General features: G+C 41.6%; 88 protein-coding genes, 1 other RNA gene and 2 pseudogenes. 39 read left to right on the top strand and 52 right to left on the bottom strand.

All coding sequences use genetic code 11. The features are described from left to right. Positions 1 to 136: 136 nt before the first annotated feature. Complete coding sequence (locus PTT44_RS10070; protein WP_168159112.1) at positions 137 to 745, bottom strand: YiiX family permuted papain-like enzyme; 609 nt, start codon at positions 743 to 745, stop codon at positions 137 to 139. A gap of 61 nt (positions 746 to 806) precedes the next feature. Here PTT44_RS10070 and PTT44_RS10075 point away from each other — a divergent pair, with 61 nt between their 5' ends. Beyond that, a complete protein-coding gene (locus tag PTT44_RS10075) occupies positions 807 to 1472 on the top strand; it encodes a glutathione binding-like protein (RefSeq protein ID WP_168159113.1) in 666 nt (221 codons plus the stop codon). 8 nt (positions 1473 to 1480) lie between these two features. Here the strand turns inward: PTT44_RS10075 and PTT44_RS10080 are convergent, their stop codons facing one another. The 6 genes from PTT44_RS10080 to PTT44_RS10105 form a co-directional block, all read right to left on the bottom strand. Next, positions 1481 to 2725, bottom strand: a complete 1245-nt coding sequence (locus PTT44_RS10080; protein WP_168159114.1) for an NADH:flavin oxidoreductase/NADH oxidase family protein — start codon at positions 2723 to 2725, stop codon at positions 1481 to 1483. A gap of 119 nt (positions 2726 to 2844) precedes the next feature. Then, on the bottom strand, positions 2845 to 4434 hold the full coding sequence (locus PTT44_RS10085; RefSeq protein WP_168159115.1) for an ABC transporter ATP-binding protein: 1590 nt from the start codon (positions 4432 to 4434) through the stop codon (positions 2845 to 2847). Next, positions 4409 to 5422 (bottom strand): ABC transporter permease, encoded by a 1014-nt coding sequence (locus PTT44_RS10090; protein WP_168159116.1) that lies wholly within the window; start codon positions 5420 to 5422, stop codon positions 4409 to 4411. Before PTT44_RS10090 ends, PTT44_RS10085 begins: the two co-directional genes overlap by 26 nt. Continuing rightward, the gene (gene yejB / locus PTT44_RS10095; protein WP_168159117.1) at positions 5422 to 6483 is read right to left on the bottom strand and encodes a microcin C ABC transporter permease YejB; all 1062 of its coding nucleotides are present in this window, start codon (positions 6481 to 6483) and stop codon (positions 5422 to 5424) included. Before yejB ends, PTT44_RS10090 begins: the two co-directional genes overlap by 1 nt. A 21-nt stretch (positions 6484 to 6504) precedes the next feature. Next, complete coding sequence (locus PTT44_RS10100; protein WP_273795630.1) at positions 6505 to 8346, bottom strand: extracellular solute-binding protein; 1842 nt, start codon at positions 8344 to 8346, stop codon at positions 6505 to 6507. 35 nt (positions 8347 to 8381) lie between these two features. Beyond that, positions 8382 to 11651, bottom strand: a complete 3270-nt coding sequence (locus PTT44_RS10105; protein ID WP_168159119.1) for a LysM peptidoglycan-binding domain-containing protein — start codon at positions 11649 to 11651, stop codon at positions 8382 to 8384. A 209-nt stretch (positions 11652 to 11860) separates the two neighbouring features. On the opposite strand from PTT44_RS10105, the gene dnaQ reads away from it, so the two are divergent. The 3 genes from dnaQ to nudC all read left to right on the top strand — a co-directional run bounded on the left by dnaQ (position 11861) and on the right by nudC (position 15819). Next, positions 11861 to 13273, top strand: a complete 1413-nt coding sequence (gene dnaQ, locus PTT44_RS10110) for a DNA polymerase III subunit epsilon (RefSeq protein ID WP_168159120.1) — start codon at positions 11861 to 11863, stop codon at positions 13271 to 13273. A 126-nt stretch (positions 13274 to 13399) separates the two neighbouring features. Further along, positions 13400 to 15043, top strand: coding sequence for a chemotaxis protein (locus PTT44_RS10115; RefSeq protein ID WP_168159121.1), 1644 nt, complete (start codon positions 13400 to 13402; stop codon positions 15041 to 15043). Next, a complete protein-coding gene (gene nudC, locus PTT44_RS10120; protein WP_168159122.1) occupies positions 15043 to 15819 on the top strand; it encodes an NAD(+) diphosphatase in 777 nt (258 codons plus the stop codon). Before PTT44_RS10115 ends, nudC begins: the two co-directional genes overlap by 1 nt. Before the next feature lie 42 nt (positions 15820 to 15861). On the opposite strand, the gene PTT44_RS10125 is transcribed toward nudC, so the two are convergent. From PTT44_RS10125 to PTT44_RS10135, 3 genes are read right to left on the bottom strand one after another with little or no spacing between them, the layout of a single operon-like run. Continuing rightward, positions 15862 to 16746 (bottom strand): alpha/beta hydrolase, encoded by an 885-nt coding sequence (locus PTT44_RS10125; protein ID WP_168159123.1) that lies wholly within the window; start codon positions 16744 to 16746, stop codon positions 15862 to 15864. Continuing rightward, positions 16736 to 17419 (bottom strand): BON domain-containing protein, encoded by a 684-nt coding sequence (locus tag PTT44_RS10130; protein ID WP_010326352.1) that lies wholly within the window; start codon positions 17417 to 17419, stop codon positions 16736 to 16738. Before PTT44_RS10130 ends, PTT44_RS10125 begins: the two co-directional genes overlap by 11 nt. Before the next feature lie 60 nt (positions 17420 to 17479). After that, positions 17480 to 17887 (bottom strand): YraN family protein, encoded by a 408-nt coding sequence (locus tag PTT44_RS10135; protein ID WP_168159124.1) that lies wholly within the window; start codon positions 17885 to 17887, stop codon positions 17480 to 17482. A gap of 330 nt (positions 17888 to 18217) precedes the next feature. Here PTT44_RS10135 and rsmI point away from each other — a divergent pair, with 330 nt between their 5' ends. After that, positions 18218 to 19063 carry a 16S rRNA (cytidine(1402)-2'-O)-methyltransferase gene (gene rsmI / locus PTT44_RS10140; protein WP_087010654.1) on the top strand — a complete coding sequence of 282 codons (846 nt, stop codon included), beginning with the start codon at positions 18218 to 18220 and terminating at the stop codon, positions 19061 to 19063. Between the two features lie 208 nt (positions 19064 to 19271). Here rsmI and PTT44_RS10145 read toward each other — a convergent pair whose 3' ends face one another. From PTT44_RS10145 to PTT44_RS10160, 4 genes are all read right to left on the bottom strand, one after another. After that, positions 19272 to 20201 carry a LysR family transcriptional regulator gene (locus PTT44_RS10145; protein ID WP_010326350.1) on the bottom strand — a complete coding sequence of 310 codons (930 nt, stop codon included), beginning with the start codon at positions 20199 to 20201 and terminating at the stop codon, positions 19272 to 19274. Positions 20202 to 20296: 95 nt separating this feature from the next. Beyond that, on the bottom strand, positions 20297 to 21115 hold the full coding sequence (locus PTT44_RS10150; protein ID WP_125274788.1) for a peptidoglycan DD-metalloendopeptidase family protein: 819 nt from the start codon (positions 21113 to 21115) through the stop codon (positions 20297 to 20299). A gap of 153 nt (positions 21116 to 21268) precedes the next feature. Further along, positions 21269 to 22039 carry a 5'/3'-nucleotidase SurE gene (gene surE, locus PTT44_RS10155; protein WP_058869283.1) on the bottom strand — a complete coding sequence of 257 codons (771 nt, stop codon included), beginning with the start codon at positions 22037 to 22039 and terminating at the stop codon, positions 21269 to 21271. 334 nt (positions 22040 to 22373) lie between these two features. Continuing rightward, positions 22374 to 23078 carry a DUF1003 domain-containing protein gene (locus PTT44_RS10160; RefSeq protein ID WP_168159125.1) on the bottom strand — a complete coding sequence of 235 codons (705 nt, stop codon included), beginning with the start codon at positions 23076 to 23078 and terminating at the stop codon, positions 22374 to 22376. A gap of 246 nt (positions 23079 to 23324) precedes the next feature. Between PTT44_RS10160 and PTT44_RS10165 the strand changes: the two genes are divergently transcribed. Both PTT44_RS10165 and PTT44_RS10170 read left to right on the top strand, forming a co-directional pair. Then, positions 23325 to 24479: a catalase family protein gene (locus PTT44_RS10165; protein ID WP_168159126.1), complete on the top strand. Its 1155-nt coding sequence runs from the start codon at positions 23325 to 23327 to the stop codon at positions 24477 to 24479. Between the two features lie 8 nt (positions 24480 to 24487). After that, the gene (locus tag PTT44_RS10170; RefSeq protein WP_168159127.1) at positions 24488 to 24763 is read left to right on the top strand and encodes a putative quinol monooxygenase; all 276 of its coding nucleotides are present in this window, start codon (positions 24488 to 24490) and stop codon (positions 24761 to 24763) included. Between the two features lie 184 nt (positions 24764 to 24947). Here PTT44_RS10170 and PTT44_RS10175 read toward each other — a convergent pair whose 3' ends face one another. After that, a complete protein-coding gene (locus PTT44_RS10175; RefSeq protein WP_168159128.1) occupies positions 24948 to 25712 on the bottom strand; it encodes a COG4705 family protein in 765 nt (254 codons plus the stop codon). 336 nt (positions 25713 to 26048) lie between these two features. On the opposite strand from PTT44_RS10175, the gene PTT44_RS10180 reads away from it, so the two are divergent. The 5 genes from PTT44_RS10180 to PTT44_RS10200 all read left to right on the top strand — a co-directional run bounded on the left by PTT44_RS10180 (position 26049) and on the right by PTT44_RS10200 (position 29743). Next, positions 26049 to 26570, top strand: a complete 522-nt coding sequence (locus tag PTT44_RS10180) for a MerR family transcriptional regulator (protein WP_168159129.1) — start codon at positions 26049 to 26051, stop codon at positions 26568 to 26570. Between the two features lie 321 nt (positions 26571 to 26891). Further along, positions 26892 to 27266, top strand: coding sequence for an MCR_0457 family protein (locus tag PTT44_RS10185; protein ID WP_168159130.1), 375 nt, complete (start codon positions 26892 to 26894; stop codon positions 27264 to 27266). A gap of 192 nt (positions 27267 to 27458) precedes the next feature. Beyond that, the gene (locus PTT44_RS10190) at positions 27459 to 27845 is read left to right on the top strand and encodes an MCR_0457 family protein (RefSeq protein WP_168159131.1); all 387 of its coding nucleotides are present in this window, start codon (positions 27459 to 27461) and stop codon (positions 27843 to 27845) included. 117 nt (positions 27846 to 27962) lie between these two features. After that, positions 27963 to 29111: a D-alanyl-D-alanine carboxypeptidase PBP5/6 gene (gene dacC, locus PTT44_RS10195; protein WP_130235016.1), complete on the top strand. Its 1149-nt coding sequence runs from the start codon at positions 27963 to 27965 to the stop codon at positions 29109 to 29111. 95 nt (positions 29112 to 29206) lie between these two features. After that, complete coding sequence (locus PTT44_RS10200) at positions 29207 to 29743, top strand: gamma carbonic anhydrase family protein (RefSeq protein ID WP_010326341.1); 537 nt, start codon at positions 29207 to 29209, stop codon at positions 29741 to 29743. 78 nt (positions 29744 to 29821) lie between these two features. Here PTT44_RS10200 and PTT44_RS10205 read toward each other — a convergent pair. Next, a pseudogene (locus PTT44_RS10205) lies at positions 29822 to 30004 on the bottom strand (LysR substrate-binding domain-containing protein); the annotation flags it as partial. Between the two features lie 144 nt (positions 30005 to 30148). Here PTT44_RS10205 and PTT44_RS10210 point away from each other — a divergent pair. The 5 genes from PTT44_RS10210 to PTT44_RS10230 all read left to right on the top strand — a co-directional run bounded on the left by PTT44_RS10210 (position 30149) and on the right by PTT44_RS10230 (position 34716). After that, the gene (locus PTT44_RS10210; protein ID WP_168159132.1) at positions 30149 to 30634 is read left to right on the top strand and encodes an NUDIX hydrolase; all 486 of its coding nucleotides are present in this window, start codon (positions 30149 to 30151) and stop codon (positions 30632 to 30634) included. 4 nt (positions 30635 to 30638) lie between these two features. Then, entirely contained in the window at positions 30639 to 31772 is a 1134-nt protein-coding gene (gene mnmA, locus PTT44_RS10215) for a tRNA 2-thiouridine(34) synthase MnmA (RefSeq protein WP_004694222.1), read from the top strand. A 13-nt stretch (positions 31773 to 31785) separates the two neighbouring features. Further along, a complete protein-coding gene (gene hflD, locus PTT44_RS10220) occupies positions 31786 to 32517 on the top strand; it encodes a high frequency lysogenization protein HflD (RefSeq protein WP_273795632.1) in 732 nt (243 codons plus the stop codon). Between the two features lie 57 nt (positions 32518 to 32574). Then, a complete protein-coding gene (gene purB / locus PTT44_RS10225) occupies positions 32575 to 33963 on the top strand; it encodes an adenylosuccinate lyase (RefSeq protein WP_078389641.1) in 1389 nt (462 codons plus the stop codon). 96 nt (positions 33964 to 34059) lie between these two features. Then, positions 34060 to 34716 carry a DUF2238 domain-containing protein gene (locus PTT44_RS10230; RefSeq protein WP_168159133.1) on the top strand — a complete coding sequence of 219 codons (657 nt, stop codon included), beginning with the start codon at positions 34060 to 34062 and terminating at the stop codon, positions 34714 to 34716. Positions 34717 to 34851: 135 nt separating this feature from the next. Here PTT44_RS10230 and PTT44_RS10235 read toward each other — a convergent pair whose 3' ends face one another. The 7 genes from PTT44_RS10235 to PTT44_RS10265 all read right to left on the bottom strand — a co-directional run bounded on the left by PTT44_RS10235 (position 34852) and on the right by PTT44_RS10265 (position 41904). Next, on the bottom strand, positions 34852 to 35103 hold the full coding sequence (locus PTT44_RS10235; RefSeq protein WP_004694228.1) for a hypothetical protein: 252 nt from the start codon (positions 35101 to 35103) through the stop codon (positions 34852 to 34854). Between the two features lie 175 nt (positions 35104 to 35278). Beyond that, positions 35279 to 36523, bottom strand: a complete 1245-nt coding sequence (locus PTT44_RS10240; protein ID WP_168159134.1) for an FAD-dependent monooxygenase — start codon at positions 36521 to 36523, stop codon at positions 35279 to 35281. Then, positions 36520 to 37728 carry a 2-octaprenyl-6-methoxyphenyl hydroxylase gene (gene ubiH, locus PTT44_RS10245; protein ID WP_168159135.1) on the bottom strand — a complete coding sequence of 403 codons (1209 nt, stop codon included), beginning with the start codon at positions 37726 to 37728 and terminating at the stop codon, positions 36520 to 36522. The genes PTT44_RS10240 and ubiH overlap by 4 nt, the downstream gene beginning before the upstream one ends. A 376-nt stretch (positions 37729 to 38104) precedes the next feature. Next, the gene (locus PTT44_RS10250) at positions 38105 to 38494 is read right to left on the bottom strand and encodes a tautomerase family protein (RefSeq protein ID WP_010326331.1); all 390 of its coding nucleotides are present in this window, start codon (positions 38492 to 38494) and stop codon (positions 38105 to 38107) included. A gap of 92 nt (positions 38495 to 38586) precedes the next feature. After that, positions 38587 to 39513 (bottom strand): phosphotransferase family protein, encoded by a 927-nt coding sequence (locus tag PTT44_RS10255; RefSeq protein WP_273795633.1) that lies wholly within the window; start codon positions 39511 to 39513, stop codon positions 38587 to 38589. A 355-nt stretch (positions 39514 to 39868) separates the two neighbouring features. After that, entirely contained in the window at positions 39869 to 41191 is a 1323-nt protein-coding gene (gene pepP, locus PTT44_RS10260) for a Xaa-Pro aminopeptidase (protein ID WP_168159137.1), read from the bottom strand. An 80-nt stretch (positions 41192 to 41271) separates the two neighbouring features. Continuing rightward, complete coding sequence (locus PTT44_RS10265; protein ID WP_004980864.1) at positions 41272 to 41904, bottom strand: UPF0149 family protein; 633 nt, start codon at positions 41902 to 41904, stop codon at positions 41272 to 41274. 64 nt (positions 41905 to 41968) lie between these two features. Here PTT44_RS10265 and PTT44_RS10270 point away from each other — a divergent pair, with 64 nt between their 5' ends. The 3 genes from PTT44_RS10270 (at position 41969) to ssrS (ending at position 43090) form a co-directional block, all read left to right on the top strand. Continuing rightward, on the top strand, positions 41969 to 42520 hold the full coding sequence (locus PTT44_RS10270; protein ID WP_004980866.1) for a hypothetical protein: 552 nt from the start codon (positions 41969 to 41971) through the stop codon (positions 42518 to 42520). 2 nt (positions 42521 to 42522) lie between these two features. After that, the gene (locus tag PTT44_RS10275; protein ID WP_004694243.1) at positions 42523 to 42807 is read left to right on the top strand and encodes a cell division protein ZapA; all 285 of its coding nucleotides are present in this window, start codon (positions 42523 to 42525) and stop codon (positions 42805 to 42807) included. Positions 42808 to 42906: 99 nt separating this feature from the next. Then, positions 42907 to 43090, top strand: a non-coding RNA gene (gene ssrS / locus PTT44_RS10280) — 6S RNA. A gap of 300 nt (positions 43091 to 43390) precedes the next feature. Here the strand turns inward: ssrS and pdxR are convergent. After that, entirely contained in the window at positions 43391 to 44833 is a 1443-nt protein-coding gene (gene pdxR, locus PTT44_RS10285) for a MocR-like pyridoxine biosynthesis transcription factor PdxR (RefSeq protein WP_168159138.1), read from the bottom strand. Between the two features lie 105 nt (positions 44834 to 44938). Between pdxR and PTT44_RS10290 the strand changes: the two genes are divergently transcribed. Next, entirely contained in the window at positions 44939 to 45724 is a 786-nt protein-coding gene (locus PTT44_RS10290) for an aldolase (protein WP_168159139.1), read from the top strand. A gap of 2 nt (positions 45725 to 45726) precedes the next feature. Next, positions 45727 to 46611, top strand: coding sequence for a dihydrodipicolinate synthase family protein (locus PTT44_RS10295; protein ID WP_168159140.1), 885 nt, complete (start codon positions 45727 to 45729; stop codon positions 46609 to 46611). 102 nt (positions 46612 to 46713) lie between these two features. Here PTT44_RS10295 and PTT44_RS10300 read toward each other — a convergent pair whose 3' ends face one another. From PTT44_RS10300 to PTT44_RS10340, 9 genes are all read right to left on the bottom strand, one after another. Further along, the gene (locus PTT44_RS10300; protein ID WP_168159141.1) at positions 46714 to 47328 is read right to left on the bottom strand and encodes a TetR/AcrR family transcriptional regulator; all 615 of its coding nucleotides are present in this window, start codon (positions 47326 to 47328) and stop codon (positions 46714 to 46716) included. Between the two features lie 212 nt (positions 47329 to 47540). Further along, positions 47541 to 48551, bottom strand: a complete 1011-nt coding sequence (locus tag PTT44_RS10305; protein WP_168159142.1) for an MBL fold metallo-hydrolase — start codon at positions 48549 to 48551, stop codon at positions 47541 to 47543. An 80-nt stretch (positions 48552 to 48631) separates the two neighbouring features. Further along, a complete protein-coding gene (locus PTT44_RS10310) occupies positions 48632 to 49480 on the bottom strand; it encodes an SDR family oxidoreductase (protein ID WP_168159143.1) in 849 nt (282 codons plus the stop codon). A 4-nt stretch (positions 49481 to 49484) separates the two neighbouring features. Continuing rightward, positions 49485 to 50513, bottom strand: a complete 1029-nt coding sequence (dmpG, locus tag PTT44_RS10315) for a 4-hydroxy-2-oxovalerate aldolase (protein ID WP_252726137.1) — start codon at positions 50511 to 50513, stop codon at positions 49485 to 49487. Positions 50514 to 50515: 2 nt separating this feature from the next. Further along, positions 50516 to 51460 (bottom strand): acetaldehyde dehydrogenase (acetylating), encoded by a 945-nt coding sequence (locus PTT44_RS10320; RefSeq protein ID WP_168159145.1) that lies wholly within the window; start codon positions 51458 to 51460, stop codon positions 50516 to 50518. 49 nt (positions 51461 to 51509) lie between these two features. After that, positions 51510 to 52301: a 2-keto-4-pentenoate hydratase gene (locus tag PTT44_RS10325; RefSeq protein ID WP_168159146.1), complete on the bottom strand. Its 792-nt coding sequence runs from the start codon at positions 52299 to 52301 to the stop codon at positions 51510 to 51512. Beyond that, on the bottom strand, positions 52282 to 54099 hold the full coding sequence (mhpA, locus tag PTT44_RS10330) for a bifunctional 3-(3-hydroxy-phenyl)propionate/3-hydroxycinnamic acid hydroxylase MhpA (protein WP_168159147.1): 1818 nt from the start codon (positions 54097 to 54099) through the stop codon (positions 52282 to 52284). Before mhpA ends, PTT44_RS10325 begins: the two co-directional genes overlap by 20 nt. Positions 54100 to 54198: 99 nt before the next feature. Next, complete coding sequence (locus PTT44_RS10335; RefSeq protein WP_168159148.1) at positions 54199 to 55197, bottom strand: VOC family protein; 999 nt, start codon at positions 55195 to 55197, stop codon at positions 54199 to 54201. An 11-nt stretch (positions 55198 to 55208) separates the two neighbouring features. Next, entirely contained in the window at positions 55209 to 56078 is an 870-nt protein-coding gene (locus PTT44_RS10340) for an alpha/beta fold hydrolase (RefSeq protein WP_168159149.1), read from the bottom strand. Between the two features lie 155 nt (positions 56079 to 56233). Here PTT44_RS10340 and PTT44_RS10345 point away from each other — a divergent pair, with 155 nt between their 5' ends. From PTT44_RS10345 to PTT44_RS10355, 3 genes are all read left to right on the top strand, one after another. Next, the gene (locus tag PTT44_RS10345; protein ID WP_168159150.1) at positions 56234 to 57193 is read left to right on the top strand and encodes a fumarylacetoacetate hydrolase family protein; all 960 of its coding nucleotides are present in this window, start codon (positions 56234 to 56236) and stop codon (positions 57191 to 57193) included. Between the two features lie 12 nt (positions 57194 to 57205). Continuing rightward, positions 57206 to 58273, top strand: a complete 1068-nt coding sequence (locus tag PTT44_RS10350) for an amidohydrolase family protein (RefSeq protein ID WP_168159151.1) — start codon at positions 57206 to 57208, stop codon at positions 58271 to 58273. Between the two features lie 134 nt (positions 58274 to 58407). Next, complete coding sequence (locus PTT44_RS10355; RefSeq protein ID WP_168159152.1) at positions 58408 to 59625, top strand: OmpP1/FadL family transporter; 1218 nt, start codon at positions 58408 to 58410, stop codon at positions 59623 to 59625. A 345-nt stretch (positions 59626 to 59970) separates the two neighbouring features. Here the strand turns inward: PTT44_RS10355 and PTT44_RS10360 are convergent, their stop codons facing one another. From PTT44_RS10360 to PTT44_RS10400, 9 genes and pseudogenes are all read right to left on the bottom strand, one after another. Further along, positions 59971 to 61236, bottom strand: coding sequence for a DUF445 domain-containing protein (locus tag PTT44_RS10360; protein WP_168159153.1), 1266 nt, complete (start codon positions 61234 to 61236; stop codon positions 59971 to 59973). A 113-nt stretch (positions 61237 to 61349) separates the two neighbouring features. Beyond that, positions 61350 to 61811, bottom strand: coding sequence for a DUF2147 domain-containing protein (locus PTT44_RS10365; RefSeq protein ID WP_168159154.1), 462 nt, complete (start codon positions 61809 to 61811; stop codon positions 61350 to 61352). 940 nt (positions 61812 to 62751) lie between these two features. Then, entirely contained in the window at positions 62752 to 64473 is a 1722-nt protein-coding gene (locus PTT44_RS10370; protein WP_168159186.1) for an acetyl/propionyl/methylcrotonyl-CoA carboxylase subunit alpha, read from the bottom strand. Next, on the bottom strand, positions 64473 to 66056 hold the full coding sequence (locus PTT44_RS10375) for an urea amidolyase family protein (protein WP_168159155.1): 1584 nt from the start codon (positions 66054 to 66056) through the stop codon (positions 64473 to 64475). Before PTT44_RS10375 ends, PTT44_RS10370 begins: the two co-directional genes overlap by 1 nt. Before the next feature lie 34 nt (positions 66057 to 66090). After that, a complete protein-coding gene (locus tag PTT44_RS10380; RefSeq protein WP_168159156.1) occupies positions 66091 to 66897 on the bottom strand; it encodes a putative hydro-lyase in 807 nt (268 codons plus the stop codon). Beyond that, positions 66890 to 67672 (bottom strand): LamB/YcsF family protein, encoded by a 783-nt coding sequence (locus tag PTT44_RS10385; protein WP_168159157.1) that lies wholly within the window; start codon positions 67670 to 67672, stop codon positions 66890 to 66892. The genes PTT44_RS10380 and PTT44_RS10385 overlap by 8 nt, the downstream gene beginning before the upstream one ends. 35 nt (positions 67673 to 67707) lie before the next feature. After that, positions 67708 to 68962, bottom strand: a pseudogene (locus PTT44_RS10390) (NRAMP family divalent metal transporter). A 345-nt stretch (positions 68963 to 69307) separates the two neighbouring features. After that, on the bottom strand, positions 69308 to 70219 hold the full coding sequence (mumR, locus tag PTT44_RS10395) for a LysR family transcriptional regulator MumR (protein WP_004694273.1): 912 nt from the start codon (positions 70217 to 70219) through the stop codon (positions 69308 to 69310). A gap of 339 nt (positions 70220 to 70558) precedes the next feature. Next, entirely contained in the window at positions 70559 to 73522 is a 2964-nt protein-coding gene (locus PTT44_RS10400) for a heavy metal translocating P-type ATPase (RefSeq protein ID WP_168159159.1), read from the bottom strand. An 82-nt stretch (positions 73523 to 73604) separates the two neighbouring features. On the opposite strand from PTT44_RS10400, the gene PTT44_RS10405 reads away from it, so the two are divergent. The 4 genes from PTT44_RS10405 (at position 73605) to PTT44_RS10420 (ending at position 77751) form a co-directional block, all read left to right on the top strand. After that, positions 73605 to 74000 (top strand): MerR family transcriptional regulator, encoded by a 396-nt coding sequence (locus PTT44_RS10405; protein ID WP_010326305.1) that lies wholly within the window; start codon positions 73605 to 73607, stop codon positions 73998 to 74000. A gap of 69 nt (positions 74001 to 74069) precedes the next feature. After that, the gene (locus PTT44_RS10410; RefSeq protein WP_010326304.1) at positions 74070 to 74660 is read left to right on the top strand and encodes a 5-formyltetrahydrofolate cyclo-ligase; all 591 of its coding nucleotides are present in this window, start codon (positions 74070 to 74072) and stop codon (positions 74658 to 74660) included. A gap of 148 nt (positions 74661 to 74808) precedes the next feature. Beyond that, positions 74809 to 77238: an endopeptidase La gene (gene lon / locus PTT44_RS10415; RefSeq protein WP_168159160.1), complete on the top strand. Its 2430-nt coding sequence runs from the start codon at positions 74809 to 74811 to the stop codon at positions 77236 to 77238. A 132-nt stretch (positions 77239 to 77370) separates the two neighbouring features. After that, positions 77371 to 77751, top strand: a complete 381-nt coding sequence (locus PTT44_RS10420) for a VOC family protein (RefSeq protein ID WP_004980894.1) — start codon at positions 77371 to 77373, stop codon at positions 77749 to 77751. Between the two features lie 245 nt (positions 77752 to 77996). On the opposite strand, the gene PTT44_RS10425 is transcribed toward PTT44_RS10420, so the two are convergent. Further along, the gene (locus PTT44_RS10425; RefSeq protein WP_168159161.1) at positions 77997 to 78938 is read right to left on the bottom strand and encodes a M28 family peptidase; all 942 of its coding nucleotides are present in this window, start codon (positions 78936 to 78938) and stop codon (positions 77997 to 77999) included. 146 nt (positions 78939 to 79084) lie between these two features. On the opposite strand from PTT44_RS10425, the gene rlmH reads away from it, so the two are divergent. The 3 genes from rlmH (at position 79085) to PTT44_RS10440 (ending at position 81376) form a co-directional block, all read left to right on the top strand. Beyond that, positions 79085 to 79567 carry a 23S rRNA (pseudouridine(1915)-N(3))-methyltransferase RlmH gene (rlmH, locus tag PTT44_RS10430; RefSeq protein WP_168159162.1) on the top strand — a complete coding sequence of 161 codons (483 nt, stop codon included), beginning with the start codon at positions 79085 to 79087 and terminating at the stop codon, positions 79565 to 79567. 108 nt (positions 79568 to 79675) lie between these two features. Continuing rightward, the gene (locus PTT44_RS10435; RefSeq protein WP_005399833.1) at positions 79676 to 80452 is read left to right on the top strand and encodes a dioxygenase family protein; all 777 of its coding nucleotides are present in this window, start codon (positions 79676 to 79678) and stop codon (positions 80450 to 80452) included. Between the two features lie 141 nt (positions 80453 to 80593). Next, entirely contained in the window at positions 80594 to 81376 is a 783-nt protein-coding gene (locus PTT44_RS10440; protein ID WP_168159163.1) for an META and DUF4377 domain-containing protein, read from the top strand. Positions 81377 to 81451: 75 nt separating this feature from the next. On the opposite strand, the gene gdhA is transcribed toward PTT44_RS10440, so the two are convergent. Further along, entirely contained in the window at positions 81452 to 82795 is a 1344-nt protein-coding gene (gene gdhA, locus PTT44_RS10445; protein ID WP_004980905.1) for an NADP-specific glutamate dehydrogenase, read from the bottom strand. Between the two features lie 346 nt (positions 82796 to 83141). On the opposite strand from gdhA, the gene PTT44_RS10450 reads away from it, so the two are divergent. Continuing rightward, complete coding sequence (locus PTT44_RS10450) at positions 83142 to 83936, top strand: RnfABCDGE type electron transport complex subunit B (RefSeq protein ID WP_168159164.1); 795 nt, start codon at positions 83142 to 83144, stop codon at positions 83934 to 83936. 2 nt (positions 83937 to 83938) lie between these two features. Continuing rightward, entirely contained in the window at positions 83939 to 84649 is a 711-nt protein-coding gene (gene nth / locus PTT44_RS10455) for an endonuclease III (RefSeq protein ID WP_010326297.1), read from the top strand. Positions 84650 to 84661: 12 nt separating this feature from the next. Here the strand turns inward: nth and PTT44_RS10460 are convergent, their stop codons facing one another. The 4 genes from PTT44_RS10460 to PTT44_RS10475 form a co-directional block, all read right to left on the bottom strand. Further along, the gene (locus PTT44_RS10460; protein WP_168159165.1) at positions 84662 to 84859 is read right to left on the bottom strand and encodes a hypothetical protein; all 198 of its coding nucleotides are present in this window, start codon (positions 84857 to 84859) and stop codon (positions 84662 to 84664) included. Between the two features lie 82 nt (positions 84860 to 84941). Further along, entirely contained in the window at positions 84942 to 85601 is a 660-nt protein-coding gene (adk, locus tag PTT44_RS10465) for an adenylate kinase (protein WP_004980915.1), read from the bottom strand. Between the two features lie 77 nt (positions 85602 to 85678). Beyond that, positions 85679 to 86995 (bottom strand): hypothetical protein, encoded by a 1317-nt coding sequence (locus tag PTT44_RS10470; protein WP_004694304.1) that lies wholly within the window; start codon positions 86993 to 86995, stop codon positions 85679 to 85681. Between the two features lie 63 nt (positions 86996 to 87058). Beyond that, positions 87059 to 87577, bottom strand: a complete 519-nt coding sequence (locus PTT44_RS10475) for a hypothetical protein (protein WP_168159166.1) — start codon at positions 87575 to 87577, stop codon at positions 87059 to 87061. 241 nt (positions 87578 to 87818) lie between these two features. On the opposite strand from PTT44_RS10475, the gene mrdA reads away from it, so the two are divergent. From mrdA to PTT44_RS10495, 4 genes are all read left to right on the top strand, one after another. Continuing rightward, complete coding sequence (gene mrdA, locus PTT44_RS10480) at positions 87819 to 89864, top strand: penicillin-binding protein 2 (protein WP_168159167.1); 2046 nt, start codon at positions 87819 to 87821, stop codon at positions 89862 to 89864. A 2-nt stretch (positions 89865 to 89866) separates the two neighbouring features. Further along, positions 89867 to 90433 carry a 16S rRNA (guanine(966)-N(2))-methyltransferase RsmD gene (gene rsmD, locus PTT44_RS10485; RefSeq protein ID WP_168159168.1) on the top strand — a complete coding sequence of 189 codons (567 nt, stop codon included), beginning with the start codon at positions 89867 to 89869 and terminating at the stop codon, positions 90431 to 90433. Between the two features lie 207 nt (positions 90434 to 90640). Further along, positions 90641 to 91375 (top strand): sulfite exporter TauE/SafE family protein, encoded by a 735-nt coding sequence (locus PTT44_RS10490; protein ID WP_168159169.1) that lies wholly within the window; start codon positions 90641 to 90643, stop codon positions 91373 to 91375. Between the two features lie 163 nt (positions 91376 to 91538). Further along, entirely contained in the window at positions 91539 to 91874 is a 336-nt protein-coding gene (locus tag PTT44_RS10495) for a hypothetical protein (RefSeq protein WP_168159170.1), read from the top strand. Positions 91875 to 91943: 69 nt separating this feature from the next. Here the strand turns inward: PTT44_RS10495 and PTT44_RS10500 are convergent, their stop codons facing one another. After that, the gene (locus PTT44_RS10500) at positions 91944 to 92540 is read right to left on the bottom strand and encodes a 1-acyl-sn-glycerol-3-phosphate acyltransferase (RefSeq protein WP_010326291.1); all 597 of its coding nucleotides are present in this window, start codon (positions 92538 to 92540) and stop codon (positions 91944 to 91946) included. A gap of 278 nt (positions 92541 to 92818) precedes the next feature. On the opposite strand from PTT44_RS10500, the gene PTT44_RS10505 reads away from it, so the two are divergent. Next, on the top strand, positions 92819 to 93295 hold the full coding sequence (locus PTT44_RS10505) for a copper resistance protein NlpE (protein ID WP_168159172.1): 477 nt from the start codon (positions 92819 to 92821) through the stop codon (positions 93293 to 93295). 111 nt (positions 93296 to 93406) lie between these two features. Here PTT44_RS10505 and PTT44_RS10510 read toward each other — a convergent pair whose 3' ends face one another. The 3 genes from PTT44_RS10510 to PTT44_RS10520 form a co-directional block, all read right to left on the bottom strand. Then, positions 93407 to 94957 carry an arylsulfatase gene (locus PTT44_RS10510; RefSeq protein WP_171527545.1) on the bottom strand — a complete coding sequence of 517 codons (1551 nt, stop codon included), beginning with the start codon at positions 94955 to 94957 and terminating at the stop codon, positions 93407 to 93409. Positions 94958 to 95075: 118 nt separating this feature from the next. Continuing rightward, positions 95076 to 96290: an anaerobic sulfatase maturase gene (locus PTT44_RS10515; protein ID WP_273795635.1), complete on the bottom strand. Its 1215-nt coding sequence runs from the start codon at positions 96288 to 96290 to the stop codon at positions 95076 to 95078. Positions 96291 to 96908: 618 nt separating this feature from the next. Continuing rightward, on the bottom strand, positions 96909 to 97841 hold the full coding sequence (locus tag PTT44_RS10520) for an IS5-like element ISAha1 family transposase (protein ID WP_195728735.1): 933 nt from the start codon (positions 97839 to 97841) through the stop codon (positions 96909 to 96911). Between the last annotated feature and the right edge of the window lie 19 nt (positions 97842 to 97860).

The following is a 97860-nucleotide window of genomic DNA, read 5'->3' on the forward strand; positions in this document are numbered from 1 at the left end:
GCCTAGGACATCGCCCTTTCACGGCGGTAACCGGGGTTCGAATCCCCGTAGGGACGCCATATTCGAGATTGATTCTTTCTAAAGTCATCTCACAAAAAAGCCCAAGCATTATGACTTGGGCTTTTTTATTGCTTGTCTATTTACGATCAACTTCAATTAAAGCGGTCGAGGCAAAAATAGCCTGTGGCGCAATCACAGTTTCATTCAAGGGAATGTTTTTCCCATATCGCTGTTGCATGAGTTGCTTGACTTCAGGCGAACTTAAATTAAATTGCTTCAGTTTGGATAACGGAGCCAACTCAATACCTAAAGCATCATGATAGGCCTTCCAGACTATTTCTGAGCAATATAAAGCACGATTGTCCCACTCAAAATAAAGATCATAAGGCTGGCCTAAGTATTGTTCTGCGTTCTTGATCAAGTGCTGCTTTTGCTGAACAGTCAAATTCGTTTTAAAACGCTTCACCACATAATGCCGCTCTACCCCGCGATCAATCCACTGCTGAAGTGCCGTATATTTCACAGGCTGAACTGCCTCTAAAACCCATACTTTTCCATTTCTATTAACAATTAAACCCATATGGCTATAACGAGACTTGGTCGCTTTTTGTATCCCTAAACTTTGTTGAGACTTCGAGACGTGAAAAATAATATCGCCCGTTTGATAGGACATATTCGCCCATAGCAGCTGAGGACTTACCAACAGTAAAACAGCACTTAAAATCGCAACATTTCTATTTTTCATCCTAGATTTCCTTTATTCTTCTTTTATAGATACGATCAATCACTTAAAACTAAAAATATTTATGATCTTACATCATCTTCAAAACTCACGTTCACAGCGTATTCTTTGGCTACTTGAGGAACTTGAGCTGTCTTATGAACTCAAGCTGTATGATGCAACACAAGCTAGACAAACGAATCTAAAATTTCCAACGCTCGACATTTCACATGATACTCAGACGATACGACTTACGGAAAGCAGTGCAATCGTAGAATACCTATGTCAACTACAGCAGAAGTTAATCATTCAACATGACCATGCGCAGTATTGGAACTTCTGTTTTTATAGCCATTATAGCGATACCAGTCTCATGCCCAATTTGGCATTGAAACAAGTTTTCCAACACATTAAGCAACAAACACCTTTGGTTGTACGCTTTGTGAGTTTGGCCTTTCAAAGCGCCTTCAATCACGCTTATTTAAACCCTGAGCTACATCGACAACTTAAAGAAATTGATACCCACTTAAGCACGCATTCATACTTTGCTGGCGATGTGTTTAGTTATGCGGATATCTTGATGTGGTTTCCACTCTATGCGGCCAGTTATGCCACACCACAGTTTACTCAATATCACGCCATTCAATACTATTTCACCCAAATACAAAGCAGACCTGCCTTCAATGCTGCAATGGCACGTGGGCAATGGTCTGCTTCCTATTTTGAACACTATTGGTCTATCACTCAGTAATGCTATGCTTAAGCTGACTTTCTAGAGTTGACTTGCCCTTTAATCACCGCCTTTACATTGCCTTTTAAATAATTAAAAAACACTTTGAGCGGTGACAGTTTCGGATTTGGTTGATTACCTTCTGCGATATCCTTAAATTGCGCGGCATACCAGATCACTTCCATAATCGCCATTTTATCGATCATTGAAATACCGGTTTTAATCTTATCGACTGCATAACGTACATCTTGACCTGCAATTAAACGGTTGGTTACGTCAGGTTCTACCGCAAATGGACGCGCCATCCCAATAAAATCACACGCACCACTCTCTAAGGCTGCGTTCATACCCGCAGCAGTACGAAAACCACCTGTCACCATCAGCTTACACTGGACTTGTTCACGAATTTTTTCAGAAAACTCTAAGAAGTAAGCCTCACGTGCAATGGTCGACGCTTTACGTTTTTCTGGCTTCACCCCAGCCATGGCAGGTGCTTCATAGCTACCCCCTGAAATTTCAATCAAATCAATCCCAGCCGCATCAATAGCTTTAAATGTCGCAATGACATCTTCTTCAGAGATTCCACCTCGCTGAAAATCTGCTGAATTAAGTTTGACCGAAATAATAAACTGCTCTGACGTTGCCGCACGTACCGCTTTATAAATTTCCAATAAAAAACGCATGCGGTTTTCAGCAGAGCCACCCCATTGATCTTGGCGTTTATTGGTCAATGGCGATAAAAACTGACTGATGAGATAACCATGTGCACCATGTAATTGCACGCCTTCAAAGCCTGCTTTCTCACAAACTGCAGCTGAAGTTGCAAAGCGCTGGATAATATCAAGGATTTCATCTTCACGAAGCGCTCGCGGAGTTCCAAAACTCATTGCTAAAGCAGGGCTAAACGGTACTGCTGAAGGTGCAACCGTTTCCCTATTTAAACCCTTAGGACACTGACGGCCTGGATGTGACAACTGCACCAATTGCACCATGCCATGTTTTTTACCAATCGCAGCCCATTGTTTTAGTGGTTCTAAGTCACGTTCGGTTTCAATCACCACCACGCCTGGTTCATTTTTAGCTCGGAAGTCCACCATCACATTACCTGTAATGGCACAGCCTAGGCCTCCTTTTGCCCAAGCCTCATACAAGCCTAAGTGCAAATGATTCGGCTGGCCAGCATGATTGGCCAGTGCTTCACTCATTGCCCCTTTAATCATCTTATTTTTAAAATGGACCTGCCCAATGTCGATTGCGCTTGCAAGCTGGCTCATGAAAATTCATCCTTTAATATTTTTTAGTGTTTTTACTCTATGTGTTTTTTGGCTACAGTCAAGAGAATTTGACAATTCATTTTGTCAAAATTTCTGATCTTTTATTTAGAATAATGATTTTACTGATACTGACTGGCTTGAATCAATTGACGCGTATAGTCAGACTGCGGTTGCTCAAAAAGTTGTTCAGTGGATTGCAATTCCACCACTTTGGCATGTCGCAAAACCAAAACTTGTTGGCAGAGTGCACGTACCACTTGTAAGTCATGGCTAATAAACAAATAGCTGATACCCTGCTCGTGTTGTAGGCGGCGTAATAACGCCACAATCGAACGCTGCGTGCTTCGGTCTAAGGCCGAAGTTGGTTCATCTAAAATCAATAGTTTCGGTTGAAGCACCAAGGCTCGTGCCAAAGCCACACGCTGTCTCTGTCCACCAGATAGCTCATGCGGGTAATAGCTTTTAAATATAACTGGCAACTCCACCTGAGTTAAGACATTCTCAACACATTGCGCCCTCTCAAATGAAGACAAAGGTTTTAAAGTCAAACCTTCTGCAATGATTTGTTCAACACTCATGCGTGGATTCAAACTTGCGAACGGGTCTTGAAACACGATTTGAAAATCACCACGAAGCGGACGTAATGCCTTTTGCGAAAGTTGGTTTAAATCATGTTCTCCAAACCAGATCTGCCCTCGACTTTCAATCAGCCTTGCTACAGCCAGCGCCAAAGAACTTTTGCCTGCACCACTTTCCCCCACTACTCCCAAAGAATGCCCTTGAGCCAAACTCAAGTCCAAAGCTTCAACCGCAGCAAGATACTGTGTCGTACGATTAAACCAGCCTTTTTTAATCGGAAATTTAACCTCAAGTTGTTTTAAGCGGAGCAAAGGTGCTGCATCTTGTACATTAATGGCTTGACCAAAAGAATGATTGAGTAAGTTTTGAGTATAAGTAGACTGCGACTGCTCAAAAATCTGCGCAACCGCCCCTTGCTCTACGACCTTACCTTGATGGATGACCACGACATCATCAGCATAGTTTTTCACCAAATTGAGGTCATGGCTGATCAAAATCATGGCCATGTTATGGCGCTGTTGCAAAGACTTCAGCAAGTCTAAAATTTGAACTTGCAACATGACATCTAGCGCTGTGGTGGGTTCATCGGCAATCAAAATATCAGGCTCTTGCACCAGTGCCATGGCAATCATGACCCGCTGACGCTGCCCGCCAGACAACTCATAAGGAAAACGCTGTAACACACTTTCAGGATTTGGAATACCCACATCCTCTAGCAAGGTAATTACTCGTTGTCGCGCTTGAGCTTTCGACCAACCCTGTGACCATAAAGTCTCGGCAATGATCTTTTCCACCCGATGCAAAGAATTTAAAGCGGTCATTGGCTCTTGAAAAACCATCGCGATTTTTTGCCCACGAATCGGCCTAAGTTGCGCATCGCTCAGCTTTAATAGATTTTTTCCGTCTAATAGTACTGAGCCTTGCACTTGTAAATCTTTCGGCAATAAACCCATCAAGGCTAAAGCACTGACCGATTTTCCTGAACCGCTCTCTCCAACCAGCACCAAAGTCTGCCCAGCACGTAGTTCAAAACTGAGCTGATCGACCAATACCCGTTCTGAACTGTGAATGCTCAGGGCATTCACTTCAAGTATCGGAGCTGTTCTATTGGCGTCTAGGGTCAAATGCATCGCGCAAAGCCTCCCCGATATACATCAGCAACGCAAGCACAATAGCCAAGCTAAAAAAGCCAGACAGAGCTAACCATGGTGCATTTAAATTATTCTTGCCTTGTAACAAAAGCTCACCTAATGATGCCGCATCAGGCGGTAGGCCATAGCCCAAGAAATCCAGTGCGGTTAGCGCTGTAATATTGGCTGTTAAGATAAAAGGCAGTTGTGACAGACTCGAGCTGATTGCGTTAGGTAAAATATGCCGAAAAATAATAGCTCGGTTGGTGACACCTAAACTTCGCGCGGCACGGACATAGTCCAACTGGCGCGCCCTTAAAAACTCAGCACGTACCAGTGGAACCAAAATCGTCCAACTGAATAACAGCATGATTAAAAACAGCCAGTAAATATTTGGGCTAAACATACTGACTAAAATCATCACCATGAACAGCATGGGTAACCCGCCCCACACTTCTAAAATGCGCTGCCCGATTAAATCGACCCAACCACCGTAATAACCTTGTAGTGCACCAATCACAATGCCCAGTACAACTGAACTGAAAGTCAAAACAAAACCGAACAGCAATGAGACACGTAAGCCATATAATACTCGTGCCAAAACATCACGACCTTGGTCATCTGTCCCGAGCCAATTTTGCATCGTGGGTGGTGACGGTACTGGAACCGTCAAATCTACATTGGGGGTTTGATATGAATATCGAATCAACGGCCAAACAGCCCAACCTTTTGCCTGAATCAATTCTTGTACCACTGGGTCTTTATATTCAGTTTCAGTTTCGAAAACACCGCCAAAAGTCGTTTCAGGATAGTGTTTCAATACAGGGAAATACAAAGCATGATCATACTTAAGCAACAGCGGCTTATCATTCGCAATCAGTTCTGCAGCTAAAGACAACACGAAAACACAAAAAAATAAAATACAACAACTGAGACCGAGCCTATTTTGCTTAAATCGTTTGAAACCTGCCTGTAAAATGGGTGACATCAGCCTCTCCCTTGCGAATCAAAATGAATTCGCGGATCAATCATCTGATACAACACATCGCCAATCAGACGCAGCAGCAAGCCCAACAAAGTAAAAATGAACAATGTGCCAAAAATCACAGGATAGTCTCGTTGCACAATCGCCTCAAAGCCCAATAAACCTAAACCATCCAGATTAAATATGATCTCAATAAATAAATTGCCCACAAAGAAGTAAGCGATTAAAGCTTCAGGTAAGCCTGCTACCACAATCAATATCGCATTGCGAAACACATGACCATACAACACTTGAGACTCAGTCAGACCTTTGGAACGTGCCGTCAGCACATAAGGCTTGCTGAGTTCTTCCATAAACGAATACTTGGTGAGATAAGTCACTGTGGCAAAGCCACCAATCACCATCGCCAAAAGCGGTAAAGCCATATGCCAAAAATAATCTTTAATTTTGCCCCATAGCGACAAGTCCGCAAAATTTTCCGAGACCAAACCTTGTAAAGGGAACCATTGGAAATAAGAACCGCCTGCAAAAAATACAATCAGGAGAATTGCAAAAATAAATGCAGGAACCGCGTAAGCCACTGCCAACAGTAGCGATGTAGACTGATCAAACACCGTGCCATGCAATCGGGCTTTTTTGATGCCTAAAGGAATGGAAATTAGATAAATCAGCAAAGCACTCCACAGCCCCAAGGACACGGATACAGGTAATTTATCCTTAATCAGCGCTGTAACGGGCTGGTCTTTAAAAAAGCTCGTGCCGAACTCCAGTTGCGCGTAATTTTTCACCATTTCAAAGAAGCGTATATGCATGGGCTGATCAAAACCATAATGTGCTTTGATCTTTGCGAGCATTTCATCACTGAGTCCCTGCGCGCCTTGATAGACATTTGAGCCTCCACCTGCACCGCCCAAATTACCCAAAGTTTGCATAGCTTCCGCTTGTTGAATGGCTTGCTCAACAGGACCACCGGGTGCAATTTGGATCACAGCAAAATTGATCAGCAAAATCAAAAACAAGGTCGGAACGATCAGCAACAGCCTTTTGAATATATACATACGCATCTCAAAAACCCCTATACCAGCTTATGGCTTGGCTGCCCGACCTAAATACTGACTCACCTTTTTCGCCTGTTTGGCATCACTCCACCAATAATCCAAACCGACATGCAACTGTGGACTCCGTGCCGGTTTTTGGTACATATTCCAATAGGCATACCATTGATCCGCTTTACCATAGGTTGGAATTTGATAATAACCCGCACGCAGTAATCGATCTAAAATACGGGTTTTCACCACCACTTGCTTACGATCAGGCGCTTGAATCAACTGTTGGATCATCTGATCAATTACCGGATTTTGAATACCCGAATAATTATAATTTCCCACCTGATGGGCTGAAGCACTGCCCCACAGTTGCACCTGCTCTTTGCCTGGTGTCAGAGACTGCGGCATCGTTTGTAGGGTCATATCAAAATCTTGAGTCCGCATCCGCTCATAGTACTGCGGTGTATCAACCTGTCGAATATTCAGCCGTATTCCTAGGCGCTTTAGATGGCGAACAAAAGGCGTAATTTCACGTACAGCATCACTCGGCTGAATCAGAAATTCAAACTGAATCGGCTTATTTTTCCGATCCAACAATTGCCCTTTGGCATTATATCTATAGCCGTTTTTTAATAAAATCTGTCGTGCGATAAGCAAATTATTTCGATTGTAGCCCGATCCATCTGAAGCTGAATAACGCCAGTTCTTTAAAACACCTTCTCGCTGCACAGGATGCAATTTCGCTAAATAAGGCTTTAAAATTTTAATTTCAACAGCCGAAGGCACACCTTTGGCCTCTAATTCACTATTAGAAAAATAACTTTGTAGGCGTTGATATTGCCCATAGAACATCGCTTTGTTTTGCCATTCGAAATCGTAGGCATAGGTTAAAGCTTGGCGAAAATAAATATCTTGAAAGGGCTGACGGCGAGTATTAAACACAAAACTTTGCGTTGGAATCGGATTGAAATGCTTAAATCGATATATTTTAACGAGACCTTGTTTTACAGCGGGAAAGTTATAGGCTGTCACCCATTGTCGTGCGGACTCTTCCTCATGCAAGGTATATAAACCCGCCTTAAACGCAGTAAAAGCAATATCTTTGCTACGATAATACACATAACCCACGCGGTTAAAATTATAGCGCCCTTGGTTAACCTTTAAATCTCTGGCCCAATACTTTGGATTACGCTTATAAACAACCCGCTGCCCTGCATTGATTTTCTCTAAAAGATAAGGGCCTGAACCTAAAATCGGCTTGACTGAAGTTTGACTAAAATCTTTGCCTTGCCAGTCTTTTTTGGAATAAATTGGCATTCTGGCCACAATCAAAGGCATTTCCACATTATTTCGGGTTTTAAAATGCATTTTGACACTGTATTTGGACAACACTTCGGTCTTGGCTAAATCCGACAAATACATCTGTAAACCAAAATTGGACTTGGTTTGAAAGATATCAAAACTGAACTTTACATCGGCTGCGGTAACAGGACTGCCATCACTAAACCGTGCTTTTGGGTTTAAATGAAAAATGATCGCGTTAAAGTTTTTCGGGTCATAGCTGACCTTTTCTGCCAGCAATGGATACATCACCGCGGGCTCATCCAAAGAACTACTCATAAGTGAGTCAAATAAATAGTTGGTTCCCTCAACCGCAGTACCGCGACCATTCATGCTGTTTAAGTTATCAAAACTCCCAATGACTGCACGTGTTAATTCACCACCCTTCGGTGCCTGCACATTGGCATAAGGCAGATGATCCAATTGGCTGTATTTCGGCGTACTATAGGGTGCAATAAAAGGCATGCTCTGCAGTGCAGACCATGCCTTTAATGGAATCGCTACAAGGCTGAACAGCAAGAATGTTGTTCTAACCTTCATCGGGACTTTCTCTGAAATTGCATTTCAACTCAATACTAATTCGGCACCTTAATTACATCACCAATGCGCAACTGCGTATTCGGTTTAATGTCATTGAGCTCAGCCAATTGCGAAGTGTCCATACCATAACGACTTGCCAGTCCAATTAAGGTATCACCACGTTTCACTGTGTACTGTGAAATCAGTTTTGGAATTTGAATGGTCTGCCCAACTTGTAAGCCCGCACGCGGACTCAGATTATTTAAACTAGCAAGCTCTGACACAGACATCCCAGCACGGTTTGCAATTGAGTTTAACGACTCGCCTGACTTCACTTTATAAGCTTCAGTTGCACGGCTAGAAGTTGCTTGTGGCTTTGCTGCCACTGTTTCTGTTTTGATCGGCGCGGGATCAACATCACCTTCAATTTTCAAACGCTGACCGACACGAACATTGGCTGTACGGCTTAGGTTGTTTAATGCAGCCAAATAGTTCAGTTGCAAGTGATATTTACGCGCAATACTATTTAGGGTTTCACCCGATTTCACAACGTGAATATCGGTTGAGTTATTACTTGCAGTAGTTTGTTTTTCGACTGTTTTCGGCGTTTCAACAGCAGGCACTTCACCCGTTAATTTGAGTTTTTGACCCGCACGTAAGCCCGCTGTACGACTCATATTGTTGAGGTCAGCAATATAATCCATACCCAAATTATATTTCGAAGCAATCGCAGTTAATGAGTCTCCAGACTGAACGGTATAAGTATCTGGCACGCTTGAACCCGCAGGGATCTTAATACTTTGACCCACTTGCAAGCCGCTATTGGTTGAAAGATTATTGAGATCAGCTAGCTCCGACAGGCTCATCTTCGACTGTGATGCAATGCTATACAAAGTATCACCACGTTGTACTTTATAACTTTCAACTTTGAACTGTGGCTCAGCTTTGACTGGAGATGCTTTGGCACTACTTGTCGTTAAGCTTTTGACATCATTGAGTGGCACATTAATTTTTTGTCCCACCAACAGGTTGCTGCCCGCATTTAAACCCGGTGTTAAATCTGCCAATTCTTGATTTGACAACGCATAACGGTCTGCAATCAGTTTCAGATATTCGCCACGTTTCACCGTATACGACTGAGTTGCTACTTTAGTTTGGCTCGTAGCTTTCTCATCGTTAGTTTTTGCTCGCGATTGTGCTGTTTCTTTTAAGGAAAGCTTTTGTCCCACACGTACGCCACTGGTCACACTTAAACCGTTATAGTCAGCCAACTGTTTTAAGCTTAAACCAAACTCATCCGCAATCCCTGTTAAGGTATCATTGGCACGAACAGTATAACTCTCAGGTTTAGTCTCAGCTTTTACGGTAGAACGTACTTCTATTTTTTCAGCTTGTGGTTTTGCATCATATAAATAAATCGATGTACCGACATAAAGTGTGGCATTCGCATCCATTTGGTTCCACTTCGCCACATCACGCCAGTTCACCCCATTTTTGGCAGCAATCAGCGCCAAAGTATCACCCGGTTGTACGGTATAAGTTGAACGTTTACCTTTTGGCGGCACAATCACAATTTCAGAGTCAGTCTTAACAAAATTTTTGCCTTGATTACGCTTCACTTCATCTGAATCTAAACGGGTATTGTCAGCCACAGACTTTGGATAAGCAAAACCTTTGGTTAACTCTTTGCCTTGCAGTTCAGCCACTGACTGACTGGTTTGAATTGCGGTGAGCTTAATTTTACCATCCAGAGGATCTACAATTTCTGTGCCTTGAGGGGCTAAAGCCTGAATTTCAGCTACCACTTCAGCTTGCTCTGCTTTCGTCGCAACTGGTTTCAGAACTTCATCGACAGTTTTGCTTTGACCTTCAGCTTGAATTGCCGCGGTTAACTGCTCACGTTCTGCTGCTGAAATTGGTGGTTCAACGGAAACTGGTTTCACTGGGGTCGCTGGCGTAACCGCAACTGGAATACGCGGCGCACTTGGAATATCGCTATTAGCAGCAAAAGCAGCCAGTGCATTAGACCCTTTAGGCGTTGAACCACGGGTAGGCGTCGCAATAGCCGTACTGCTCGACGACGTCACTGTAGACGAAGTGGCAGGCTTTCCTGTTGTGGTTTTTGTTGTTGTCGTCGCTAAAACAGGTGGTGTAGTTTTCGACGGTGTGATCGCTTTGGTGTTCAACGTCGGCGGTTCAATTTTGCTTGGTTGAATCGTTTGGTTATTTTCAGGCAGTTTGGTATTTGCAGATGCCCACAAGCCGCCTGAACCACCCTGTAATTTTTTCAAACGTACATCCACTGAAGGACTCAAATCCGCAGGAATTAAAATCCGCATTGGACTTGCACCATCAATCCATTCACCGCGGTGTCCCGGATTTAACTGATACAGCTCGGCACGACTTAAACCTGTAATCGACGCAACTTCATTTAGACTCACCGCGCCCACAGTGACTTCTCTAAAGTGTGGACGGTTGGCAATCGGTGGTAAATTGATGTTGTAGGCATTTGGATTTTTAATGATCTGCGCAACCGCCAAGAACCGTGGCACATAGTTCATGGTTTCTTCAGGCAGTTTTAATGACCAATAATCTGTCGGCAAACCTGCGGCTTTATTACGGTTAATTGCTTGTTGAATACGGCCCGGACCTGCGTTATAAGCCGCTAGCGCAAGTTCCCACGAACCAAACTGGTTATATAAACTGCCCAAGAACTCATACGCAGCACGCGTTGACTCGACCACATCACGGCGACCGTCGTATTGGCTACTTTGTTTTAAGCCATAAATACGTCCCGTACTTGGAATAAACTGCCATAAGCCCGCAGCCGCAGCACTACTGGTTGCAGCGGGGTCATACGAACTTTCAATCACAGGTAGTAGAGCCAGCTCTGTTGGTAAACCGCGACGCTCAGCTTCTTTAACAGTGTGATATAAATAACGTGAAGCACGTGCACTTAAACGATCCAAATACGGTTGGCGTGAAATAAACCACCCACGCTGAGCATCAATACGCGGATTCCAATGATCGGTGTTCATTTTAAAACCCACGGTCATACGCTTCCAGACGTCACCGTGCTTTAACACCAACAGTCGGTCCCCTTCCACCGCACGCATGTCGGTTGCAGAAAGTAAATCTTCTAAAGAATCTAGGCTGTTTGCATCTAGGTAGTTTGATCCTACTTGTTTGGATTTAGATGTTTGCGTTGCACTTTGCGTCGAGGAGCAACCAGCCAGTCCAAGTGTCGCGAGAGCTGAACCGAGTACTGTAATTTTAAATAATGTCGGTAACATCGGTTGGCCAAAAATGGCAGCTGACTTATACATAAGAAAATCCAAACAACTCGTATAAAATTTATTTTTTAGATCTGCCATTGTAGTAAAGCACGCCGCAGACACAAGGCGTTAATTTAACTTGAAATCAGTATAAATGTTACAAGAAATTAAAAAAGCTGCATCTTATACACTTCTCTAGTGCATTTGCGTTATACAATGGTGCCCGCTTAGTTTTAATTTTCAGTTTACGGAAGTTGTGTATGTCACAAACAATTACCCTGTATGTCGATGGTGCTTGTCGTGGAAACCCTGGTCTTGGGGGATGGGGCGCGTACATTATTACAGAAACTGAAGAACATAAACTGTGTGGCGGTGAAGACAACACCACCAATAACCGTATGGAACTTACCGCGGCCATTGAAGGCATTCTTTTTTGCCCAACCGATGCAAAGTTGGTAGTCTGGACAGATTCAACCTATGTCAAACGCGGTATTACCGAGTGGATTACGGGTTGGAAAAAGAAGAACTGGAAAGATGTTAAAAACCCAGATTTGTGGAAAAAACTCGACGCAACCTGCCAAGGCCGTGATATCGACTGGCATTGGGTCAAAGGCCATGCAGGTCATGAAGGTAACGAAATGGCAGATCAATTGGCGAACCTCGGCGCCGATCAAACACAGGCTCAACTTCGTCAGTCAAAAACAGCGACAACAGAACCGTCTGTAGATAAAAAAAAAGTTGAACCAGACTGGTTGTTAAACGACCCTTTTGGTTTGGGTTTCGATGACGAAGAAGCCGATGACAGCGAAGATTTAGCCGAAAGCGAAGCAGAACAAGAGCCAAGTTTAGTCGCTGAACCAGAACTTGCTACAACGGTGCCTTCTATTGAACAAATGCCTGAAGTTGCGGCAAGTGTGGATTTAACACAACTCAAACAACATCCACAAATTGTGATTACTCCACGTAAGGTTGAGGTCTTTGGACCTCGACAGCTCATCCTCGATACAGAGACCACCGGTTTTTATTATCAAGATGGCGATCGCATTATTGAAGTTGGTGCGATTGAAATGGTCAATCGAAAGCTCACAGGCAGCTCGATTCATATCTACATCAATCCGAAAAAACCTGTGGGCGACTCTGAAAATGTCCACGGGATCTCTGATGACTTTTTAAAAGATAAACCGCTGTATCAAGAGATTGCAGACACTTTATTTGCCTATCTCAAAGGTGCGGAAATCATTGCGCATAATGCAAGCTTCGATATGAACTTCTTAGACATGGAGTTCAAGCGTGCAGGATTTGTTGCGCTTACTGAAGTTTGTGCAGTGACAGATACCCTCGCGATGGCAAAATCTAAGCATCCGGGACAAAAAAACTCACTCGATGCCTTAGTTCGCCGTTACGAAATTCCACAGCGTGACCGTACCTTCCACGGGGCCTTATTGGATGCTGAAATTCTAGCCGACGTTTACTTGGCTATGACAGGTGGTCAGGTTTCCTTTGATATGGATGCCCTGTCACATAGTGAACAACAAAATGGGCAAAGTCAGCGTCAAACACTGGATATTGAACTGGCGGTAATTCACCCTTCAGCCGAAGAACTTGAAGCACATGAGACTTGGGTCAAACAATACCAAGAAAAACATGGCACACCCTGCCTTTTTGCCAAATAAATTCTAAAGTTTTTGTTAACTTTTGTATTACAAGATTTTTCAGTTAGGCTATAGTGATGAACAAGTTGCTATGCCTTCTTTGGGCCGCATATAAACACGATAAAACACTAGGATAGGTGCAGATCAATGTCTTACCAAACCTCTATTCATTTTGATCCAACGGCGCTGCTGATAATAAAAAATGAAGTGGATAACTCCATTAAGCTGGTTGAATCAGCTGTGAGCACCTTAGCAGAAGATCAGACTTTACCTTTTGGAATTGACGATGCATTAAACCAATTTGAGCAGTGTGCTCAAGTGCTTGCATTGATTGATATGTCAAGCTTGGCCAAAATTGCTGAATATTCCGCAGAACTTATGCGCAAGATCATGGGGAATCCTGCACAGATTAATACGCAAGATGTGATTGCACTCAGCGAAGGCACGACCATGCTGAAGCGCTATATTGAGTTCATTTGCTTAAGAGAAGTGAAAATTCCACAGTTTTTACTCGATACCTTAAACCGTCTTGAAGTTGCATTAGCAAAGCCTTTAACGCAAGAAGGTCAGCACATCGAGTCCTTACTAGACTGTATCACCCCAGATTTCAACCTCCCTCAAGCGCCAAGTCTTGAAAAATCTCAATATGTTCACCGCCTGTACAAGCTGTCTTTAAGTCAAATGTTGAAACAAGAAGAAAGCGAACTTGATTTACAAGCAATGAAATTGGTGGGCACTTATTTAGCGGGTCTAGCAGAACAAACGCCGAGTAAACAGTATTGGAACTTGGTCTATGTTGCACTCAATCAAATTGAACAATTGCTCATTAATGAACCACGTTTACGTACTTTGATTAGCATCGAACGTAACATTGCGCAGTTCTTTACTGCGCCTGAACGTTTCAAAGCCAGCCTCACCGATCTTGCCAACATTCTCAGCTTATGTATCAGCCAAGAAGACGAAGTATCCCAACACATCCGTGGCAAACTCAATATTGGCGACGACCTGCTCACAGATACGCAGCTGCAAGTTTTCAGTCGTCATCTGTATGGCCCTGATTTCGACACGATGCATACCATTAGTGATTTGGTAACCACTGAAATGTCACAAATCCGCAATGACATTGAGTACAACTATCAAAACATGACGCCTGAGAAGACCCAAGAGCTCCAAGCAAAACTGGTCGATTTGGCGAACATCTTCAAAGTGTTGAACTTAAATGAAGCGTATAATGACTTAAACCGTCAAGCAGCATCACTTAGTCAAGCAGATATGCTGAAAGATGAAGGTTTTGCGCAGCAGTTGATGAACGTGATCTTGTCGGCAATGAACTCCATTGGCGTGCTAGAACGTCACCATACTTCAAGCCGCCTACAGCTTCGTGTCAACAACATGAATATATCACTAGACCGTTTAGATGAAGCCCATGCTGCTTTATTGACTGAGGCTAAAACGTCTATTGACTTAAGTAGTCAAGCTTTGGCGCAATATCAGGAAGAGCAAGATTTAGCTGCACTTGAGAATACTCCTGCGCAACTACGTGAAGTTGCGGGCGCAATGTTGTTTTTAGGCGCAGAAAATGGTCAAACCGCCCTGAATATTTCAGCAGATTTTGTGCAACAACAAATCACGGCTGAAACTGCGCTCACTGCTGCTCAGGTGAATCATGTACTTGATGCTCTCGCAAGTGCAGATATGCTGATTGATAACTTAAAAAACAAACAGCCTGTATTACACAGTATGTTTGATGTAGCATTGAACAGTAGCCAAAAACTAAAGACTGTTGCCTAATGTCAGAACTTTCACTTGCTTATATTTTCTACCAACAACAATTGTTGGTGGATCATAACTTTCAATTGCCTCGTGTAGAAAAGCTAGCAAGTGATTTAAGTTTTCACTCGGGTGATCAAGTGATTGCCCGAGACCTGCTAGACAATGAGCCTATTCCTGAAGGCTTAGAACTCATCCCAATTCGCCAGTTGCTTCCACTTTGGAGCACCGCACAATTCGAGCAGGCCAGCCGAGCTATTCAACTGCTAGAATGGCGTCGCAATCATAAATTTTGTAGTCATTGCGGCCATGCCACAGAAGCACATACCAGCGAATATGCCATGATCTGTCCTGCCTGCGGTTATCATCAGTATCCACGGGTACAACCCTGTGTCATCACCGTCATTACACGAGGTGAAGATGAGATTCTGTTGGCAAAAAATGCACGTAATATCCGTAGTAATATGTATGGTTTGATTGCAGGCTTTGTTGAAGTCGGTGAAACCTTAGAAGAAGCGGTACGCCGCGAAACCTTGGAAGAAGTCGGCATTCAAGTTAAAAATGTTCAATACTTAGCGAGTCAGCCTTGGCCTTTCCCTAGTAACTTAATGATTGCGTTTAAAGCAGAATACGCATCGGGTGAGCTTTGCTTACAAGAAGAAGAAATCAGCGATGCCCAATTCTTTAAGTTTGATCAATTGCCTGAAATTCCGTTCAAAGGCAGTATTGCACATGCCATGATCATGCATGCGACAGAAGGCACAACGGTCGCAGATGATACACGTGAGTGGCTGTAAGCTCACTCACCATCTCTACAACAAATACACTTTAAAACCCAATTAGTGCTTAAGCGCATCCTCGAGCGCCTGCATAATTTTTTGCTTGGTCGTGAAGTAACGACTAAACAAACTCGATACTGAACCAATCATTGAAATATGACCGATGCGTGGCACCGTCCAAAGTTGACTGTAGTTACCTTTTTCTTTCAACCTACGATCCAAATCAACAGCATTGCTCAACCCGACGACATCATCATTTTCCGCAACCAATAGATAATGTTTAACCGTATTCGACTCGACGAAATAATATGGCATCACATCTTGATAAGGTCTGTTCTGATCAAAAGCATCCGCACAGATCGGATCACCTTTATAGTCAAAATGATAAGGGCCTGCCAAACCAATAATAGCGGTAATTTGACTACGGCATTGTATTTCATACGGTTTCGGATGATAGAGCGCAGACATCACATTAAATGCGCCCGCAGAATGCCCCATCAACACCACTTTTTCAGTCGAAATTTGATATTTAAGCTGATGCACATTGAGATAATTTAAAGCCAAGCTGAGATCATCAATAGAGGCAGGAAAAATATGCTCAGGCGCCAAGTGATAGTTAATCACCGCCACATCAAAGCCCTCTTTGGCAAAGGCTTCGCCAATAAAACGATAATCTTTTTTATCGCCATGCATCCATGCACCGCCATGCACAAATACAATCAGAGGCCGGTGTTCACGCGGTGTTTGCGTGCGAAAGAGATCTAAACGGTGTCGCGCACGTAACCCATAGGGCACATTTTCTTGGACCGAATAACCCTTACGCGGTGTTAAGCGGTTTAGGGCATAACTACCGACATCATAAATACGAAAGTCACGATAGAGTAATCTTGCATACTCTACCGAACGATTCAGTCTTTGAACAAAAGGCTGAAACTTATTGAACATTATTTGGCTCAACTTGGTCTGGGTCTATCGCAACAGGCGTTTGCTCTGTCGGTGTTGAATTAATCATTGGTGATGCAAATGCACTGGTCGTTTGCGTCTGTTGCTCTATATTATCCACCAGTGTGATAATTTTAGTCACATTCCCCACTTGCTGTAACACTTGGTTTAAATCGGTAATTTCAGCACCATTTAAACGTCCCATCACATATAACACGCCATCTTCGGTGTGAATACGCACTTTCGCATCTGAAACAACAGCAGCTTTCATGATCAAGCCACGTGTATTTGCTGTAACTGAGGTGTCTTGCATGATGGTGCTATAACTAATTTGGTTTCCAACTGTAATGTAGTTATGCACGGTTTTGACGTCCGACATCGCCCGTACATTGTCTTCAGCCAATTGACGTAAGTGTTGATCGGGTACTTGTCCTGTTAATAAGACATTGCCATGAAAACTTTCGATATTGACACGTGACTGTTTAAAACGACTGTCCAATTTATATAAGTTAATTTTTGCAGTACGCTCAATTGAAGAGTCAATAAAGACCTGCCCTAATGAACGTGCACCGCTTTCTGTTCCTACAGCGGCTGTTCCTGTCCCACCCGAAATGAAACTTGCACATCCAGATAAACTTGCGACGCATAATACGGTCATTGCAATACGATTGAACACTCAGCAAGACTCCTCAACTTTTCAAACTATTTTAATTCAGCATTTCAGCTTTGATTTTGTTCAAAGATTAATAAAGTCTTGATCAAAAGTAAAAGCATTTTCTATCCATTGCTGATCATAAGTGAATTTTGAAAAATCTTGCTGTATGGTTTTTGCAATTTCTTTAAAAAAATCAAAACAAATCACATCAAAGCGGCAATAATATTGCTGGAAATGTGGATGATCTTGTAAAAATAACATGGCCGTTTTTGCTATTTTGCGTTGTTTAGAATAGGAAATTGTTTCAATAGCCTGCGCAAAACGCGTTTTTGAGCGTGCTTTGACCTCAACAAAAACCAATTCCTGCCCTTTATGTACAATCAGATCAATTTCGCCAAAGCGCGAGTGATAATTGGACCGTACATGAACATACCCCTGTTCTTCTAGCACAGTCAAAGCCTGTTGCTCTGCCCATTGTCCCAGTTTCATCTCTTTATCTTCCCTACTTCATTTTTATTTTTTAATCATCACATTTCAAAAAACTCAATTTCGATCAAAAATCTCACGTCTTGATGTTTAAAACCACTGCTGTGAGTCTCTCGAACCATACAATTCATTTCATTCTACGTTTTAAAGCCTTCTTGGCGTTTAGATTTCAATCGAATGTCTTCCCGACTCCTGCAAATCCATCGCCGACAATATTCTAACTCACGCCACGACGGACAATTCAGGTAGAATGCTTATCGCGGTATCGGTTGAATGCATCAAAGCACTCAAACCAACCTATCATTTTATTATTTTGCAGCGCGGAGAAAACCCATGAGTGCCCAGTTATTTGTAGTCGCAACCCCTATTGGGCACTTAGATGACATGACTTACCGCGCAATTGATGTACTAAAATCAGTCAAAATCATTGCTGCTGAGGATACACGAACTTCAGCACAATTACTGAAACACTTTAATATTCAAACTCCACTTACTGCATGCCACGATCATAACGAAAGCAACAAAATTGACATCCTTATTCAGCGTTTGTTGAACGGTGAAGATATGGCACTTATCAGTGATGCAGGAACGCCTCTTATCAGTGATCCGGGGTTTAAATTGGTTCGTGCAGCACAAGAGCATAATATCCGCGTAATTCCTGTACCGGGCGCATGTGCTGCCATTGCCGCTTTAAGCTCAGTGGGCTTACCAAGTGATCGTTTCAGCTTTGAAGGTTTTTTGTCTTCTAAACAAACCCAACGACTGGCAAGTTTGGAAAAGCTCAAAGACGAAACGCAAACCCTGATTTTTTATGAAGCACCACATCGTATTTTAGACAGTGTCAGTGACATGGCCAAAGTCTTTGGTGCCGACCGCCCTGTTGGTTTTGCCCGTGAAATTACCAAAACCTTTGAAACCATCAAGAAGATGACATTAGGTGAGTTGGTTGAGTTTATTGCAAACGATCATCATCAACAAAAAGGTGAGATTGTATTGGTTGTTGGTGGCGCGACCACTGAAAAAGATATGGCACAAGAAAAACTCGACCAGCTTTTAACGCGCCTCTTACAAGATTTGTCAGTGAAAGCTGCATCACAGTTAGCGGCTGATTTGACTGGCATCAAAAAGAAAATTGCTTACCAACGTGCTTTAGAATTAACACAAGATCAGGCTGAATAAGCTTAGATAGCTTGAAATAAAAGTATTGCTTTTTTTTGAAGGAAAAAAATAAAGAGCAACAGACGTAAGTGCTTTGGCCCTTCTCTGCTGCTCTCCATGTTAAGCGGTTCCATGTGAACCGCTTAACTCAAATTATCGTAGTTATATCATTTAAAATTTATAAGCATGTGTATGGGTTGACTGATCGTCAATTACAATCTCTATCGAATTAGCTTGCTTCTTGGTAAATACGACCGCCGGGTAGTTGGCAAAAGTATTGTTTCAAGGCATCCAAACAACGATGGATCTTCATCGGCTGTTGTTCATGCTTTGAAATGATGGCATATAGCGTAAAGTTTGGGAGCTTCCACTCTGGAAGAACTTCCACTAAAGAACCGTTAACCAATTCTTTTTGCACATCCAAATATAAAATACGTGCAACCCCATGCCCATGTTGGCATAAAGTCTTTGTCACTAAAATATTATTACTGGCTACTCTTGATTTCATCTCAAGTTTAACCGCATCACCTGTCACCACATTTTTAAAATCAAAATCATGATTGTTCTTCATAATCGTGATCGGAATAAGATCATGATTTTTCAAATCTTCAGGTCGTGAAATTGGTGCAGACTGATTCAAATAGCTTGGTGAAGCAACCAAAATCTGTTCCACGCGCGCCAATGGCACGACATGTACGCTTTGATCGTCAACCGTTGGGCTCATTCTGAGGGCAATATCAATTCGCCCATTCATCAAATCCACATAATGATTATCTGCTTCAATATGAATAGATAATCCACGATGTGCAGACATCCAATGCGACAAAGCAGGAATCACGTGATTGGCACCTAACTCTGGCGTAGTGGCTATTCGCAGCTCACCCACGAGATCATCGCGCAATTCATTGATACGTATTTTGCCACGTTCAGCAGCGGCGAGCATTTCTTGACAGCTGTGGAAAAAAGCCTGGCCTGCTTCAGTTAAATTCAACTTTCTTGTTGAGCGATGTAAAAGAACAACTTCCATCTCTTGCTCTAAAGAACGAATTTGCTGACTCACAGCACTTGTAGTGATGCCTAACTCACGCGCGGCACCACTAAATGAACTCTTTTCAACAACACAAGCAAAAACACCCATTGCCCGTAGTTGATCTAACATAAAATTCTCTCTGGATTCATGAGAAGTTTTCATCTATTTGATAAAAACAACTCATTGTATTATACGGTGAATTTTTTGCGTTGCATCCAGATTTTTTAATTTAATGGTAAAACTATAGTCGGATTGATTGGCTTGCCATCTAAGCGTACTTGGAACTCTAACATGGTGCGCGTTGCACCTGTGGATCCCATTTCAGCAATTTTCTGTCCTGCCGTCACATTTTGACCGCTCTTCACATTCATTGCACTGTTGTGTGCATATGCTGTGATATAACCATCAATATGCTTAATCAAAATTAAGTTTCCATATTCTTTCAATCCGTCTGCTGCATACACCACTTGGCCATCTGCTGCTGCATAAATTGGATCACCTTGGTTACCAGCATAGCGAATACCTTTTACATTATTTGCTAAATTATAACCTTGCAAAACAGCGCCATTACTTGGTTTTACCCAGCGTAAAGTTGAACTTTTCGAGCTCGCAACAGGTGCGGTCGGTACTTTAGCAGGAGTTGTTGTAGTTGTGGTGGTCGTATTTTGACTCGGGAGACCAACATTTTGACGTTGAATTGGAGCGGTTTGTGTAATAGGTTGCGTCGTGGTTGTACGTGGACTACCCGAACCTTTTAAACGTAATGACTGCCCCACATAAATACGATACGGCGCAGCAATATCATTCATGTCTGCAACAGAGGTATAACTCAGCCCATAACGAGTTGCAATACCGCTCAGCGTGTCGCCTGAACGAACTGTATAATAGTCTGGTGCTTTCGCAAAACGTGTTGCATTGTTAACCTGTGGTTTAGAAGCACAACCACTCAAAATAACAGTTGAAACTACAGCTGTGGATAACACGACAGTTTTCAACAGTGCTGTAGGAATTGCAATAAAACGAATTTGAGACAACACAGACATTTATCTTACTCTCTAAAAATACAAAAAATAATCAGTTTAATTTGCGCTAAGATTAGCAAAAAAGTATGTGAAAATAGTATCTCTGCGCGTATTTTCACAAAGTTATAACAAACAGCTGAATACACTCCCTGTATTGCTCAGCTGTAGTGCCTTTTAAGCACTTATTTGCCCTTGTAATGCATGCAAAACTTCATAGTTAGTTGCATCCATCTGAATAGGCGTAATACTGACAAAACCATTCGCCACGGCGAAAAAGTCTGACTCTACCTCATCATAGCCTCTTTTCGGTTCTGCCACAGCTTCACCTGCAAGCCCAATCCAGTACACTTGACGACCACGTGGGTCAACATGACTGGTAATCGGCTTAGACTGACGACGACGTCCTTGATAAGTAATTTTAGCGCCCTGTAACTCAGCGACATCTGGAATATTAATATTTAAAATATGGCGTGGTGGCAGTGCTGGCAAACCTTGTTTCACAAAGTCATGCACCCACTGTGCCGCATGATGATAATCTTCTGGACGGTTGTACGAACGGACTTCAGGGCCTGCAAGTGATACCGCAATGGCTGGCTGTTTCATTAGACGCCCTTCAAATGCTGCTCCAACTGTACCTGAGTAGAGTACATCATCACCCAAGTTTGCCCCGCTATTGATGCCACTCACAACCAGATCAAACTCAAAGTCAAATAAGCCATTCATGGACAAATAGACACAGTCGGCGGGTGTTCCATTGACTGCCCACATGTCGGGTGCAATTTCGATTGGGCGTAAGGGGCGATCTAAAGTTAAAGCACTGGAAAAACCACTGCGTTCACTTTCAGGTGCTACAATCACCACGCGACCTAATGGACGTAAAGCATGTGCGAGCGCTTGAATACCTGGTGCAAAAACACCATCGTCATTAGCTATTAAAATATTCACTGATGGATCTTCTTAAATCTATATGAGTCGGTAAAAGCCTTATGCATCTATTTTGCACTCGTCTTCGTCTTTTTAATCTGCAATTAAAACAGGTCGATTTGCGGGTAGCTTGAAAAAAACTAAATCTTTCAAGCGAAAAGAAAAGCTATAGAGTCCTCGATGCAGAACGACTATACATTGAGATCAGGCAATCTGAAAAGATGAAATCATTGATCTGGGTGAGTACTTTACTCTTGCATGAGCAGAGTACAAAAGAGAGAGCTTAAAAATAGAAGAAGCTAAGCATACGTTCTATTACAGAAAGTGCTTTTAAGTGTTTTGATATTAAGCCAATTTATTCGCGTTTTTTACTCATTTCGGATAACAAATCCAGTTGTATTTCTTGTATTTGGGCTAACCTATTCCACTGATGCATCAACAGATGATCTACTTTTTCATTTAAGTGTTGAATTTCTAACTCTGCCTTTAAATTAATTTTATAGTCGTTTTGCGAACGCAATCTGTCTTTGGCTTCCTGTCTATTTTGGCTCATCATAATCACAGGAGCTTGAATCGCTGCAATACAGGATAAAATTAAATTTAATAAAATAAAGGGATATGGATCGGCAGGATGCGTGACCATGACCACTGTATTAACAATAATCCAAATGGCTAGGAAAGTCGCAAAGCACATGAGAAAAGCCCAACTACCGCCAAAGGTCGCAATTTTATCTGCCAGCCTTTCCCCTAAAGTCCAATTTTGATCTAACTGATTTTCAACATTTTTGGTGATTACTTCATGTTGTTGCAAACTTTTAATCACCTCATATTCAAGATCAGTCACTTCCCCCTTTTCAGACTTTAACAGTGAATGAACATACTGAATTCGATATTTGGTTAAGTCTGCTTGGCATATATAACTTTGAGGCGACCATTCTGGAAAATCATGTGAAATTTCTTCGGTAATAGATTTTCGTATTGCCCACATAGGAATGAGGTTTGTAATGAGGAATTTCTGCCCACAAACTAAACATTCATGACTTTGATTTTTTTCGCTCATGCTCGTTCTCTTTTATAATCATTATTGGTTTTGGGGAGATAAACATCATCGAACAAATTTCAAACTAATGTCAAATTTTCAGCATCACTCAGAGTAGCTCCTCATTAAGATTTTTCTAGACAGTAGCCATGAATAAAAAAATGCCACAGATATAATCATGATTCTGTGTCTTAAATAAGGCTAAACAAGTTCATATCATCAGGCTAAAAATTAAAAAAATCCAGCTTTAGAGCAAGGAGACAATCAATGCCTAACTCCGCAAGGCCTATGCGTTTAGGCCTACTTTTTCATACCATATTACTCACAGGTATCACCGCTAACGTAGATGCGAATACACCACCTGTAATTTTGACTTCTCCTAATGATTTTATATACCCAGATGTAGATCATGGTCTAAATGAAAGTCTTTATCCGAATGAGGCCGCCACCGCTAAGGAAATCGCGAACATCATTGAAATGACGATCCGAAAACAATATTCCACAGATATCGCGCTACGTGATGCGCATCCTAAAGCACATGGTTGCGTACGCGCAGAATTTAAGATAAATGAGACATTGCCTCAAAACATGGCCCATGGTGTTTTTATTCCGGGAAAAACTTATCAAGCGTGGATTCGTTTTTCGAATGGATCGAGTAATGCAAAACAGGCGGATATAAAAAAAGATGCACGTGGCATGGCAATCAAACTTTTAGCCGTGCCAGAGAAAAACCTTTTAGATGAACCTGCGGCTACGCAAGACTTCATTATGATCAATCACCCTGTATTCTTTGCCAATGACCCTGCTCGTTATCTATCATTTATGCAAGATATCAATAGCGATCGATTTCTAAAAAAACTGCATGTCCCTTTTGCATTAGGGGCCAAAGGAACTTGGATTGCCTTGAGCACTAGAAATAAAATTTCAAATCCACTGCAAACCAGATACTGGTCTATGGTGCCCTATCAGTTAGGAGTCGGCACGCATCGTCAAGCAGTAAAGTACTCTGCTCGTGCATGTTCAAGCGTTGTTAGCCCGATTCCAGCTACTCCTCAAAAGGACTTTTTAAGAGCGGCACTTCGAACGACCTTACAAGATCGTGATGCTTGCATGGAGTTTTTAGTACAACCTCGGACATCCAGCTCAATGTCTGTTGAAGACTCGATGGCGGAATGGAAAGAAGACCAAGCTCCTTTCTATAAGGTGGCCACAATTCATATTCCTCAGCAAATTTTTGATACCCCTGAGCAAAATAAGTTTTGTGAAAATCTATCCTTTACACCATGGCATGCATTAGCTGAACATAAACCACTGGGTGCGATAAACCGAATGCGCAAAGTCATATATGAACAGATTAGTCGCGTCAGACATGAGATGAATTCTGCTAAAAAAAACAACGCTAACAATGTCGAAAATCAATAAGGAGTCCTATGGTTAAACTCAATGGCCTGTTAATCTGTGTGTCTAAAGAAGAAGTCTGTATGGTGATAGAACTCCTTCCAGAACATATTGAGTTAACTCATCAAGAAGAAGGCTGCATTTCTTTTGAGGTCAAGCAAAGCCTCGACCCTTTTATCTGGGAGGTGCAGGAAGTGTTTGATAGCATAAAAAGTTTTAAGTATCACCAAAGTAGAACGGCCTCGTCCATTTGGGGAGTGAAAACGCAAAATATTAAACGGCAGTACAAAATATCTGAGGGTGAATAAGGTTTAAGTTTCTAGCTATAAAATGACAGGTCTATGACTAAAACTTGAAATAGCCCTCAAATGAAAGCTCTCTCTATTCAGATCATAAAATTTAAAAATGTTCTGCACTAAAAAACACAATGAAGAATAGCGGTTTTTGTATTGATCATCATGAATTGAGCAGATGCTCAACCTGATATCTTATTTAGTGAGCGGTCGCTGCTGCTTTGGTTTTAAAAGCCACCAAACAAAAGACGATAAAAGCACATAGAACAAAGGATGCGCCAAATCGACTCAGATCCAACCCTCCGTGACTAATGGGCTTATCTAGGAAATCCCCCAGTACGGCACCTAATGGTCGCGTGAGTACAAATGCAGCCCAAAATAAGAAAGTTCTAGAGATTTTGGTCCACATATAAAGCATCGTCAGCAATAAAAGTAAACCGCCAAAGATAAGTGCGGCACTTGTATAGCCCAAACCTTGCGTATCTGCTGTCCAATCCCCTAGCGCTGTGCCCAATGTTTGGGAAAACATGATAGTCAGCCAATAAAACGCTTCACTTTTAGAAGATTGAATACTCTGTACTGCAATTGACCCACTGCTGTAGTACCACGCCAATAAAGATAAAATAAGCAAACCAAATAAGATTAGACTGCCACCTAAATAGCCCAGCCCTAAGGTACGATCAACATAGTCCGCTATAGTTGTCCCTAGAGTTGTTGTTGCAATAATTGTAGACCAATAAAAAAATGCATTATATTTTTTGGCCTTAATCTGTGCTGCAACGAATATTGCAAAAATAATGGCGAAGATGCCCGTACTTACGATATACCCCAGATTAAGCGACATGGATAAGGCATCCCCCGCTGTTTCACCCAGTGTTGTTGCCGCAATTTTAATGATCCAAAACAGCAAAGTGACTTCAGGCACCTTGCTCAGCACTTCATGCAGTGTTTTTTCTTCAGTCATGATACGCACCCAAACCTTATTCTTTTGTCTATGCTGAATAATAGTGCTCACAACTGAAATCAATCTTAAATTTCAAAGACCTCGCCCATAGAGGCTGTTTATGGCTTTCAACACCACAACATCTATAGACTTTTCATTCGCTTTCTAAATTGACTTAAAAGCAAGCTGAGCTGAGTTAAACACCTAAGCTCATGTTGCCGCTCGCTACCCGTAAAGACAGCTGTAAAATAAGCCATGACAAATGTTCTATTCGCATCAATTTATTTGCGATATTTTTAATTCACCTGATTGACCCGTCTATAAGTAAAGGGTTTAGCTTAATGGAACAATGAACGAATGATGGAAACTATGCTTACTGTATCTCGCTTAGCGAAAAAACTCGGTTTATCCAGAACGACTATTCTCTATTATGAGAAACAGGGTTTATTAAAACCAAGCTTAATCACTGAAAATGGATACCGGTGGTACGGTGAAAGTGAAATTGAGCGTCTTAAAAGCATCATCTCTTACCGTTCTTACGGACTATCCATTTCAGATATTCGTTTGCTTTTAGAACCACTTAGCATATCCCAAGGGCAGATCTTGGAAAATCATTTTCGTGCATTGGAACAAGAGATCAATAACTTAAGAGCTCATCAAAAAGCCATCATTGAGTTATTGAAAAAGTCCATTTTATTAAAGGAAAAGTTCGTGAATAAAGCTAAATGGGTAGAGATTATGATCGCAGCAGGTTTATCAAAAGAAGATATGATGAAGTGGCATCAAAAATTTGAAGAGATGGAACCTGAGGAGCATCAAAAATTCTTAGAGTCACTCGACATTACACAAGATGAGATTACGGCTATTCGAAGCTTATAGTGCTTTTTAGCTCTCCAATCTTGAACATGGTGACTATCAAACTCAAGACTCAGTAGCTCTCATCTAAGGGCTATTGTGGATTCACTGCTTACCTATCGTAAGTATTTTTTATCCCTAAATATGATTCCTGCACCAACAAGCAGATCATCCTAAAGACCGCCAAAACTGAAGATTAGAAGTCGTTAGGATGATCATTGGCGATTAAAAGGTCCAAAACAAAAAACTTTATTAAAAAATGACTGGTCAGAACTTTTCATTGAATTCTAACTGAAAATATATATATTGAGTCTCCGCATCCACCATAAATATGTGATTTTAAAAATGATTAAAAGCTTAACATTACGTAATTTCTTCGGATTAGGCATGGCTATCATGATTTCTCAATCTGCTTTTGCACTAGAGGGATTAAGCACAGAAGAAGCCAACACCATCGTGAAAGAAGATATTGCAGCAGCGCAAGTCATGACCGAATTTTGCCCTGCTTTGGTGGGTCAAGGCCCTAAAATTGAAAACAACATTCAAACTTTAATTCAAACCTATTTACAAGACTACTCAGATAAGTCGATGACCTATGCAAAATTACAGTCAGACAGCGAATACCAGTCGATTCTGAAAGAAGCTCGTACAGATGCAAAGGGTACTGACAAAGCAGAACAAAAGTCAGTATGTGATGACGTTGTAAACTTTGAAGGTTAATTCAAGTTCTACATCTATATCGCAAAAAAGGATGAATAATGGGGTTATTCATCCTTTTTTTATTGGACGGAAAAATGTAAAAACAATGAAGCGACTTCAACAGCTTCTATACATTTTTGCGCTTACATTTACTTAAAATTTGTTTAAGCTCATCCTATTATGGCAACAACATGTATGCACTTAGGGTTTAGAATGAATTTAAATGTAATGAAAAAAGTGATTTTGGCAGTTTGTGGTACTTCTTTGATTGCCATCGGTTCGGCTCATGCAGCCAATAAAGACGAAAATATTGAAGTAACTCCACTGCAACAAGTAACGCAGCAAGAGTTGGCTGCAATTTATGTCCTATCAGAAGTTTGTCCAAGTCTCGTTTCAGACCAGAGTCAGTTTGAAAATGGATACAATACTTTGGCCAAAGAGTATCTACCGCAACAGAAAAACCCGACTGAATACCTTAAAAGCCTTAGCAAAGAGAAAAAATTTAAGCCTATTTTAGCCGAAGCTCAAGCCGATGCGAAAAAAGCAGGTAAAGCGAAAAACCAAGAAATTTGTAAAGAATTGAGCACTTACAGCAAATAATACCAATTGGTTACAATATCTTTGAAATAAGCCGATTTCTCCCGTAGAAGTCGGCAGAACTTTGTCCTAAAATGCAAAGCTCTCGTGCTTATACTAAAGAAATCGGAACCCCTTAGAATGATTCAAAAAAGCGCCCTTGCTGCGGCATTACTCGTACCAAGCATTTCATTTGCAGCAACTGTCTTATCCTCACCACCAGAACTAAATAATAAATCATATGTGCTGATGGATTATGAGACTGGGCAAATCCTCGCATCTAAAAATGAAAATGAAAAATTAGCACCAGCGTCAATGACAAAAATGATGACGAGTTTCATTATTGAGCAAAAGTTGTTGGCGGGCGAACTCACCGAAGATGAAAAAGTTCGGATGAACGAGTCTGCTTGGTGTCGTGGTAGTAGTTCAGAATCATGTATGTATGTGCCATTAAATGGTACTGCGACTGCATTAGAGATGTTACGCGGCATTATCATTCAATCAGGTAATGATGCATCTAAAGCCATGGCTGAGCACATTGCTGGGAACGAAGGTACTTTTGTTCATATGATGAACACTGAAGCAAAACGTATCGGCATGACTAATACCAGCTTCATGAACTCAACAGGCATGCCTGCTGAAGGTCACTACTCGACCGCTAAAGACATGGCAACGCTTGCACAGCACATCATTCACGACAGTTCAAAATATTATCCGATTTATTCTGAAAAAGAATTTACCTTTAACGGCATCAAACAAGGCAACCGTAATGCCCTGCTTTATACTGACCCAAGTGTCGATGGTTTAAAAACTGGTCATACTGACGAAGCGGGTTATTGCTTAACAACTTCGGCTAAACGTGGCCCAATGCGTTTGATTTCTGTGATTTTTGGTGCGCCAAGCATGCAAGAACGCGCAACGCAAACACGTGAAATTTTAGCGTGGGGTTATGCAAACTTTGAAACCAAAAATGTTCAAGCTGCGAACCAAGTTTTAGCAAAATCAAAAGTATGGTTTGGTAAAGAAAATGACGTACAAATTGGTTTAGCTGAAACCTTCAACGTAACGATGCCGAAAGGCCAGGCCAACGCAATCAAAACACAACTGGTGGTTCAACCAAAACTGACTGCACCGTTGAAAAAAGGACAAGTGGTTGGTAAATATGTAGCAAGCCTTGATGGTAAAGTGATTGCTGAAAAACCACTTGTGGCGCTAAAAGATGTTGAAGAAGCAGGTTTCTTTGCACGTATGCTTGACCACATCAAACAATTCTTCTCAAACTTATTCTAAGCAGCAACATTTAGACTTAAGTTAAAGCATCCACACCTCGGTCTGGGTGCTTTTTTATTTTATAATGGACACCTACATAAAAGCAGAACACCAACATGGCTAAAAATATTCGCCCTTATTTGAACAGCACGCCACAGCTTGGCAACAACTGCTATATCGATGAAATGTCGGTAGTGATTGGTGATGTCATCTTGGCTGAAAATGTTTCTGTATGGCCTTTTGCCGTAATTCGGGGTGATGTAAACCATATTCGGATTGGTAAAAACTCGAATGTACAAGACCATGCAATGCTGCATGTTAGTCATAAAAAAGCGGACAAACCAAATGGCTCGCCTTTAATCATTGGTGAAGATGTCACCATTGGTCACCATGTCACCTTACATGGCTGTACCATCGGCAACCGTGTTTTGATTGGTATCAATAGCATTGTTTTGGACGATGTCATCATTCCTGACGATGTTATGATTGGTGCAGGAACACTGGTTCCCCCAGGTAAAGTGCTTGAAAGTGGCTATTTATATGTCGGTAGTCCTGCCAAAAAAGTTCGCCTTCTGACAGAAACAGAATTAGCATTCTTACCATATTCAGCACAAAACTATGTCAAAGTATCGGGACATTATTTAGAGCCATGATCATTGGGAGCATTTTGCTCCCCTTTTCATATCAGATCAAATAACAAGCATCACCTTCAAAAATGCTGAATCTGCGGATTAATACTTCTCAAACTCAGTCACTAAAAAATCAATTAGCGCTTTTACCGATGGTAATAAACCACGTCGAGAGGTATAAGCCAGATGAATCAGTTCGGGTTTTGGCTCCCAGTTTGGAATCACTTTGACCAAACGGCCTTCTTTTAAATCATTATGAATAATCAGCTCTGGTAACTTGGCAATCCACGCCCACCACAATACCTGTATAGCCTAGCGGATGAAGAAGATACCAAAAGCGTGGAACTAAGCTACTAATTTTATATCCATAACATAGCCACCACCGCCTAAATTTTGTAGAATACTCTTTTTACCCCATGGTGCTTTTACATGACCGCTTGGACAGCTCACGTCACCGTCGCAACTGTTGTTGAAAAAGACGGAAAATTTCTATTTGTAGAAGAGCATACTGCGGGTGTGACACACACTGTATTTAATCAGCCTGCAGGCCATGTTGAATCAGGTGAAACACTCATCGAAGCTGCCATTCGTGAAACTATGGAGGAAACTGGACATGAAGTGTCTATAGATGCGTTATTGGGCATTTATACTTATACACCACCCATGTTTCCAGATCGCACGTATTATCGTTTCTGCTTTTTAGCGCACTCACTCCATCACCATCCAACCGCCGAACTCGATACAGGTATCGTGGGTGCAGTATGGATGACTTTGGATGAACTACTTGAAACGGCCCGTGCACGTAGTCCATTGGTGATTAAAGCAGTTCAAGACGCACTCGCGGGTCAAAAATATCCTTTATCGCTCGTTTATGAGCACCAAAATTCTCCCCTTATTTCAAGTTTGGATGCCTAGTCCTATGCAACAACGTGTCATCGTCGGTATGTCGGGTGGTGTAGATTCATCTGTTTCTGCTGCTCTTCTTCTTCAACAAGGTTATCAAGTTGAAGGTCTTTTCATGAAGAACTGGGAAGAAGATGACGGTACGGAATACTGCACAGCGATGGAAGACTTAGCCGATGCTCAAGCCGTCTGTGACAAACTAGGGATTAAGCTACACACCGCTAACTTTGCTATGGAGTATTGGGATCGAGTATTTGAGCATTTCTTAGCGGAATATGCTGCGGGCCGTACACCAAACCCAGATATTTTATGTAATAAAGAAATCAAATTCCGTGCGTTCTTAGATCATGCCATGCAACTGGGCGCAGATTTCATTGCGACTGGTCACTATGCACGTCGCGGTGAAACTATGACCAACTCTAAAGGTGAAGAATATGCACCTTTACTGCGTGGTTTAGATAAAAACAAAGACCAGACCTATTTCTTACATGCTGTGCATGGTCGTGAAATTAATAAGACGTTGTTCCCTGTAGGGGAAATTGAAAAGCCTGAAGTACGTAAGATTGCGGAACAATATGACTTAGTCACAGCGAAGAAAAAAGACTCAACGGGCATCTGTTTTATTGGTGAACGTCGTTTTAATGACTTCTTAAAACAATACTTGCCTGCACAAGCTGGAAAAATCGTCTTAGATGATGGCAAAGAGGTTGGTGAACATCACGGCTTAATGTACTATACGCTCGGTCAACGCGGTGGTATTGGTATTGGTGGTTTGAAAGGTGTGGCTGAAGGCGCATGGTTCGTTCTACATAAAGATATTGAAAACAACCGCTTGGTGATTGGTCAAGGTCATGAACATCCACTGATGCAAAGTACTGCGCTTTGGAGTGAAACGATTGACTGGGTCGCAGGTGAAATGCAGATTCCTGAAACAGGTTTCCGTTGTACCTCACGGACGCGCTATCGCCAAGATGACCAAGATTGTGTGATCTTTAATGATCCGACTACCCCAGGTGGCGTACGTGTTGAGTTCGATGAGCCCCAACGTGCCGTGACGCCGGGTCAGAGTGTCGTATTCTACTCAGGTGAAGTTTGTTTAGGAGGCGGCGTGATTCATCATACCAATGCTCCTAAACCTGATTTTATTTAAAGGATTTTAAGACATGGCTGAGTTACCGTTTCAACAGCCTCAAACTTTGAACGAACGCCAAAACCGAGCTTTGGCGTTGGCGGCTGTTTTTCAGTCCGCGCAACTGACGCATATGACCGCCTTGAGCGGTCAACAAAGTATTGGGGAAAGCGGTAACTTCTATTTAGAGCAGTTGATTAAAGCCAGTTTAAATATCCGACCGAAGGGCAACCAAAGCGGACAAACTTTAGACTTCTTTCATCAGCTGGCGGACATATCCTTAGGACTAAAAACTTTAGAAAGTAGCATTACCCAACCCTTTAACACCTCACCCAAAACTCGAATTCCCAAATTATCTACTGCTAAACTTCCCATGACCTATGCCATGGCACTCTTACAACTCGAAAAGAAAGTGTATAGCAACCCCAAATTCGTTGAAATTATTGAACAGTCCCAACAAAAAATCTTAAGACAGCTTTCTTTTTTCGATAACAACTATTTACACCCAAGCATCATTGCCAACCTCGCACAAACCTATGTCGACACTGCTGGACAAATTAACCCAGGCATTATGGTGCGAGGAAATGCAGAAGCATTTAAAGACTCATCGCATACCAACCGCATTCGAGCTTCCCTCTTTACTGGCTTACAAATGGCACATTTATGGCGTCAGCTCGGTGGAAGTTCATGGGGTATGGTGTTTAGCAAACGCAAGTTGCTTAAAGATATTCAAGATCTCGCTCGTTTACAGTATCAGGTGATTTAACACATGATTGACGGGCTTTTTAGTTTTACGTTTAATTCCAAAGTTTAAGGAATCGCTATGAACGCTTTAACCGCACTTTCTCCATTAGATGGACGCTACGCTAGCAAATGTGATGCGCTTCGTCCTTTCCTCTCTGAGTTTGGTTTAATCCATGCTCGTGTGACTGTTGAAGTGCGTTGGTTACAAGCGCTTGCAAACCGTCCAGAAATCACTGAAGTGCCTGCTTTCAGTGCTGAGACCAATGCTGCACTTGATGCAATTGTTGCTGACTTTTCTGAGAACGATGCCAACCGTATTAAAGACATCGAACGTACCACGAACCATGATGTCAAAGCCGTTGAGTACTTCCTGAAAGAAAAAATTGAAGGCATCGAAGAGCTTAAAAATGCGGGTGAATTCATTCACTTTGCATGTACCTCTGAAGACATCAACAACTTGTCTCATGCATTAATGTTGAAAAGTGGTCGTGATGTATTGGTTGCATCTATGCAGCAAATCATTGACTCAATCGTGGCATTGTCTGAAAAGCATGCTGACCAACCTATGTTATCTCGTACACATGGTCAGACGGCAAGCCCAACCACTTTGGGTAAAGAAATGGCAAACGTAGCTTATCGTCTTGCGCGCCAAATCAAACAATTCAAACAAGTTGAGCTTTTAGGCAAAATTAACGGTGCGGTAGGTAACTATAATGCTCACCTTTCTGCTTACCCAGACATCAACTGGCCTGCGCACTCACAAGCATTCGTTGAGTCTTTAGGTCTAAGCTTTAACCCGTACACCACTCAAATTGAGCCGCATGACTATATGGCAGAACTGTTTGATGCTTTACGTCGTTTCAATACAATTTTGATCGACTTTAACCGTGACGTTTGGGGTTATATCTCGCTTGGTTTCTTCAAGCAAAAACTCAAAGATGGCGAAGTGGGTTCTTCAACGATGCCACACAAAGTAAACCCTATTGACTTTGAAAACTCAGAAGGTAACTTAGGCTTAGCCAATGCAGTACTTGCGCACCTTGGCGAAAAACTTCCAATTTCGCGCTGGCAGCGTGACCTAACAGACTCAACTGTACTACGTAACATGGGTGTTGGTTTTGCACAAAGCTTGATCGCTTTTGAAGCTTGTTCAAAAGGCATTGGTAAACTTGAACTCAATGCTGCACGTATTGATGAAGACTTGAACAATGCGCAAGAAGTTCTAGCTGAACCAATTCAAACTGTCATGCGTCGTTACAACGTTGAAAAACCATACGAAAAATTAAAAGCATTAACTCGCGGTCAAGCCATGACACGTGACATGATGGTGGACTTCGTCAATGGTAATGAACTTGAAGCTGTCCCTGCTGCTGACCGTGCACGTTTAGCGGAAATGACACCTGCAACCTATACAGGTAACGCAGCTGAACAAGCAAAACAAGTTGCTGACTTAATTTCTAAAATCTAATTTTAGAAATTGAAAAAAAGCGAAGCTTCGGCTTCGCTTTTTTATCTATAATTCAAACAAGAATCTCCTATACGCATAATTGAAAAACCAATAAAAATGATGACAATCCTGAAAAGTACAACAACGAAAGCTCACTTTGACTATCAACTGAAAAAGCCGCATTGGATTGCGCTCATTGTACTTACTGTCGCCATTGCTTTCGCATCGATCCATCCCCTTGAACTCAGCTCTTATATTTTGCATCAGGTCGGAACCGTATTCATGTTGGTGACGCTGATCATTTGTCTTTATAAATTGGGGCTCAGCTTGATCAGCTTTATGCTTTATATCGGTTTTTTGCTGATTCATATACTCGGTGCGCATTATCTATATTCTTATGTACCCTATAATGAATGGTCAATCCAATATTTAAATCTAGACCTCAACCAGAGTTTAGGTTGGACACGGAATATGTATGATCGCTTTGTACATTTAGCGTACGGTTTGCTGCTCTACCCGTTCTTTTATCGTCTGTTTCAAGTGTGGCTGCCTCAACTTTCTAAACTCACCCTATTCTTGCTGGTCATTCAATTTGTGATGGCAAGTAGCCTCATTTACGAATGGATTGAATGGTTTATTGCGATGGGCTTATCGCCTGAAGATGCTGAAAATTACAATGGGCAACAAGGTGATATTTGGGACGCACACCAAGACATGCTTTTAGCCACAGTTGGTGCAATCATCACAGGCATAGCCTGTCTATTGAAAAAGTAGTCCTTTGTTTGCTGCCATCCCTATAACACAACAAATCACGACTATTACAGGACTCATTCAAGTATAAATGATTTGTGCATCAGCTTTAAAAACACAATAAAAAACACCACGTCAGGCGTGGTGTTTTTAACTCTCTTAGTCTTTCGCAGACTCATCTGTTGGCACTTCAGTAATTCGGCCACCGCGAGCAAGAAATGCCGCAACTTCGTCTTCAAGTGCTTGGCGTTGTTTTAATTTTGCAGTCACCGTCAGTGTTTCAGCTTCGGCAACATCACCATCACTTGCAGCATTATCAGAAGAATCTGATGCGCCTTTTTCTGCTGCTTGAGCTTCGTCTTCGTCGACTGCTGAGTCTTCTACATCATCATAATCATTTGAATCAGTCATCTTAATCTCCCCACAAATGACATTTTAGGTTCCCATGAATTACTGGTTTCCAATTATGTTGAAATTTAACAAGCTCTCAGCCTTTCGCATAGTCTTATTCAACGGAAAATCGTATCTTTTTTAATCAAAATCGTAATCTTATTTTACGACTGGCTAAAAATTAACACTTCCTTTCTTAGACAGCATAACGCGTCTCTTTGAGTAAGCCTAAACCATTGGCCTGTGCCATAAAAGCATCTTTTAATACAGGTAGTTTTTCAACCTGTTTCAAACCAAAGTTTCGCGCCCACACCACAGGAAAGAGTTGTGTGGTTTCCATCCAACCGATGGCAGACATGCTATGCATCATGGCATCATTTTGTCCTTTACGGCGGTGTTCATAGCGTTTCAGTGTTTGCTCATGTGCCCACACGCCACGTGCTAGATCATGTAGTAATACATCACACAATACAGCCGCATCAAGACAACCAATATTCACACCTTGCCCCGCCAACGGATGAATCACATGGGCCGCATCACCAATTAAAGCCAAACCCGCTTTGACGTATTGCTGTGCAGCACGTGCTTTGAGTGGGAAAGTGGCACGCGGTGTCACGTCCAACACTTCGCCTAACATGTGATGACTTTCTCGCGTTAATAGCTGGGTAAATTCAGCATCTGAAAGTGCAGCATATTCTTCTGCATAATCATCGGGGAGCGTCCATACGATGGACTGCCAATGCCCTGCTTGCTCTGGTTTTAAACTCGCCATTGGTAAAAAAGCCAAAGGCCCTGTTTCTAAGAAAATCTGACGTGCAACATGTTGATGAGGCTGTGCAGTACGAATGGCACAGCTTAGACCTGCTTGTTTGTAGTCCAGCACATCAATATCGATAAACGCTTGTTCCCGTACAAAAGAGTTTGCACCATCTGCACCAATCACCAGTTTGGTTTTCAACACCGTACCATCTGCCAAATGGATATGCCATAGCCCAATACCTTCTTCGACACGGGCAACTTTAACCTGAGTTCGGTAATCGTTGAGTACAGCAAGCATCTGCTGTTGAATCGCTAAATTAAGCAAACTTGGCTCAACCATAGAACCGAGGGCTTGTTCGCCTTGTGGTTCCTGCGTGGACACATGACCAAAGTTAATTTCACCATAGCCATTTTTATTCCACACCTGCATGCCACTATACGGTATCTGGCGGGCAATCTTGTCCCAAACATCAACGGTTTTAAGCAGGTGTATCGTTGCTTGACTGAGTGCCAAAACACGTGGGTTGGCAACACTTAAGTTTTTTTGTTCATCTAAAATAGGTGCAGCATCCAGTACGGTAGCCTGCACACCGCCTTGCGCCAAAAGCAAAGCGGTCAGCCCACCGACCAAACCACCGCCAATGATCACCACATCTAAAACATCAGTTTGAACATGACTCATGCTTTTAGCCCCATAGCATAGTTGGCAACGAGCGGTTTAATGCCTGGAATCGTATCAAACGCGACCAAACCAGTATTCCGAATAAACTTTAAGATTGGATTGCTGTTGCTAAAACCTCGTACCACCGAATCACAGAACTTAATTACGCGTTGTTGATCGGTCAAACGTGAAGCCTCATAAGCTTGCAGCATTTCGGCATCGCCCAAGTCGGCATTTTGCGCAATTTGCTCCGTTAAATAACGTACCAAGACGTGCGCATCTCGCATACACAGGTTAAAACCTTGCCCCGCAACGGGGTGAATGGTATGCGCAGCATTACCCATTAAGATCACTCGTCCAACGGCCTGCTTTTCTGCTAGTACTTGTGATAATGGAAAGCTAAAACGCTTACCTGTTTTTTGAAACTTTCCTGCACGGTCGCCATAAGTGTCTTGTAATGCATCTAAGAAATGTTGATCATTTTCATCGCCCAACCATTCACCTTCTGTGCCTTTTTTCACAGGCCAAACCACGGAGCGACGGTATTCACCTGGAAGCGGCAACAGTGCCAATGGCCCTAAGCTACTAAAACGCTCAAAACCCACATGGTTGTGCGGTTTTGAAGTTTGCACTGTAGTGACGATAGCGACCTGATCATAATCATGTTCTGAAGCACCAATTCCTAAGGCTTTACGGCAGAATGAATCACGTCCATCTGCAGCAATGACGAGTTTTGCTTGCAATGACAGTTGTTCTTCTCCACGACTCGCGTCTATGTAAGCCATATCGGCATCTTGGGTCAGTTGGGTGACTTGTACACCATCAATCAACTCAATGAATGGTTGTTTTTGAACTTCTGTAAGCAGTACACGACCGAGCCATGCGTTTTCTATGACCTGACCGAAACTTTCGACTTTTTCTTGTTCTGCTTTAAGGCGCGCCTTACCAAAGCTACCTTGTTCGGTGATATTTACTTCTAAAATAGGTGTTGCATGTTCTTGTAACGCACTCCATAAGCCTAGTTCTTGGTAAATTTGGACTGTACGACGTGACAAGGCGCTGTTTCTTGCATCAAAGCTAGAGTGGTATGGCGCAAGGTTTTCATCATCATAATTTGGGTATTTGATCGCCTCTAAAAGCTTCACCGCAATGTTTTGTTTGGCTAACATCAACGCCAGACTGAGTCCGACCATACCACCACCGACTATGATGACTTCTTGTTGCATGCTTCTATCCTTTTTATGGTGTACTTAAAGTCAAAAAACTTCAAATACCTATAAGTTTTAATGGATTTATATTACATCAAAGATTTTCTTTTTTATAATGAAATGGATGTTTTTACGTACTTTCACCGTAAAGTGTCATGTCATGATTTCTGAAAAGACAGTCTTTTCGATTTTCATCAAAACTTCTTCAGGACACTGTTTAAACAGACTTATAAGAAATGTGCAACTTTAAACAAATAATGATCATGAAAAATGAATAATACATAAAAAAGCCCAACCACTTCAGATTGAGCTCTTCAACAAAACATAAGCAATTGAATTTAAAATGTAATTTAAAGGATTACGTATAAGGTGTATTATGTTATTTTTAGCAAATTTAAACATTTACCTTATAATTCAACTGTAGTTCATCCGCATTTCTCCCTCTAATGCCCCAGTTTTCTTTAGGAGTTTCAAATATAGTTATCTCAACATCATTTGAATCAATACCGCATAGATTGTTTATATTTTCGAATAGAGACCTAATAAATGCTTTTTTAGTCTCTTTTGTTCGTCCATCGAACATAGAAATTTCAATAATTATATAAGATTTACTGCGATCTACTGGATATACAAAATTCTTGGATTCTAGTGCGATAAAACGTTGAAACCTTTTCTCTTCAGGGTATTTTAATTCTTTAACTAAAGCCTGATGGATAGCTTTACTTAAATTATCACGATGTAATTCTATTGTTTCATTTAAAGCATAAATTTTTATCTGAGACATTACTTTCTCTAAATTAAAACCCTAATTTTAGCTTAGTTTCTCCCCTATTTAACATAATGGCGCTTATACGCAACAACAGTATTAGAATTCAATCAAAGTGCTTCTAGCTCCTTTAGCACAATCCTCAACGTTCGAATTGCGGAAGCACGAAAAACAGCATTTGTCCCATCAGCAGAAGGATTTTTATCTGTCCAAGCGATTGCTGCAAGACATTGAATGCCAACATAGAATAGAAATTTCATTTCAGGCACAGTCTGCTTATACGTACATACCCAACCCTCTAAAAAAGCATTTCGTAATTCTAAATCAGAGAAATCTATATCCACCCAAATAATTTTAGCTAAATCATAGACCGCATCTCCAATACGAGCAGCGTCGAAGTCTATAATACCCGAAACCCGATTTTCTCTGTCTACAAGGATATTTCGACCAATATAGTCACAATGCAGTAAATGAAGCTGTGTCGGCTCACATATCGCTTTAGCGTATTTTCGTAACTGATTCAATTGGTCGCAAAACTCATGATAATCAGATGACAATGAATTTATACGTGACATCCATTTTGAGATCATTAATTCTAATTGTTGCTTCCACAATACCCAATGTGTTGATAAGCCGTCTCGATATTGCCAGAACCTCATATTCAATATGCGCGTTTGTGGAAGCGCACGATGAAGTTCGCCCAAAGCTCGTCCTGCATTCCCAAGCAAAGAGATTTTCTGTACCCGCGTACAATTTTTTAATACTTGATCGACTTGCCTACCTTTTATGGCACTCATGACAAGGATAGAAGAACCTTCCCATTCAAACTTATTTAATACATTTGGGGTTAGTGGAAATTCTTTGAGAGCTTCTAAGATGTTACAGTAACGATCATTAGCCGTTTGAATATTTGCTATTTTGATAAAGACTTCTCCTTGAGAGGATTGCCCTTGATACACCAATGCCCCATTTCGCTGTGTAACTAAATCTAACGTCTTTGCCCGAATCCTATGCTTTAAATCAGATAAATCTTTCATGCTGCCTAATTTCTGTTGTGAATAAAAAGATGATGAAATAACTAAATTTTTTTATTTATAAATATTAGAACTATTGCAAAAGTCAAAAAAACGATCATTTATTGGCAATATAATGAGTGTTGAATGTCACTTTTCTCTTGGTGAGAACGTCAGGATGAGGGATGATTCTTCATATAAATCCTCTCCCTAGCCCTCTCCTTTGAAAAGGAAAGGGAACTTTCATTGTGATTTCAATACAGTTCAAAAAACGACTTATGCAAGAACACTATTCTACTTGTCTATTTAACAACTCCATAAACACCTTATAAAAAATAAAAGCCGATCTCATGATCGGCTTTTATACAGTAAATTATATTTATCGCGCCATTAACGCTTCAATCTCTTCTACCGACTTCACCACTTTCGCAGTCAAATTCAGTGGACCGTTTTTGGTTGCTACGATGTCATCTTCAATACGAATACCAATGCCACGCCATTTCGCATCGACAGTTTCATCATCAGGTGCAATGTATAATCCCGGTTCAACCGTCACCACCATGCCTTCTTCATAAGCACGCCACACACCTTCTTGCTTATATGAACCAACATCATGCACGTCCATACCCAACCAGTGCCCTGTACCATGCATATAAAACTGACGGAAACTTTCCTTTTGGATAATCTCTTCAATATCCCCTTGCATAATACCCAGATCAAGTAGGCCTTGGACTAAAATACGCACAGCAACATTATGTGGTTCTTTATATGAGTTCCCTATACGCACTGCGTCAATTGCAGCAAGTTGTGCATCGAGAATTACATTATAAAGAGCTTTTTGCTCAGGGCTGAACTTTCCATTGACGGGGAAAGTACGGGTGATGTCGGAGGCATAGTATTCATATTCACACGCTGCATCGATCAGCACCAAATCGCCATCTTTTAGCTCTTTGTTGTTCTCTACGTAGTGTAAAATGCAAGCGTTTTCACCACCACCGACAATGCTGTTATACGACGGCACACAGCCATTTTGACCAAATACATAATTCAGCTCAGCTTCTAGAGCATATTCCATCATGCCTGGCTTAACAGTTTGCATGGCACGAATATGAGCTTGTGCAGAGATATCAGAAGCCGTTTGCATCAATTCAATTTCTTGTGCTGATTTAAACAAACGCATTTCATCTAAAATACGGTCTAGCTGTATCACTTGTGCAGGTGCAGCAGTCCCACGACGTGACTCACCATTGGCCGTCGTGATCCATTTTGCTACGCGCGCATCAAATTCGGGCTGTTGCCCAATACGATAGAATAATTTTTCTTTGCTTAAGAGTTTTTCAATGATTTCTTCATCTAACAAATCTATCGCATACGCTTCGTCAGCTTCATAGTCGTCTACCGCACCATCCACACCTGCGCGGTAACCATTCCAGATTTCCATCTCGCGGTCACGCTCACGGCAGAACAAACTGTAGCTGTACCCGTCTTCATCGTCTTCGGCAAAGGTTTCAATAACCGCTACGGCTTCGGGCTCAGCAAAACCAGTCAGATAAAAGAAGCTGCTATCGGTGCGGTATTTATAGTCTGCATCACGATTACGCATCGCCACTGGGCTGGTTACAATAATGGCAATACTGTTCGGACCCATTTGTGCAGCCAAACGGTCACGGCGTTCCTGAAAATCCACTTGCGTTAGTTTCATGTTTGATCTGTCTTTTTTATACCAAAGAATAAAAGTGCCACGCGCACCGTATCATGTACGCGCAGCAAGTCTTATGCCAATCAGCTTGGGCGATGCGGCGTAAACATTTCTACAACATTGTTCGCTTCTGTTACAGAACGATCGATTTGTTGCTTGTTATGAAAGTGTTTAAGCAGAGAACTTTCCTCAACCGCAATCTTTTTGCGGCCTACAGATAAGCTCACAGGAATTAAACGTACGAACTCGTATAACTCTTGATAGCTCTCTTCACCCTCTTCATCATCATCGGTTTCTTCAAACTCAACTGCCGCCACATCTTGTAAATGTTCGATCAGTTCCATTTCATCTGGGCGAATATGACCCGACGCCAAACCAAAGCCCAGCACTACGCCTGCGCACCAATCCGCCAAAGCTTGTACACGGTCTGCCAGCGTATGGGTGTCATCGGGAAGTAACGGTAAATAGTCCAACTCATCGTCAGAAAGTGCATGTGCGACATCTTCTGCTTCATCGGCTAACAAAGCCAAAGCTTCTTCGCTTAACTCAGGAATTTCCAAAGTCGTGAGGATGTGTTGCCACTCTTCACGGCTCGGTGCCTGAGTTACACAAATGATACCTGTGAGTAAACCATGTAACTCACTTGGGCTAGAAATCTCTTCAATTTTAGAAAAATTTGGCTGCCATTCTGACCAACCTGAAATATCGTCTTGCATTCGTTTATCCAATCTCTATACTTCTTATATATTACCTTTGTTTGCAGCACTGTGCGACCACGATATGTTAGAAGAATTACAGCGTCTACAGGCGCATATTGGCGTTTTAAAAACGCGACTTGCTCATTTTGAAAGTGAAAATAGCACTTTAAATGCAGCTAAACTGGATGCTGAAGAACAGCACCGTTCTCAAGTTGTGCAAAAAAATGGCTTAATTACCCAGAAGCAAGAACAAATTGACGATTTAACTGAGCAATTAAGCAGCGCTCAAACCCAATATCAACACTTGAACACTGATGCGACTGCTTTGGCCGATCGTTATAGTCGTTTGGAAAAAAGTTGTACGGATTTAAAAAATCGCTTTCAGGAAATCTTGGCTGAACGTAATGAATTACGTGCAATTAAAGAAAAAATGAACAATGATCAGCGTCAAGCTCAGCAAGAAATCCAAGCACTTCAGCAAGAACGTGAAAGATTGTTACAAAAAAATGAGCATGCCAAAGCTAAAGTCGAAGCCATCATCCAACGTTTGGCTATTTTAGGCACAGAGCAAGATCATCACGCGCAAGAAATTCAACAACTTGCCCACCCTACTGAAGCTGGCGAGGAAGTTTAATCATGAGCGAACCAATTACCGTTGAATTACGTGTCTTAGGTCATAGCTTTCGTTTAGTCACAACGGAAAAAGAAAAAGCCGACCTTGAACGTGCAGCTCTGCTTTTAAATGATAAATATGATGAATTTCGCCGTAAAGCACCGCGTGTAGAACCCAGTAAAATTATCATTATGGTGGCACTAGAGTTAATGCAAGAAGTGTTGTCGATGAATAAAACACTACAAGAGTATGCGCACGCAGAACGATTACTGGCAAATATTATCGATGACGTTGCGGAACTTGTTTAAACTCGACTTAATTGAATAAAGTATCAACACTTACTTCAGTTGTTTACAGTTCGTAGCGGTGTATGAGTTGCCATCAGCGTGAGATTCGTTATACTTAAGGCAACTCTGAGGTGTTCGCCAGCGGGTCTATTCCCCTGCCGATACTTAAACTTATGGATGTGTTCTGTATATTTAGAGTGTATGCCCACTTTCATGTGGGAAACCCAGCAAGTATACGTCGCGTCCACCTTGAACTCATCGGGTTCAGGGTAACGACACATGCAGCGGCATCTTCGGAGTACTTTATTTATTTCAATAACAATAAGCTTATAACTGAACTCCTCCCTCGCTCTGTTCACTTCAATCCACATAAATCATCAAAAGTAGGCATACGGTAGGCTCTAAAATTATTGTGCTATATTGCTATATATTGTTTCAATCAGTTAAAAAGTACAATGGGGCAAAGACATAAGCTAATAAAAACATTTATTGATAGTCTCTCTAGAAAAATAAGAAAAAATAGAAGAAATTAATATAGAAACCAATCTTTCAACACTTAACATATTTGTACTGAAACATAGTTATCGATTTTCCTTGGATATATTTATTCATCTAAAAAAGTTTGAAACAGCTTTGCAACAATCTGTGTTATTTCAACTTCACTCAATGCGGCAAAACCAAACCGAATGTAAAAACCGTCTAATTTTGAAGTTAAGTTCGAACCAAAATTATATTCTGAATCAATATTCAAATGACTTAAAGCCTCTGTATAGTGAGTTTGATATGGCAGATTAAACTTAATCCATAATGCCATGCCTCCTGCTGGCGTAGTAATTTCAACTTTATTCTGAAAAAGTTGCTGAAAAGTCATCACGGCAAAATCTCGACGGCTTTGATAAATTTTGCGCATCTTTCGTGTATGTCGCTTGATTTCACCTTGTTGCATCAACTCTGCAATCGCAAGTTCTGTAATGGCATTGCCCTGCTTATCAATGAGCAAAATATCCTGTTTCATGGCTTGGATAATTTCCAAATCAGCGACCACATAACCAACCCTTAAACTGGGTGCAAATACTTTGGACAATGAACCGATATGAATCACTTTTTCAGCAGCAGGTAAACTGATTAAAGGTGGTATGGGGCGACTGTCATAGTGAAATTCATGATCATAATCATCTTCGATAATATAAAAATCAAAAGTTTTAGATAATTCCAAAAGCTTTAGTCGCCGATCCATCGACATGGAAACAGTGGTTGGATATTGATGATGTGGCGTGGTATAGACTGCTGCAACCGAATGATTTTTTAGTATTTCTGTTAAGTGATCTGTGTCTAGACCATGTTGATCTAACCTAACACGCACAATTTGGAAATGATTGGATAAGAAGGTTTCCACTGCTGGCGGATAAGACCACTGCTCTACCACAATGACCTGACCTTGTGCTTGTTGCTTGGCAAGCACACGAGCTGCGAGAAATATCCCCATTTGGCTTCCTCGCACTACACAAATATGCTGTAGGGTAGTTTGAATAAATCGCTCCATTGACAACATATTTAATAAAGCTTGACGTAATTCCAATGCCCCTTGTGGGTCACCATACCCCATAATTTGCTGCCTCGTCACCTTAATCAAGGCATGACGATAGGCACGCGAAAATAACTCATATGGAATCAGCCGAGTATCAGGTATCCCATCATTTTTAATCGCCTCTTCCTGTGGTGTAGATAATTCCATAGAGGCTTGATCAGATGTCATTAGTACTGATGTTGATTCAAGTTTGAGATCGGGTAAATGCTCAGAAATAAAAGTTCCTTGTCTTGGCTTTGAGACTAACCAACCTTGAGCTTCTAAATCTTCATAGACGGATTGTACAGTTTTTCGATTAATCCCCAACTCATCCGCTAAGGTCCGCGAACCTTGCAAACGTGTGCCCTGCTTTAATCGCCCAGACAAGATTTCCTGAATAATCTGGTTTGTCAGTTTAAGAAAAAGGGTTTTTTCTTTACGTTCAGCAAGATGTAGTCGCATTTCCCACGATTGTTGCATGATTATCTGGACCATATAAGTTTTAAAAACTGGATATTTTCTACCATCCAGAAGTTTCTTATTCTGCCCATATCCAAATGACAAATCAACTGAATAGGAGGTCTTATGGAAACTGCTCTACTGGATAAACAGCAACTGATGCACAACGCTCAACAAAGTATGCAACAACATTTTCAAGATAAAGACTACACCGATCAACAAAAACTGGCCTTAACTTGCCGTATCTTATTTGATCATGGTCATGATGCTGGGCTTGCAGGGCAAATCACCAGCCGTACGAAGAAAGGTAATACCTTTATTACACAACGTTTTGGTTTAGGCTTTGATGAAATCACTGCCGCCAACTTATTAGAAGTTGATCAAGACCTGAAACCTTTAAATGGCGAAGGCATGGCAAACCCAGCCAACCGTTTCCATACTTGGATTTATAAAGAGCACCCCGAAGTGAATTGTATTATTCACACGCACCCAACGCATGTCGCTGCATTGTCTATGCTGCGTGTGCCACTCGTTATCTCACATATGGATACCTGCGCTTTGTATGAAGATTGCTCTTTCGTAGGAGACTGGCCTGGTGTTCCTGTTGGTAATGAGGAAGGAATCTTTATTTCTGCAGCACTTGGTGAAAATCGTGCTGTTTTATTATCTCATCACGGACAGTTGGTTACAGGGAAAACCATCGAGGAAGCTTGCAATCTCGCCATCTTGATTGAACGTGCGGCACGCTTACAACTTTTGGCAATGGCCGCAGGTCAAATTCAACAGATTCCGCACGAATTAGCCAAAGAAGCCCATGATTGGGTGTCTACAGAAAAACGCAACAAAATCAATTTCGCTTATTACGCTCGTAAAGCTTTGAAAAATCACTCTGATTGCATTAAAGGAGAATAATCATGAAATTAGAAGGTATTATTGCTTACCCAATTACTCCTTTTAAAGCTGAAACACAGGAAGTTGATTTTGATGCGTTGGAGATTACACTAAATGCTCTACTCGAGCATCAATGTGATGCAATTGCACCACTTGGCAGTGCTGGAGAAAGTGCTTATTTATCTTGGCAAGAATGGCAACAAGTCGCTCAAAAAAGTATTGAAGTTGTTAATCATCGTGTACCTGTCATTCTAGGAATTTCTGAACTCACGACTTCAATGGCAATTCAAAAAGCTCAAAAGGCTGAAGAGTTAGGTGCAGATGTAATTATGATCATTCCCGTCTCCTACTGGAAACTGACGGATCAGGAAGTTTATGAGTATTACCAGCAAATTGCAGCAGCGACTAAGCTCCCTATTATGGTCTATAACAACCCTGCAACGAGTGGTTTAGATATGTCACCTGAGCTAATTGTCAAAATGTTTGAAGAGATTGAAAACATTTCTATGGTAAAAGACAGTACAGGTGATATTCAACGTATGCATAGATTCTATGAGCTCACACAAGGGAAATTGCCTTTTTATAATGGCTGTAATCCTTTAGCACTTGAGGCATTTTGTGCTGGTGCTAGTGGTTGGTGTACCGCTGCCCCAAACCTCTTGGGTAAACTACCGAACCAACTCTACCGAGCAGTAAAAGATGGTGATTTAGCTCAGGCACAAAACCTTTTTTATAAGCAACTCCCTTTATTGTGCTTCATCGTGCAAGGTGGTTTACCAAAAACTGTGAAAGCGGGCCTGAATGAACTTGGGTTCAATGTCGGTGACCCTAGAAAACCTTTACAAAAAGCCAGCTTAGCTGAGATAAATCAAATAATAGGTTTTATCAAGCAAGCAACTCAGATTTAACTTTATAGATTACTTTATGCTGTATTTAACTCTATAAAGTTAAGTACAGCATAAAATCAACGTATGCATTTGTTAAGATCAAATATAACCAACAAGCTTTCATCACAATTCTTTTAAGGCTGGTAAATCAGATCGTGCGATTTGATAGGCTTCGTTAGCATCCATACCTAAAGAAATCAAAAGTAATTCTGCAACATCTGACCCGCTATCACGCCAAGTTTTATAACCTTCAAGCACCAAAAAAATTGAGCTCAAAACACTGCCAGCAATCATAGCTATAACAGACATCAATTGTTCTTGTCTAAATTGATACCGACCATTTTCAAGCCCATGAATCACATCGGGTAAGGGTGAATCACTTCCTGTCCATAAGCCCATCATTGATTTTGCACTAAAGGCAAATTTACAAATAAAACGTCCCCAGTCAGGCTCATCATGTGCACGTCTAAGATACATACGTATACCTTGAGCAAGCCGAACTGCATAATCTTCTTCATTTTTAAGGGTTTTAATCACTCTGGCATTCATTTCTGTTGCCAGTAATGTCGCAATATCTTCAAAAAGTGTCTCTGGGTTTAAACCATTATTATAAATTGTACCCCGTGCCACTCCGGCCGCATCGGCAAGCTCACTCACACTAATATTGGTAGAGCCTCTTTCAGCAAAAAGCTTAAGTGCTGCTTTATGAAGTCTTTGTTGAGATGAAGATAATCGCACAGCGTTCCCTTTTTTGAACAACTTATTCAGTTTTGAACAATAATACTTATTATTAAACTATTTTTCTAATTTTATTCAACTGTTGTCACGTTTTCATCTATTGCAATAATGTCAAACAGAATCAAGTTATCTCACCATATTGAATTATTTTCTCAGATCAGAATCAGTTCAACCGATCCTGATCAATATAAACTATCCGTCTTTTCTATTTATTAGGGTAAGGTGATTTCTGTACCATCGTTTGCGAGCGTAATTTCACCATCATAATAGTCACTCATCCCATGCTTAAATAAAATACGGCTAATGAAGTTTTTAGGATCGGGGGTTAAGTGTGTAAGTACCAAATGTTTGACATGATGTTCTTGTGCTACTTTTGCTAAATCAATCGTATCTGCATGATATTCAATCACATGTGTCATTAAATTTGCGTCCTTGTCACGCCCCATTTCTTTAGCAACCTTTGCCGCATCTGCTATTAAATGGCTATTTATGGCTTCATGAACAACAAGATCTGCATTTTCCAAAGCTTTAAAGTATCGTGGGCTAATTTTAGTATCACCACTGATAAAAACTTTTTTCCCTGCATAACTGAGCAAGTAACCGACAGCAGGCTCTACGGGTTCATGTGCAACTTTATAAGCATCAATCGTTACTCCACCCTCATCGTAGACACGGATCGCTTCTTGGGAAGCTGGAATAGAAAACGGCTGAGCGACACCAAATGCAACTTCTGGAGAGCTCACAAAATGTGTATTTCGATAATATGCATCCTGTGCATACACTTGAGCAAATCCATGCATGACTTGATCCACTTTACCTGGTGCATGCACACGTACAGGTTTATCACGCCCCCAAACCCAGCTATGATTAATCAAGGCACCTAGACCATTAAAGTGGTCAGAATGCCAATGCGTAATAAAAATATCTTGTATAGCAGATAACGGAACATAGCTATGCTCTAAATTTCGCATTGCATTTTCACCTGCATCAAATAAAAATAATCGACCACCTGCCGAAACCAGTGTACATGCCTGTCCTCGTGTTCCATATTTCTGAGGTGTACCTGTTCCACAAAGAATGACTCGAATACCATTATTTTTATCCAATAAAGTGTAATCCGTTTTATCCGCAAGTTCTTTACGAATAAATTGTTCTTTCACTTGTTGGCAACTACTCAATAATGTTGCCAATGTTATAACTGCTAAAATCTTAAAATTACGCATAAACGCACTCTTCTTTTATTTTGATCGTCATCAATGACTTAAAGCCTGAATTCATCCACTGAAATGCTTATCGAGTCACATTAATATTTCACCCATTCTGAGCTTTTTTCCCACAGTAAGCGTGCAAGCTGAATATCTTGAGCAGTCCCGGATGATGCTGTGACTTTACAATTGTCATAATACATGCCCGTTTCACCCGATAATTGAGGTTGGGTTGCACAATATAATGTGGTTTGCGCACCCTCTTCTGGGCTGATCATCCAGCGGGAAAGCACTTTCACCATAGGTTTAGGAAGGCTTCGCCAAACATTGGTTGATACCACTCCAGGATGCACAGCATAAGCAGTCACGCCTGTACCGTATAAACGGCGTCCTAACTCTTTCACAAAAAGCACGTTCGCAAGTTTGGCAACAGCATATTCCTTAAGTGCTCCCATACTTTCTGTTGGCCGAATGACGGCATCAAAATCAATACCTTTTGCATGACGATGAGCTTTACTTGATACAACCACGACACGTGCAGGCTTGGATTCGATTAACTTTTCTGTCAATAACTGTGTCAGTAGAAAGTGGCCTACATGACAGACCCCGAAAGTCAGTTCAAACCCTGATTTCGTCATGCCTTTGTGTCCAGCCAACCCCGCATTGCAGATCAATAAATGCAGCGGTAACTTCTTTGCTAAAAACTGTGCAGCGCAAGCGCGAATAGAGTCCAGACTTGCTAAATCTAAAGCGATAAACTCTGCTTTTGCTTGTCCACGACTCTGTTGATCAATTGCATTAATCACTTGTTGTGCTTTGTCTGCATCACGACAGGCTAAAAACACATGATAACCTTGTAACGCCAGCTCCCTTACTGTGACTGCTCCAATCCCTGAGTTTGCACCTGTCACCAGCGCCACTTTGCCATTTAATTTAATTTGGGTCATGCTGTTATCCTGCCTGTTGCTGTTTTAATAGGTCTAAAGCAACATCAACAATCATGTCCTCTTGACCACCCACCATACGACGACGCCCCAATTCGACTAGAATATCAACGGTACTCAACCCATAACGTTGTGCGGCAATTTCTGCATGTCTCAAGAAACTCGAATACACGCCTGCATAGCCCAGTGCCAAAGTTTCACGATCCACACGAACAGGACGATCTTGCAATGGACGAACCAATTCATCGGCAGCATTCATGAGTGTAAAAAGATCAGTTCCATGATTCCAACCCAAACGTTCCGCCGCAGCAATAAACACTTCTAATGGCGCATTGCCTGCGCCTGCGCCCATACCTGCAAGACTTGCATCAATACGGTCACACCCCTCTTCAACAGCAGCAATTGAGTTGGCAACACCAAGACTTAAATTATGATGGGCATGAATACCTGTTTGCGTTTCAGGTTTTAATACAGCTTTCATGGCACGGAATCGATCACGGATATCCTGCATGGTCATCGCACCACCAGAATCGACAACATAGATACATTCAGCACCATAAGATTCCATTAGTTTGCCTTGCTCCGCTAAAGCTTGCGGTGTGGTCAGATGGCTCATCATCAAAAAACCCACCGTATCCATACCCAATTCACGAGCATATTCAATGTGCTGTTTGGAAATATCAGCCTCGGTACAATGTGTTGCCACACGGACAACTCGAGCACCTGCATTGTAAGCATCTTTGAGATCGTGAATCGTGCCGATCCCCGGTAAAATCAGTGTCGCAATTTGAGAATGAGTCAATACATCGGCAGCGGCCTCAATCCATTCCAAATCAGTATGCGCAGCAAAACCATAATTAAAACTTGAGCCTTGTAATCCATCACCGTGGGCAATTTCAATACTGTCTACTTTTGCATTGTCTAAAGCTTTAGCAATCTCTTGCACATTTTGAATTGAATATTGATGGCGAACAGCATGACTCCCATCACGTAAAGTCACATCGGAAATATATAGTTTTTTATCTTGAACATTCATACTCATACTCCAGTTGACTGTTGAAGCGCTTGTGCAATTTTCTCGCCTGTTGCCAATGCTGCCGACGTCATAATGTCCAAATTGCCTGCATAAGCTGGTAAATAATGTGCCGCACCTTCAACTTCTAAAAATACGGAGGTTTTCAAGCCTGAAAATTTCCCTAATCCTGCAATATTTAATGGCGCAGATTCAGGAATAAGCTCGAACTGAACTTTTTGCTTTAAACGATAACCTGCAACATATTGCTGGACTTGGGCAACCATCTGCTCAATCGACTGTTCAACAATAGCTTGATCCACAGCTTCAGACAGCACATAAACCGTATCGCGCATTAATAGAGGTGGTTCGGCTGGATTCAGTACAATAATTGCCTTGCCTTTTGCTGCACCACCGACTGTTTCTAGTGCTTTTGATGTGGTTTCCGTGAATTCATCAATATTTGCGCGTGTACCCGGACCAGCTGATTTACTCGATATAGAAGCAATTATTTCTGCATAATGAACCTGAGTCACTTGAGAAACTGCGGCTACAATGGGAATTGTTGCCTGACCACCACAGGTCACCATATTGACATTGAGTGCCGCAATATTTTTATCCAAATTCACTACAGGTACGCAATAAGGACCAATTGCCGCTGGGGTTAGATCAATTAAACGAATATTTGGCTTATATGCACGAAGTAAAGCTTCATTTTTGACATGTGCACCTGCCGAAGTCGCATCAAAAACGATATTGATCTCTTGAAATTCAGGAAGCTCAATAAGCCCCTGAACGCCTTGTGCTGTAATTGCTACACCCATACGTTTTGCACGAGCCAAACCATCAGACTCTAGGTCGATACCCACCATTGCTGCAATTTCAATATATTGACCATATTTCAACAGTTTGATCATCAAATCACTGCCGATGTTGCCACTTCCTATAATGGCAGCCTTAATTTTATTCATGGCAATTTCTCTTTTAAATGTGTTAAATGCTTATAATTCGGTAAATGAGCTATTCCATAGAACAGGAGAATGAGCCCAATGCACCAATATCAACATGAAGGACATCACCAGCCTGCACATTCACCATTGGTCCTAAGGCTCCAGATAGAATGATTTCACCTGCTTTTAGAGAAATGCCACGTTCAACCATCGTTTTGGCAAGCCACCAAGCCGCACGGAGTGGATGTCCAAGACATGCTGCACCAGAACCTAGGGAGACGACTTCACCATTTTTCTCCATACGCATCGCCAGTTTAGAAAGGTCAAATCTGTCAATCGCAATCGGTTGCTGACCTAGTACAAATAATCCGCATGAAGCATTATCAGCAACGGTATCTTCTAAACTTATTTTCCAATCATGAATTGCACTATCAACAATTTCTAACGCTGGTAAGGCATAGGCAACTTTGATCAGGAATTCCCCCCATGTAGGAACTTTATCCGAAATATCTGCTGCAAGTACAAATGCAATTTCTGCCTCTGCTTTGGGTTGAATTAATTGACTTACTTTGACTGGTTCCCCTTCCAAAACCATCATGTCTTCAAACAAAATACCAAAGTCAGGTTGATCTACGCCGAGTTGTTGCTGTACAGCTTTAGAGGTTAAACCCACTTTTTTCCCGACGATTCGCGCACCTTGATTCAGCTTAAAATCAGTATTTATCTGTGCAACGGCATAAGCTTCATCTAGGCCTTGAATATCATGGGTTACAGACACCTTATCGATGCTCTTACGCTGTTGCCGTGCTTCACGTAATGCTGTCGCTGCAGCAAAAAAACGATCATTTTGTTGTCGTGTCATAGTCTGCTCCTTCGCTAGATTGCTTAGCAGAAGTTATATGTGTATTCGCCTCATTATTTTGAACAACACGCGGTTGGCTACGGACGATCCCTTTTGCATTTACGAGATCAAGTTGCAATTTTAATTGTTGAATGGCGTGATCGAGTTCAGTATTTGCAGTCACAGCAAAGCTAAATTTATCTGGTCTCAATAATGCAACGGGCTGATCTAAGTGACACGCTTTCTTAAACCAATCCACCATGTGCCCATCAATATCTTCAACTTCGACCAAGTCTGAATTAAAGTCACGTATGACATCACCTTGCGGACGGCCAGCAAATGGGTAAAGCGTAATAAATTTACACCCCAATTTTTTAAGGATCTGTTTGCTACTTGCTGATAAATAAACAGTTGGATCGCATGCTAGACCGATTAACGCATAATCTTCACCTGTAAGCTGATCAAGCAAGATTCTTTTGCCCGCTATAGTTCGTACCACGGGTTGTGGAGATAAACACCCTTCAGGACTTAAGCGATGTTTACGCTCCATGCCCAAATAATGCCCTTTGGTATAAACAGGTTTGGGTTTAAAACCACCTTCTTGTGCCCAGTCTTTTAATTTCGGTGTAGATAGAATACTTTTTATCGTAATATCACGAATCGCACTTCCGACAGGACTGGTCATAGATACCAAATCTTTTAATAGCACCGAACCCTTAATCATTGATTTTGCGTGATCACGGCGTTCAGATTCATAACTATCTAAAACCTTTACCCCGGCTTTACCTTCAAGTACTGCACTCAGTTTCCAACCTAAATTAGCAGCATCTCGTACACCTGAACTTGCCCCTTGCCCCATAAATTGAGGTGTCATATGCGCTGCATCACCTGCCAATAGCACACGGCGATCACGCCATTGATTCGCGACTAAAGCATTGAATGTATAAACCAGTTTCCTTTTCACTTCGAATTGGTCAGGGTCTACATATTTAGCAAGCAACATACGAACAGTGTCATCCTGCTCCATATATTCCTTGGTCTGCCCTTTTTTCAGCATAAACTCAAAGCGATGGAAACCATCAGGCTGCACGCAACTGACAACAGGAAGCTCAGGATCAACCACAAAGTTAAAATAAGGGAGATGACGCAAGCCTTTATTCAAATCTTTTTGCTTCAGATCAACCACAAGCCATGGCTCTGGGAAATTTTTACCCGTCATTTCAATACCGAGTTTTGCACGTACCGTACTGCGCCCACCATCTGCTCCGACAAGATAACGTGCTTGAATAGTTTGAATATCCACATCACCCTGAGCCGAAGCTTTAGCATCGGATTCATCACTAAAACGATACACTTGCGTTGCTTGGTGAATGACTGACACCCCGTCTTGATCTTGTTCAAAATTAATCAATTCTCGACCACGAATAATTTTGACATTAGGGTATTTGGTTAAACCATTAGTGAGTGATGTTTCCAGATAGGGCTGGTAAAAGAAATTAACAACTGGCCAACCAAATGGGCGCTTCAGCGGCTTATATAGCGCGATAACAGTACCATCAGGACGAGTCAGCTGTACTGGGGTTTCCAGCAACATATCTTTTTGTAGTTCTTCTGCCATATCGATGGATTGGAAAATTCGCATACATTCATCATCGGTATAAACAGCACGCGCATTTCCATAGAACACTGGCTCACGTTCAAGTACCACAACTCGATGCCCACGCTTACCTAATACATGTGCCAAAACTAAACCAGTAGGACCTAGTCCTGCTATAACAACATCTACATGTTCCGAGTTCAATTGTTTAGACATTTTCATCTTCGCTTATCCTATTTTCAGGGTGCAAAAACCCTAAGGCCATCTTTCGATTACCATTTTTATCTTTGACTGGCTAATTACTAAGGGATATAAATCCAACTAGTCTATGGGTGAGTATTCGTCTTGCCGAAGTGAGGACAGACCTCTAGTTAATTGATCCAAATCATGCATTAATTTATGCGCTTTTGTCGGTGCTTTAGGATGATGTCCCCAGACACTAATGGATGTATGTTTGACAGGTTGCCAACTGGCTTCATCAATTTTAATCGGTGCCCAGCCCAGTTCAATTTCAAATCCTGATGGGCTTGCAACATAGAAAGAAACTTCACGATCATTGGTATGCTGACCGACTTCCCAAGCCACAGGAAAGCCATGATCTTTACAGCGCTGATACGCCATCGTCACATCTTCCAAGTCTAAAACTTGTAGATTCATGTGTTGAATTGCCGTGCGAATTGGATCGAGATGCACACCACGTGTTTCAGCAACTGCTATGGAATGATGACGTTCATTTAATCTTAAAAAAGTAACATCCAAGGTCACGCCATTAATCTTTTGTTCAATGGTATCCGTCAGCCGTGCATCAAAGAATTCTTGCCAAAAACGGATCATCTTTTCAGGTTTTCTAGAAGTGATTGCGACATGCCCCATGCCACTATCAGCAGTGTAAAAACCACTTGCTAACATATTGAGTAGTTGATCGTCTCGAACCTCTTCAATGAAAAGTTCGACTTGAATTCCTTTGGGTCCTTTTAAAGCCCAAAAAGATTTCACGCCTCTATTACCAGCATCCTCAACAGATCCTTGAGTGTATTGAATGCCTCGAAAATCAAAACGCCAAAGTATCTGATCTAAAACCTGCTGATTTTCCACTTGAAAACCAATATGTGTGACATCTTCAGCATCACCACGTTGTACAATAAAACGCCTTTGATAATCATCAATGCGGAAACTCAGTTGCTGTTCAGTCTGTTCAGCCAAATGCAAACCAAGGCACTTCTGCATAAAACAAACCCAATCATCAAATTTCTGCGATTGTGCAATGACATAACCCAGTTTGACCTGACCAAAAATATTTTCAAATTTAAATGTCGACATTTTTCACCTCATCATGCAGGCGTATGCTGTTGCATAAAGCTTGTGGTGATTGCATTAAAGTGCTCAGCACGTTCCCACTGCACCCAATGTCCTGTTTGTGCAAATAAATACACATCGCAATTTTTCATGGTTTTTTGCAATGTTTCAGCACCACTTGGACGATTGACTTTGTCATCTGCTCCCCAAACGACTAAGGTTGGGGTATTACAGCGTTTTAAACGTGGATCTCGGCTAAAATCCATACGAATCGCAGCTTTTAGACTGTTCGGACGTTGTAATGGTGGTGATGCGATGACTTCTGGATCAATGCTGGCTTGATAACGTAACTCTATGAGTTCTTCAGAAACCTGGCTGCCGTCATAAACCAAGTATTCACGAATAAAAGTACGTAACTTTTCACGTGTAGGCCCACCATCGGCGTAATAACTTAAAAGCTGGTTAATCCCTTTTGTAGGTAACCCGCGTGTTGTATTTACTCCGCCCGGTCCCATAAGGACTAAACTCTGAACACGCTCAGGACGGTCTAGCGCCATACGCAAACCACAGGCCCCACCATATGAATTACCCACCACATGTACTTTAGGTATCTCTAATTTGTCGAGTAGACCTAACATCACATCGGCAAGATCACCAAAAGGATCACTGCGCTTCACACCTTTGCTGGATTGCCCATAACCTTGCATGTCTGGAACCAATACACGGAAGTGTTTTGCTAATGCTTCTATATTTCTAGAATAGTTTGAAAGCCCAGTTGCACCAGCACCACCACCATGTAATAGCAATACAGGAAAGCCTTCACCTATTTCACTTAAGAAAATCTTGCGATTATCAAATTCAACAAAGGTACTTTTTAAGCCTTTAATCTCAATTTTCTGACCCATTTCTAGCTCTATTATATGTACAACTTAAAACCATATTGAACAATAGTGTTCAATTTTGCAATAATTATTTTTAATATTTCTTATGTTTTTTAATTGAACTATTTTGCATGTTTTTGTACAGTAGTGTTCAATATATTGAAAGTTGAAGATGCGACATGGCAATCCACATCCTTCGCTTCACCAGAAATGATCAGATTTTTTGGGGAGTTATAGAGAAAAATAAAGTTTACCCTTTATCGCTTACATCAGAATACACAACTACCCAAGCGCTAGTTTCACTTGGTATTCAAGAATTATTGAAAGCAAAAAGTGAAACAGCCCAGTTCTCAATAGATGAAGTGGAAGTGCTCAGTCCAATCACTTCTGATGCCAAAATTATTTGCCAAGGCGCAAATTATCGCCAGCATATGATCGATTCAGGCATGAACCCTGACGATAAAAAATTCAACATGTTCTTTACCAAATCTAGTGCTTCAATTCATAGCCCAACTGGCGTCATTCAAAAGCCAAAGCATGTACAACTATTGGATTATGAAATTGAACTGTGTTTGATCTTAAAAAAAGCTATTCATGAAACAGTAAACGTTACGCAAAACAATTTGCATGAATATGTTGCAGGAATCTGTATGGGGAACGATATTTCAGCCCGTGATATTCAAATCCCACAAACACAGTTTTTTAAAGGTAAAAGTTACCGGACTTTCTGTCCTTTAGGACCTGTGCTGTGTCTGCTTGAAGCAGAGGAAATGCATTATTTAGACGATCTCAAACTAACACTGAAAGTAAACCAGCAGGTTCGACAGCAAGATTCCACAGCAAATATGGTGTTCAAACCCACCGAAACGCTCACAGAAATGTCTGAAATTATTAATTTCGAAGCAGGCGATGTGATTATGACTGGCACACCTTCTGGCTGTGCGCTTTCTTTACCTGCACCATGGCTCGTTAAAGCAACGGGGCTCCTACCTGAGCAAAAAAAATGGCAGCTATTTATTCAAAAGCAAAAAAACAATGGACGTTACTTAAATCATGGTGACACCCTTGAACTCATGATTCAAAGCTCAGATGGAAAAGTCCATCTTGGTCAACAATCCCACCACATCCAAGATTTATAGAAAGAGTAAGTTATGCAAAATTTTAATATTGATGTACATCATCACCTCATTCCGCCCGCTTTTTTGAAGGTGATGGAAAAATATAACATCACTGAAGTTGCGGGTGCCCCTTTACCGCCATGGAATGCCGAACGTTCTTTAGAAGCCATGGACTTAATTGGAACCCAGACTGCCATCACCTCTCTATCTGCCCCAGGGGTTTATTTTGGAGATTTACAAGAAGCCTGTGATTTAGCGCGTGCATGTAATGAGTTTTCTGCTGAAATTAAGCAAAAGTATATGGGACGCTTCGGTTCATTCGCTGTTCTACCGATGCCTTTTACATCTGAATCATGTCGTGAAGCTGAATATGCTTTAGATATTTTGAAAGCTGAAGGTATTGTTCTATTAGGCAGCACGCAAGGCATTTTCTTAGGCGATGACTCCTTAGATGAACTGATGCAAGTGTTAAACCAACGCCATGCTACTGTCTTCGTTCACCCGAACATGCATCAAACCAGTGAAGAATTACAGCTCAACACACCCGGTTTTATTCTTGAGTTTTTATGTGATACCACACGTGCAGCAGTCAATTTGATTACGACAGGTGTCATTGAAAAATATCCAAACATCAACTGGATATTGGCACATGCAGGAGGTTTCTTACCTTATGTTGCATGGCGAGTATCTTTGTGCAATCTGATGCCTGAACTGACTGAAAAAACCCCTCAAGGATTTTTACATTATATTCAGCGCTTTTATTTCGATACGGCACTCTCACCTTCCCCATATGCAATGGCTGCATTAAAACAGCTCGTCGACCCATCTCATATTTTATTTGGTAGCGACTTTCCATTTGCGCCGAAACAGCTCTCTATTTTGCAAAAGCAAAATCTTGATGAGCTCGCTGTATTTACAGATGAAGAAAGGCAAAACCTGCTTCGCGCCAACTCATTAGCACTCTTTCCACATTTACGCATAGATGAAGATCAAAGCATCCCTGAACTACGACAGTATTCAACCGTTTCGATGGGGACACAATTTAAGCGCAGTATGGCTAAACCTTTACTTTATATGGCTGAAAGAATGCGCAAACGCTAAAACCCAGAATTTATGGAGATATATCGCGAAAGGAAAAATGCATCAACAAAAAAAATTATCGATGTAACTCGATGAATAGGAAATCAAAAACTCAAACAAATCCAGAGTAAGGAATACTCTGACAAGGAATAATCATGAATCACAAGTTTTTAATGTCGACCCTCGCTATGTGTATGCTAAACACGACTGCATATGCAGCTGGTTTAGATCGATCAGGTCAACTCATTACTCCATTTCTACAGGATGGCAATTATTTTGAAGCAGCTATGTATGTGGTTGACCCAGATGTTTCAGGCAAAGTTCGACCTCATAAAGCACCTCCAAATACCGATCTTTCTACTGGAGAAATCGCCAAAGATGATCAGTTTTATAGTGCCGCACTCAAATTACAACTGACACCAAATTTTTCATTTGGATTACTTTATGACCAGCCCTATAGTGCTTCAGCAGAATATCCAACCATGCAAAATGGCGCTTTCAGCTCTGTAAAAGGAAATACTGCAGCTGAGGTTGATTCTCAAAACTTATCGTTAATATTAGGCTATCAACCCAATAAAAATTGGAATTTGTATGCAGGCCCTGTTTATCAAACTTTAGAAGGAGATGTGAGTATTCAAGGTACTTCTAGCATTGCTTCTGGATATAAAGTTTCTATCAGTGAAGATCATGCCTTAGGATGGATGGCTGGTGTTGCCTATCAAATTCCAGAAATAGCTTTAAAAGCGGCCGTTACTTATCGGTCTGAAATCACACACAAAGGTCATGCAAATGAAGAGTTTTCATTACCTTTTAGTAATCTAGTACCCTTAGTTGGTGAAGGTGAATCATCTGTAACTACACCTGAATCAGTAAATCTCGATTTTCAAACAGGTGTTAGTCCTAGAACGTTATTGTTTGCAAATGTGCGCTGGGTGAACTGGAGTGACTTTTATGTCAGACCTTACCAGTTTGGTAAAATTACATCACTCGTAACCACAAATATGTTTGGCTATCCAGACGGAGTCAACTTAACTGATTACTCCAAGGATCAATATTCAGCGAATGTTGGTTTGGGACACAAATTAACGGATAAGTGGTCTGGTGTAGTCTACGGCGGATGGGATAGCGGTGCTGGAAATCCCACCTCAACTTTAGGTCCAGTTGAAGGTTATTGGGCGGCAGGTTTAGGATTGCAATACAACCCGACACCTCAATACTTTATTGCAGGTGGTTTTAAATACGTATGGTTAGGTGATGCAACAGCACACTCTGCAACGCATTCTATCCCAGGTTTTGAAGAAGCCTCTAAAGTCGCTGACTTTAAAGATAATACAGCTGTCGGTTATATGATGAAAATTGGATATAAATTTTAGTATCTGATTGAACTTACCGCTCTTAATTTTAATATTCTACATCCTGTTTTGCCCAAAGCGCTCATTGTTGGCTTCGGCAAAACAGGATTTTTATTCTCTAACTCATCAGATGAGATGTCCTTAGCAATTTATAAGTATTTCGCAAGGCACCAACTCTTAAACCATCTGTCCGCCGCTCTTCCATTTTATGCGATACGGACAGCTAGATATTTAGCTCAGCCAATACTTGAAAAGGTATCAACCCTAAATAATGACTTCATACAATTCATTTCATTATTATTTAATAAAAGCTTATTTATCTAAGATTCCCTGCTATAAATAAGCCTTAAAGAGTTACATTTCAAATCAATGATGTAGCATGATATAAACCTGTAGTTCACCCACTAAGAACCCTAAAATACCGCCTAAGATAATCAGAATTTTTTCATCTTGTTGAAAAACAGGTCTTAGTAAACCTTCGAATTGCTCTAAAGTCATTAGCTTCATTTTGCTGGATAGCTCATTTTTTATATCAAGCTGGCTCGCTAAGAGTGGTTCAATATGCTGAGTCATCTCTGGGAGCTGTCCTATCATTTTTTGTGTAATCTGTTTTTTCATTTCAATATAATTTTGACTGCCCATGCTATACACCAAAACAGGACGTAAATAGCCAGCTTGTTCATCTATCATTTCTTCAATATAACGATGCACTAAATTAAATAATCGGTCAGATGCTGGACCCGAAATGATTGCATCAACAAGATTAGGTACTGTCAGTACCTCTTCCGCAATGAGTTGCGCATGGATCTCACAAACTTCTAATCGGCGTTTAAGAAAAAGACCTTGCCACGACCATACGCCAAAAAACTTTTTTTCTTCTAATGGTCTAAAAACCATTTTTAAAGCCAGCCAATCAGAAAAGAACCCAACAAAACCACCAAATAGAGGCATAACCCATGGTGAATGAGTCAGCGCCCATGTGATTGCTTGTACAACACCAATTATAAATCCAAAATAAATACCTGTTCGACGAATAAAAACGAACTCTTCTCGCCCCGTTTCTTTAAAAATTTTAATAATGACACGTTTGTCTGTCGTTAAGGCTTTAACAATCATATCCTTCAAGTCAAAAACCGTTTCAAGGTTTTCTCCAAGCTCAGTGACAATACGATGACTCAGTGTTGGAACTTGCTGCTGAACTCTCAGTGTCAATTTGGTCTTGACTGCTTTAGGCAGAACTTGCCATAAACTTGGATAATAGGTCGAGACAATCTCTTCTGTCATATTTTCAACTGCTTTTGAAAGTGGTTTTTCCAACTCACTTAACAACACTCGATGATCTAGACGTTCCCAGATTTCTTGTGGCTTAATTAAATTTTTAGTTAAAGTTTCACAGGCAATGTTGGCCATATATTCGGCTTTTCTTGGCACAATGCCTTGCCAACCCAAATAGGGCTTAATACCGATAAACTTTATGGGACTAAACATCATTTTGATGGCAAGTAACTTTGTTATATAGCCAATTGCTGCTGCAACAAGTGGCATCGCGCAATATAACAACCAATTTTCTTGTATATCTAGAAGTATATTTGTGAACATTTTTGACACGCATAATTGAACAATATTGTTCAATTTTACACATTAAAAACAATATTTATTTATGATATGAAAACCGGCTAGTCATGAACAAACAAAAGGGTGCATTAAGCACCCTTTCATAAATTTCAGTTAGGCGAAAAAGACAATTATTCGATACGTATCCATGTCTGACTTCTTCCTAGCTGTGAAATTCCTACATACCCTCTTAGATTAAGACGTCTATTATTCTTCGATAGTTTAATTTTGCTTTTATAAGTTTCCCCTGAAACGGGATCTAGAATTTTTCCATTAATATATTCATTTTCTTTTTGAGGGTTTATGACAAAACCCGAAAGAATTTGCATCCCCACAACTTTAGCATCTTTTAATTTTCCCTTACACTTAAAGCAAGTCTCATGAAATGGCTCTGATTGATTTAATTGGGGGTAAATCTTTTCGACCTTTCCTGCATATGTTTGATCTGCATTTTTATAAATGCGCACCACTGCTCGTGCAACACCGCTCTTATCATCAATAGTATTCCATTTTCCAATAATCCCATCCTCTGCATATGCATTGGAAATTAGAACAATACAAAACAAAAAAGCGACATAAATATTTGTAAACATTTGGCTTATTAGCTCCTTATTCATTATTTCAATATAAAAGACAACCTAAAAAATCCATTTTTTCCAAGTATTTCTAAAACACATCAATTTTAAACACATTTGTTCAATGTTGATCAAATATTTTCAATTTAAATTGTAAATTAATCTGTGTATTTCACTTTTAAGTCCAGTGCTGGAAAGACGAAAGCCTGTTCATTGACCTAACAAAAAAGAGGACTCTTGTCCTCTTATCATTAAAAATTAAATTTCCGATTTTTTTCGGTTCACTTTTCCAAGCTTCACTAATTTATAAGAGAACAGATATTATTAACTACATTAATCGGCAACCAGTAAACTCTACTTCTCAAAAAACAGTTTAATTCACCTTTTTAGTAAATTTTACAAATAAATTTAGTAGGCAAATGGTAGGCTGAAAACATTAAAAAGTAGGCAAAAATGAAGAAGTAGGCATATGGTAGGCAAATTATTTATACTTCTGAACAATGTGGTATTGTTTCATAGACTTTAGTATTTTATTGTTTAAATACAAATATTTATTTTACTTTTCCATACATTTACACACTGTTTAATATTGTCTCATCTCGCCAAAAACAAGATTTCCCTCAGAACTCATCGGGTTCAGGGTAACGACACATGCAGCGGCATCTTCGGAGTACTTTATTTAGTTAAAAATAATAATTACATACATCGCTAATATTCTTTAATTTTTTATTTTTCAAGTTTATCGTTTTCATCTTGTCTCCGAGCTACAGAACAAAATGATTATTGAATATCTCTTTAAATAACGCTTTTATTGGACTATTAAATCTTTATCGAACCATCTTTCGACTTCATTTGTCCATAAAACTAAGCTAACCAGCCCTCAATTTTTAAGAGTTTCCAAATGAAAAACCTGACTTAGCTGAATGCTGCATCAGGTTCATTCACATGATTTAATTTTTTAGCAAATCGATCCAATAATATGCTCTGCGTGACAGGTCACTCCCTGCTGAGCTATCAACTGAATTACCCCGCTTTCATGTGCAAGTACAGGGACTTCCATTTTCATGGCTTCCATAATCGCCACCACTTGCCCCTCTACTACCTGCTCCCCGTTTTCTACTTTCCAAGCGCTAATTACGCCATTGATTGGTGCAAGTAAGTGTTCAGTACTCACTGCTGTTTCTGTAGCTGGTTGGTCTTGTGACGTCATTGTAGGGTTTTGTGCAAACATGCCTGCAGGTAAGCCTAAACGGTGTAATTTCCCATCAATTTCAATATAGCTGAGTAACATCGGCTGTTGATGATTCGGAATACTGCGTTTCGTTGGCTTTAAGTCCTGTTTAAAATCATTTTCAATCCAACGAGTATGGACATTAAATGTGTCGGTAAAATCAGTTTCATTTAATACTGCACGGTGAAAGTCTAAAACCGACGCAACCCCTTCAATTTTAAATTGCTTCAGCGCACGTTTAGCTCGGGCAATCGCAACCTCACGGGTTGGGCCTGTGATAATCAGTTTTGCCATAAGCGAATCAAAATGACTCGACACCAAAGAACCAGTACGAACACCTGTGTCTACGCGTACGCCCTGGCCAAATGGTGCTTCAAATAAACTCAATACACCAAATGCAGGAATAAAGCCACGAGCAGGGTCTTCAGCATTGATACGAAACTCAATGGCATGCCCCTGCGCTTTCGGGGTTTCTTTGATTGAAAGTTCATGGCCTTGAGCCACGCGAATTTGCTCAACCACCAAATCGACTTTGGCCGTTTCTTCCGTGACAGGATGTTCCACCTGCAAGCGGGTATTTACTTCTAAAAATGAAAGCTTTCCATCACGGCTTAGCAAATATTCAACGGTACCCGCACCGACATAGTTGGCTGCCTGACAGATATTTTTGGCTGAAGTTAAAATTTCTTCATAAATTGCATCGCTGATAAAAGGCGCTGGGGCTTCTTCAACCAACTTCTGATTACGACGCTGTAGTGAACAATCACGTGTACCTAAAACCACTACATTGCCATGTTGATCGGCAATCACTTGCGCTTCGACATGGCGAGGTTGATCTAAGTATTGCTCAACAAAACACTCACCGCGGCCAAAAGCGGCTTGTGCTTCACGTACAGCCGAATCATACAGCTCTTTTACATCTTCTAGTTTCCAAACGACTTTTAAACCGCGACCGCCACCGCCAAATGCGGCTTTAATCGCAATAGGTAAACCAAACTGCTTTGCAAACTCGAGTGCTTCATCAGCATTATTTAGAGGGTCTTGTGTGCCTTGAACTAAAGGTGCGCCCACTGAAGCGGCTATCTTACGTGCTTCAATTTTATCACCCAACTTTTCAATGGCGCTAGGTGACGGCCCGACCCACTTTAAGCCTGCATCAATTACGGCCTGTGCAAATTCAGCACGTTCAGATAAAAAACCATAACCTGGATGCACCATGGTCGCCTTGGATTTTTTAGCAACCTCAAGAATGGCTGGAATATTTAAATAAGTTTCACGTGCCGTTGCACCCGCCAAACCCCATGCTTCATCCGCCAGTTCGACATGCATACTGTTCATATCGTCATCAGCATATAAAGCAATCGATGAAATACCCATATCACGGCAAGCATGAATAATACGAACGGCAATTTCACCACGGTTTGCAATTAATAATTTTTCAGTAGTCATCATTCATTCTCAAAATCTGTAAATTCGGTCATTTTTTTAAATTTGATTTGGCACCCTGCTGGAATCTGTGCCACCAAATCCCAATGGTGCTTTGCCACAGCCGCAATGACGGGGTAGCCACCAGTTAAAGGATGGTCATTCATAAACAGTACAGGTTGACCACTGGGTGGAATCTGTAAGGCACCAATACAAGTTCCCTCACTTTCCAACTCATGGGTAATTTTGCGCTGCAACGGCTGCTCACCTGAAAGCCTCAGTCCAACCCGATTACTTTCATTGGTCACAAGCCAAGCTTGCTGACATAAGCGCTCAATGCTCTCTACTTCGAACCAATCCGTTCGCGGTCCCATTACAATGTCGAGCTCTACTACATCGCCGACTTTGGGCAAGTGTAACTTCGCAATTTCGGTATTACTGATATTTGAAACTTCAACCTGTCCTTGATTAACCGTATCCCCCATTTTTAGAGGTTCTGGTCCTAATACAGCCAAACTATCAAATGAGGCGCTATTCAGCACAGGCTGTACGTCGATACCACCACGAATCGCCAGATAATTTCTTAGCCCTGCCGTCGGTGCTTGAATCTGAAATTCATCACCTTCATCAAGGGCAATCGCTTGATAACTCTCAAAGTCAGCCTTTTGGCCATCACTAAATTTCACGTGGATGTTTGAAATTGCTCCCGTAACCGCAATGACTGCGGACTGATGCATTTTGGCTTTCAAACCACCATTTAAAATTTCAATCACAGGCGTCGGAGTTGGGTTACCGACAATTCGATTTGCACTGTGCATCGCCGATACATCCATCGCCCCTGCAACACCAACCCCAATCTTGGTCTGGTTAAAACGCCCTTCATCTTGAATCAGCATCTGTAGGCTCGGTGCAGTTACCGTAAACAAAGGCATGGATTGTTTGGGCTCAACTGTACGAGTGACTTGCTGTGCTACGCTAACCGTGGTCGGTTGATGTGTGACATCTTCAAAATGTACCGTCATCCCCGGTAACAATAGCGCTGGATTTTTACGCTCTAGATCCCACATTTTTTCAGCAGTCGTACCGATCAACTGCCAGCCCCCCGGACTGTCTTTCGGGTAAATCCCTGAATATTGTCCTGCCAGTCCCAAAGAACCCGACGGTATTTTTTTACGTGGCACAGCTAAACGCGGAATATCTGTAAAAGGTCGATCGGGACTGCTCATATAAGCAAAGCCCGGTGCAAAGCCAATAAAAGCCACATTCCAAACACTTTGACGATGCTTCAAAATCACATCAGCAATGGAAAGCCCTTGTAACGCTGCAACCTGAGCAAGATCTTCGCCCGTATAGCAGATAGGAATAATCAGCTCTTGGACATTGCGCTCAACGCCTGAACCGATTTTTAGAGTCTGAATCGAAGCAACCAGTGTTTTAAAGGTGGTCTCGATTTCATTAAAAAATACCAAAATCGTTTTTGCAGCAGGGACTAAGTCTTTAATTCCATTCAATTGCATCGTGTGCAATTTATTGTACAACGCCAATGTTTCCTCTAGGCTGTCGAGCTCTATGAGAAAACAATCCGCGTTTACCGATAAAAAACGCATGTGCCTATCCTTTTTAATTGTTCTTTCGTCCCGCTTAACCTATCCATGCACGATCAGGAATGTCGGTAATGAACATATGACCGGGTGCATGGCTAATGGCAAAAGGAATTTTTGAGTTCATCACCGCCGCTTGTGGGGTTACACCACAAGCCCAAAACACAGGAGTTTCCCCAGCCTCAATACGTGAAGCATCACCAAAGTCTGGCTGATTCACATCACGAATGCCTAAACCTTCAGGATGTCCAATATGTACAGGCGCACCATGCACACTTGGCATCCGTGCTGTAATTTTGACGGCATCCGCGATTTGATGGGATGGAATTGGACGCATAGAAACCACCATGTTGCCCGAAATACGCCCCGCAGGCTGACACTGAATATTACTCAAATACATCGGTACATTGGTCTGATCATGGATATGACGAACTTCAATACCGGCTTCTTGCAATGCAGTTTCAAAAGAAAAACTACAGCCAATTAGAAACGTTACCAAGTCAGGATGCGCATGATAAATGTCACTCGCATCCGTGACTTCATCGACCATTTCACCCTCTTTCCAGATGCGATAACGTGGAAAGTCGGTACGTATATCTGAGTTTTCTGCCAGTCTTGTAGCATAAACACCTTCTTCTAACACGTCTAAAACAGGACAGCTTTGCGGATTGCGATGTGCATACAGTAGAAAATCATAAGCCCAATCTTTAGGCACCGAAATCATATTGACCTGCGTCATGCCCGCAGCCATACCCGCCGTTGGTTTGTCAAAGCCTGCACGGATTTTTAAACGTGCGGCTAAAGCGGCTTCAAGCTGTGCTGAGTCGACTCGGATATCCTTATACATTGCGTAGTTCCTCATGCTTTAAGACAAAGGGACGAATTTCAATATGATGATTTAACAGTTCAGCTTTAATCGCAGCCGACATCTCTAAAGCACCCGCAGTGTCACCATGTAAGCAAATCGTGTCCGCTTGAATCGGAGTAAATACTCCGTCAATCGACTCAACGCCGCCATTTTTCAACATAGACACCACACGGCGTGCCACAAAGGCTGAATCATGTAAAACAGCGCCGTCCAAACGTCGTGAAACCAATGAGCCATCACTGTTATAAGCACGGTCTGCAAATGCCTCAGATACAACCTTTAAGCCTGCTGCACGTGCTTGCTCAACCAAGTTGGAACCTGCCAGTGCAACCAAAACCAGTTCTGGGTTATACATCTTGATGGCATCAATCACCGCAGCGGCCTGAGCTTGATCGTGTGCAATGGTGTTATACAAGGCGCCATGTGGTTTCACATATTGCACTTGAGAACCAGCCACTTTGGCTAAACCATCTAGTGCAGAAATTTGATACAACACATCGGCAATCAGTTCATCACGTGACACATCCATATTACGGCGACCAAAACCGACGAGGTCTGGATAAGATACATGCGCGCCAATCGTGACATTTAATTCAACAGCCTTACGCAGTGTTTTTAAAATCCCCAGCGGATCTCCTGCATGAAAGCCACATGCAATGTTGGCACTTGTCACTACGGGTAGAATTTGGTCATCATTACCCATTTTCCACGAACCAAAACTTTCACCTAAGTCACTATTTAAATCTACAAACATGGCTTAATTCCTTTATCACTTCACCGTCTACTGGCTTAAAGTTTGGTTAAATAATTAAAGACTGTGGTAAAGGACATATAGCCCATCCACCATGTCAACATACATGTGAGTACACCCAAAATAAGTAACCATTTTGGATAGTTATAATTCCCCATCATATCTTTACGGCAAGCAGCTACATAAACAAAAATCGTTAAACCGATTGGCAATACCAAACCATTAAAACCACCAACAAAAATCAACAGTCCAGCAGGAGTTGCGCCCAGTACGACATACAGCAATAAAGCTAAAGAGATAAATGTAATGGTGGTGTAGTTGGTTTGTTTTGGACTGAGGTTTTTCTTAAATGCAGTAAAGAATGAAACCGAAGTATAAGCAGCGCCAATGGTACTACTGATCCCTGCTGCCCAGAAAATCAGACCAAATAATTTATAACCAAAAGTCCCTGCGGCATATTGAAAAGCTTGTGCTGCTGGATTGGCATCATGGCTGGCTAAGTCAATGCTTGCACCACTCACCACTACACCCAAGAAAGCTAAAAAAAGCACATAACGCATGATGCCTACAACCACAATACCTTTGGTTGCAGCTCTTGCGACTTCATCAATATTTTCAGGGCCAACCGCGCCTTTATCCAGTAAACGATGGGCGCCTGCATAGCAGATATAGCCGCCGACCGTTCCACCGACAATCGTGGTGATAATGGCAAAATCAATCTGGTCGGGTGCAAACGTTTGATGAACTGCTTGGCCCACAGGTGGCATCACAATGACAGCAACAATGATAATCAAGATGATTTTGAGCAACCCCAAAACGATCATGCTTTTATCCATCGCCAGCGTGGCTTTTCTTGAAGCAAAAATTAAAATGGCTAAAGCACCACTTAAAATGCCGCCCCATTTAGTGTCCAAACCAAATAATGCATTGAGACCTAAAGCCGCGCCTGCAATATTACCAATACTGAAGAAGAAGCCACCCAAAATGACCAGAAAAGCCAGTAAGTAACCACTGCCCGGCAAAGCTTTATTGGCAATATCCGAGGCACGCATTTGCGTCAGTGTTACGACACGCCAAATGTTTTGTTGAACCACATAATCAATCAAAATAGATATGAGAATGGCAAAGCCAAACGCCGCACCCAATTTCACAGTAAAGACCGCGGTTTGAGTGAGAAAACCAGGTCCCATGGCGGAGGTTGCCATCATGAAGATTGAAGCAACAATGGCCCATTGGCGATCTGATAAAAAAGAAGATTTTAATAAAGACATATTTAATGCGTTCCTCGTCCATTTGAGCTTAATAACGCTATTTTCAAGTTGAACCAAGAACATCATTTTGTTTGCAAATTCTGTTCTTAAATCCCTTTAACTGACAAAGATTCCCTGTTACCCAACCAAAGCCATGGTGGATCAAATCTTCTATTTGAAATAAGAACATAGGCAAGCGCGATGAACAATACGACTTTTTACATCCATTATTAAAACTAAATAACTGTATTTTATTATTTTTTATTTATTAAAAGTCTAATGATAAATTTTACTTATCACGCACGATAAGCTGCTTTTATAGTTTTTCAAACAAATTACGTTTTGAGATAAAAAAACAACGCTTGTCAAAAAGCTACATACGCCTCAATTATTTTTTAATTTTCTCAAGCAATCTTTTCATTGCGCTTTCAGAAACAGTGACTGCGACATCGGTTAATTTCTCTTTCAAGGCTGCATCATTTCCTTGCATATAAATCGAGGTGAAATGAAAGGTTTTGAGTTGGATCGGGGTATTTAAAATTTCCAAGCGACCATCGGTAATTTCCTTTAAGGCCGTTAAGGTCGGCACAACGGCGATCCCCAAACCTTGCTCCGCAAGACGCAATAAGGTCGCAAGCGAATAACTGGTAATTGAAAGCGGCTCGTCTAGTGCCTGCTCTTTCATTTTGGCCTTGAGCTCTTTATAGGGATAGGTAATTTTCGGGTAGGTTAAAATGGTGTGAGACATCAATGCCTTAAACGACATTTGACCCACACCACCTTTAAAAGATGGAGCTGCCAAAAAACTCAGTTCAAAGTCACATAGCGCCTGCTCTACACACTCGAAAGCCAAAGTCGGACCCAGCAAAAAGGCCATGTCCAAATCCCCTGTACGCACACCTTCTTGCAAATTTGGGGTTAAATCCACCACAATTTCCACAGAAACTTTGGGAAACTCTTTTTGTACTTTTTCGATATATTCAACCAGCCACGTATAAACGATCGTCTCAGAAACACCTAAACGAATCGTTCCTGTGAGATGCTGGTTTTCAGTCAGCTCAGCCACCAAATCGGTTTCTAAACGCATAAACTTTTCAGCATATTTAAACAGGGTCATGCCTTTATGGGTGGGTTTAAGCTGTCGAAAGCTGCGATCGAGAACTTTAAAACCTAAATCATTTTCAAGAGAGGTGATTTTTTGTGATACGGCAGGCTGAGTCGTTTGTAATTTTGTGGCAGCCTTATTGAAACTATTTAAAGTCACAACCCAATAAAATGCTTCTAGATTTTTTAAATTCACTCTGAACCCTGCCTTTACTCCATCCCGCTTATAGTACGGCAGTTGCCACTATTTTTTAAGTTCCTGTTTTATATAATGTCAAAATGACTCACGGGATGATGATCATTCAAGCGCTATGCCTTGCCCAAATACATCTATTTTGCGTCTTTTACAACCTTACTAGGTCTAACCCGATCAAGGTTCATTAAATCCAATTGAATCAAAAAAAGTTGAAGGGGCCAATTTTTACTAACGCTTTTATTTATTCCATCATGAATCATCATAAAAAAAGCACCTTTGTTGAAAAGATGCTTTTTTTAAAACTCAACTTAAAAAGAGACCGTAAAAATCTAAAAGCGCTTATTTACTCTTTTGTAGACGTAAAGCGTTTAAAACCACGGACAGTGAGCTGAGTGACATCGCCACCGCAGCGAACATTGGGGTGAGTAATAACCCTGTTAATGGATAGAAAATTCCTGCTGCGACAGGAACACCTAAACCGTTATACACAAAGGAAAAAGCAAGGTTTTGTTTCATATTCCGCACACCCAGTTTCGCCATATGTAGCGCATCAGCTGCGCCACGAATATCACCTTTAACCAAGGTGACTTGTGCGGTTTGTTTAGCAATATCAGTTCCATTACCCATGGCAATTCCAACATTGGCTTGTGCCAAGGCTGGTGCATCGTTAATGCCATCTCCCGCCATCGCGACAATTTTACCCTGAGCCTGATATTTCTTCACGATGTCCAGTTTTTCAGTTGGCGTACAGTTGCCATAGACTTGTTGTATACCCAGTTCCTTAGCCACCAACTGGGCATTTTGTTCGTGGTCACCTGTTGCCATGACCACTTCAATACCATCGGCAATCAACTGTTGAATGACTTGATGAGCATTGACCTTAATCGCATCGTGAATAGCAATATAAGCCAGCACTTCTTGGCTATTGCTTAAGAAACTGATCACATTGCCTGTCGCACGCTGCTGATTCAACTGGCTTTGCAAAGTATCATCTAAGGTGATGCCGAGTTGCTCAAGCAGCTTTTGGCTACCAATATAAAGGGTTTGCTCGCCAATCTGACCTTTGACACCAAAGCCAGTTACATCCTCAAAGTCTGCCACTTTAAGCAATTGCTGTGCAGGAACTATTTGAGTCAAAGTCTGTGCAATCGGATGACTTGAATACTGCTCAATCGAGGCAATCCACTGTTCTGCTTGCGCTTGGTTTACATTTGGGCTGAGCAACTGAATTTCTTTAAGGCTTGGTTTACCTTCAGTCAAAGTCCCTGTTTTATCGACAATCAGCGTATTCACTTTACTTAAAGCTTCAATCGCCTCTGCATCTTTAAACAGTACCCCTTTTTGTGCCGCACGACCGGTGGTGGCCATCACTGACATTGGCGTCGCCAAACCCAGCGCACACGGGCAGGCAATAATCAGTACCGCCACCGCACACATCAGTGCCAGATCAAATTGCGCACCACCAAACACCATCCAAGTGGCAAAGGTCAATACACTAATCAGTAACACCACAATCACAAAATACTTGGCAAACACATCTGCCAAACGTTGTAACGGTGCTTTAGAACGCTGTGCTTCTGCCACCGTCTGAATCATTTTCGCCAAAGTGGTATTTGCCCCAACCGCCGTGGTTTGAATACGAATACTGCCTTGTTGATTGACCGTCCCGCCGATCACCGTGTCATGCACTTGCTTTTTCACAGGCACAGGTTCACCGGTCATCATGGCTTCATCGACATAGGTTTTGCCTTCAACCACCACACCATCCAGTGGAATCTGCTCACCCGAGGAAATTTGTAAAATATCGCCTTGTTTGACCATACCAATATCAACTTCAACCACTTGATCATTTTGAACCAACTTGGCTGTGTTGGCTTGCAGTTTGAGTAAGGCTTTGAGTGAGTCTGCGGTCTTAGCACGCGCCTTTAACTCCATGATTTGACCGAGCAAACTTAAAGATACGATCATACAGGCTGCTTCAAAGTACACTGCAACGCCATGCCCAGTTTTGGCTTCCATTGGAATCACACTTGGAAAAATCGTTGCCACCACACTATAGATATAGGCGGCTAACACTCCAACACCAATCAAGCTCCACATATTTAAGTTACGGGTTTTATACGAAGCCCAGCAACGTTCAATAAAGGGTTTACCTGCCCACAGCACCACTGGGGTCGCCAGCACTAGCTCAATCCACGGCTGAATATGCGGTGAAATGAAACTGTGAATATGTGAACCCATCGCCAGTACAAACACGATCAACGTCAGTGGTAAGGTCATCCAAAAGCGATGGCTAAAATCGACCAACTCAGGGTTCGGTGCATCATCTAAAGTCGGTTGCATCGGCTCGAGTGCCATACCACAAATCGGACACGTCCCCGGCCCTTTTTGTACAATTTCAGGGTCCATCGGACAGGTATAGTCCATATCCGCAGCCCCTTCAGGCACAGGACGCTGATCAGGTGGAATCAGATAAAACTCAGGATCAGCTTTAAACTTATCTAAGCAAGAAGGATTACAGAAATAGTAGGTCTGTTGTTGATAATCCGTTTTTAACTCTGTATTCGGATCGACTGACATGCCACAGACTGGGTCAATAAACTCAGCTGATTCAGATGGAGCATGATGTTCATGTTGATGTTTCCCACCACCACAGCAGCTACTTTTTGCAGCTTCTGCTTTGGGCTTGGGTGCACAGCAACTGGCTTTGGTGTCTGGTTCTGTTTGAGGCTTAGGCTCACAACAGGATGCTTTTTTCTCTGCCTCTTTCGGAGTTGAACCACAACAGCCCGCAGTAGAAGTAGACACCGATACTGCATCTTCAGTTTTTACATAAGCCTCTGGGGTTGCAATAAACTTTTGCAAACATTTTTCACTACAAAAATAGTAGTCCTGTCCCTGCCACTCGGTATGCGGTTTAGTTAAATCTGTTACGGTCATACCACACACAGGGTCAATAAATGTGGTCTTCTCTGCATCTGACACAGGTTTTGATCCGCAACCACAACCTTTGGAAGTAACTACAGCACTTTCCTCTTTCCCCTGAGATGAAGCATCGCTTATATCTGTTTTGGATTGACTACAATAAACACTGGGCGCCCTTTCTGATGTTAAGTAAGCCTCTGGATTGGCCGAAAATTTCTTTAAACAGCCTGAGCAACAAAACAAATAACGAACTGATTGATACTCATACACATGAGGAGAGTCCTCTGCGACCGTCATCCCACAGACAGGATCGATATTCACCACCATCGGCGCTAATTTCTGTTTGGAACAGCAAGACGTTTTGTGTTGCTCACTCATTCTGACTCACCTTTTATTTTTTGATTGTGTTAGCATAAAGTCTGTACCTAGGTACTGAGTCAAGCCTTTTGGAGATTATTTTATGCTCACTATCGGCAAGCTGGCAAAACACTGTCAAGTGAATGTGGAAACCATTCGTTATTATCAACGGATCGGTCTGATGCGTATTCCTGAAACCACACAAAACTATCGCTACTATAGTCAGCAAGATATTGAAACCTTAAGCTTTATACAAAAAGGTAAAGATGCGGGCTTACAGCTCAGTGAAATTCAAGATCTGTTGCATTTGCAACTGGATGACCGTGAAAAAGTCCGTGATGTGATTCAGCAACGACTGGAAAAAATTGATCAACGGATTCAAGAGCTGAATGCTTTGAAACAACGCCTTTCAAGCTGGGTGGATGAATGTAAAACCACCACCGACAGTTGCTGCCCAATTTTGCAAGAGCTAAAAAAAGGTTCAACGATTGCACCATAAACAGATACCATCTTTGAAATTTGACGATCATTTTCACACACCTTTTCGATTCTCAGGACTGCGTTCACCATGTCGATTGAACTTGCCCAACTCAGAAAACAGCTTCGCAAACAACGCAGACAAGTTTCCGCCTATCAACAGCAGCAGTCCGAACTTCAAATTTTACAACGTTTAAGACGTGTGCCCGAATTTAAACATGCCACCCGTGTCGGGATCTATCTACATGCTTTTGGGGAAATTCAGACCCATAAAATCATTGAATATTGTTTTCATCAAAAAAAAGCAGTGTATTTACCGATGATTTGCAATATGAATCAGCGCTTAGTGTGGGTCAAAGTTTCACGTCATCAATTTCAAAATAAACGCTTTTCTCACCATCCATTGGGTATGCAAGAGCCTATGGCAACACGTGGTCAGCACGTTTCACATTTAGACCTATTACTCATGCCCTTATTGGCGTGTGATCCTTATGGCACACGCATTGGCATGGGTGGTGGTTTTTATGACAAAACCTTAGCATCTGCGCCCTATCACCGTCCGTTTCGTTTGGGTTTGGCCCATCACTTCCAGTTGGTGCCACAGCGCTTAATTCGAGAAACATGGGATCAACCTTTGGATGGGCTGCTGACCCCTCAACAGCATTTACGCTTCAAGCGCTAAAATTGACATTTTTGACTGTTGAGAATACTTAAAAATCACATGTTTAGTCATTTTTTATACAATTTATTTTGACCTGCCCTTGTATTTTTTAAAATACCCATCACTATAAAAAACATGGCAACACCGTTGTCACTCATTAGGAGTGCCCATGTCTGAAATTATTATGAATCAAGAAACCTTAGAGCCTCAGGTTCCAAGTGTATTACCACTTTTAGCGTTACGTGATGTGGTGGTGTATCCGCACATGCAAATTGCGCTATTTGTAGGTCGTGAAAAATCGATCAATGCAGTTGATGTGGCTCGTAACAGTGACAATCTAGTATTTGTAGTTGCTCAGAAAGATTCTCTTTCAGAAGAAATTGATCACGACAACTTATATCAATACGGTACTGTCGCGAAGATTGTGCAAGTTGTGAATCATGAAAATGATGAAAACTGTATAAAAGTATTAATTGAAGGCTTGCATCGTTCAAAGCTAGAAAAAATCATTGATGAAAATGATTATCTAACCGCAGAACATGCGCTTAGCCCAATGTCAGTCCACATTGACGAAACAACGCAAGAAACACGTGTTCAAGAATTACGTGCCCTATTTGCTCAATATGCTGAAGCAAAACTGCGTAATGCACGCGAACTGATTGCTGCTGCGAACAAGATTGACGATTTACTCCAATTGTTATTCTTCGTAGCGACCCGTGTCCCGCTTAACATTGATGTGAAGCAAAAATTCCTTGAGCACGATGAATTTGAAGCACATTTACAAGAGTTGATGACTTATTTGTTGCAACAGTCTGAAGAGCAACAGATTGAGCAAACCTTGCATGACTCTGTAAAACGTCAAATGGAGAAAAACCAGCGCGAATACTTCCTCAATGAAAAGATGAAGGTGATTCAGCGTGAACTTTCTGACATGAATGGCGGTGCAGAAGATGACGTCGCTGAAATTGAAAAGCGTCTTGCTGAAGCTGACTTACCAGAACATGTCCGTAAAAAAGCGGAAGCAGAATTCCGTAAACTCAAAGCAATGCAACCTGCGTCTAGTGAAGCGGCTGTGGTGCGCAATTATATCGAGGCCATTTTAGATACGCCTTGGAATAAAGCCAGCAAAGTCAGCATTAACTTAAGCAAAGCGCAAGAAATTTTGGATACCGATCATTACGGCTTAGATGACGTGAAAGATCGTATCGTGGAATATTTAGCGGTTCAATCTCGCGTGAAAAAACTCAAAGGCCCAATCCTTTGTTTGGTTGGCCCTCCAGGTGTAGGTAAAACTTCACTGGGTGAATCGGTTGCCAAAGCAACAGGTCGTGAGTTTGTACGTATGGCACTCGGTGGCGTGCGTGACGAAGCAGAAATCCGTGGTCACCGTCGTACTTATATCGGTGCGATGCCGGGTAAAATTGTGCAGTCTTTAACGAAGGTCGGCGTGAAGAACCCATTGTTCTTGCTCGACGAAATCGACAAGATGGCACAAGACTACCGTGGCGACCCTGCATCTGCGTTGCTTGAAGTACTCGATCCATCACAGAACAGCAAGTTTAACGATCACTATTTAGATCTTGATCTGGACTTGTCTGAAGTGATGTTCATCTGTACTGCGAACAGCATGAATATTCCAGAAGCATTGCTTGACCGTATGGAAGTGATTCGTCTACCGGGGTATACCGAAGATGAAAAAGTCAATATTGCTGAGCGTTACCTTGTTCCGAAAGCAATGAAGAACAATGGTCTACGTGCGAAAGAATTGACTGTTCATGAAGAAGCAATTCGTGACATCGTACAACGTTATACACGTGAAGCTGGTGTGCGTAGCTTAGAGCGTGAAGTCTCTAAAATTGCTCGTAAAGTGGTAAAAGAAGCGGTCAGCAAGAAGGCGAAAAACCTGCAAGTTGATGTGACTTCGGCCAATCTTCCAGACTACTTAGGTCCACATAAGTTTGACTTTGGTATGGCGGAAGACGAAGCTCAAGTCGGTCGCGTGAACGGTTTGGCGTGGACTTCAGTCGGTGGTGAGTTGTTGACCATTGAAGTTGCAGCGGTTAAAGGTAAAGGTAAATTCATCACCACAGGTTCTCTCGGTGATGTGATGAAAGAATCGATTACTGCTGCTATGACTGTCGTGCGTACCCGTGCAGATGAATTGGGTATCGAATCGACACGTTTCGAAGAAACCGATGTTCACGTCCACTTACCAGAAGGTGCAACACCAAAAGATGGCCCTTCTGCAGGTTTAGCGTTAACAACTGCATTGGTTTCTGCTTTCACAGGCATCCCAATTCGTCCGGATATTGCCATGACAGGTGAAACCAGTCTCGGTGGTCGTGCAATGCGCATTGGTGGCTTGAAAGAAAAACTACTGGCTGCGCACCGTGGTGGAATTAAGCTAGTCTTCATTCCTCAAGACAACGTCCGTGATTTATCTGAAATCCCAGACAATGTTAAAGAAGGTTTAGAGATTAAAGCGGTGAAATCGATTGATGAGATTTTACCACTGGCGTTGACCTCTATGCCTGAACCTTTGGTCAAAGCACCAATTGTGAAAGCGGTCGACGAAGGCAAAAAAGCTGCACGCCACTAATTCTGCATCTTAAAAAAAAGAGAGCTTCGGCTCTCTTTTTTTTATTACAATTTACTGTAGATAACACCACACATCTTTATGCTTTTATTTCCTACAATAATTCGATCAAGGGATACATGTAGGACAACTAAAATGAAAAACCCGATTGGCTGGTTTGAAATTTATGTGGATGACTTATCTCGTGCCAAACAATTTTATGAATCTGTTTTTAATATTCAATTAACTGAATTAACCCCACCAGCGGATGATAATTCACTGCAAATGTGGGCTTTCCCCTCAGACATGCAAGCCTATGGCGCTTCAGGTGCACTGGTGAAAATGCCAGGCCTATCAGCAGGAGGAAACAGTACCTTAATCTATTTTTCATGTGATGATTGTGCGAATGAAGCGAGCCGGCTTGTTGAGTCTGGTGGAAAAATTCATGAAGCAAAAACGGCCATTGGTGAATATGGTTTTATTGTGCTGGCCTTTGATAGCGAAGGAAATATGATTGGCCTACATTCCATGACGTGAAACGGATGAAACTCCAAATTTTCGCTTAGCTTGCTTGAATTTTTGTATTAAACATTTTCCTCTATCATTATTCAGACTTGAAAAATCGATAAAAAGCCCGATATAAATAATAAGAACAGATACGCGCTGTATATTTCTTTTTATTGATGATTTGAAATTGCATGGTCATCTGATTCTCCAGACGGATGACCTTTTATCGCAGTTCTCGCTACTTGGGAACTGCGTTTTTTATTGCTCAAAATACATTAAGGTTTCAATAAATGCTGTACCAACCCATCGATCACATTCGCCATTTTGGTCAAATTCAACGTTGCTAAGCGGTCTGCTTTGGTATGGTAGTGACCATTTCGATAAAATGCGGTATCGGTAATCATGACTGCGGGAATATCAAACTCCCAATAATTCAAATGATCTGAAAAATCAAAAGCATTGGCAAAGCTCGGAGCAACCAAACGCTGACATTCTAACTGATCAAGTTGCTGCATCGCTGCACAATAGCCTGCGCCTAAATCACGTGAACTGACATTACTCACTGTCGCAATAAAATTACCATGGCTTGGATAAATCCACTTTAAGCCCACAGGATAGCTTTGGATGGGTTGTTCGCTAAAGAACCCGATCATTTCTAAAATATACACACCTTTAATCTTATCTTTTTGTGCCTGAACCGATTTCGCATGCACATAACTGCCCATTTGTTCAGTTTTAGAAAACGGTGGTTCTTCTAAACTATAGAACACAAAGTCCACATTGTTAGGCAGTTTAGACTTCTGCTCTGCCAAAATACGCGCCGTTTCAATAACGCCTGCAACACCAGAGGCATTGTCATCTGCACCATCTTGATCGCCAAAGACGTCATAATGTGCCCCAACAATCACGCGGTCTGCCCGTCCGACGTTTAAACTACACACTACATTTCGGTAAATTTGCTGATTGGCCGTAAAGTTTTGATAGTGACACGGAACGCCCAATAAGCGCATTTGTTCTTTGATCCATGCAGAGACACGGTTCAGTTCATCAAGGTTTTTATAGTTACGTGCTTTGCCCTGACCAATCACTTGCTCCAAATAGACTTGTAGGTTTTGTTCATCAGCCATTTTGGCGTTGCTTGCAAATACCTGCCCTGTGAAAGTACCCAGTACAACAATCAACAAAAAAGCCTGTTTTTTTAAAGTTTTGAGCCACATTGTTATTATTCCAAGTATTTCTTATTCCTTTCATCTGTTGAATTAAGCAACATTAGTTCAGTGAATTCAATTGCATTTTGTTTCGTCTCACTGCAAAGCATTGCTTTCACCGTTATAATGAATCGTCTCCTTATACATGCCCCATTATGAAAATCCGTATTCTGACCATTGGTCAAAAAATGCCTGCATGGGTACTGACTGGTTTTGAAGATTATTTCAAGCGTATTCAACCCTTTGTGCAAACGCAGATTATTGAACTGCCAATGGCAAAGCGCGGTAAAAATGATTCAGAAGCAGATATTTTAAAATACCGTCAAATTGAAGGTGAGAGCATTTTAAATGCAATGAAAGGCAACGAAGTGCTGATTGCTTTAGAAGTCGGTGGTCGTGAGTTTAGCACCGAAAAACTGGCAGAAACCATGAAAGGATGGATGCTTGAGGGCAATGATATTGTACTGGCAATTGGTGGGCCTGACGGTCACTCTGAAGCAGTACGTAAAGCAGCTGCTTGGCATTGGTCTTTATCCAAACTGACCTTACCTCACCCGATGGTTCGCGTGATGCTGATTGAACAGCTTTATCGTGCGATGAGTATTAACCATAATCACCCTTATCATCGTGCAGGTTAAGCTCAAGCAATGTTCCATTTTTGGAACAATACGTTGATATTTCCCCCATTACACAGATGATAAGAATCTGACAAAATTCTTTTCATCTTCCCTTATTAGGCTTTCACAATGAACTTACAAACGCTACCCGGCTTATTCATTTCTCATGGCTCACCCATGCTTGCGTTGAATCCAGAGCAAGTTGGGCCAGCGTTACATCGTTTGGGTCTAAACTTACCGACACCACAAGCAATTGTGATTATGTCCGCACACTGGGAAAGTAACTCACTTGAAGTAAGTACTGGAGTCCGCCCTGAGACATGGCATGACTTTCGGGGCTTTCCTGCTGAGCTTTATGACATTCGCTACCCAGCACCCGGTCAACCTGTTCTAGCTGAAGAAATTCTACATTTATTGGCAGAAGCGGGTTTTTCAGCTCATGCAAACAGTACTCGTCCGCGTGATCATGGCGTTTGGATGCCTTTACTCCATATGTATCCAGATGCAGACATCCCTGTGGTGGAAATTTCACTCCCGATGAATCTGTCGGCAGAGGAGATTTATAAAATTGGACAAACCCTTGCGCCACTACGCGAGCAGCAGGTCTTGCTCATTGGCTCAGGGAGTATTACCCATAACTTAGCCGAGTTATCTTGGCATGGTCAGTCACAAGCGGTACCTGAGTGGGCGTCGACGTTTCGTAATCATGTGGTCGCGAAACTTAGCCATCAGGACTTTGACGCTATTTTAGACTGGGAATCGATTCCTTTTGTCCGTCGTAACCACCCAACGTTGGAACACTTTGCCCCAATATTCTTTGCGATGGGTACAGGTCATCGTTTTAATATTGTGCATAGTAGCTTTACCATGGGTGCACTGGGCATGGACATTTACCGTTTCGATTAATGTATAAATTTTACTTATATATTAACAAAAAAATATTTATGGATACATTTTGAAACCCAAAAGAACTGAATGTATCCATTCTTTTAAAAACAACATCGGATATCATGTATCTTGTTATTTTAAATCAAGAACTTGTAACCCATGAAATTAAAATATTTAGCGATTGCCCTTTTCCCACTCGCACTGGCTGCTTGCCAATCATCTGATATTCAAAAAGTAGGAGATTTGGCTGTGTCTGTACTACAACAACAAAATGCAGATCAAACACTCGCAAACTACCATTGGAGTACGAACACCGCAGATGCGCCTAAACCATTGGTTTTAAACTTTGACAAACAAACAGGTCGCTTAGGCATTTCAACCAGTTGTAACGGTATGGGTACCAGTTGGAAAGTTGAGAATAATCAAATTGTGACGGGTAACCTGATGGCGACTCAAATGGCATGTGAACCAAAAGCCATGGCTCAAGAAGGCGTTGCAGCAGATTTATTTGACAACCGTAAAGCACCGTTTGTTTTAAACCTAAATGATCCTGATGCACCAACACTGACCGTGGTATCGGCAAAAGGTGAAAAAATTGTATTCACAGGTAAGCAAACTGCTGAAGCGAAATATCAAAGCCAAGGTGAAACTGTTTTCTTAGAAATTTCACCAGAGACCAAAACATGTTCTGCAGGTGTTGCTCGTATGGAATGCCTACAAGTTCGTGAAATTAAGTATGCTGAAAATGGCGTAAAGACACAGGTCGATAAAGACTGGACGTTATTCTATAACCATATCGATGGTTTCACTCATAACCCTAAAGAGCGTCAAATCGTACGTGTTAAACGTTATGAAATTGCCAACCCTGCGGCTGACCAATCAAAATATGCTTATGTTCAAGACATGATTATTGAACGTGAAGCGGTCAAAGGCTCATTGTAATCGTTCAATGACCTGTAACAAAACCGAGGCTATCGCCTCGGTTTTTTATTGCGGTTTTTCTAAGTGTATGTAAACTTAGAATACACCTTGAGCTAGCATTGCATCTGCAACTTTTACAAAACCTGCAATGTTGGCACCATTGACATAGTTCACAGTACCGTCTGCTTGCGTACCGTATTTCACACAGTTACGGTGAATTTCTTTCATGATCGCATGTAAGCGCTCATCGACTTCTTCAAAAGTCCAACCCAAACGCAAAGCATTTTGTGACATTTCTAAGCCAGAAGTCGCAACACCACCCGCGTTCGATGCTTTACCTGGTGCGTATAAAATTTTCGCTTCAACGAATTTTTCGACTGCATCTAAGGTAGAAGGCATGTTTGCCCCTTCAGCGACACAAATTACTCCATTTGCAAGGAGCACTTCAGCATCTGCCTGATCTAACTCATTTTGAGTTGCGCATGGCAATGCGATATCACATGGAATAGACCATGGACGCTGCCCTTCTAAGTATTCAAAGCCATGCTTAGACGCAAACTCAGAAATACGACCGCGCTTCACATTCTTCAGTTCCATCACTTCAGCCAGTAAAGCATCGGTAAAGCCTGCTTTTACATATACCGTACCCGCAGAGTCAGACAATGAAACGACTTTTGCACCCAGATACATTGCTTTTTCAGCTGCGTATTGTGCTACGTTACCAGAACCAGAAATCGTGACTGTTTTGCCTTGGAAGCAGTCGCCACGTGTTTTCAGCATTTCTTCAGCAAAATACACTGTGCCGTAACCCGTTGCTTCAGGACGCGCCAAAGAACCACCAAAGGTCAAACCTTTACCCGTAAATACAGATGAAGTGTCATTACTCAGCTTCTTCATCATGCCAGCCATATAACCCACTTCACGGCCACCCACGCCAATATCACCCGCAGGGATATCCGTATTTGAACCTAGGTGACGGTATAGCTCAATCATTAGCGCTTGGCAGAAACGCATAATTTCGCCTTCAGACTTACCCTTAGGATCAAAGTCTGAACCGCCTTTACCACCGCCCATTGGAAGTGTGGTTAATGCATTTTTAAAAGTTTGTTCAAAGCCTAAAAATTTTAGGATCGAGAGATTTACCGATGGATGAAAACGCATACCACCTTTAAATGGACCAATTGCCGAGTTGTATTGAACACGGAAAGCACGGTTTACATGGGTTTGACCTTGATCATCCACCCATGAAACGCGGAATTGAATCGCACGCTCTGGCTCAACCAAACGCTCTAGCAAACCATGGTCTGCATAACGAGGATTTTTTTCAATGAACGGCCAAAGGCTGGTCATGACTTCCTCTACCGCTTGTAGAAACTCGGGTTGATGTTCATCACGTGTTTTCACGTAATCTAAAAACTCATTAAGGCTGTTATATTTCAACGCTTAATCCTCAGCAGAAAATGGATCAAAATTGGTCAAATTTTATAAACAATGTTAAATTTTGGCGCAAACAATTAAATATCTTTTACCAACAATTCACAACACATTTCTATAAAAAAACATATTTATCATTTATATAACAATTATTTATATAAAATATACCTAGAAATTGGTTATAAAAAACACCAATGAAAACACAGGTTTAAAATCTTTTTTTGCTCAAAAATGATGCAGTTAATGAACCATTTTAGAACACAGGATTAATCAAAAAAAACATGGTAAAATTCAGTGATCTACCTATTTCTTCTAATATCTCTGCAAATTCATCTGCAGGATTGGTTTACGCATGAATTCGCACATTTCCCTGATCCAAAATATCGATGCTCTCCTCCCCCAAACCCAATGTGGACTCTGCGGACATCGTGATGGATGTCTGCCTTATGCCCAAGCCATCAGCGAAGGTGAAGCAGCCAATAAATGTGTACCTGGCGGGCAGCCTGTAGCCGATGCATTGGCTCAATTGCTAAACCGGCCAGCATTAATTGCAGAAGAAAGTGTTTGGCCTATTCAAGCCGATGGCCGCCCACAGAGAATGAAAGCAATCATTCGTGAAGATGAATGCATTGGTTGTACCAAATGTATTAGTGCTTGTCCTGTAGATGCCATTATTGGCTCAGGTAAACTTATGCACAGTATTTTGACTGATCTGTGTACAGGCTGTGAACTGTGTATTCCGCCTTGTCCTGTCGACTGTATTGACCTTATTCCAGATGTAGACGGCATACCGACGGAAATCTTGCGTAAAGCTGAGCAAGATGATTTAAGACAACGCTATTACGCACATATTCAACGTGAAGAAAAACAGCGTCTGCACCGTAAAGGCCCAGTGGTTCGTGCAGAAATTGATACGGCGTTATTTGCCCAGTTTTCAGCACAGAACGATACTGTACCCGATATTCAGATCATTGAAAAAGAACCAGAAATGCCAGCAAAACTCGATGCAAAATCCACCATTGAGCTGGCGAAATTACGCGTACAAATTAAAAAATTAGAAAAGCAACTCAGTGTTCGTGAAGATGCGAAAAAACGTCTGTTGTTAGATGACTTAACCCAACAGCTTCATCAGTTACAGGGAGCTTAAGCATGCTAACGACAAGCGGAAAACCTGTAAAAAACATGACCAAAAAGCAAATCCAAATCTTTTTTGAACGTTTACGTGCACAACGTCCAAACCCCAAAACTGAATTGAATTATTCGAGTCCTTTTGAGCTGTTGGTGGCTGTGACCTTGTCTGCTCAGGCGACAGATGTGAGTGTCAACAAAGCCACCGATAAACTCTTTCCTGTTGCCAATACACCTGAAACGATTTATGCCTTAGGGGTCGATGGTTTAAAAACCTATATTAAAACCATAGGTTTATATAATGCGAAGGCCGAAAATGTAATTAAAGCCTGTAAAATGCTGATTGAAAAACATAACAGCATCGTGCCAAACAACCGTGCCGATTTAGAAGCTTTACCCGGTGTAGGGCGAAAAACAGCCAATGTAGTGTTGAATACTGCTTTTGGACAACCGACCATGGCGGTCGATACGCATATTTTTCGTTTAGGTAATCGTACAGGATTAGCGGTCGGCAAAAATGTGCTTGAAGTCGAACACCGTTTAGTGAAAGTCATTCCAAAAGAATTTATTGTCGACTCGCATCATTGGCTCATTTTACATGGTCGATACTGCTGTATCGCACGCAAACCGAAATGTCATGAATGCATCGTTTCAGATGTGTGTAACTGGCCAGATCGTTTTGAATTTGGTGCAGCACGTATTGCCACAACGACGATAGAAGCTGAACATTAAAGTTCAGTTTTTTTATTGTTGATTTGATTTATCTTTTAAGTCTTGCTGCAACTTCGGATGTAACTGACGTTCTGGTTGCTTCTTCGACATTTTTTCTTGTTTACTGACATCGCGTAGCATTTTCACGCTAATGTAAAACAAACCTACTAATACCGCCGCAGCAACAATAATTAAAACAATGATTCCAAATTGTGCCACACGCGACTCCATTTTAACAGGATCAAGAAAAAGAGCCCTAATATGACTTAGAGCTCTTTCAATGTCAAAACATTGCCATGTTTAAAACATGCAATTATTTGTCTTGATCAAGAATCGCGAACAAATCTGCTTGTACTTCGTCAATTGGACGTAAGCCATTCAGCTTGTCGTAGGTTGGTGCATTTTCACCAGACGCTGCGCGACCTTGGTAGAAACCAACCAACTGTTCAGTTTCAGTGTGGTATGAACCTAAACGCTTACGAATCGTTGCTTCTTGGTCATCTGGACGTTGTACCAGTTCTTCACCAGTTTCATCGTCCTTACCTTCCACTTTAGGTGGGTTGTAAACGATGTGATAAACACGGCCTGATGCAGGGTGCTGACGGCGACCAGAAAGACGTTGTACGATTTCTTCGTCAGGAACATCAATTTCAATCACGTGATCAATGTTGATGCCTTCATTTTCAAGCGCTTCTGCTTGAGGAATGGTACGTGGGAAACCATCAAAGATACAGCCATTTACACAGTCAGGTTGCGCAATACGTTCTTTCACTAAACCAATGATCAGTTCATCAGATACAAGACCACCATTGTCCATCACGCTTTTAGCTTGTAGACCGAGTTCAGTTCCTTCACGAATTGCAGCACGGAGCATATCACCGGTTGAAATTTGTGGGACATTGTAGCGCTTACAGATCAACTGAGCTTGTGTACCTTTACCTGCTCCAGGTGGTCCGAGTAAGATAATGCGCATAAAAAAACATCCTCATTTAAACAATGTATTTGACACTTTGTACATGTCGAAAAATTCGACATATTTTTAGCATCTAATTATAAGAAAGCTACAAACAAATGTATGGTACCCGCAATGAAGCCAGTTACCCCACCCAATAAAATCAAAATCCATTCGTCTTCCTGAAATGCAGGACGTAATAAGTTTTGAAATTCTTTCGGCGTTAGCTCCCGAATACGGTCTCTAAACATTTGATAGATTTTCTGTGCACGGCTCGCATTGAACGCTGGGTCGCATACAGGCACCATCGTAATTTCAATTGAACGATCAATCAAGTCCGTCTTGAGTTTTGCGTATTCACGTGGCCCCAAAGACAGCTGCAAAGATGTTCTCACCAATGGTGTTTCCATGATTTCATTAATATGACGCTTGACAATACGACGGGTCTTGTCTTTTTTATTGCCATACATCATTTCAGTCATGATAGATTTTAACGTAATCAGGTCTTCTGTGACTACACTTGCAAACACATCAGACACTTCTTCTTGGCGCTTCATGAAAGCGCCTTGTACATTATAAGTCCCAATGCGCGGAATCACAGGTTTAATCCATGGAAACTTACGATCTTTTGTTAATTCAGTCAGTTGCAAGTATCGAACATAGTGTGGCTCAATTGGATTAAACACCATCCAAATCGCAATCCAGTTGGTTAAGAAGCCCCATACTGCCGCCCAAAATGGGACCGTCCAATGCCATGGCACCACAAACCAAACAATCATTTGGAAGATACCAAAGAACATCCCGATGAGTGCACTAATATGCCAAATAAAGTTGATTTCTTTCTGACCCACTTTCAAGAACATACGCACCATTAGTCTGCGGTCACCTTCCATTTGGCTGACCACCATATCGCGCATATCTACAAGTGACTCGACGTTCATGGTCAGTTCGGTCACTAATTCTCTGAGCACAGCCGGAAGCTGTTTGTGTGCCTGCGCATAAATTCGACGCTTAATCGAATAAGGTAAGTTTTCCCAAAGTACGGCATTACGGTCAATCATGACTTCATCAATCAGGTGCTCAAGTTCAAAACCAACTTGCTCACCAATGATCCGTGCCATATCCTCAGGATCCATGGCATCTAAAAATTCACGCAAAGAACCAAGCTTAGATAAGGTATTATCCGTGATGATGCCTGAAATACGTCCCGCTTTTCTAGGCACAATGCCCTGCCAACCCACAGGCAAAGGTCCAATATGAAAGCCCCAAAATGTAATCGGGTAAAAGACCATTTTCAGGGCCATCCAAACGTGCGCCCAAGTCACAAAAGCAGTCACAGGAATAATGCTGAGTACAGCCCAAAAATCGGGTCGATTCAAAAAGGTTTGCCACAACTGATTGACGTACTCAAGCATGCATAACTTCCATATTTAATTTTATTAACTGAATTATATAGCGTTTTAAAAAAGATATTGTGTCTATAAACCGAAACTTAGAGTATAGGAAAATTGTAGTCTCGGTTCAGTTTCTGCAACCACATAGCCCGATTTGGCTTCGAGTTTTTCCCCTGCACCAATCCCTACACTGAAAGTGCTGATTCGTTCAGGACTCAGTAACACATAAGCAAGATCTACACCACCACCAAGGCGAGATTCGTACTCGCCATCTACTTTCTTGCTGTCAATATGCCCTGCGTAAACACCGAGATAATAGCCATTTTTATCTTTACCAGTAAAATGAACTGGAAATCTAAAACCCAGCTGACCACCTACAGGGTAATCATCATTGATAAATACCCCAGCTTTTGCATATGCAATGCCATAAGGATTCACCCATTCTAGATTGGTGTGCAGTAATTTCTGCGTTACACCAACCCCTACATTCCACGTTTGAGCACTGCCAGCAGGAATTTTTGCATCTGGCAAAAAGGAATTATCTTGAGCGTAGGCTACGTTTGCACAGGCAACAAGTGCCAACACTGGATAAATTCTTGTCATTATTGTCACCATTATCCGTAATGTTATTTTAGTAATTGGTCCCTTTTTACAGGATTTTGACTGTAGCAGAATTTATAAAACACTTATATACAGCAATTTATATTTTTGATGTCTATAAAGTCAAAATTTAGGCAAAAATGAAAAGCAGAAGCAGCGATAACAAATATCAAAACAGTGTGACATGCGTTAGAATAGCGCGCAGGTATTTTCCTCTTTATCCATGTGTTTAAGTCGATTTGGTATGAAACAGCACTTTCCTTTAAAAAATGTCCAACAAGAAAAGCGCATTTTTCGAAATCGTACCTTTATCTCCATGGGTATTGTGGTCTTTTTCTTGCTGATTTTAGTCACTCGCTATGCCTATTTGCAGCTGGTTCAATTTGACGAGTTTTCAACTGCATCCGATCAAAACCGTATCCGTCTACAACCTTTAGCCCCTGCACGTGGTTATATTTATGACCGCAATGGTGTGCTGTTGGCAGATAACTATCCTGTCTTTACCGCGACGATGAGTCGAGCCGATGTGACGGATATTGATGCTACGATTGAACGTTTAACGCCAATCTTAGAACTCACCCCAGATGATATTGAGCGCTTTAACAGTCGTATTAAAGCCTCACGTAAAACTGAACGCGTTTCCATTAAACTTAATCTCAATGAAAACGATATTGCTCGCTTTAGCGAAGTTAAATATCAATTCCCTGGGGTTAATATCGAAACTCAGATGACGCGCTACTATCCACATGGTGAGCTGTTTGCCCATGTGATTGGTTATGTGGGTCGAATTAACGATAAAGAATTAAAAAGCATCAATAAAGATTTGTATGCGGGCACTAACCTGATTGGTAAAATTGGGGTAGAAAAGTCCTATGAAGATTTGTTACATGGTGTACCAGGAAATGAGTCTGTCGAAGCCGATGCACATGGTAACGTGCTGCGCCATTTAGGCCGCAAAGAACCCATTCGTGGTAATGACTTATATCTTTCACTCGATTATGGCTTGCAGACGGTTGCCTCAGAGCAGCTTGCAGGTCGTCGTGGTGCCATCGTGGCGATGGATCCACGTACAGGTGAAATCCTTGCCTTGGTCTCAAGTCCAAGTTTTAACCCTAACCTGTTTGTCACAGGCATTAGTCATACCGACTATAGTGGTTTACGCGATAACCTCGATCAACCGCTATATAACCGTGCTGTACAAGGTGCTTACCCACCCGGCTCAACCATTAAACCGATGTTTGGTTTAGGTGGTATTCATTATGGCTTAATTGATTGGGGCACGGCCATTTCCGATCATGGCTATTTCACACTTCCGGGCGATTCGCATAAATTCCGCGACTGGAAAAAGTCAGGACACGGCGTAGTCAACTTGCATAAATCGCAAGTGGTCTCTTGTGATACCTTCTTCTACATTCTATCGTTCCGTATGGGCATTGAAAAAATGAACACATGGATGCGTCAGTTTGGCTTTGGTGAAAAAACTGGTGTGGATTTACCAAGTGAAAGTACAGGCCTTTACCCAAACCCCGAATGGAAAATGCGTACCCGAGATGCCAAATGGCTCAAAGGGGAAACCATTTCAGTAAGTATTGGACAAGGTGCTTTTACAGCAACACCGCTGCAATTGGCCATGGCAACAGCCATTACCGCCAACCATGGTTCACATGTGATTCCGCATGTTTTACAAACCAGTAAAGGTGCAAAACCACATAAAGATTTAAATGCACCTGATGGCAGAATCCAGTTCAATGGTACTGATCAAGACTGGATACAAATGCGTGATGCTATGGTCGATGTCATTGAGACAGGGACTGGACGTGGCATTCGGACGCCAATGTATAAAATTGCAGGTAAAACCGGTACTGCACAGGTCAAAAGTATTGCCCAAGGTAAACGCTACAATGAAGCCCTATTGACCGAACGTCAGTTAGACCACGGCTTATTCGTGGGCTTTGCACCTGCGGAAAACCCTGAAATTGCGATTGCAGTAGTGTGGGAAAATGGTCGTCATGGTGGTTCTGCGGCACAGCTGGCTCGTCCGATCTTAGACTACTGGCTGCTCACACGTCATAAAAACCCAATTCGTCCACAAAACCATCAAATTAGTGGCGGCTTGATGACGGCGGGGATTAAACCGGGTGAATTACCAAGTGGTAGCACTCCACCAGCGACCACAACTGGGACAAGTGCAGCTACGCCAACCAGTACTTCCAATACAGCACCCGCTTCAACAACGGCAAATACAAGCCGTTCAGCTACACCACCTTCTGCACCTGTGGAGTCAGACTAATTATGAAAAACCAACTCCGCATCATTGGAGGGGACTGGAAACGTCGTCAACTGCCTTTTGCCAATATTGAAGGTTTACGCCCTACGCCTGATCGCGTACGTGAGACTTTGTTTAATTGGCTCATGTGGGATGTACAAAATACCAATGTTTTGGATATTTGTGCAGGTTCAGGTGCATTGGCATTTGAAGCCTTATCACGTGGTGCCTCAAAAGTAGTGATGATTGAACCTGACCGTAGTCAGGCACAGTTTTTAACGCAAAACTTGGAACTCCTTAAAGTACCTAAGTCTCGTGCCCAGTTAAAAGTAGCGACTGCACAGCAAACATTACCCACCTTAAAAGAACAGTTTGATTTGGTCTTTTTAGACCCCCCGTATAGTCTAGAGTTATGGGAACAATTAGCTCTCTTGGCTGACCCAATAATTCGAAATAATGGCTATATTTATGTGGAAGCCGATCGGGATTTGAATCAGTTAAAACTTCCAGCATCGTGGATTCAAATGAAGAACACCAAAGCTGGGTCTGTACGTGCAGGTTTATATCAAAAGAAAGTGGTCGTTTCCCCATAATCTAGATGGTTTTATACCCTTTTGATTGACACCATCACGAAAGAAAGTGGTCTTAGCGCATATTAGTGTGGTTCTGAGCTACGCTATGTATGAAAATCAATATACATATTCAAAATCAAGCTAAGGCTTCATTCACTTTTCACGTCTAGAAGCTATGTAGACCGATCAAAAACCCGTACACTCGCTAAAATTTTTAATATATCGCATATGACTTGGTTGATCTTTATCTTAGGTGCAATGGTGGCCGGTTTTATACAGGGGCTCACGGGCTTTGCATTTGCCTTAATCGCCATGTCATTTTGGGTCTGGATCTTGACACCTCAGCTCGCAGCGCCCTTGGTGGTGTTCGCCTCAGTCTGGAGCCACCTAATTTCCTTAAAGTCAGAATCAGCCTTTCAACTTGATAAAAGCCTTGTTACGCCTTATATACTTGCAGGTCTAATTGGCGTTCCATTGGGAACCTATCTGTTAGACATCATTGAAGCACATACCTTTAAACTGGTTCTAGGAATTTTTTTGATTCTTTGGTGTCCATTGATGCTACTTAACCCCCAAATTCGCTTCATTCAAAACTCTGGAAAATACGCCGATAGTAGTATTGGTTTTCTTGGGGGTGTATTGGGCGGGTTGGGAGGCTTTTGTGGCTCACTGCCTTCAGCTTGGGTCATGTTAAAAAACCTTACTAAAGAGCAACAGCGCTCAATTTTAAGGCATTTTAATTTTGCCATTCAGCTATTCACCCTACTCACCTATCTGCTCCGCGGAAATTTAAACTTGCAACACTTGCCCTATATGGGCATCTTACTTTTGAGTGTGAGTCTACCGGCCATGCTCGGCGCGCAGTTGTTTTATAAAATTTCCGAGCGGCAGTTCAAACATACTGTACTGGGTTTATTGTTTAGCTCAGGTTGTTTTCTATGTATCAGCTACCGCTTTCTGTAGTGCTATAGAACCTGGCTCTGAACTTTGCAATGGCTTGGGTCAGCAATTGTGTATTTTGTGTCAAAATAGGCTCATCTTTAAACAACTTAGCTCTACTAGGCTTTCTCCAACTTCACAAATCTTTATACAATAAGTGCACCTTTAAACCCACCGCTCACCATATATGAAACTGCCTCTTGCACTACTGAGTATTTGCTTTATCAGTGCTTGCTCCATAAGCTCATCCAAAGAAATAAAACAAGCCGAAAAACTTCTCCAATCTTTTGACTGTCAAAATATAGAGCGCGATCAGGCAGACCACAGCAGTATGACCAGTTATCATGAACAAGTACTTGCCAGCAGCAAACAAAAAGCCCAATCCTATGTAGAAAGCTATCAACATGGCGATCAAATTTTTGACCTGCCCCTGCCCGAAGTGATTGAAACACAGCTACAAAGTTATATGGACGCATGCCAGTCACTAGGTGGGGTTTTACCCAATCCCCAGCAAAAACCTTAAATACGATTAGCAATAAAAAAGACAGCTCGAAAGCTGTCTTTTTTAATTTCATATGACTTAAATTTGAAGTTAAGACACAGTTGAGTCGTTGTGATAGCGAGTATCGACACTGAAATCTTGAGGAAACTTAGCAGAAATTTGCGCATAAAATGCCATAATTTCAGCCATATCTTTTTCATAGTCACCAGTAGGATAAATAATTTTACCCACTCCAGTTTTTTTCTTCGCATAATCCATATAGGCCAGCGCAATCGGAACACCAGCACTGACTGCAACATGGTAAAAACCTGTCTTCCACTGTTCCTGCTTGGCACGTGTCCCTTCAGGAGTGACCAACATGACCAACTTAGGGTGCTCTTTAAAAAGATCACTCATGAGTTGCACCATACTTGGACGTGGTTCACCTTCATGCTTTGGACGACGGTCAATACCTATCCCACCCATTGCACGAACAAATGGCCCAAATGGTAGTTTCATATAGCTGTCTTTAATAGTGATACGGACATGCACACCTAAGGCTTTTAATGCCAAACGAGCGTACAACGCATCCCAGTTGCTGGTATGTGGCGCTGCAATCATTACACATTGATCGATATTCAAATCCCAATGATTATCAATCTGCCACCCCATTAAGGCCAAACTTTGTTCTGCAAGCTTTTCGAACACAAAAAAATACCACATTAGTGAAAATCCGCGCCGATTCTAGCAATGCTGCTGATCAAATACACGGCGAGACGCTCAATAAAACAACAATTAATCTATAAACGTATATTTTATTTAATTCCAAATATTTCAAGAAAAAACAGGGTCTTTGAGATTAAAGGCAAAAATACGTGAATAGTATTCTTTATTGACGATACAGAGGCACTCACAGATCTTCACAGATTCATTTCCAGCACTCCTGTAAGGTAGAACTAAACACTGAATAATATCGGGTGCTGTATATGCAAAAGACTGTTTTAGCACTATGCCTATCTTTCACCATGTTAACTGCATGCTCAAAGCCAAATGAAAACAATCCTCCACCAGATCACAATGTCACCGCATCTCTGGACGACAGTGCTAGCGCAACCGTGATGGATACACCAGACACAGCAAATGCCTTAGATTGGGTAGGCACATATCAAGGGGTTTTGCCCTGTCACGATTGTTCTGGGATCGACACTGAACTTGAACTGACCTTAGATCATCATTTTGTGCTGAAACAAAAATTTTTAGGCAAATCGAATAATAATTATGTCAATGAAGTGAAAGGTTCATTTCAATTTTTGAATGGCTCTGATCAACTGATACAGCTCGACTCATCAGGTGATAGCCGTATTTATTATATTGGTGCGCAATTTATGGAAATGCGTGGCGATAAAGGTCAAGTGCTAGATCAACCCGAGTTCAACTTTAAACTCACCAAATCCTTAGAATGAGAGTACACCTAACATCAAGCATGATTTAAATTACGTATTTGTGTGTCAGTGTATGAATTACCCAAACATCAAAAAAGTAGCCGAATTTCCTCGGCTACTTTTAAACACCATTTACTGCTTTTTCGACTGTAAGTTTTCAATCAATTTACTAAAATCAAGCGTTGTGGCTTTTTGCACCGGTGGATAGTCCATCAATGACTTAATATGTTCTGCCAGTAGTGCCTCTAAAGGCTCACCCAACCAGAGTTTCTTTTGCATAATGTCAGAGCGATCTGTTGTGCTATCAAACGATTCAAACGGATCTTGACGAAGGTTAAAAATGATAGGAAATTTTAACTTTTTATAAGTGTCATAATAGTTTTCGCTGGTTTCAAAATGCAACTTCCATTGGTTCATTCGAACGGCACGTAGTGTTGACTCATGGTAATACAGGAAATTATTACGCTTACTTTCTGCTGATTTTCCAGTCCAGTAATCTAGGTTATTAATCCCATCAATATATTGTTTACGGTCATTTTTCATTTCCTCTACAACATTTGGATCACCCGCAATGGTCGCCAAAGTGGTGAAAAGATCCATATTGGCTTGAATACCAGTTTTCACTTGCCCAGCAGGTATATGCCCCGGCCAACGGATCATTGTTGGCACACGAACACCACCCTCATAGGTGGTCATTTTCTCACCACGGAACGGCGTGGTTCCACCATGATTTTTGGCACTGTGCTCAGGTCCATTATCAGAAGTATAAATAATGATGGTGTTATCTAATACACCCATCTTTTTCATATCATCTAATAGCTTACCTACTTGCATGTCATGTTCAATCATGCCGCTACCATACATATCTTCTTCTGAAGTTGCCTTGGCTGCTAGATAACGATGCGACTCTCGTAAGCGTGTATACATGTGCATACGGCTTGGGTTTAACCACACGAAAAATGGTTTATCGGCATTTTTACTGCGCTTCATAAAGTCAGTACTGGCTGCGATGAACTCATCATCCACCGTTTCCATTCGCTTACTGGAAAGTGCTCCAGTATCTTCACATTTTTGCTTACCCATTTTCCCAAAACGTGGATCTGTGGTTTCATCCTCTGTGCTTGTTGCATAACAATGCAGAACACCACGTGTACCAAATTTTTTACGGAATTCAGGGTCTTTTGGATAATCTACTTGTTCAAAAGTATCTTCAGTATTGAGGTGATATAAATTACCGTAGAACTCATCAAAGCCATGTACTGTCGGTAAATGTTCGTTACGGTCACCCAAGTGGTTTTTACCAAACTGACCATTCATATAACCTAAAGGCTTAAGAACCTCAGCAAGCGTTGGTGTTGCAGCTTGAATACCTAAAGGTGAACCAGGACGCCCTACCGTGGTGAGACCTGAACGAATTGGATATTGTCCCGTAATAAAGGCTGCACGGCCTGCAGTTGAACTTGGCTGCGCATAATGATCGGTAAACATAATGCCTTCTTTGGCAATTCGATCAATATTTGGGGTGTTATAGCCCATCGTGCCATGACTGTAAGCACTCACGTTTTCCCACCCAACATCATCAGACATAATCACCAAGATATTTGGAGGCTTTGCCATAACAGCCGTTGATAGCAACGCTCCAGCAGCCAACGCGATAGAACGTGAAATAGTTTTTTTACGCATGTGTTTTCCTTAACAGATTATTGAAACTTAAAACCTATCCGCAAACAGCCACATTTAAGCAACTATTTGATTATTCATTATTTACGGGTCAATCCTGCCCGGCATTACAACAATTCTTTTAATGTGGTTGTAAACGTCTCGCGATTTCATGCTTGGATGAAGTTACGGTGTAAAAAAACTTCTTTAAACCCGAGCATAGGTAATGTAAACCTGCTTCTCCATCTGGAGTTTTCAGGAAACGGTCTTTCGGACAGTCACCCCAACACAGTTGCAAATATGGACATTGCTTGCAATATTCAGGGAGAGTGCTGGATTTGGCGTAGGCGAATTTTTTCTGTCGTTCTGAAAAAACTAAATCCCCTTGATGAATCTCGTGAATATTGCCGAGCTTATATTCTGGATAGACAAAGTGATCACAGGAAAATAAATCACCATTGTGCTCCACTGCGAGTGACTTCCCGCAAATTTGGCCAGATACACATTTTTGTGCGCCATATCCAAACATCATCGAAATCACATTCTCAAATTGATCGATAAACACCTGTCCAAAGTCTTGAGCAAACCACTCCTTCCATACGACAGATAAGAAGCTCCCCCAATCATCCGCAGCAATCGACCAGTCGGTTACTACGGAATCAGCAGTTCCGGGTTGTGCTGCTGTACTGCCTAGTTTCGGTAAATCGGCTGGATTCCACTGTCCTGGCGCTGTTTGTTGGAACTGCGCACTTTCCATGCCTGGAATAAACTGAATCATGTAAGGTTTAACCTGATCACGCAGGAAACGGTACACATCGAGCGGTCGTTTGCTGTTATCGCGATTGACCACACACAATGCGTTAAAGCGTATTTGGTATTGATGCAGTAATTGCGCAGCATGCATCACTTTGGCATGGGTAGGTTTACCACCTTTGTTGTAACGGTGGATGTCGTGCAAATCAGCTGGACCATCAATGGATAAGCCAACTAGGTAATCATGTTTCTTTAGAAAGGCACACCAGTGTTCATCAAGTAAAATGCCGTTGGTTTGTAAGTCATTTTCTATACGTTGATTGGGTTTCTTATATTTATGTTGTAGTGCCGTCGCGCGTTTGAAAAAATCTAACCCCATCAAGGTCGGCTCACCGCCCTGCCAACTAAAGACAATTTCATCCCCAGTTTGTGCTTCAATATATTGCTTAATATGAAGCTCTAGCATTGACTCCGTCATGCGCGGAGTTTTCGGTTGATGCAACATATCTTGCTTATGCAAATAGAAGCAATAACTACAGTCCAAGTTACACTGTGCGCCAGAGGGCTTGACCATCACGTGATAGCGATATGTTTGTCCCTGCACTTGCAGGCTTCTTAAAGGAGGAGATTCAGCTTGTATCGGTATCATTCGCATTTTGAGAATTCTCATTTTTTTCAGCGTTTAGGCACAAATTCACAACTGTACAAAACCATGTACACAAGTCATTCTGTGAAAATAGATTCAAGAGTTTCATTCCATTCACTGCATGTAGTCTGCTAAAGACCCAAGCCTTTGGTATTTTGAATGGATTAACCCAAGTGACTGTTGCCGCTACACATACATCAGGAAGGCTGCTATAAGATGACCTTGCGGATATTCTGATAATTCCAATGTTTTATAATTCATTCTCTTCTTGTCCCTAAGCTTAATTTTCATCAGCAAAGCCACTGTGCAAGTGTAAAAATCAACAGCCAATTCCAATTTAGGCATGCTGAAAAATACTGACCCATCTCACACAGTTGCCTTGCTTGGTAGAGCACGTTATCAAACTTTGAAAATAGAAAAACCACTCAAAAGAATGGTAATTGCATTTTTTATGCTCTCTTTTTATTAAAGCTTTCTTCGGATTCAGACCTTGTTCTAAAACTTATTATTCTTTAGTGTGTATTGGCTTTGTTGCACAAACATTCAAAAGCTAAACTTCTTCCAAGTTATCTAAATTTAAGTGGCAACTTGGGTGTGAGGTCGACCTAAATCTGTAAATTTATTTAATACGGCCACACGTGCATGAATCTCATTGACTTGGCTTTGAAAGTTTCTCGCACGGAGTTTATCGCCTAATAATTTGATGCAATGCATCTTGGTTTCTATCAGACTTCTGCGATGATAGCCTGACCAATTTTTCCATATTGTTCTTCCTAAACGTTTAACTGTTCGAAGTAATTCATTTCGCTCTAGCGAGCTGGTCTTTGTATCTTTCCAAGGTTTCGCATTTTTTCTTGGCGGAATCACCGCATGTGCTTGTCGGTCTGCAATTACTTGACGGCATTGCTTGGTGTCATAAGCCCCATCAGTATAGACAGAGTCAATCTGCTCATCTTGTGGAATCTGATCGAGTAAATCACCAAGCACTTGTGAATCACTCACATTATTTGTAGTGAGTTGAATAGCGCGTATTTGAAGGGTTTCAGCATCTATACCAATATGAAGTTTACGCCATTGGCGACGATATTCAGGTTGGTGTTTCTTACGCTTCCATTCACCTTCGCCTAGAAACTTTAAGCCAGTAGAATCGACGAGTAGCTGGAGGCCATTACTGCTTTTTTGATAGTTAATTGCAATATCAATATGCTTTTGTCTTCTGCAGATGGTGGAATAGTCTGGTGCTGTCCAATCTAATCTACAAAGATGAATGAGACTTTGCACAAAGCCAGTGACCATGCGTAAAGAAAGATGAAATAAGGATTTGATCATTAAACAGCATTGGATGGCTGTATCTGAATAAGTTTGATTTCGACCATGTTTACCTTTGGGTTGAGCGTACCATTGAGTCTTGGGATCAAACCAAATTGAGAGATTTCCTCGATTTATTAATGCACTGTTATAAGAAGACCAATTGGTTGTACGATAGATTTTAGGTGTGGGCTTATTCATTTGAGAATTATATTGTGGA

The sequence above is a fragment of the Acinetobacter sp. Gutcm_16 genome (assembly GCF_028649355.1).
In the GTDB taxonomy this organism is placed as follows: Bacteria; Pseudomonadota; Gammaproteobacteria; order Pseudomonadales; family Moraxellaceae; genus Acinetobacter; species Acinetobacter johnsonii.

Coding starts and splice junctions, on each gene's coding strand:
- PTT44_RS10070 (WP_168159112.1), bottom strand. CDS start 745: ATGAAAAATAGAAATGTTGCGATTTTAAGTGCTGTTTTACTGTTGGTA.
- PTT44_RS10075 (WP_168159113.1), top strand. CDS start 807: ATGATCTTACATCATCTTCAAAACTCACGTTCACAGCGTATTCTTTGG.
- PTT44_RS10080 (WP_168159114.1), bottom strand. CDS start 2,725: ATGAGCCAGCTTGCAAGCGCAATCGACATTGGGCAGGTCCATTTTAAA.
- PTT44_RS10085 (WP_168159115.1), bottom strand. CDS start 4,434: ATGCATTTGACCCTAGACGCCAATAGAACAGCTCCGATACTTGAAGTG.
- PTT44_RS10090 (WP_168159116.1), bottom strand. CDS start 5,422: ATGTCACCCATTTTACAGGCAGGTTTCAAACGATTTAAGCAAAATAGG.
- yejB (WP_168159117.1), bottom strand. CDS start 6,483: ATGCGTATGTATATATTCAAAAGGCTGTTGCTGATCGTTCCGACCTTG.
- PTT44_RS10100 (WP_273795630.1), bottom strand. CDS start 8,346: ATGAAGGTTAGAACAACATTCTTGCTGTTCAGCCTTGTAGCGATTCCA.
- PTT44_RS10105 (WP_168159119.1), bottom strand. CDS start 11,651: ATGTATAAGTCAGCTGCCATTTTTGGCCAACCGATGTTACCGACATTA.
- dnaQ (WP_168159120.1), top strand. CDS start 11,861: ATGTCACAAACAATTACCCTGTATGTCGATGGTGCTTGTCGTGGAAAC.
- PTT44_RS10115 (WP_168159121.1), top strand. CDS start 13,400: ATGTCTTACCAAACCTCTATTCATTTTGATCCAACGGCGCTGCTGATA.
- nudC (WP_168159122.1), top strand. CDS start 15,043: ATGTCAGAACTTTCACTTGCTTATATTTTCTACCAACAACAATTGTTG.
- PTT44_RS10125 (WP_168159123.1), bottom strand. CDS start 16,746: ATGTTCAATAAGTTTCAGCCTTTTGTTCAAAGACTGAATCGTTCGGTA.
- PTT44_RS10135 (WP_168159124.1), bottom strand. CDS start 17,887: ATGAAACTGGGACAATGGGCAGAGCAACAGGCTTTGACTGTGCTAGAA.
- rsmI (WP_087010654.1), top strand. CDS start 18,218: ATGAGTGCCCAGTTATTTGTAGTCGCAACCCCTATTGGGCACTTAGAT.
- PTT44_RS10145 (WP_010326350.1), bottom strand. CDS start 20,201: ATGTTAGATCAACTACGGGCAATGGGTGTTTTTGCTTGTGTTGTTGAA.
- PTT44_RS10150 (WP_125274788.1), bottom strand. CDS start 21,115: ATGTCTGTGTTGTCTCAAATTCGTTTTATTGCAATTCCTACAGCACTG.
- PTT44_RS10160 (WP_168159125.1), bottom strand. CDS start 23,078: ATGAGCGAAAAAAATCAAAGTCATGAATGTTTAGTTTGTGGGCAGAAA.
- PTT44_RS10165 (WP_168159126.1), top strand. CDS start 23,325: ATGCCTAACTCCGCAAGGCCTATGCGTTTAGGCCTACTTTTTCATACC.
- PTT44_RS10170 (WP_168159127.1), top strand. CDS start 24,488: ATGGTTAAACTCAATGGCCTGTTAATCTGTGTGTCTAAAGAAGAAGTC.
- PTT44_RS10175 (WP_168159128.1), bottom strand. CDS start 25,712: ATGACTGAAGAAAAAACACTGCATGAAGTGCTGAGCAAGGTGCCTGAA.
- PTT44_RS10180 (WP_168159129.1), top strand. CDS start 26,049: ATGATGGAAACTATGCTTACTGTATCTCGCTTAGCGAAAAAACTCGGT.
- PTT44_RS10185 (WP_168159130.1), top strand. CDS start 26,892: ATGATTAAAAGCTTAACATTACGTAATTTCTTCGGATTAGGCATGGCT.
- PTT44_RS10190 (WP_168159131.1), top strand. CDS start 27,459: ATGAATTTAAATGTAATGAAAAAAGTGATTTTGGCAGTTTGTGGTACT.
- dacC (WP_130235016.1), top strand. CDS start 27,963: ATGATTCAAAAAAGCGCCCTTGCTGCGGCATTACTCGTACCAAGCATT.
- PTT44_RS10200 (WP_010326341.1), top strand. CDS start 29,207: ATGGCTAAAAATATTCGCCCTTATTTGAACAGCACGCCACAGCTTGGC.
- PTT44_RS10210 (WP_168159132.1), top strand. CDS start 30,149: ATGACCGCTTGGACAGCTCACGTCACCGTCGCAACTGTTGTTGAAAAA.
- mnmA (WP_004694222.1), top strand. CDS start 30,639: ATGCAACAACGTGTCATCGTCGGTATGTCGGGTGGTGTAGATTCATCT.
- hflD (WP_273795632.1), top strand. CDS start 31,786: ATGGCTGAGTTACCGTTTCAACAGCCTCAAACTTTGAACGAACGCCAA.
- purB (WP_078389641.1), top strand. CDS start 32,575: ATGAACGCTTTAACCGCACTTTCTCCATTAGATGGACGCTACGCTAGC.
- PTT44_RS10230 (WP_168159133.1), top strand. CDS start 34,060: ATGATGACAATCCTGAAAAGTACAACAACGAAAGCTCACTTTGACTAT.
- PTT44_RS10235 (WP_004694228.1), bottom strand. CDS start 35,103: ATGACTGATTCAAATGATTATGATGATGTAGAAGACTCAGCAGTCGAC.
- PTT44_RS10240 (WP_168159134.1), bottom strand. CDS start 36,523: ATGAGTCATGTTCAAACTGATGTTTTAGATGTGGTGATCATTGGCGGT.
- ubiH (WP_168159135.1), bottom strand. CDS start 37,728: ATGCAACAAGAAGTCATCATAGTCGGTGGTGGTATGGTCGGACTCAGT.
- PTT44_RS10250 (WP_010326331.1), bottom strand. CDS start 38,494: ATGTCTCAGATAAAAATTTATGCTTTAAATGAAACAATAGAATTACAT.
- PTT44_RS10255 (WP_273795633.1), bottom strand. CDS start 39,513: ATGAAAGATTTATCTGATTTAAAGCATAGGATTCGGGCAAAGACGTTA.
- pepP (WP_168159137.1), bottom strand. CDS start 41,191: ATGAAACTAACGCAAGTGGATTTTCAGGAACGCCGTGACCGTTTGGCT.
- PTT44_RS10265 (WP_004980864.1), bottom strand. CDS start 41,904: ATGCAAGACGATATTTCAGGTTGGTCAGAATGGCAGCCAAATTTTTCT.
- PTT44_RS10270 (WP_004980866.1), top strand. CDS start 41,969: ATGTTAGAAGAATTACAGCGTCTACAGGCGCATATTGGCGTTTTAAAA.
- PTT44_RS10275 (WP_004694243.1), top strand. CDS start 42,523: ATGAGCGAACCAATTACCGTTGAATTACGTGTCTTAGGTCATAGCTTT.
- pdxR (WP_168159138.1), bottom strand. CDS start 44,833: ATGCAACAATCGTGGGAAATGCGACTACATCTTGCTGAACGTAAAGAA.
- PTT44_RS10290 (WP_168159139.1), top strand. CDS start 44,939: ATGGAAACTGCTCTACTGGATAAACAGCAACTGATGCACAACGCTCAA.
- PTT44_RS10295 (WP_168159140.1), top strand. CDS start 45,727: ATGAAATTAGAAGGTATTATTGCTTACCCAATTACTCCTTTTAAAGCT.
- PTT44_RS10305 (WP_168159142.1), bottom strand. CDS start 48,551: ATGCGTAATTTTAAGATTTTAGCAGTTATAACATTGGCAACATTATTG.
- PTT44_RS10310 (WP_168159143.1), bottom strand. CDS start 49,480: ATGACCCAAATTAAATTAAATGGCAAAGTGGCGCTGGTGACAGGTGCA.
- dmpG (WP_252726137.1), bottom strand. CDS start 50,513: ATGAATGTTCAAGATAAAAAACTATATATTTCCGATGTGACTTTACGT.
- PTT44_RS10320 (WP_168159145.1), bottom strand. CDS start 51,460: ATGAATAAAATTAAGGCTGCCATTATAGGAAGTGGCAACATCGGCAGT.
- PTT44_RS10325 (WP_168159146.1), bottom strand. CDS start 52,301: ATGACACGACAACAAAATGATCGTTTTTTTGCTGCAGCGACAGCATTA.
- mhpA (WP_168159147.1), bottom strand. CDS start 54,099: ATGAAAATGTCTAAACAATTGAACTCGGAACATGTAGATGTTGTTATA.
- PTT44_RS10335 (WP_168159148.1), bottom strand. CDS start 55,197: ATGTCGACATTTAAATTTGAAAATATTTTTGGTCAGGTCAAACTGGGT.
- PTT44_RS10340 (WP_168159149.1), bottom strand. CDS start 56,078: ATGGGTCAGAAAATTGAGATTAAAGGCTTAAAAAGTACCTTTGTTGAA.
- PTT44_RS10345 (WP_168159150.1), top strand. CDS start 56,234: ATGGCAATCCACATCCTTCGCTTCACCAGAAATGATCAGATTTTTTGG.
- PTT44_RS10350 (WP_168159151.1), top strand. CDS start 57,206: ATGCAAAATTTTAATATTGATGTACATCATCACCTCATTCCGCCCGCT.
- PTT44_RS10355 (WP_168159152.1), top strand. CDS start 58,408: ATGAATCACAAGTTTTTAATGTCGACCCTCGCTATGTGTATGCTAAAC.
- PTT44_RS10365 (WP_168159154.1), bottom strand. CDS start 61,811: ATGTTTACAAATATTTATGTCGCTTTTTTGTTTTGTATTGTTCTAATT.
- PTT44_RS10370 (WP_168159186.1), bottom strand. CDS start 64,473: ATGACTACTGAAAAATTATTAATTGCAAACCGTGGTGAAATTGCCGTT.
- PTT44_RS10375 (WP_168159155.1), bottom strand. CDS start 66,056: ATGCGTTTTTTATCGGTAAACGCGGATTGTTTTCTCATAGAGCTCGAC.
- PTT44_RS10380 (WP_168159156.1), bottom strand. CDS start 66,897: ATGTATAAGGATATCCGAGTCGACTCAGCACAGCTTGAAGCCGCTTTA.
- PTT44_RS10385 (WP_168159157.1), bottom strand. CDS start 67,672: ATGTTTGTAGATTTAAATAGTGACTTAGGTGAAAGTTTTGGTTCGTGG.
- PTT44_RS10400 (WP_168159159.1), bottom strand. CDS start 73,522: ATGAGTGAGCAACACAAAACGTCTTGCTGTTCCAAACAGAAATTAGCG.
- PTT44_RS10405 (WP_010326305.1), top strand. CDS start 73,605: ATGCTCACTATCGGCAAGCTGGCAAAACACTGTCAAGTGAATGTGGAA.
- PTT44_RS10410 (WP_010326304.1), top strand. CDS start 74,070: ATGTCGATTGAACTTGCCCAACTCAGAAAACAGCTTCGCAAACAACGC.
- lon (WP_168159160.1), top strand. CDS start 74,809: ATGTCTGAAATTATTATGAATCAAGAAACCTTAGAGCCTCAGGTTCCA.
- PTT44_RS10420 (WP_004980894.1), top strand. CDS start 77,371: ATGAAAAACCCGATTGGCTGGTTTGAAATTTATGTGGATGACTTATCT.
- PTT44_RS10425 (WP_168159161.1), bottom strand. CDS start 78,938: ATGTGGCTCAAAACTTTAAAAAAACAGGCTTTTTTGTTGATTGTTGTA.
- rlmH (WP_168159162.1), top strand. CDS start 79,085: ATGAAAATCCGTATTCTGACCATTGGTCAAAAAATGCCTGCATGGGTA.
- PTT44_RS10435 (WP_005399833.1), top strand. CDS start 79,676: ATGAACTTACAAACGCTACCCGGCTTATTCATTTCTCATGGCTCACCC.
- PTT44_RS10440 (WP_168159163.1), top strand. CDS start 80,594: ATGAAATTAAAATATTTAGCGATTGCCCTTTTCCCACTCGCACTGGCT.
- PTT44_RS10450 (WP_168159164.1), top strand. CDS start 83,142: ATGAATTCGCACATTTCCCTGATCCAAAATATCGATGCTCTCCTCCCC.
- nth (WP_010326297.1), top strand. CDS start 83,939: ATGCTAACGACAAGCGGAAAACCTGTAAAAAACATGACCAAAAAGCAA.
- PTT44_RS10460 (WP_168159165.1), bottom strand. CDS start 84,859: ATGGAGTCGCGTGTGGCACAATTTGGAATCATTGTTTTAATTATTGTT.
- adk (WP_004980915.1), bottom strand. CDS start 85,601: ATGCGCATTATCTTACTCGGACCACCTGGAGCAGGTAAAGGTACACAA.
- PTT44_RS10470 (WP_004694304.1), bottom strand. CDS start 86,995: ATGCTTGAGTACGTCAATCAGTTGTGGCAAACCTTTTTGAATCGACCC.
- PTT44_RS10475 (WP_168159166.1), bottom strand. CDS start 87,577: ATGACAAGAATTTATCCAGTGTTGGCACTTGTTGCCTGTGCAAACGTA.
- mrdA (WP_168159167.1), top strand. CDS start 87,819: ATGAAACAGCACTTTCCTTTAAAAAATGTCCAACAAGAAAAGCGCATT.
- rsmD (WP_168159168.1), top strand. CDS start 89,867: ATGAAAAACCAACTCCGCATCATTGGAGGGGACTGGAAACGTCGTCAA.
- PTT44_RS10490 (WP_168159169.1), top strand. CDS start 90,641: ATGACTTGGTTGATCTTTATCTTAGGTGCAATGGTGGCCGGTTTTATA.
- PTT44_RS10495 (WP_168159170.1), top strand. CDS start 91,539: ATGAAACTGCCTCTTGCACTACTGAGTATTTGCTTTATCAGTGCTTGC.
- PTT44_RS10505 (WP_168159172.1), top strand. CDS start 92,819: ATGCAAAAGACTGTTTTAGCACTATGCCTATCTTTCACCATGTTAACT.
- PTT44_RS10510 (WP_171527545.1), bottom strand. CDS start 94,957: ATGCGTAAAAAAACTATTTCACGTTCTATCGCGTTGGCTGCTGGAGCG.
- PTT44_RS10520 (WP_195728735.1), bottom strand. CDS start 97,841: ATGAATAAGCCCACACCTAAAATCTATCGTACAACCAATTGGTCTTCT.